94 protein-coding genes, 1 pseudogene and 1 riboswitch (2 of these 96 running past the window's edge) are annotated in these 115,343 nt (G+C 46.1%); of the genes and pseudogenes, 86 read left to right on the top strand and 9 right to left on the bottom strand.

The window, feature by feature from the left end; genetic code table 11:
• The 7 genes from tycC to HPY28_RS01015 form a co-directional block, all read left to right on the top strand.
• Nucleotides 1-9,472 carry the 3' end of a tyrocidine non-ribosomal peptide synthetase TycC gene (gene tycC / locus HPY28_RS01045; RefSeq protein WP_174229913.1) on the top strand. It extends 9,992 nt beyond the left edge of the window, so the window shows 9,472 of its 19,464 coding nt (coding positions 9,993-19,464); the start codon falls outside the window, past its left edge; its stop codon occupies nt 9,470-9,472.
• Nucleotides 9,473-9,555: 83 nt separating this feature from the next.
• Complete coding sequence (locus HPY28_RS01040; protein WP_017248473.1) at nt 9,556-11,337, top strand: ABC transporter ATP-binding protein; 1,782 nt, start codon at nt 9,556-9,558, stop codon at nt 11,335-11,337.
• A 2-nt stretch (nt 11,338-11,339) separates the two neighbouring features.
• Entirely contained in the window at nt 11,340-13,139 is a 1,800-nt protein-coding gene (locus HPY28_RS01035; RefSeq protein WP_017248474.1) for an ABC transporter ATP-binding protein, read from the top strand.
• Nucleotides 13,136-13,843, top strand: coding sequence for a 4'-phosphopantetheinyl transferase family protein (locus HPY28_RS01030; protein WP_174229912.1), 708 nt, complete (start codon nt 13,136-13,138; stop codon nt 13,841-13,843). Before HPY28_RS01035 ends, HPY28_RS01030 begins: the two co-directional genes overlap by 4 nt.
• Before the next feature lie 30 nt (nt 13,844-13,873).
• On the top strand, nt 13,874-14,602 hold the full coding sequence (locus tag HPY28_RS01025) for a thioesterase II family protein (protein ID WP_174224573.1): 729 nt from the start codon (nt 13,874-13,876) through the stop codon (nt 14,600-14,602).
• A gap of 51 nt (nt 14,603-14,653) precedes the next feature.
• On the top strand, nt 14,654-16,234 hold the full coding sequence (locus HPY28_RS01020) for a proprotein convertase P-domain-containing protein (RefSeq protein WP_174229911.1): 1,581 nt from the start codon (nt 14,654-14,656) through the stop codon (nt 16,232-16,234).
• 228 nt (nt 16,235-16,462) lie between these two features.
• Nucleotides 16,463-16,891, top strand: a complete 429-nt coding sequence (locus HPY28_RS01015) for a MarR family winged helix-turn-helix transcriptional regulator (RefSeq protein ID WP_017248478.1) — start codon at nt 16,463-16,465, stop codon at nt 16,889-16,891.
• 269 nt (nt 16,892-17,160) lie between these two features.
• Here HPY28_RS01015 and HPY28_RS01010 read toward each other — a convergent pair whose 3' ends face one another.
• The gene (locus HPY28_RS01010) at nt 17,161-17,838 is read right to left on the bottom strand and encodes a GNAT family N-acetyltransferase (RefSeq protein ID WP_017248479.1); all 678 of its coding nucleotides are present in this window, start codon (nt 17,836-17,838) and stop codon (nt 17,161-17,163) included.
• A gap of 441 nt (nt 17,839-18,279) precedes the next feature.
• On the opposite strand from HPY28_RS01010, the gene HPY28_RS01005 reads away from it, so the two are divergent.
• From HPY28_RS01005 to HPY28_RS00965, 9 genes are all read left to right on the top strand, one after another.
• Entirely contained in the window at nt 18,280-19,392 is a 1,113-nt protein-coding gene (locus tag HPY28_RS01005) for an NADH:flavin oxidoreductase (RefSeq protein ID WP_174229910.1), read from the top strand.
• Nucleotides 19,393-19,615: 223 nt separating this feature from the next.
• Nucleotides 19,616-19,984 carry a nuclear transport factor 2 family protein gene (locus tag HPY28_RS01000; protein WP_017248481.1) on the top strand — a complete coding sequence of 123 codons (369 nt, stop codon included), beginning with the start codon at nt 19,616-19,618 and terminating at the stop codon, nt 19,982-19,984.
• A 191-nt stretch (nt 19,985-20,175) separates the two neighbouring features.
• Entirely contained in the window at nt 20,176-20,997 is an 822-nt protein-coding gene (locus HPY28_RS00995; protein ID WP_238144719.1) for a helix-turn-helix domain-containing protein, read from the top strand.
• 241 nt (nt 20,998-21,238) lie between these two features.
• Nucleotides 21,239-22,978, top strand: a complete 1,740-nt coding sequence (locus HPY28_RS00990; protein WP_174229909.1) for an ABC transporter ATP-binding protein — start codon at nt 21,239-21,241, stop codon at nt 22,976-22,978.
• The gene (locus tag HPY28_RS00985; RefSeq protein ID WP_174229908.1) at nt 22,975-24,849 is read left to right on the top strand and encodes an ABC transporter ATP-binding protein; all 1,875 of its coding nucleotides are present in this window, start codon (nt 22,975-22,977) and stop codon (nt 24,847-24,849) included. Before HPY28_RS00990 ends, HPY28_RS00985 begins: the two co-directional genes overlap by 4 nt.
• Before the next feature lie 139 nt (nt 24,850-24,988).
• Nucleotides 24,989-25,780 (top strand): citryl-CoA lyase, encoded by a 792-nt coding sequence (locus tag HPY28_RS00980; RefSeq protein WP_174224566.1) that lies wholly within the window; start codon nt 24,989-24,991, stop codon nt 25,778-25,780.
• Between the two features lie 36 nt (nt 25,781-25,816).
• Nucleotides 25,817-26,965 (top strand): acyl-CoA dehydrogenase family protein, encoded by a 1,149-nt coding sequence (locus HPY28_RS00975; RefSeq protein WP_174229907.1) that lies wholly within the window; start codon nt 25,817-25,819, stop codon nt 26,963-26,965.
• A 265-nt stretch (nt 26,966-27,230) separates the two neighbouring features.
• A complete protein-coding gene (locus HPY28_RS00970) occupies nt 27,231-28,652 on the top strand; it encodes a serine hydrolase domain-containing protein (protein WP_174229906.1) in 1,422 nt (473 codons plus the stop codon).
• Between the two features lie 24 nt (nt 28,653-28,676).
• On the top strand, nt 28,677-29,513 hold the full coding sequence (locus tag HPY28_RS00965) for a M55 family metallopeptidase (RefSeq protein WP_173621817.1): 837 nt from the start codon (nt 28,677-28,679) through the stop codon (nt 29,511-29,513).
• Between the two features lie 52 nt (nt 29,514-29,565).
• Here the strand turns inward: HPY28_RS00965 and HPY28_RS00960 are convergent, their stop codons facing one another.
• On the bottom strand, nt 29,566-30,228 hold the full coding sequence (locus HPY28_RS00960) for an S-layer homology domain-containing protein (RefSeq protein WP_174229905.1): 663 nt from the start codon (nt 30,226-30,228) through the stop codon (nt 29,566-29,568).
• Nucleotides 30,229-30,428: 200 nt separating this feature from the next.
• Between HPY28_RS00960 and HPY28_RS00955 the strand changes: the two genes are divergently transcribed.
• On the top strand, nt 30,429-31,277 hold the full coding sequence (locus tag HPY28_RS00955) for a M15 family metallopeptidase (RefSeq protein ID WP_174229904.1): 849 nt from the start codon (nt 30,429-30,431) through the stop codon (nt 31,275-31,277).
• Between the two features lie 127 nt (nt 31,278-31,404).
• On the opposite strand, the gene HPY28_RS00950 is transcribed toward HPY28_RS00955, so the two are convergent.
• Nucleotides 31,405-32,079: a C40 family peptidase gene (locus tag HPY28_RS00950; protein ID WP_017248491.1), complete on the bottom strand. Its 675-nt coding sequence runs from the start codon at nt 32,077-32,079 to the stop codon at nt 31,405-31,407.
• A 147-nt stretch (nt 32,080-32,226) separates the two neighbouring features.
• Between HPY28_RS00950 and HPY28_RS00945 the strand changes: the two genes are divergently transcribed.
• The 4 genes from HPY28_RS00945 to HPY28_RS00930 all read left to right on the top strand — a co-directional run bounded on the left by HPY28_RS00945 (nt 32,227) and on the right by HPY28_RS00930 (nt 35,461).
• Complete coding sequence (locus HPY28_RS00945; protein ID WP_064199512.1) at nt 32,227-32,913, top strand: response regulator transcription factor; 687 nt, start codon at nt 32,227-32,229, stop codon at nt 32,911-32,913.
• 11 nt (nt 32,914-32,924) lie between these two features.
• Nucleotides 32,925-34,289, top strand: coding sequence for a sensor histidine kinase (locus tag HPY28_RS00940; protein WP_174229903.1), 1,365 nt, complete (start codon nt 32,925-32,927; stop codon nt 34,287-34,289).
• Between the two features lie 207 nt (nt 34,290-34,496).
• Nucleotides 34,497-34,736 (top strand): glutaredoxin family protein, encoded by a 240-nt coding sequence (locus HPY28_RS00935; RefSeq protein WP_017248494.1) that lies wholly within the window; start codon nt 34,497-34,499, stop codon nt 34,734-34,736.
• Between the two features lie 110 nt (nt 34,737-34,846).
• Complete coding sequence (locus HPY28_RS00930; protein ID WP_174229902.1) at nt 34,847-35,461, top strand: MarR family winged helix-turn-helix transcriptional regulator; 615 nt, start codon at nt 34,847-34,849, stop codon at nt 35,459-35,461.
• Nucleotides 35,462-35,549: 88 nt separating this feature from the next.
• On the opposite strand, the gene HPY28_RS00925 is transcribed toward HPY28_RS00930, so the two are convergent.
• Nucleotides 35,550-36,446: a LysR family transcriptional regulator gene (locus tag HPY28_RS00925; RefSeq protein WP_174224561.1), complete on the bottom strand. Its 897-nt coding sequence runs from the start codon at nt 36,444-36,446 to the stop codon at nt 35,550-35,552.
• Nucleotides 36,447-36,572: 126 nt separating this feature from the next.
• Here HPY28_RS00925 and HPY28_RS00920 point away from each other — a divergent pair, with 126 nt between their 5' ends.
• The 4 genes from HPY28_RS00920 to HPY28_RS00905 all read left to right on the top strand — a co-directional run bounded on the left by HPY28_RS00920 (nt 36,573) and on the right by HPY28_RS00905 (nt 40,726).
• On the top strand, nt 36,573-37,259 hold the full coding sequence (locus HPY28_RS00920; RefSeq protein WP_174224560.1) for an MOSC domain-containing protein: 687 nt from the start codon (nt 36,573-36,575) through the stop codon (nt 37,257-37,259).
• A 103-nt stretch (nt 37,260-37,362) separates the two neighbouring features.
• Entirely contained in the window at nt 37,363-37,932 is a 570-nt protein-coding gene (locus HPY28_RS00915; protein WP_174224559.1) for a cupin domain-containing protein, read from the top strand.
• Between the two features lie 233 nt (nt 37,933-38,165).
• Nucleotides 38,166-39,986, top strand: a complete 1,821-nt coding sequence (locus HPY28_RS00910) for a PAS domain S-box protein (protein ID WP_017248499.1) — start codon at nt 38,166-38,168, stop codon at nt 39,984-39,986.
• 107 nt (nt 39,987-40,093) lie between these two features.
• Nucleotides 40,094-40,726 carry a YczE/YyaS/YitT family protein gene (locus tag HPY28_RS00905; RefSeq protein ID WP_020477522.1) on the top strand — a complete coding sequence of 211 codons (633 nt, stop codon included), beginning with the start codon at nt 40,094-40,096 and terminating at the stop codon, nt 40,724-40,726.
• 24 nt (nt 40,727-40,750) lie between these two features.
• Here HPY28_RS00905 and HPY28_RS00900 read toward each other — a convergent pair whose 3' ends face one another.
• The gene (locus tag HPY28_RS00900; protein WP_174229901.1) at nt 40,751-41,968 is read right to left on the bottom strand and encodes an MFS transporter; all 1,218 of its coding nucleotides are present in this window, start codon (nt 41,966-41,968) and stop codon (nt 40,751-40,753) included.
• Between the two features lie 291 nt (nt 41,969-42,259).
• Between HPY28_RS00900 and HPY28_RS00895 the strand changes: the two genes are divergently transcribed.
• The 16 genes from HPY28_RS00895 (at nt 42,260) to HPY28_RS00820 (ending at nt 60,435) form a co-directional block, all read left to right on the top strand.
• Nucleotides 42,260-43,351 (top strand): PAS domain-containing sensor histidine kinase, encoded by a 1,092-nt coding sequence (locus HPY28_RS00895; protein WP_173621824.1) that lies wholly within the window; start codon nt 42,260-42,262, stop codon nt 43,349-43,351.
• Nucleotides 43,329-43,973: a response regulator gene (locus HPY28_RS00890; RefSeq protein ID WP_017248503.1), complete on the top strand. Its 645-nt coding sequence runs from the start codon at nt 43,329-43,331 to the stop codon at nt 43,971-43,973. The genes HPY28_RS00895 and HPY28_RS00890 overlap by 23 nt, the downstream gene beginning before the upstream one ends.
• Before the next feature lie 132 nt (nt 43,974-44,105).
• Nucleotides 44,106-45,305 (top strand): FAD/NAD(P)-binding oxidoreductase, encoded by a 1,200-nt coding sequence (locus HPY28_RS00885; protein ID WP_174230158.1) that lies wholly within the window; start codon nt 44,106-44,108, stop codon nt 45,303-45,305.
• A gap of 34 nt (nt 45,306-45,339) precedes the next feature.
• Nucleotides 45,340-45,915 (top strand): DUF1641 domain-containing protein, encoded by a 576-nt coding sequence (locus tag HPY28_RS00880; RefSeq protein ID WP_106834623.1) that lies wholly within the window; start codon nt 45,340-45,342, stop codon nt 45,913-45,915.
• 26 nt (nt 45,916-45,941) lie between these two features.
• Nucleotides 45,942-47,360, top strand: coding sequence for an MBL fold metallo-hydrolase (locus tag HPY28_RS00875; RefSeq protein WP_174229900.1), 1,419 nt, complete (start codon nt 45,942-45,944; stop codon nt 47,358-47,360).
• 31 nt (nt 47,361-47,391) lie between these two features.
• Entirely contained in the window at nt 47,392-48,183 is a 792-nt protein-coding gene (locus HPY28_RS00870; protein WP_174229899.1) for a sulfite exporter TauE/SafE family protein, read from the top strand.
• Between the two features lie 120 nt (nt 48,184-48,303).
• A riboswitch (SAM riboswitch) is annotated at nt 48,304-48,408 on the top strand.
• Nucleotides 48,409-48,517: 109 nt separating this feature from the next.
• A complete protein-coding gene (locus HPY28_RS00865) occupies nt 48,518-49,450 on the top strand; it encodes an ABC transporter permease (protein ID WP_174229898.1) in 933 nt (310 codons plus the stop codon).
• A gap of 4 nt (nt 49,451-49,454) precedes the next feature.
• On the top strand, nt 49,455-50,402 hold the full coding sequence (locus HPY28_RS00860; protein WP_174229897.1) for an ABC transporter permease: 948 nt from the start codon (nt 49,455-49,457) through the stop codon (nt 50,400-50,402).
• 13 nt (nt 50,403-50,415) lie between these two features.
• The gene (locus HPY28_RS00855) at nt 50,416-51,438 is read left to right on the top strand and encodes an ABC transporter ATP-binding protein (protein WP_174229896.1); all 1,023 of its coding nucleotides are present in this window, start codon (nt 50,416-50,418) and stop codon (nt 51,436-51,438) included.
• Nucleotides 51,431-52,387, top strand: a complete 957-nt coding sequence (locus HPY28_RS00850; protein WP_174229895.1) for an ABC transporter ATP-binding protein — start codon at nt 51,431-51,433, stop codon at nt 52,385-52,387. Before HPY28_RS00855 ends, HPY28_RS00850 begins: the two co-directional genes overlap by 8 nt.
• A 27-nt stretch (nt 52,388-52,414) precedes the next feature.
• The gene (locus HPY28_RS00845; protein ID WP_174229894.1) at nt 52,415-54,046 is read left to right on the top strand and encodes a peptide ABC transporter substrate-binding protein; all 1,632 of its coding nucleotides are present in this window, start codon (nt 52,415-52,417) and stop codon (nt 54,044-54,046) included.
• Nucleotides 54,047-54,258: 212 nt separating this feature from the next.
• Nucleotides 54,259-55,521, top strand: coding sequence for an aminopeptidase P family protein (locus tag HPY28_RS00840; RefSeq protein WP_017248511.1), 1,263 nt, complete (start codon nt 54,259-54,261; stop codon nt 55,519-55,521).
• Nucleotides 55,522-55,795: 274 nt separating this feature from the next.
• Nucleotides 55,796-57,184, top strand: coding sequence for a helix-turn-helix domain-containing protein (locus HPY28_RS00835; RefSeq protein WP_174229893.1), 1,389 nt, complete (start codon nt 55,796-55,798; stop codon nt 57,182-57,184).
• A 358-nt stretch (nt 57,185-57,542) separates the two neighbouring features.
• Nucleotides 57,543-57,773: an aspartyl-phosphate phosphatase Spo0E family protein gene (locus tag HPY28_RS30850; protein WP_017248514.1), complete on the top strand. Its 231-nt coding sequence runs from the start codon at nt 57,543-57,545 to the stop codon at nt 57,771-57,773.
• Between the two features lie 198 nt (nt 57,774-57,971).
• Nucleotides 57,972-59,462 (top strand): aminotransferase-like domain-containing protein, encoded by a 1,491-nt coding sequence (locus tag HPY28_RS00825; RefSeq protein WP_174224549.1) that lies wholly within the window; start codon nt 57,972-57,974, stop codon nt 59,460-59,462.
• A 46-nt stretch (nt 59,463-59,508) separates the two neighbouring features.
• Nucleotides 59,509-60,435, top strand: coding sequence for a D-alanine--D-alanine ligase (locus tag HPY28_RS00820; RefSeq protein ID WP_174229892.1), 927 nt, complete (start codon nt 59,509-59,511; stop codon nt 60,433-60,435).
• A 67-nt stretch (nt 60,436-60,502) separates the two neighbouring features.
• On the opposite strand, the gene HPY28_RS00815 is transcribed toward HPY28_RS00820, so the two are convergent.
• The gene (locus HPY28_RS00815) at nt 60,503-61,060 is read right to left on the bottom strand and encodes a helix-turn-helix domain-containing protein (RefSeq protein WP_017248517.1); all 558 of its coding nucleotides are present in this window, start codon (nt 61,058-61,060) and stop codon (nt 60,503-60,505) included.
• A 128-nt stretch (nt 61,061-61,188) separates the two neighbouring features.
• Here HPY28_RS00815 and HPY28_RS00810 point away from each other — a divergent pair, with 128 nt between their 5' ends.
• The 5 genes from HPY28_RS00810 to HPY28_RS00790 all read left to right on the top strand — a co-directional run bounded on the left by HPY28_RS00810 (nt 61,189) and on the right by HPY28_RS00790 (nt 67,595).
• Nucleotides 61,189-62,145, top strand: a complete 957-nt coding sequence (locus tag HPY28_RS00810; protein ID WP_174224547.1) for a PLP-dependent cysteine synthase family protein — start codon at nt 61,189-61,191, stop codon at nt 62,143-62,145.
• A gap of 164 nt (nt 62,146-62,309) precedes the next feature.
• A complete protein-coding gene (locus tag HPY28_RS00805) occupies nt 62,310-63,332 on the top strand; it encodes a MerR family transcriptional regulator (RefSeq protein WP_173621836.1) in 1,023 nt (340 codons plus the stop codon).
• Nucleotides 63,333-63,429: 97 nt separating this feature from the next.
• Nucleotides 63,430-65,049 (top strand): ABC transporter substrate-binding protein, encoded by a 1,620-nt coding sequence (locus HPY28_RS00800; protein ID WP_174229891.1) that lies wholly within the window; start codon nt 63,430-63,432, stop codon nt 65,047-65,049.
• A 27-nt stretch (nt 65,050-65,076) separates the two neighbouring features.
• Nucleotides 65,077-66,513: a serine hydrolase domain-containing protein gene (locus tag HPY28_RS00795; RefSeq protein ID WP_173621837.1), complete on the top strand. Its 1,437-nt coding sequence runs from the start codon at nt 65,077-65,079 to the stop codon at nt 66,511-66,513.
• Nucleotides 66,510-67,595, top strand: coding sequence for a serine hydrolase domain-containing protein (locus HPY28_RS00790; protein WP_174229890.1), 1,086 nt, complete (start codon nt 66,510-66,512; stop codon nt 67,593-67,595). The genes HPY28_RS00795 and HPY28_RS00790 overlap by 4 nt, the downstream gene beginning before the upstream one ends.
• Nucleotides 67,596-67,641: 46 nt before the next feature.
• On the opposite strand, the gene HPY28_RS00785 is transcribed toward HPY28_RS00790, so the two are convergent.
• Nucleotides 67,642-69,699 (bottom strand): LuxR C-terminal-related transcriptional regulator, encoded by a 2,058-nt coding sequence (locus tag HPY28_RS00785; RefSeq protein ID WP_174229889.1) that lies wholly within the window; start codon nt 69,697-69,699, stop codon nt 67,642-67,644.
• 188 nt (nt 69,700-69,887) lie between these two features.
• Between HPY28_RS00785 and HPY28_RS00780 the strand changes: the two genes are divergently transcribed.
• The 25 genes and pseudogenes from HPY28_RS00780 to HPY28_RS00660 all read left to right on the top strand — a co-directional run bounded on the left by HPY28_RS00780 (nt 69,888) and on the right by HPY28_RS00660 (nt 98,949).
• Entirely contained in the window at nt 69,888-70,313 is a 426-nt protein-coding gene (locus tag HPY28_RS00780) for a VOC family protein (RefSeq protein ID WP_174229888.1), read from the top strand.
• Between the two features lie 70 nt (nt 70,314-70,383).
• Nucleotides 70,384-73,047, top strand: a complete 2,664-nt coding sequence (locus HPY28_RS00775) for an IPT/TIG domain-containing protein (RefSeq protein WP_174229887.1) — start codon at nt 70,384-70,386, stop codon at nt 73,045-73,047.
• A 333-nt stretch (nt 73,048-73,380) separates the two neighbouring features.
• The gene (fdhF, locus tag HPY28_RS00770) at nt 73,381-76,332 is read left to right on the top strand and encodes a formate dehydrogenase subunit alpha (RefSeq protein WP_174229886.1); all 2,952 of its coding nucleotides are present in this window, start codon (nt 73,381-73,383) and stop codon (nt 76,330-76,332) included.
• Nucleotides 76,332-76,811 carry a helical membrane plugin domain-containing protein gene (locus HPY28_RS00765; protein ID WP_017248527.1) on the top strand — a complete coding sequence of 160 codons (480 nt, stop codon included), beginning with the start codon at nt 76,332-76,334 and terminating at the stop codon, nt 76,809-76,811. The genes fdhF and HPY28_RS00765 overlap by 1 nt, the downstream gene beginning before the upstream one ends.
• On the top strand, nt 76,808-77,203 hold the full coding sequence (locus tag HPY28_RS00760; protein WP_017248528.1) for a phosphate-starvation-inducible protein PsiE: 396 nt from the start codon (nt 76,808-76,810) through the stop codon (nt 77,201-77,203). The genes HPY28_RS00765 and HPY28_RS00760 overlap by 4 nt, the downstream gene beginning before the upstream one ends.
• A 14-nt stretch (nt 77,204-77,217) precedes the next feature.
• Complete coding sequence (locus HPY28_RS00755) at nt 77,218-77,568, top strand: Na-translocating system protein MpsC family protein (protein WP_174229885.1); 351 nt, start codon at nt 77,218-77,220, stop codon at nt 77,566-77,568.
• 124 nt (nt 77,569-77,692) lie between these two features.
• Nucleotides 77,693-77,845 (top strand): annotated as a pseudogene (locus tag HPY28_RS00750) (formate dehydrogenase accessory sulfurtransferase FdhD); the annotation flags it as partial.
• A complete protein-coding gene (gene moaA / locus HPY28_RS00745; RefSeq protein ID WP_174229883.1) occupies nt 77,832-78,839 on the top strand; it encodes a GTP 3',8-cyclase MoaA in 1,008 nt (335 codons plus the stop codon). The pseudogene HPY28_RS00750 and the gene moaA, both read left to right, overlap by 14 nt.
• A gap of 10 nt (nt 78,840-78,849) precedes the next feature.
• A complete protein-coding gene (locus HPY28_RS00740; RefSeq protein WP_026043099.1) occupies nt 78,850-80,112 on the top strand; it encodes a molybdopterin molybdotransferase MoeA in 1,263 nt (420 codons plus the stop codon).
• Between the two features lie 165 nt (nt 80,113-80,277).
• Nucleotides 80,278-82,530, top strand: a complete 2,253-nt coding sequence (locus tag HPY28_RS00735; protein WP_017248533.1) for an ATP-binding cassette domain-containing protein — start codon at nt 80,278-80,280, stop codon at nt 82,528-82,530.
• Between the two features lie 243 nt (nt 82,531-82,773).
• Nucleotides 82,774-83,436, top strand: coding sequence for a TetR/AcrR family transcriptional regulator (locus HPY28_RS00730; RefSeq protein WP_174229882.1), 663 nt, complete (start codon nt 82,774-82,776; stop codon nt 83,434-83,436).
• Entirely contained in the window at nt 83,423-84,307 is an 885-nt protein-coding gene (locus HPY28_RS00725) for an amidohydrolase family protein (RefSeq protein WP_017248535.1), read from the top strand. Before HPY28_RS00730 ends, HPY28_RS00725 begins: the two co-directional genes overlap by 14 nt.
• Nucleotides 84,294-85,064: an enoyl-CoA hydratase/isomerase family protein gene (locus HPY28_RS00720; RefSeq protein WP_174229881.1), complete on the top strand. Its 771-nt coding sequence runs from the start codon at nt 84,294-84,296 to the stop codon at nt 85,062-85,064. Before HPY28_RS00725 ends, HPY28_RS00720 begins: the two co-directional genes overlap by 14 nt.
• A 20-nt stretch (nt 85,065-85,084) precedes the next feature.
• Entirely contained in the window at nt 85,085-86,656 is a 1,572-nt protein-coding gene (locus HPY28_RS00715; RefSeq protein WP_174229880.1) for an AMP-binding protein, read from the top strand.
• 25 nt (nt 86,657-86,681) lie between these two features.
• The gene (locus tag HPY28_RS00710; protein WP_174229879.1) at nt 86,682-87,761 is read left to right on the top strand and encodes a M42 family metallopeptidase; all 1,080 of its coding nucleotides are present in this window, start codon (nt 86,682-86,684) and stop codon (nt 87,759-87,761) included.
• Nucleotides 87,762-87,803: 42 nt separating this feature from the next.
• Entirely contained in the window at nt 87,804-89,447 is a 1,644-nt protein-coding gene (locus tag HPY28_RS00705) for an ABC transporter substrate-binding protein (RefSeq protein WP_174229878.1), read from the top strand.
• Between the two features lie 31 nt (nt 89,448-89,478).
• Nucleotides 89,479-90,780 (top strand): serine hydrolase domain-containing protein, encoded by a 1,302-nt coding sequence (locus HPY28_RS00700; protein ID WP_174229877.1) that lies wholly within the window; start codon nt 89,479-89,481, stop codon nt 90,778-90,780.
• Between the two features lie 46 nt (nt 90,781-90,826).
• The gene (nikB, locus tag HPY28_RS00695) at nt 90,827-91,765 is read left to right on the top strand and encodes a nickel ABC transporter permease (protein ID WP_017248541.1); all 939 of its coding nucleotides are present in this window, start codon (nt 90,827-90,829) and stop codon (nt 91,763-91,765) included.
• Nucleotide 91,766: 1 nt separating this feature from the next.
• The gene (locus tag HPY28_RS00690; protein ID WP_174229876.1) at nt 91,767-92,660 is read left to right on the top strand and encodes an ABC transporter permease; all 894 of its coding nucleotides are present in this window, start codon (nt 91,767-91,769) and stop codon (nt 92,658-92,660) included.
• Nucleotides 92,661-92,697: 37 nt separating this feature from the next.
• A complete protein-coding gene (locus HPY28_RS00685; protein WP_173621852.1) occupies nt 92,698-93,693 on the top strand; it encodes an ABC transporter ATP-binding protein in 996 nt (331 codons plus the stop codon).
• Nucleotides 93,690-94,673 (top strand): ABC transporter ATP-binding protein, encoded by a 984-nt coding sequence (locus tag HPY28_RS00680; RefSeq protein WP_174229875.1) that lies wholly within the window; start codon nt 93,690-93,692, stop codon nt 94,671-94,673. Before HPY28_RS00685 ends, HPY28_RS00680 begins: the two co-directional genes overlap by 4 nt.
• Before the next feature lie 70 nt (nt 94,674-94,743).
• Nucleotides 94,744-95,586, top strand: coding sequence for a diaminopimelate epimerase (gene dapF / locus HPY28_RS00675; RefSeq protein WP_174229874.1), 843 nt, complete (start codon nt 94,744-94,746; stop codon nt 95,584-95,586).
• 104 nt (nt 95,587-95,690) lie between these two features.
• Nucleotides 95,691-96,245, top strand: coding sequence for a dihydrofolate reductase family protein (locus HPY28_RS00670; RefSeq protein ID WP_174229873.1), 555 nt, complete (start codon nt 95,691-95,693; stop codon nt 96,243-96,245).
• Nucleotides 96,246-96,556: 311 nt separating this feature from the next.
• Nucleotides 96,557-97,789 carry a peptidase T gene (pepT, locus tag HPY28_RS00665; protein WP_174229872.1) on the top strand — a complete coding sequence of 411 codons (1,233 nt, stop codon included), beginning with the start codon at nt 96,557-96,559 and terminating at the stop codon, nt 97,787-97,789.
• A 101-nt stretch (nt 97,790-97,890) separates the two neighbouring features.
• Nucleotides 97,891-98,949: an NAD(P)/FAD-dependent oxidoreductase gene (locus HPY28_RS00660; RefSeq protein ID WP_174229871.1), complete on the top strand. Its 1,059-nt coding sequence runs from the start codon at nt 97,891-97,893 to the stop codon at nt 98,947-98,949.
• A 65-nt stretch (nt 98,950-99,014) separates the two neighbouring features.
• Here HPY28_RS00660 and HPY28_RS00655 read toward each other — a convergent pair whose 3' ends face one another.
• Both HPY28_RS00655 and HPY28_RS00650 read right to left on the bottom strand, forming a co-directional pair.
• Nucleotides 99,015-99,635, bottom strand: a complete 621-nt coding sequence (locus HPY28_RS00655; protein WP_174229870.1) for a GNAT family N-acetyltransferase — start codon at nt 99,633-99,635, stop codon at nt 99,015-99,017.
• A complete protein-coding gene (locus tag HPY28_RS00650; protein ID WP_174224527.1) occupies nt 99,632-100,423 on the bottom strand; it encodes a MerR family transcriptional regulator in 792 nt (263 codons plus the stop codon). Before HPY28_RS00650 ends, HPY28_RS00655 begins: the two co-directional genes overlap by 4 nt.
• A gap of 198 nt (nt 100,424-100,621) precedes the next feature.
• Here HPY28_RS00650 and HPY28_RS00645 point away from each other — a divergent pair, with 198 nt between their 5' ends.
• The 15 genes from HPY28_RS00645 to HPY28_RS00575 all read left to right on the top strand — a co-directional run.
• Nucleotides 100,622-101,218 (top strand): class I SAM-dependent methyltransferase, encoded by a 597-nt coding sequence (locus tag HPY28_RS00645; RefSeq protein ID WP_174229869.1) that lies wholly within the window; start codon nt 100,622-100,624, stop codon nt 101,216-101,218.
• Between the two features lie 135 nt (nt 101,219-101,353).
• Nucleotides 101,354-102,106 (top strand): GNAT family N-acetyltransferase, encoded by a 753-nt coding sequence (locus HPY28_RS00640; RefSeq protein WP_174229868.1) that lies wholly within the window; start codon nt 101,354-101,356, stop codon nt 102,104-102,106.
• Nucleotides 102,107-102,528: 422 nt separating this feature from the next.
• On the top strand, nt 102,529-104,718 hold the full coding sequence (gene katG, locus HPY28_RS00635) for a catalase/peroxidase HPI (protein ID WP_173621859.1): 2,190 nt from the start codon (nt 102,529-102,531) through the stop codon (nt 104,716-104,718).
• A gap of 257 nt (nt 104,719-104,975) precedes the next feature.
• Complete coding sequence (locus HPY28_RS00630; protein WP_174229867.1) at nt 104,976-105,761, top strand: hypothetical protein; 786 nt, start codon at nt 104,976-104,978, stop codon at nt 105,759-105,761.
• Nucleotides 105,762-105,853: 92 nt separating this feature from the next.
• Nucleotides 105,854-106,639 (top strand): hypothetical protein, encoded by a 786-nt coding sequence (locus tag HPY28_RS00625; protein ID WP_174229866.1) that lies wholly within the window; start codon nt 105,854-105,856, stop codon nt 106,637-106,639.
• Between the two features lie 87 nt (nt 106,640-106,726).
• Complete coding sequence (locus HPY28_RS00620) at nt 106,727-107,380, top strand: response regulator transcription factor (protein ID WP_174224521.1); 654 nt, start codon at nt 106,727-106,729, stop codon at nt 107,378-107,380.
• A complete protein-coding gene (locus tag HPY28_RS00615; protein WP_174229865.1) occupies nt 107,381-108,817 on the top strand; it encodes a sensor histidine kinase in 1,437 nt (478 codons plus the stop codon).
• A gap of 394 nt (nt 108,818-109,211) precedes the next feature.
• A complete protein-coding gene (locus HPY28_RS00610; protein ID WP_174229864.1) occupies nt 109,212-109,670 on the top strand; it encodes a ribosomal maturation YjgA family protein in 459 nt (152 codons plus the stop codon).
• A 38-nt stretch (nt 109,671-109,708) separates the two neighbouring features.
• The gene (locus HPY28_RS00605) at nt 109,709-110,320 is read left to right on the top strand and encodes a DUF4304 domain-containing protein (RefSeq protein ID WP_174224518.1); all 612 of its coding nucleotides are present in this window, start codon (nt 109,709-109,711) and stop codon (nt 110,318-110,320) included.
• Between the two features lie 264 nt (nt 110,321-110,584).
• Nucleotides 110,585-111,055, top strand: a complete 471-nt coding sequence (locus tag HPY28_RS00600) for a hypothetical protein (RefSeq protein WP_017248562.1) — start codon at nt 110,585-110,587, stop codon at nt 111,053-111,055.
• Between the two features lie 467 nt (nt 111,056-111,522).
• Nucleotides 111,523-111,840, top strand: a complete 318-nt coding sequence (locus tag HPY28_RS00595; RefSeq protein WP_174229863.1) for a heavy metal-binding domain-containing protein — start codon at nt 111,523-111,525, stop codon at nt 111,838-111,840.
• A gap of 3 nt (nt 111,841-111,843) precedes the next feature.
• Complete coding sequence (locus HPY28_RS00590; RefSeq protein ID WP_174229862.1) at nt 111,844-112,068, top strand: hypothetical protein; 225 nt, start codon at nt 111,844-111,846, stop codon at nt 112,066-112,068.
• 260 nt (nt 112,069-112,328) lie between these two features.
• Nucleotides 112,329-112,970, top strand: a complete 642-nt coding sequence (locus tag HPY28_RS00585) for a beta/gamma crystallin family protein (protein ID WP_174229861.1) — start codon at nt 112,329-112,331, stop codon at nt 112,968-112,970.
• A 415-nt stretch (nt 112,971-113,385) separates the two neighbouring features.
• Entirely contained in the window at nt 113,386-114,060 is a 675-nt protein-coding gene (locus HPY28_RS00580; protein WP_017248566.1) for a response regulator transcription factor, read from the top strand.
• Nucleotides 114,057-115,343: the 5' portion of a HAMP domain-containing sensor histidine kinase gene (locus HPY28_RS00575; RefSeq protein ID WP_174229860.1), read on the top strand. It continues 534 nt past the right edge of the window; 1,287 of the gene's 1,821 nt are visible here — the first part of the coding sequence; it begins with the start codon at nt 114,057-114,059; the stop codon falls past the right edge of the window. The genes HPY28_RS00580 and HPY28_RS00575 overlap by 4 nt, the downstream gene beginning before the upstream one ends.

Raw genomic sequence — 115,343 nt, 5'->3', positions numbered from 1 at the left:
GGTTCAAAGCTTTGAGGGAGATTGCATTTCGTTCCAAACAGACAAAACGCTGATGGACGATTTATACAAGCTCGCTCATGAGAACCAAACCACGCTGTTTATGGTCTTGCTAGCGGCTTACAATGTGCTCCTTTCCAAATACAGCGGCCAAGAAGACATCGTAGTGGGAACGCCGATCGCTGGCAGATCTCATGCGGATGTAGAAAAAGTCTTGGGGATGTTTGTCAATACATTGGCTTTGCGTAACTACCCTGACGGAACGAAATCGTTCCAGGCATTTTTGGAAGATGTCAAACAGAATACGCTGCAAGCATACGCCCACCAGGATTATCCGTTTGAAGCACTGGTCGAAAAACTGGAAATCCAGAGGGATCTCAGCAGAAACCCGCTGTTTGACACCATGTTTATTTTGCAAAACCTGGACAAAAAAGCTTATGAGCTGGATGGGCTGAAATTTGAAGCCTACTCCGGAGATGGGCAGCAAGGCAACGCCAAATTCGATCTCACACTGGAAGCGCATGAAGATGAGACAGGAATTCATTTTGGTCTCGTGTACTCCACGAAATTGTTCCAAAGAGACACGATTGAAAGAATGGCAGGTCATTTCCTCCAGGTGCTGCGAGGAGTCATTGCAGACCAAACATCGGCGTTGCGTCAAATCAACTTGCTCGGTGAGGAAGAAAAACACCTTGTAACTGTTGCATTCAACAATACGTTTGCCGTATATCCTCGCGAAGGCACGATTCAAGAGCTGTTCGAGGAGCAAGTGGAAAGAACGCCCGAGCATACTGCAGTTGTGATGAACGAACAGATGCTGACGTATCGGGAGCTGAACCAAAAAGCGAATCAGATCGCAAGTGCTCTTCGCCGTGAGGAAATCGGGAAGGATTCCGTGGTCGGACTGATCGCAGATCGTTCTCTCGAGATGATCACAGGCATAATGGGGATCATCAAAGCGGGAGGCGCCTATCTGGGGATTGATCCAGAGCATCCATCCGAGCGCATTTCTTACATGCTTGAAGATGGCGGTGTGAAGGTTGTCCTTGTTCAAAGACATCTGTTGCATCTCGTCGAAGAAGGTCTCATTCCAATCATTTTGGAAGACGAGAGCCTGGAGAAAGAAGATGCCAGCAACCTAGCTAATTTCAATGATGCCAAAGACTTGGCCTATGTGATGTACACGTCGGGTTCAACGGGCAAACCAAAAGGGGTCATGGTCGAGCATCGCAATGTCACCCGATTGGTGAAAAATACGAATTACGTTCAAGTACGCGAAGAAGATCGCATGATTCAAACGGGCGCTATTGGCTTCGACGCCATGACGTTTGAGATTTTTGGAGCTCTGTTGCATGGTGCTAGCTTGTTCCTGGTTACCAAGGATGTTCTGTTGGATGCGGAGAAGCTAGGCAGCTTCCTGCGAGAGAATCGGATTACAACGATGTGGTTAACTTCACCACTGTTTAACCAGCTTTCGCAAGATAACCCGGCGATGTTTGATGGCTTGCGTGCGTTAATCGTCGGTGGCGAAGCACTGTCTCCGAGACACATCAACAAAGTTAACAGCGCCCATCCCGCTCTGGAAATTTGGAACGGATACGGCCCGACAGAGAACACTACTTTCTCTACATGCTATTTAATTGAGAAGGAATTCGAAGACAATATTCCGATTGGGAAGCCGATCACGAACTCCACTACGTATATCGTGGATCGCTACAATCAGCCGCAGCCAATTGGGGTGCCCGGTGAATTGTGCGTAGGTGGAGACGGGGTAGCCAGAGGTTATTTGAACAAGCCAGAATTGACTGCCGAGAAGTTTGTTCCGAATCCGTTTGTTTCTGGTGAAAACATGTACCGCACAGGGGATTTGGCGAGATGGAAGGCGGATGGAACAATTGAGTATTTGGGACGTATCGACCAACAGGTAAAGATCAGAGGCTATCGGATCGAGCTTGGGGAAATCGAGACCGTTCTCACCAATCTGGCAAAGGTAAAAGAAGCTGTCGTTACGGTGATGGATGATACGAACGGCCAAAAAGCTCTTTGCGCTTATTTTGTTCCAGAAACGGAACTCGACGCAGCAGAGTTGAGAGAAGCGATTTCCAAAGAATTGCCTAGCTACATGGTGCCAGCCTTCTATGTCCAAATGGATAAACTGCCTTTGACTGCAAACGGAAAGCTCGATCGAAGAGCATTGCCGGAACCAACTGGTGATCGGGTTCAAAGCTCCACATATGTCGCTCCACAAAATGCGACTGAGACGAAGCTGGCTGAAATTTGGCAAGAGGTACTGGGTATTCATGCGATAGGTATTCACGACAACTTCTTTGAACTGGGCGGACATTCCCTGAAAGCCATGAATGTGATCACGCAGGTGCACAAAGCATTTCAGGTTGAGCTTCCGTTAAAAGCACTGTTTGAGTCTCCTACGATCCATGAACTGGCTGGGTATATCACCGCGAGTGAGATTGAACAGTTCGAGACCATTGAACCAGTAGAGCAAGCAGATTATTATCCAGTCTCGTTCGCACAAAAAAGAATGTACATCCTGCATGAGTTTGAAGGAAGCGGGATTAGCTACAACGTGCCAAATGTGCTGATAATAGATGGCCATCTGGATTACGAACGCTTTGAACATGCGATTCGAACACTGGTAAAACGACACGAATCCTTGCGAACATCCTTCCATTCGATAAACGGGGAACCCGTACAACGAGTACATGAGGATGTCGCACTTCTCATCGGTATTTCCGAGGCGACAGAAGACCAAGTAGAGCAACGCATTCAGGAGTTGGTCCAGCCGTTTGATCTGGAAGTGGCTCCGTTGTTCCGGGTTGACTTGATCAAACTGGGAGCAGAACGACATTTGTTCTTCATGGATATGCACCACATTATCTCGGATGGTGTATCGCTTGCAGTCATCGCCAAGGAGTTTGCGAGCTTGTACGAAGAAAAGCAGCTCCCTGACATGCGCATTCAGTATAAAGATTTTGCTGCTTGGCAAACAAAACTGTCCCAGTCTGAGCGTTTCCAAAAACAGGAGGATTATTGGGCGAATGTCTTTGCAGGGGAGATCCCGTTACTCAACTTGCCAAATGACTTCCCAAGACCTACTGTTCAAAGCTTCGAAGGCGACACAGTAGCGATCGGTACAGGAAATGAATTGCTTGTGGAATTAAGACAACTCGCTGCAAATACAGGCTCCACACTGTTCATGGTGCTTTTGGCAGCCTACAATGTGCTGCTGTCCAAATACGCAGGACAGGAAGAAATTGTAGTCGGCACACCAATTGCAGGTCGATCCCACGCAGATGTGGAACGAATCGTCGGCATGTTCGTCAACACGCTTGCTTTGAAAAATGTGGCAGGAGGCAACCTGACCTTCCGCGAGTTTTTGGGTGACGTGAGACAAAATGCGCTACATGCGTTTGAACATCAGGATTATCCGTTTGAACATCTCGTAGATAAGCTGCAAGTGCGGCGCGATCTGAGCCGAAATCCACTGTTCGATACGATGTTCAGTCTGGGGCTTGCGGACTCATCTGCATTAGAAATTGCAGGACTCAACATGTCTCCTTACCCGGTAGATGGAAATATCGCGAAATTCGATATCGCTTTGGATGCGATGGAACAACAGGATGAGCTTCTCGTGCAGTTCAGCTATTGCACGAAGTTGTTTGCAAAAGAATCGATTGATCGCATGGCAACTCATTACGTCAACCTCCTAAAGACGATCATCGCGAATCCAGATAGCAAGCTGGCAGAGTTCAGTGTTTTGTCAAAAGATGAGATGGAACAAATGCTGCATGATTTCAATGCAACAAAAGCCGCTTATCCAACGAATAAAACATTCCAGGAGCTATTCGAAGAGCAGGTCGAAAAAACACCGAACCAGGTAGCTGTCATCTTCGAGGATGAACAGCTAACGTATCGGGAGTTAAATGAAAAAGCAAACCAGCTCGCACGTGTTTTGCGCCAAAAGGGAGTCAAGCCAGAGAGCACGGTCGGCATCATGGTAGACCGCTCGTTGCACATGGTAGTAGGGACGCTCGGTATTTTGAAGGCCGGCGGCGCCTACGTTCCGATTGATCCAGACTATCCATTGGAGCGTCAAGCATTCATTTTGGAAGATAGCGATGCGAAGCTGTTCCTTACCTTGCAAAAGTTGAATACGCAGCTTGCTTTCCCTCACAAGACTCTCTATCTGGATGCAGAGGGGCTGTATCAGGGAGAAGCGAGCAATCTAGAGCCTGTGGCACTGCCGGAACACGCGGCTTACATCATTTATACTTCTGGTACGACTGGCAAGCCAAAAGGGGTCGTGATCGAACACCGGAGCTATGCGAATGTCGCGTTTGCCTGGCAGGATGAGTATCACTTGGACACCTTCCCGGTTCGCTTGCTGCAAATGGCGAGCTTCGCCTTCGACGTATCGACTGGCGATTTTGCCAGAGCATTGCTCACAGGAGGGCAACTGGTCATTTGCCCGAATGAGGTTAAAATGGACCCTGCTTCCTTGTACGAAATCATCAAGCGGTATGAAATCACTATTTTCGAAGCGACACCAGCTTTGATCATGCCATTGATGCATTACATTTACGAAAACAAGCTCGACATCAGTCAGATGCAGCTCCTGATTCTCGGAGCAGACAGTTGTCCAGCAGAAGACTTCAAGACTTTGCTCACGAGATTCAGCCATTCGTTACGCATTGTTAACAGTTATGGGGTAACAGAGGCGTGCATCGATTCCAGCTATTACGAAGAAACCGATGTCTCATCCATTCGCTCGGGAACGGTACCGATCGGAAAACCGCTGCCGAATATGCAGATGTATGTGATGGATCAACAATTGAATCTTCAGCCTGTTGGAGTCGTGGGTGAGTTGTGCATCGGTGGAGCAGGGGTCGCTCGCGGATATTTGAACAGACCTGATCTAACACTAGAGAAATTCGTACCGAATCCTTTCGCGCCAGGTGAGCTGCTGTATCGTTCGGGTGATTTGGCGAAGTGGCGCGCGGATGGCAATGTGGAATTCTTGGGTCGTAACGATCATCAAGTGAAAATCAGGGGTGTCCGTATCGAGCTGGGCGAAATCGAGACACAGCTACGCAAGCTGGACGGAATCTTGGAAGCAGTTGTCATCGCAAGAGAGGATCACAGACAAGAAAAGTATTTATGCGCGTACATGGTGGCAGAGCACGAGATCGACACAGCACAAATACGCCAGGAATTGCTAAAAGATTTGCCTCAAGCGATGATTCCATCGTATTTCGTAACGCTTGAAGCGCAGCCTCTAACCGCAAATGGGAAGATCGACAGACGTTCCTTGCCGGCGCCAGATGTATCCATGCTTAGAACGACGGAGTATGTAGCACCTCGTACGGAGTTGGAATCGCAATTGGCCCGCGTATGGGAGCAAGTGCTGAATATGGAGCAAGTAGGGATTCTGGATGATTTCTTTGCAATTGGCGGTCACTCCCTGCGTGCGATGAGTGTGATTTCGAGCATGCATAACGAATATCAAGTCGATATTCCGCTTCGTGTTTTGTTCGAAAAACCGACGATTCAACAGTTGGCTGCACACATCGAAGAGACAGCAAGAGGATATGTCATTTCGATTCAACCAGCACCTGCGCAAGAGTATTATCCTGTTTCATCGGCTCAAAAGCGCATGTATATCCTCCATCAATTTGAAGGGGTCGGTATTAGCTACAATATGCCTTCGACCATGCTGATCGAAGGGAAGCTGGAACCGGAACGATTAGAGACAGCGTTCAAGCAGCTGATAGAGCGACATGAGAGTCTTCGTACGTCTTTTGCCGTTGTAAATGGAGAACCTGTTCAGAAGGTTCACGAGGAAGTTTCTTTTGAAGTTTCGTATACAACGATCACAGAAGACCAGGCACAAGAGGTCCTTTCAACCCTCGTTCAGCCATTCGATCTGGGAGTAGCGCCGTTGCTTCGCGTCCGTCTGCTGCAAATCGGAGAAGATCGTCATGTGCTCTTTACCGACATGCATCATAGCATTTCCGACGGTGTATCTTCTGGTATTCTCCTGACAGATTTAGTGCAGCTGTACCAAGGGGACGTTTTGCCAGAACTGCGAGTCCAGTACAAGGACTTCTCCGTATGGCAACAGGAGCTTTTCCAATCCGATGCTTTCAACAAGCAAGAAGAGCATTGGGCCCAAGTGTTTGCAGACGAAATTCCAGTACTAAACCTGCAAACGGATTTCACCCGACCAAGCATTCAAAATTTCGCAGGGGATCAGTTTACCATCGGAACAGGTAAACAACTCATGGAAGGCTTGAACCAGCTGGCTCGAGAAACGGGAACGACGCTGTACATGGTGCTCCTTGCGACGTACAACGTACTGCTTTCCAAGTATTCCGGGCAGGAGGATATCATCGTCGGAACGCCGATTACAGGCAGATCCCATGCTGATTTGGAACCAATCGTCGGTATGTTTGTAAACACATTGGCGATGAGAAACAAGCCGCATGCTGGGAAAACATTCACCGAGTTGTTGCTGGAAGTCAAGCAGAATGCATTAGACGCTTACGCCCATCAGGATTATCCGTTTGAGGAGCTGGTGGAAAAACTCGACATTCCGCGAGACTTAAGCAGAAACCCGCTCTTTGACACTATGTTTACTGTGCAGAACAACACGGATGATTCCATCGATCTGCTCGGATTGACACTTGCTCCTTTCACGACTGATCAGGCTGGCAACCATTCCAAATTCGATTTGACGCTGATTGCCACAGAAGAGCGTGAAGAGATTAGCATTGGCGTGGAGTACAGCACAAGCTTGTTTACGAGAGAGACGATTGAACGGTTAAGCAACCACTTCATGGCTATTGCCCAAATCGTTGTGCAAAATCCGCATATCCGCTTGAGTGAAATCGACATGCTCAGGGCGGAGGAGAAGCAGCAAATTTTCGAGCATTTCAATGATACAGCTGTCAGCTATGTACAAGACAAAACGCTGCATCAATTATTCGAAGAGCAAGTCGCGAAGACGCCAGATCAGGAAGCTATTCTCTTTAACGGTCTGTCACTGACGTACAGCGAGCTCAATGAACGAGCCAACAGACTGGCAAGAGTTCTGCGCACCAAAGGAATTGGACCTGATCGTCTTGTAGCAGTCATGGCGGAGCGTTCACCAGAGATGATCATTGGCATCCTTGGTATTTTAAAGGCAGGCGGTGCATATGTTCCGATCGATCCGGCGTATCCGCAAGAACGCATTCAGTACTTGCTGGAGGATAGCGACGCAGCACTGCTTCTCTGCCAGTCTCATCTGTCAGAACTATTGTCTCGCGTGTCGAGCGGGCTTGATTGGCTCGATCTGAACGCAGAGCATGACGTCGAGATGGATGGCGCTAATCTCGAATCACTCAATCAACCGACTGATCTCGCCTATGTGATCTATACATCGGGGACGACCGGTAAGCCGAAGGGCGTCATGATTCCACATCAGGGAATCGTCAATTGCTTGCAGTGGAGAAGAGATGAGTATGGATTCGGACCGGGTGACAAGGCGTTGCAGGTATTCTCTTTTGCCTTCGATGGGTTTGTAGCCAGCTTGTTCGCTCCGCTTCTCGGTGGTGCTAGTTGCGTCTTGCCGAGAGAGGAAGAAGCCAAAGATCCAGTAGCGCTGAAAAAGCTGATTGCCTCAACGGGAGTCACACATTATTACGGTGTACCGAGTCTGTTCCAAGCGATTCTGGATTGCTCAATCGCTGCAGATTTCGCTCCTCTGCGTTGCGTAACATTGGGAGGCGAGAAACTACCTGCGCAGCTTGTGCAAAAAACGAAAGAAAAACATCCAGCAATCGAGATCAACAATGAATACGGTCCGACCGAAAACAGCGTCGTCACTACCATCTCTCGTTCGATCGAAGCAGGGCAAGACATCACGATTGGGCGACCGCTAGCCAATGTACAGGTTTACATCGTAGATACACAACATCACTTGCAACCGATCGGCGTAGTGGGAGAGCTATGCATCGGAGGACCCGGACTTGCAAGAGGTTATTTGAATAAATCAGAGCTCACACAAGAGAAGTTCGTTCCGAATCCGTTTGTGCCAGGAGAGCTCATGTACAAAACAGGTGACTTGGTGAAATGGCGGACAGATGGCACGATCGATTATATCGGTAGGGCTGACGAACAGGTGAAGGTGAGAGGGTACCGCATCGAGATAGGGGAAATCGAGAGCACCATACTTGCTTACGATGGCATCGATCAAGCAGTGGTGGTTGTGCATGAGGATGACGTAACGGCCGGACAGTATCTTTGCGCGTATCTTGTTCCAGCAGCAGAGGTATCCATTTCTGAGCTGAGAAGGCATCTGGCGAAGGAACTGCCTGCGTACATGGTTCCAAGCTATTTTGTCCAGTTGGATCAACTGCCGCTTTCGGCCAATGGAAAAGTGGATCGCAAAGCGTTACCGAAGCCACAGTCATCAGATGCGACCACACGTGAGTTCGTGGCACCAAGAACTGCGACGGAGCATCAATTGGCATCCATTTGGCAGGAAGTTTTGGGAATCGAACCGATCGGCATTACTGACCATTTCTTTGAACTGGGTGGACATTCCTTGAAAGCAACGCTGCTGGTTGCAAAGGTGTATGAGTACATGCAGATTGAACTGCCGTTGAACCTCATTTTCCAGCATCCAACCATTGAGAAGGTAGCGGATTTCATCACGAACAAGAACTTTGAGGGCAACTCCGGAAGAGCCATTCTCTTAAATGAAGAGACGGCTAGAAAGGTATTCTGCTTTACGCCAATTGGTGCCCAGAGCGTCTATTACCAGAAGCTTGCTGATGAAATCAAGGGCGTTTCCCTGCACAGCTTTGATTTTATCGAAGAAGACAATCGACTTGAGCAGTACATCGAAGCCATCGTGGCGATTGATCCAAAAGGTCCGTATACGCTCATGGGATATTCATCAGGAGGCAATCTGGCGTTTGATGTTGCAAAAGAACTGGAAAACCAAGGATATGTCGTGACCGACCTCATCTTGTTCGATTCATACTGGAAAGACAAGGTGATGGAAAGGACTCTGGCGGAAACAGAGAGTGACATTGCCCAGTTATTTGCCGAAATTGGAGAAAACATCGAGATGTTCAACATGACACAAGAAGACTTCAATTTGTACGCTGCCAATGAATTCGTCAAGCAAAGCTTCATTCGAAAAACGGTCAGCTACGTCATGCACCACAATCAACTGATCAATACGGGTGCAACGAACGCAGAGATCCATCTCATTCAATCAGAGCTGGAATCGGGCGAGGAAGATCTAGTCGCAGTCAAATGGAATGAAGCCGCTTGGGCACAGGCTACGAAACGACTGATGACGTACGAAGGATACGGAATCCACTCCAGAATGCTGGGAGGAAATTACGTGTCGATGAATGCCTCCATCCTCCGAGACATCCTGCAAGAGCTGTTCATTCTGAAATAAGGTCGCGGCTTTGTGATGATTCCCCTTGGGAACACGTTTTCCAAGGGGAGTTCATCCATTACATCCTTGGAGAGGAGCAGCAAATGATTTTTACCAAGCAAGCTCAGCACAGAAAGAAAGCGCCCGTGTTTGGCTGGGTACTCTCATATGTAAAGCCTTATCGAAGTTGGGTCATAATCTGTATCATTGCCTCGCTTCTTGTGGCTGTGGCAAACATTTGGATGGGAATCCTGATCAAAACCATGGTCGAACATACGAACAACTTCGACAAGCTGGTCAGTATTGCTCTCATCATTTTTTGTCTGACCATCGTCGGTTTTCTCTCAAAATATTTCATCACGTATTCGGCAGCTAAATTCAGTTCAAGAGCCATGAGAGATTTGAAAAACAGCATGGCTTCTCATCTCGAAAAAGTTCCGATGTCCACCATGGATAAATATCATTCCGGCGATCTCGTTTCTCGCTTAACAACAGACGCCCAAATCTTGCAAAGCTTTTTGCAAAAGCATTTTTTCCAGCTTTTTTATTTGCCAGTTGTTTTTGTGGGAGCTCTTGGACTGTTGTTGACGATCAATTGGAAGTTAATCATCTTCAGCGTCGCAATCCTTCCCGTCGCCATCGCTATCACAGGGTGGATGAGCAGACCGCTTCAAAAATATTCGGAGCAAATGCAGGACCATCTGGGTCAAACGAATGCCATCGCTCAGGATACGCTTTCCGGGATTCACATGGTCAAAGCTTTTCAATTGGAAGGCGTTCTGTATCGTAAATACCATGCGGGTATGAAGCAGGTATTGAAAAATGCGTTCCAGGCAGAGAAAAAACGCGCGTGGATGACAGCACCAGGGATTTTATTGTTTTCTTCCCCAATCCTGTTTTTTGTCGCTTATGGTGGGTACTTGATTCAGGCGGGAGAATTGGATCTGGGCAGCTTGGTCATCTTCAGCTATTTGCTTCACTTTATTATCGAACCACTTTCACTCGCACCCGTTTTGTTTGCCCAAGTACAAGAAACATCAGGTGCGGCAAAGCGACTGCAAGAAATTTTTACACAGCCAGTCGAACAAAATGATCAGCCTGCAATTCCTGTTGATCCTGAGGCGATTCCTGTACAGTTTGAAAACGTTACGTTTGCCTACGATCAGGCAAGGATTCTTGATAACGTTAGCTTTACATTACAACCGAGCAAGATCGTTGCGTTAGTAGGCGCCAGCGGGAGTGGTAAGAGTACCATCATGAAATTGCTATGCGGGTTTTATCCAATGGAGCCGGGCAACGGAAGACTGAATGTTTTCGGGCATTCCATGACTGATTGGAATATGACGGACATGCGGAGCTATCTTTCCATGGTTTCTCAGGATACGACGCTATTCCCCGTATCTATTGCAGAAAATATCTCGTATGGACGCATTCATGCGACACAAGACGAGATCATTGCAGCGGCAAAAGCGGCCAATGCGCATGACTTCATCATGGAGCTACCGCAAGGATATCAAACAAAAGTGGGAGAACGAGGCTCTCGTTTATCCGGAGGACAGAAACAGCGTATCGCGATTGCCCGAGCGATTTTGAAGGACGCCCCGATTCTTCTGCTGGATGAACCAACGTCTGCCTTAGATACAGAATCGGAAGCTTTGGTCCAGGAAGCGTTGGAAAATGTGATGAAAAATCGGAGTGTTCTCGTCATTGCTCATCGACTGTCTACGATAAAAGACGCGGATGAAGTGCTTGTTTTGGAGCAAGGACAAATTGTAGAACGAGGTACACACTACGATTTGCTTGCACAAGGCGGCGTTTACACCAGATTGTATCAAAAACAGTTTGCCACAGAGATGCACAGCACGCTGGCTGCAGGGGGGGTATAGGCATGTTCATCCAGAATTTGATGCGGGAACTACTTCAACTGCTGTCGTTTATGAAATCGAAAAAGCGAGCGTATATTTTGGGACTCGTGGGTGACGGAATCGGTCAAGCAGCTGTATTGGTATCTTTACCTTTCGTGTTCAAGGATCTGACGGATTTTGCGAACACAAAAGACCCTGCTTTATTAACGAGAGCGATTGCCACCATGGCTGTGATGTTCCTCTTGCTGAGCATCTTGTCTCCATTTTTTAGCTACATCTATCGACGATGCGTCCGCGAGCTCATTGCCAACATTCGGCTTCATGTCTATCAACGTTTGAGCAAGCTGCCTTTCGATTATTATGAGCAGCACCATTCGGGAGATACGATGTCGAGGCTGGGCAACGATGTTGTCCTCATGGAAAACGCGTATGCTGAGCAATTGAAAACGTTAAGCATCATCCTGCTGTCACTGATCGGCTCGATCATCGGGATGTTTGCGATGGATTGGAAAATTGCCGTCGTCCTGTTGCTCGTAAGCGCATTGACTCTTTATGTGAATACGCTGTTTGCCAAGTCAGTCCGGCGCATTGGAGACCGAATGCAGAAGCAGATGGGAATGGGGACAGAAAGATTAAACGATTTTTTGTCAGGGTTGCCCATCATTAAAATGTTCCATTTACATAACGTTGTCACCGCACGTTACACGGAAGCAAACGAAGAAGTAGCTTCGTCTGCGATCAAGCAAGGGCATAAGCACGGATTATTGGAAGGGACCAATTTTTTCATCCAATTCTTAAGCTTCGGGGGAATGCTTGTTTTTGGCATCATGATGGTATCCAAACAAATGATCGGGTTGGGTGTGCTGGTCGCTTTGGTTCAGCAACAGATGCTTGTGACACTGGCATTTCTCCAGCTTGGCCAAGTCATCACAGCGTTACAGAGCTCGCTAGCAGGCGCTTCTCGGGTCGTCGATTTTCTGAATGAACCTCTCGAACCAGAAGAGTATCAGAAGAGCTCCGACAAATACCGGCCATGCGAAAGTATGCTGAAGTTGGAGCAGGTCGTTTTCGGATACAACGAAGCTACAAACGTGCTGGATGGTGTTTCGTTGCGAGTCGAGCAAGGCCAAATGGCTGGGCTAGTCGGAACGAGTGGAAGTGGAAAAAGCACCGTCATGAAACTTCTGTTGGGGTATTACCCACCTGCGAGCGGCTCTCTTTATTTACTGGGCAAGCCCATGGGAGCCTATTCTCTTGCAGAAATTAGAAGCTTGATCTCGTACGTGCCTCAGGATGCCTTTTTGTTCGAAGGAACCATCGAAGACAATATCCGTTACGGCTGCCTGGATGCTTCGGAAGAGGATGTCATCAAAGCAAGCAAAGCAGCGTATGCGCATGATTTTATTATGGAACTGACAGATGGTTACCAGACAAAAACAGGAGAACGCGGTGCCAAGCTATCTGGCGGACAGCGTCAGCGAATTGCCATTGCCAGGGCCATCCTGAAAAATGCGCCGATTCTTCTACTGGATGAAGCAACCTCCGCTTTGGATGCAGAATCGGAATATTGGGTGCAGCAAGCATTAACCGCACTTATGAAAGATAAAACGGTACTTGTCATCGCTCATCGCCTGTCGACTGTAGAGGATGCCGATGTGATTTACGTGATGGATCAAGGAAAAGTCATCGAGCAAGGTCGCCATGTAGAGTTAATGGAGCACAACGGCACGTATGCCAAATTGTATGAAGTGCAGCAGCGAAAGGATCGAGCAGAACAAGTTAGTGGCCTTGAACTGACAGAAAGAAGAGTGAGTGCTACGTGATTGCCATTTACACTTTGAAATGTCCAGCTGTCATGGAGAAAGAGTTATTCAACCGATTTTTGCAAGCACTGCCCGAAGAGAAGGGGGAACGGATCAACCGTTTCAGAAATCCGGCTGATTCCTATCGGGCGTTGCTCGCCGACGTGCTCGTACGCTCTCTCATTTGTGAAGCATACTCGATTTCCAATGACGAAATCGAGTATGACTACAATGCATACGGAAAACCTTTTTTGAAATCATTTCCCAACTTCTGCTTTAACGTCTCACATTCCGGAGAATGGGTGGTCTGCGCCACGCATGATTCGCAAGTGGGGATTGATGTGGAGCAAATATGTCCGATTGACTTGGATATTGCCACTCATTATTTTGCACCAACCGAAGTAGAAGATCTCTTGGCAAAACATCCGGATGAACAGCTTCCGTATTTCTTCGACCTTTGGACCTTGAAGGAGAGCTATATCAAAGCAAGAGGCATGGGACTGTCTATTCCACTACAATCATTCGCCATTAGAAAAAAACTAGACCAATCGATTACGATATCGCAAAATGATTCGCGCGATGCTTGGGCATTTCATCAGTATGAGATCGATCCAGGCTATAAATTGTCAGTATGCGCGACTACCAATCAGTTTGCTGCTCAAGTCGTCATGAAGGATTTACAAGATTTGTATCAGTCCATTTTTCATAGAAAGATATCGAGGTAATTACGTAATGAAGAAAGGGCGGGGAAAGAGATGAAATTGTTCTGCTTTCCGTACGCAGGTGGACTTCCCAGCATTTATTACAGTTGGAGACGGGGATTGTCGCCAGCGTTATTGGAAATTGATCCATTCGAGGTACGGCCTTCATTTCAGAGTGATAGCATGGTTCTTTTCACCTCGTTTTATGAGGTCTTGGAGGATGTATACAAACGGATCACACCAGAGCTGGGGGAAGAACCTTTTGCCTTTTTTGGTCACAGCATGGGGGGATTAATCGCGTTTGAACTGACACGAAAGCTGTTGCAGAATGGAAAGCCACTGCCCCAGCACTTGTTCTTGTCTGCATCCCGCGTGCCACATGCGTATCACAAACTGGCGAAAACATACCACCTGCCGCATAACGAGTTCATCGGATCACTACGAACACTTGGTGGCACACCCGATGAAGTTTTGGATAATCACGAGCTCTTGGAGCTATTTTTGCCAACGATTCGCGCTGATTTCCAAGCCGTGCAAACTTACGAAATGAATAACGAGCTTCCTCAGCAAATCCCTGTCAACATGACGGTTTTGTTTGGGAAAGAAGATTCTATTGAAATCCAAGATATTGTGGCGTGGAGAGACTATTGCGGGCGAGAATGCAAATTCTTTCCAATGCCTGGTGGGCATTTCTTTATTCATCACCAAATGAATCCGATCCTAGCAATCATTCAAGACACATTGAATGTAGACCGGGCAGTTGCAATCCGTGCACAATTCTAACGATTGTGCACGGCAACAATAAATCCTAAGGTGAAGGTTGGTGTTCTTTTTATGAATCAGAAAGCACTATCTCGTTTGCTGACGGCCGTTACATTATCAACGGCGCTGGTCTACCCGCAAGCGGCAAGCGCAGCGGCTCCACCTCCGGCTCTGCATGATGACAACCCAAGTGGTCATTTTGGTGACTGGTACACTGGTGCGGTTCCTCCCAATGCATCCAAAGACAAGCCCGTGATCTTGTTTGTTCAAGGTCTGCACTCCACCTACAAAACCTGGTATACAACAGACGGATATTATGATGCAGCCTATAACGCCGGGTATCGTACCGCATTTGTGCAGTTGAAGGACGCGGATGGTACTGGTGGCAACATGTGGACAAACGGAGCCAAGCTCGCCGAAGTTATTAAAAAGGTCGCAGATTATTATGGTGTCTCCAAAATCAATATCATTGCACATTCCAAAGGTGGCATAGATACACAGGCAGCGCTCGTCCACTATGGCGCGCATCCGTATGTCAATGTTGTTCACCAGCTTTCCACGCCAAACAAAGGTTCAGAATTGGCTGACTTAGCTTACAGCAATTGGGCAGGATGGCTTGCTGATATTCTTGGCAAAAAAGACGATGCGGTGTATTCCCTGCAAACGTCATACATGGCAAACTTCCGTTCCCAGACTGACAACCGTACCGAAATTCGTTCAACCAAGACATACATGGCTGCCGGAACAGGGGATGATGGCATGTTTAGTCCTACCTGGTTTGGTCATGCGGTTCTTCCCGGTGAAGATGATGGCGCTGTTTCCGTTGATTCTGCCTTCGGTTTGACTTATGGGATCAAGAGCTTTACAAAAGATATTTCCCACGGTCAAATCGCGAAAGCCTCGCAAACATGGGATCTGGTCGAACCGAAATTGCAAAAGGCTTCTATACGTGCAAATAAAGTAAGCGAAGACAAGTCAAAATCAAGCACTTTGGAAGAGAGCTCCGTCATTCTCCGTGGTGGCGAAGTGGAAGACAACGTCTCGGAAACATTTTTCCTGGAGAGCGGAATCGATCAGTTCAAAGTGGATACGATGACTTCGTCGGAAGACACTGTTGTGACCCTGATCAGTCCGTCTGGCAAAAAGTATGAAGCGGACAACACTGAAAAAAGCGAATCGGAGGATGAATCCGAGATATTCCAAGGTGCTGTTCATCACTTCATTGAAGTTGAGGAGCCTGAAGCAGGCGAATGGACACTTGAAGTGGAGGGCTCTGACGATGCCTTTTTCATGGTGGGTTCCGTGAATGGCGGAGAAGAAGCGAAAGTAAAGGCGAGCAAAAAGGTATTCAAGAAAGGCGACAAGGCGAAGATTTCCGTCGACTTGGGTAAAAACGAAATAGATCAATCGCTACTGGAAAAAGCAAACCTGACACGCTCACTGAACGGCGAAAAAGCAAGCGTCCTTGATGAAGTGAAGTTTGCCATAAAAGAAGATGAGCTTGCTGGCAATTTTAATGTGCCGACTAAACCAGGTGTTTATAATCTCTCCTTTGACGTAACTGGCATCAATGAGGACGGCGAACCATTTACACGCTCTATTAATTACAACTTTGCGGTAACAGATCGTGATGGCGAAATCGAAGACCAATAAGAAGCATCTTTTGCTATTGGCGATACTTGAACGAGTTAACCAAGTCTAGATTTCGCTTTCATTTTTTCACAGCCCTCATGGAAAGTGAGGGCTTTTTTGTTTTGGCTTCCAGTCCGATAGAATCGAACAAAAGAAGTATTAGTGACGAGAGTTTGGAGCGTGATACCTTTCTGTATTATAATGAAACGGATTAACATGATATATAGTCGAGAACAGGTGGAATTTACTATGAAAACCGACCCTAATCATGAACTTATAAACGATTGGTTGGCTCTTACTCACATTACTGAAAGTATTTCCAATATGCTTGAAAAAGATTTACGAGAAAATTACAATCTTTCTTTAAAAGAGTTTTACGTCCTTTACTTTTTATCGAAAGAAAGTAATAAAACACTGAGGTTACAACAATTACAGGAACGGGTTGGATTAAGTCAAAGTGCGATATCAAGGCTGGTTGGAAGACTGGAGGCAAAAAATTGCAGAGCTTTACAGAGGAATGTATGTGAAGACGACCGTAGAGGCGTTTATACTCAGTTGACCGAATTAGGTGAAGAAAAACTCCAGAGATACCTCGTGACGATGAATGAAATTCTCCAATCTGCTTTTTCAGATGGAAAATTTGATGAAGCATTACAATTGTTAGTGCAAAAGAAGTAATTGCAAAAAGCCACCATTTCCTACCCAACGGAAATAGCGGCTTTTTTTCGTATATGTCTGATGAAGATAATGTTTTAGATTGATCTATTTAAAGAAAAAGCGGTGGTTTATGACCATGAAAGTAAAGTCTTAGACAGCCCCTGCTGTTTCAGCGTGTTATTCAACTAAGGTACTCGTTGCTTTAACATGTGATACGTTTCACCACGCTGTCTGAAACGGTAAGTTTTAAGGCATGCTTTCTGGAATGGCCTTTCATTTTGATGTAAACCTTAATAGATTGAAATATCCGTTCCATAAAAGTGAAGACGAAGGCGTTTTGCAATGGACAGCGAAGAATAATTATCCCATGATGTACTATATAAAGGAATCCTTTGAGACCGCCTTATCGCTTGGGCCCATGAGGACGTTACGTGCATTGCATATCCTTTTCCTCTATAATCTTTCAATGTCTCGACTCCGGCCTCTGCAGCCTTATCGTTACTTCTTGCGCTAAAACAGACAGATACGGCCATGTTGTTTTCCGTCACCATAAAACAAGGTCCTCGAAACTTCAGTTCCGATAAAAGGGTAGGAAACCCTGGTTCCAAGCAGTATTTATTCTCTTCAGTGACCAAGGTGGCGTCTGTGTAATCCTTTACGGTTTCATGAAATGTAAAAGCCGGCCCCATCCATAAGTCTCTAATTTCTCTGTCTTTCTCCAACGCGTGAATAACATTAGACAGTCGCTTGGTTGAATCACCCTGATTCAGGAATTGTATGATGTCATGGATTATGTGATTTGGTACGTCGCTGTGAAATCTTACAATACTGCCAGCAACGGTCTGTCCCCAAAAAAATCGAGGAGCAGGCTGGTTCGTTGGCTCATTAATCGTTGTGATACGTCCAGCATGATCATGAATATAGAGTACTCTTGCTTGAATGCTCATTAGTTCTAAATGGTTGTACAAATGCTTACCTCCTCTATTGATCACTCACCCTTTCGCTGTACAATTTAATTATCATCAAAGATCACTCGCTCTCGGCATAATCTGTATTCAAGATATCATCTTTCAGAAGCAGTTTGAATTGTCTTTTTTACGTTTCAACAAATAAACTTGCCGTCATTTGAGATACGGTTCTCCGTTTGATCTTAAACTAATCTCCCATTAGTTATAGGGATCGCCGTTACACTTATCGGTTGACAGGTGAAAAAGGATGATGGTAAATTAGATGCGTGCGCATGCATTTAAAAACATTAGAAAGCTCTACTCACAAAAATCAGTAATGGAGTGGGGGTTTCAAAGGTGTAGAGTTAACAAATCCTAATATAATGTGATGTTACATCTATTGCACAAGAGTGATAAGGAAAAATTAGTATGAAAAAATAGTGAAAAGAAAGAGGGAATCACATGAATTCGTCAAAATCTGTAACAGCGTTATTCACCCCGTTTGAATACAAAGGACTGAAACTTGAAAATCGGTTTGTTATGGCACCCATGACCCGCAGTTTTTCACCGAAAGGGATTCCAGGGCCCAATGTAGCTGACTATTACCGTCGACGCGCAGAGAACGAGGTGGGCTTAATCATCACCGAAGGAACGCTAATCGAGCATCCAGCTGCGGGTGCAGACCAGAATGTCCCCCATTTCTATGGAGAGGAAGCACTGGACGGATGGGCACGCGTTGTTCGAGAAGTACATGAGGCGGGCGGAAAAATTGCTCCGCAGATTTGGCATACCGGCATGGCTCGCCAAAAAGAGAAATTCCCAGAATTAGATGCCGAACCAATCGGTCCTTCTGGTCTAAGTCTTACTGGTGAAAAGGTATCAGAACCACTCAGCATCGAAGAAATCAACGATCTCATTCGGGCTTACGCACAAGCTGCTTCTCAAGCTAAGAAAATTGGTTTTGACGCAGTGGAAATTCACGGGGCACATGGCTACCTGATTGACCAGTTCTTCTGGGAAGTCACCAACAAGCGTACAGATGAATATGGCGGTGATCTCGTAGACCGCACCAAATTTGCTGTAGAGGTGATTAAGGCTGTGCGGGACGCAGTCGGTCCAGACTTCCCGATTATTTTTCGATTTTCCCAATGGAAACCGAGCGATTATCAATCCAAACTGGCAAAGTCGCCTGAGGAATTGAAGCTTTTCCTTACACCTCTGTCCGAAGCCGGTGTGGATATCTTCCATGCTTCCACCCGACGCTTCTGGGAGCCGGAGTTTGAAGGCTCTGAACTAAACCTGGCAGGCTGGACTCGTAAACTGACGGGAAAACCAACGATCACCGTTGGATCTGTTGGATTGGACTCTGAGTTCCTGAGTCTATTCACCGAAGGCAAGGGTAGTCAGCCCGCTAACATCGATAATCTGATTGAGCGTATTGAGCAAGAAGAGTTTGATCTTGTGGCAGTTGGACGTGCGCTACTGAGTGATCCGGCTTGGGTATCAAAAATTCGTAACGGGAATACCGAAGAACTTCAACCATTTACGCGAGAAGCATTAACAACATTGAGCTGAGCGCTATTTTACAACAGGCAGCTTCTGTAAATAGAAGCTGCCTGTTGTGTTCGTGCTCCAAGACCAATTACCATTCACCACTCCATTTTTGAGCTAAATAAACAAATTCATTGAGCTTATTAGCAAAGGAATGATCGTAATCCCCTGATATTCTTGATGTATGAAGGGAATGTCGATAAAACATTCCCTTCATACTGGAAAATCAATTGAGGAGGATTGCCAGATGAGCAGAGCACCCATCAAAGATTACGAGGAAATTCTGGAAGTGATGAATAAGTATGTGGAAGGAATCGCCACTGGAAAAAGCGAAGTCATGAAACCAAGCTTCCATAAAGATGCGATTATGTATGGATACGAACCTATTGGTTTGGTGGAAGGATCTATTCAATATTTATATGATTATGTGGATCAAGCGGGTCCTGCACAAAATCTTCAAGCAAGAGTGGATATCCTTGATATTGAAGGCACGGCCGCTTGCGTTCGTGTCGTTTTAGAAAGTTCAGATGGCGCGGTATACTCTGACTTTCTGCAATTGCTGAAAATAAACGGCGAATGGAAAGTGATTGCGAAACTGTTCCACCGTCATACGTAAACCCAGTTCTTAAAAGCCGATCACGTCAGAAAAAGACAAACCCGTCTAATCTTGCTTCCGTGCAAGGCAGCGGGTTTGTCATTCTGATCGGAAGGGGAAGGAGGCGACTATTTTTGTCTGTAGGAACCACTAGGATAATCAAGGCGCCGCAAGGGTTAACGAAAACAGATTTTAAAATTGGAAGTCTAAAAATGAAAGGGATATCTGTGATCGACTTCTGCTTTGACGCAGAAGCCACAACAGGGACGATGTTTCTAAAGGATCATCTTTTGTTAATCGTTCTTCAGGGAGTGTACACGATTCGGTACGGTGATCAAGTATACAAGGTCCGCAGTAATGAAATGATGTTTCTGCAGAAATCAATTGCAATCGAATTTGAAAAATCGGGCGAGCTGGATTCAGGGGACGGATTGAATGGTTTGATGTTTTTCCTAAAAGAAGAGATACTGGATGATTTCATCAAATTAGGCGATATAAAGCCCACTTACCCTGAGTCACCAGTACCAGTATCGGTGAATCCGGTTAATACGTGTATTTTGGAATACGTCGAATCATTAGAGCCCTATTTTGATAATCCAGATGAAATCGTAGAGGGTCTTGTTAAGGTGAAAGTAATGGAACTGTTGTTTCATGTGATTGATGCAAATGAACAGATCTCATCCCAGCTCTTGCAACCTAAGAGAAAAGAATGGAATAACATTGACAAGGTAGTAGAGGAAAACCTGATGAATCCCGTTTCTCTTCACGATTTGGCTTATTTATCTGGACGAAGCTTGTCGACGTTCAAACGGGATTTTCAAGTTATGTACAATACATCCCCTATAAAATGGATTCGTAACCGCAGACTAGACAAAGCCAAAGAACTTCTTACAAATACGTCATTATCCGTTACAGATGTCTGTTTCTCCACTGGATTCGAAAACGCTGCACATTTTTCAAAAGTGTTCAAGGACAGATTTGGTTTTCCCCCTTCCGAACTCAAAAAAGGAAGTGGGCTAAAAAGAACGATGTAGTACCATTCATAAGAACAAACTACGAAACGATTCTGATAAAGGGTCGTTTTTTTCGTCGAGTGGGATACAAAAAAAGAACCAGTGGAAAAGCGCATGGGCAAATCCAGATGTAAGAGCTCCTTCGGTAGTCCCTATGGTAAGTGCAGGCAGCAATCAAGCGTACATCGCAAATACATGCATACAACCGTAAGGCGATTGGAATTGTAGTATGGAAGAGGCAGGAAAGGGAGCGTGTATCTGTATGATGAGGCTGTTTCGATACTTGACGTCCTACAAATGGCCGATCACAGCGATATTGGTGCTTGTATTCGTCCAATCGTTATCCGATCTGTACTTACCAACATTAATGGCGGATATCGTTGATGTCGGGATTGTGCATGGCGACACCTTCTTTATTTGGAAGGTTGGCGGTTTTATGCTGCTCGTCGCTGCTGGTGGGGGCTTATGTGCCATCGGAGCCAGTTACTTCTCATCCAAGGTTGCCATGAGTTTTGGTCGTGGGCTGCGTGCCAAGGTGTTTAACCAAGTAGAACACTATTCCATGCAGGAGATCGACCAAATTGGTACAGCCTCGCTCATTACGAGGACAACGAACGATATCAATCAAGTCCAGCAGGTTTTGATCATGATTTTGCGTATCATGGTGGCTGCTCCCATGATGTGTATCGGTGGAATTATTATGGCTTCATCCAAGGATGCCAAGCTGACGCTTGTTCTTGCAGTAGTTGTTCCCATTCTAGCTTTAGCTATTTTCCTGATCGCACGCAAGGGGATGCCTCTTTTTAAAGCCATGCAAAAGAAGCTGGATAAGCTGAATTTGGTCGTGAGGGAAGGCTTGACGGGAATTCGTGTGATCCGCTCGTTTAACCGTATAGATTTGGAGAAAAAGCGTTTTAACGAGGCGAATACTGATTTGACACAGACAGCGATTAACGTGAATCGAATCATGGCAGCCTTGATGCCGATTATGATGCTGACTTTTAACTTGTCTGCCGTTGCCATTCTTTGGTTTGGTGGCATTCGTGTCAGTAATATGGATCTGCAAGTTGGTGATCTCATGGCGTTCATCCAATATGCGACGCAGATTATGTTCTCATTGGTTATGCTGTCGATGATCTTCGTCATGGTTCCGCGTGCTTCTGCATCCGCTATCCGAATTAACGAAGTGTTGGATTTACATTCGACCATTTATGATCGCTCTGAGCCTGTGACGCAAACGAAAACAACAACGCCAGGCACGGTGGAGTTTCAGGATGTGACATTTTCTTATCCTGGTGCGGAACATCCCGCATTGACCTCGATCACCTTTACAGCTCGTCCGGGGCAGACCACCGCGATTATCGGAGGGACAGGCTCCGGTAAATCGACGATACTCAATCTGGTTGAGCGATTCTACGATGTGACTTCCGGAGCCATACGGGTAGACGGCCTTGATACACGTGACCTGCCTCTAGAGCAATTGCGAGCAAAAATTGGTTATGTCCCACAAAAAGTGCTGCTCTTTTCAGGCTCGATCGCTGACAATATTCGCTTCGGTAAAGAGGACGCGACAGACGCCGAAATCGAGCATGCCGCGATAATTGCGCAGGCAGGCGATTTTATTGCGAGTATGAAGGGCGGATACGAGGCACACATTTCCCAAGGCGGTACGAACGTGTCCGGTGGACAAAAACAACGGTTATCGATTGCGCGGGCAATTGTCCGACAACCGGCCATCTATATGTTTGATGACAGCTTTTCTGCGTTGGATTTCAAAACAGATGCGTTATTGCGAGCAGCTTTAAAAGAAGAGATCGAGAAGAACCAATCCACGTTAATCATCGTGGCTCAGCGGGTTAGTACTGTGATGGACGCAGACCAGATTATCGTGCTGGATGAAGGCTCGATTGCGGGTATGGGTACACATCAAGAGCTCATGCAAAACTGTGAAGTCTATCAAGAAATCGTACGATCCCAACTGACAGAGGAGGAGATCGCATGAGTGAACCGCGAGGAGGTAAGCAAGCTCCAAAGGGTGGCGGCCACATGGGTGGACCGATGGGAATGGTGATACCAGGAGCAAAAGCAAAGGACTTTAAAGGTACACTCAAGCGTTTGATCGGTTACTTTCGGCCACACCGTATACAGCTGATCATCGTGTTTCTGGCTGCCGTTTTGAGTACGATCTTCGCCATTGTTAGTCCCAAACTGATGGGGAAGGCGACAACGAGTCTTTTCGCAGGCATGATCGGTCTCATGCAGGGACAGCCTAAGGAAATCGTATTTGACTTTGGGTATATTGCAAATATCCTGCTCCTATTAATCGTCTTGTATGTCATTAGTGCGCTGTTCAGCTATTTGCAGCAATACGTGATGGCAGGAGTATCGCAGAAGATCGTCTATGACATGCGTGAGCAGGTAAATGAGAAATTGTCCCGCCTGCCGCTGAAATACTTTGATTCGAACATGCATGGGGATATTTTGAGCCGTGTCACGAACGACATTGATAATATCAGCAACACGCTCCAGCAAAGCCTGACACAGCTCATCACTTCCATCGTGACGATCATCGGTGTCATCATTATGATGCTGACGATTAGCCCATTATTGACTCTCATTCTAATTTTGACGTTGCCGCTCAGTGCCATTGCTACGAAACAGATCGCCTCGAAATCACAAAAGCATTTCATCGGACAGCAGAGCTCCCTTGGTGAATTGAATGGGCATGTGGAAGAAATGTTTACGGGGCATCAGGTTGTAAAGGCGTTTGGATATGAGAAGAAGTCACAGCAGACATTTGATCAAATCAATGCCAAGCTGTACGAAGCCGGATGGAGGGCGCAATTTATATCAGGGATTATCATGCCGGTAATGAGCTTCATCGGAAATATTGGCTACGTGCTCGTCTGCATTGTCGGCGGGATTCTCGCTACGAACGGTTCCATTGAAATCGGGGATATCCAAGCCTTTATCCAATATACTCGTCAGTTCACGATGCCCATTGCGCAAACCGCGAACATCGCCAACCTGATCCAGTCGACGATCGCCTCAGCGGAGCGGGTCTTTGAGGTTTTGGATGAAGAAGAGGAAGTGCCTGAAAGCACGCAACCAGTCACGATCGCAGCGCCTAAAGGTAAAGTGGAATTTCAGCATGTCAAGTTTGGTTATAAAGAAGGGCATTTACTGATGCAAGACATCAATCTCGTAGTAGAACCTGGACAAAAGATTGCGATCGTGGGCCCAACAGGTGCGGGTAAGACGACCATGATTAATTTGCTGATGCGCTTTTATGAGCTCAATGGCGGAGCGATTCTGATTGATGACGTTGATATTACACGCATGAAACGAAGCGATCTTCGCTCTCTGTTCGGCATGGTCCTGCAAGATACGTGGCTGTTTAACGGAACGATCCATGATAATTTGGCCTATGCAAAACCTGAGGCCTCTGATACAGATATCTTTCGCGCAGCGAAGGCGGCTCGTGCCGATCACTTTATTCGCACGCTACCAGAGGGATACAAGACGGTGTTAAATGAAGAGGCCTCCAATATCTCCCAAGGGCAAAAACAGCTGTTGACCATCGCTCGTGCTATTTTGGCAGACCCTACGATTCTGATTTTGGATGAAGCAACAAGCAGCGTTGATACACGGACCGAAGTGCATATCCAGGAAGCGATGAATGAACTGATGAAGGGACGTACCAGCTTCGTGATCGCCCATCGACTGTCTACGATCAGAAATGCAGACTTGATCCTCGTCATGAACAAGGGAACGATCATTGAACAAGGAACACATGACGAGTTGATGGAGCAAGAGGGCTTTTATGCTGATTTATACAACAGTCAGTTTGCAGAGTCCACATCAGCAGGCTAAAATCGATGCTTTACACGAAACCGCCAAGTAAGGGCGGTTTTATTGTTGGGAGAGGAAGTGTACAGGGTGGCATGGTAATTGCTTGTTAATATGTCAAACAGGTAAACCAGCTCTATGTATACGAAAGCGAGGAAAGAAAATGGAATTTCAGACAAACATCGGTGTATCAAAATCAGACAAGATTTATGTTCATGGCTATGATTTGACAGAAGATTTAATGGGACAGATCACGTTGGCGGATATGGCATTCCTAGGAGCAGCACACCGGAAGCCTACCCAGAATGAATCAAAGATGTTGAATGCATGCATGGTTGCCATATGTGAACATGGATTTACGCCCAGTTCGATTTCCGCACGTTTGACCTATCTGGGAGCACCGGAAGCTGTGCAAGCTGCAGTCGCAGCCGGATTGTTGGGGGCGGGTTCAGTCTATCTAGGAGCCATGGAATACGTTGCTCAAATGCTTCAAGAAGCGTTGCAAAAGTACGGTGCCGATTGCGACAGAAAAGAGGTCGCCAAACGAATCCTGAAGGAACGTGAAGAAAAAGGACTGCAAATGCCAGGGTTCGGACATCCGATTCATAGACCTGTTGATCCACGCACTGAAAAATTGTTTGCATTGGCAGAGGAGCTAGGGTTTGCCGGAAACCATACGGCTATCATGCAAGAAATTCACGAACAATTCAGCACGAAAAAAGGCAAACGGATCACACTAAATGCGGCAGGCGCGATTGGAGCTGTGCTGTCGGATATGGGGTTGCACTACAGTGTCGTGAAATCATTTGCAGTCGCGGCGAGGGCCGTCGGACTAATTGCCCACATTGTGGAAGAAATCGAATCCGGCAGGAAAGATTGCATGGCACAGAAGCTATACGACTTTGTAGAGGAGAACACCCTCTACACCAATCACATACCGGACGAAGTGAAGTAGTAAACCGACGTCACGGTAAGAAGGGGAGCGGATGACATGAGCGTTACATTCAGCAGTGAAATAGAAGAGCTGCGCAAAGCTGTGAGGAGTTTTATCAGCGAGAAGGTCGAACCAGTCGCTGATCTTATTGAACGCGAAGATCATATACCAGATCAAATCATCGATATGTGTAAAGAAGTGGGATTGTTTGGCCTGAGCATCCCCGAACAATACGGCGGACTCGGTATTGATATGCTTGGAAAATGCGTCATTTTTGAAGAAGTAGGGAAAACAAGCAATGGGTTTACGACCGTCATTGGTTGCCATAATGGCATCGGTTCTGTAGGGATTGTCGAGATGGGCACGGAGGAGCAAAAACGAAAATATTTGCCGCGTATGGCTACCGGTGAAATGATTGGCGCTTTTGCTTTAACAGAACCAAGTGCAGGTTCAAATGCGACTAATTTAAAGACAAGGGCTGTACGAAAAGCAGACAAGTTCATCCTGAATGGCTCCAAACATTACATCACGAATGCGCCCATCGCTGGCATTTTCACGGTCATGGCTGTCACCGATCCTTCCAAGGGAGCAAAAGGGATCACCTCCTTTTTAGTCGAGAAAGATTTCCCAGGCTTCCAGATCGGAAAAATAGAAGAAAAGATGGGCTTACGGGGCTCCCATTCGGCTGAGATATTCTTTGAAGATTGTGAAGTGCCTGTAGAAAACGTTCTTGGCCATGAGGGAATGGGCTATACCAATGCTCTTAAAATTTTGGCGAATGGACGGGCGGGATTGGCAGCCAGAAATCTCGGTTCTTGCCAAAAACTACTGGATATGTCTATGAAATATGCGATGGAGCGCATCCAATTTGACAAGCCGATTTTTGAACAACAAATTATCCAGCACTACTTGGCAGAAATAGCACTGGACTGCGAAACACTGCGAGCGTTTACGTATCATGTCGCATCGCTCGTTGATCAAGGCAAACATGTAATCAAAGAAGCCGCGATGGTGAAACTGTTTGCCTCCGAAGTCTATAACCGTGTGGCAGATAAAGCGGTACAAATACATGGGGGGATCGGATACATCAAAGAATACCCGATCGAGCGTTATTACCGGGACGCCAGAATTACTAAGATTTATGAAGGCACCTCGGAAATCCAAAAGAACATCATCGCAGGTCGTTTATGTAAGGAATACTCGTAATCAAGTGAAAAGAGGGAATGCTGGATTTGACCAGCGACATTTCAGAGCCCGGCGTCATACAAGACGAAGGGCCATTTTTTATTTGACTGCGATTTGTTATCAATATTTTTTATTTTCAGAATTATATATTGTTGTTTTTTCATCTGCCGCTTATAATTCTACTAGTGCGCAAACTTCATATCCATATTTTTTTGAAGTGTATACTTCGATATGAAACCTGAAATTGCTTTCCTGTTTGTAAGAAATGAACCTAAGGAGGCATGACATGAAGATGAATGAGTGGGAAGCGTCGTTTGAAGCATACGTCCAAAGGCTGATGGATGATTTTCAAGTTCCCGGTGCAATTATTGCCGTAGCCAAAGACGGAGAACTCACTTATGAAAAAGCGTTTGGTTATCGGGACCGCGAAAAGCAAGCTCTTATCGATCTGGATACGGTATTTGGCATCGGATCAATTACGAAGTCGTTTACATGCATGGCGATCATGCAGCTTCAGGAAGAAGGAAAGCTTTCTGTGCATGATCCGGTTATCACCTATTTGCCTGAGTTTCGCACACCGGATGAAGCCCAAACGAAAAGGATCACCATTCATCATTTCATGACACATACCCTCGGATTTCCACCACTTCCATCTCTCATTCCCGCAATGCTACCCAGCTTACAAGCCGATCCGACAGCAGAAAAATTACTTCACCAGTTTGAAGTGCAATGTAAACACCCAATCGATACCTTCGAAGACCTCATGGCATATATAGAGAAGTTGCCCTTTGAATTGTTGGGACCTGCTGGGACAGAATTCAGCTATTCGAACGAAGCTTTTGGCTTGCTTGGGGCGATTATTGAGTGTGTCAGCGGCAAACCATACGAAGCCTTTGTCCAAGAGCATATTTTACAGCCACTTGGCATGGAACGCACGGTATTTCATGTGGAGGAATTAGGCGAGGACGACAATACTACCATGCTGTACACACGGCCCATGAATGATGGAGTTCGTGAAGTAGTACGTGCCCCTGGTTGGTGGGATGCACCTTCCATGCGTGCTGCAGGCTTCCTCAAATCGTCCGCACGTGACATGCTTCGGTATGCGGATGTTTATCGGACAGGCGGGCTTTCAAATGGAGCGAGAATCATCTCGGGAGATAGCGCCTCCCAAATGACTACGCCTCATGTCCGTATTGACTTGAGCCGCAGCTATGGTTACGGACTCGGCGTGTTTCCATTTTCCGAAGATTACACCTTACTTACCCATACCGGCGGCTTAAAAGGGATGACCGCGCAAATGTTCATCGTTCCAGAGGCGGGAGTAACCGGCATTCTTTTGACCAACATGGATGATGCCCCCATTTCCAATCTGACATTAGGTTTGTTGAACAGCATGTTCGGTCGCCCGCTCGAGACGCAGTTCGCCACGTTTTCCGATTGTGAAGTGCCGCTTGCTTACTTGCAGCAATGTCCCGGTACATATAAATCCGGAGAAGGAGACGTAGTAGAGATCAGATTCGATGAAGCACAGAGACAGCTCGTACTCGTTCTAGGCAGTGATGTGTTCCCGCTGCGTTCTGTTGGCGAAGATACGTTTCTGTTCACGCGTCACAACGTCGATTCACTCATCCGCTTTGTTCGCCAACCAGACGGTGAGATCAAGCGCTTGGCGTTGGGATCGCGTCAAATACCGAAAGAAACCTAATCAAAGATAGGGAGGTAGTTTCTCATGAAGGTGTTTATTTCGTTGGACATGGAAGGGATCTCTGGACTAAGCGAATGGGAGGATGTTATCCCCGGACGCAGACATTACGAAGCGGGGAGAAGACTTCTGACCCAAGATGTTAATGCGGCAATTGAGGGTGCACTGGAAGCAGGAGCTACCCAAATTATCGTCAATGAATCTCATGGACCGATGAACAATATCATTCTGGAAGAATTGCACCCACAGGCAGATGTCATCCGTGGTTTTTTCAAGCCTCTCTGTATGATGCAGGGGATCGACAGTAGCTGCGATGCCGCATTTTTCATCGGTTATCATGGAAAAGCGGGTACAGGAGATGCGGTACTCAATCATACGTTGTCTGGGCTCGCTATCCATCGGCTTATCTTAAATGGCAAAGAAGTGGGCGAAGCAGGTTTAAATGCAGCAATCGCGGGAGCCTTTGGTGTTCCAGTCGTACTCGTTACCGGAGATTCCCAAACATCCCAAGAGGTCGAAGAAGACATCCCTGGAGTCTTTACAGTCGCTGTGAAGACAGGAATAACGGGGCTCTCGTCGCAAGCGATGCATCCCGTTCGTGCGAGAGAGTTGATCCGTCAGCAAGCAAAAGAAGCATTGCTCCATCGCAGTACAGTGAAACCGCTCGAGCAAAGAGTAGAGAATACGATAGAAGTAGAGTTTACGAAATCACAATTTGCCACAGCAGTCAGCTGGATGCCAGGAATTGAACTCATCGAAGGACGGACGGTACGCTTCCATTCGCCTGATCTTGTTAGCATGATGCCCGTTTTGCAAGCGATGCTATTGGTAACGGGGCAAGTGAATCGGATGATTACTGGTTAAGTAAACCAAAAATGCAGCTCCTCATCACGAGGATCGCTGCATTTTTTTCGTTTTAGTTCAGAGGCTTATGGCTTTTCAAATACGCAAGGGCATTATATATCATTTCGGCTGCCTCTTCACGCGTGATGTGCTTTTGCGGATGAAGCTTGTTTTCCTTATCCAATTCGATAATATCTCTTGCCAAAGCTCGTTGAATGGAGCCTTGGTAATCTACGGTGAGTTCATGATTATCTTGGATTTCTACCGGTACTAGTTTGATCATGGGCAGATTACCCTTGGTCTCCATGACTCTCATTAGCTGGTGAATGAACTGCTCTTTCGTCCATTCTGCATTCGGATCGAGATCAGCTGGTAACTCCAATCCGTTCGCAGCCGCTATGATCAGACTCTCTGCATACCAAGCATCGTTATCTGCTTTGGAAAAAAAGTCAGTGGCTTGTGGCGCCTTTACAAAACGGATCGCTGCCAGACTCAAATCAAAGGCATTTACAATCAGTTGAACACCTTGAGCAGCCGTTATCGTTTCGTTAGGGGCAAATTTGCTATCATCTACGCCTTTTATCACACCTTGTTGCTGTAAGGCAAGAATTTTATCTTTCGCTCCCGAGTGGGCAAGATCCGTAAAAGGAGTCATTGCAGCTAAGCTTGGTTGGGCGAAAGACACAGTTAACAAAGCAATGATAGAAAGAGACATCATATTTTGTTTGATATTCATGGTAGCCACCTCGTCAATTTTTGAAGTTTCACTCCATTTGACGAGGAACAATTGACAACGTTTCAGTTTTCTTTCGCACTCCTTTTCCAACAAAATGATTTAAGGAAAATTTTATTTTTTACCCACGATTTCATTTATCATTGCCTATTATCATCAGATTGAAAAAGAACAACGTGTGTTTGAACATGGAGGAAAAGGAAATGAAAAAGAGAGTTCTCTTACTAGGTATTCTTTTATTGCTACTGGGTTATCCATTCTTGCGACCGATCGTAGAGGACGTATGGCAAACACAGCCGGATGCTACAGCTTTCCCGAAATACAAAGAGATTCGCGTTGAACAAGACCAGATTTATCAGGGCGATCTGTTACTGGTCAACAAGAACAATCCGATCCATTCAGAGGCGGTGCCATCCGATGTGATCCCTCTGTCTTCGCACAAATATTTAGTGGAGGGCTATCGCTTGCAAGACAATTCCATTGAATTGTCTGAGAACGCAGCGGAGGCGTTCAACGAGATGGTCCATGCAGCAAGCAGTGACAATGTAAAGCATTTTATGATCAAAAGCGGCTATCGAAGCTTGGGAAAACCGGGAAAACTGGCTGAAGAGAAGGGACATGCCCACGATGCATTGCCAGATTGTTTTCACGAACATCATCTGGGTACAGCCTTGGACGTTACATCCACACAAATGAAAATCGACCAATCCCCAGAAGGGAAGTGGCTACAAGAAAACGCATGGAAATACGGGTTCATTCTGCGCTATCCGAAGGAAAAGGTCACAATTACTGGCGTTCCTTACAATCCTATGCATTACCGATTTGTAGGTTTGCCGCACAGCGCCATTATGCAAGAGCGTCAATTATCTTTGGAGGAGTACGTGAATAGCTTGCGGGAGGCCAAGGAAGTGTCAGGGACGATAAATGGTGGTGACTACAAAATTTATTATTATCCAGTGGCGACTAGTATCATGATTCAAGTGCCTACCAATGGGAAGTATGTGCTTTCTGGCGACAATCAGGGTGGTGTCATTGTAACAGAGTTCTTGTAGTTTGCTCATTCTTTTACTCCCACTTCCTTCGTCACGGCGAGGGAATCAAGCGTTAGTTTTAAGAAGATGATGAAAAAAGACTGCTGAAGTGCTCAGCAGCCTTTTTTTGTTGCGCCCCAGAAGATGATTAAATCACACGTCTTCCAAGCTCAAAGCGTTTTTCCCAGGAAGTCCCTTTGAATTTGGTTGTCGTAACTCCCGGCTTACCATACGTATGCAGCAGCTTATTGTCTCCAGCGTAGATAGCAACATGGGTAATGCGAGAAGAAGAGCTACCGTAGCTGCGGAAGAAAACGAGGTCTCCTTTTTGCAGCTGATTCTTCGAGACTTTTTGACCGACTTTGGACTGTTGACGTGAGTCTCGCGGCAGACTTACTCCGACCTCTTTAAACACTCGCTGTGTAAAGGAAGAGCAATCAAATGTACGTGTTGTTTTTTTGCTCGAACCAAATTTATAAGGTACGCCTTTATACTTCAATCCTTCTGAAATGACCTGATCGGCAATGTCGGAAGAGGAAGCAGTGTTACTATCTGACTGTTTATTCTGATTACTAACAGTAGTACTTTCCTCATTGGCTGTCAGGTCGATATTCGTACCATCTTGCACCATTTGATCAAATTGCACATTTTCAGCCTGTTGATTGTTCTGATCGTCAACTGACTGTTGATCCAGATTTTGTGTAGTTGTGGAGGTGAGACTTGTCTCAGAAGCCGCGTAGGCTTGTCCGTTCATGAGAAGAGAAGTCCCCATTAGAATAGCTACGACCGTAGTAGTTGTACCTTTCCAGTTTCGCTTTGTCATGATGTTCCCCCTTCTGAATGGTTGATCTTGTTGTGTGTTTCTCATCCACGCTCTTATCGTACAGAACAAAACTAAGATTCCCGGTAGAATTTCATGAGAGTTTCCTGAGAAAACTGTTGGTAAGATATTCAAACGGAGATGATATACATGCCTACACCAGATGGAAAAGGCTATTTGCTACTCGTGGAAGATGAGCATAACTTAGCAAGATACTTACAGTTGGAGTTGGAGAATGAAGGGTTTTCGACGGATATTGAATACGATGGGCTTTCTGGATTAGAAAAGGCACTAACGATTGAGTACGACCTCATCCTCCTGGATGTCATGCTGCCCGAGTTATCGGGGATAGAATTATGCCGACGAATTCGGGAAACCAAAGATGTCCCTATTATCATGATCACGGCTCGTGGAGAGGTTCCGGATATCGTGACGGGATTAGACAGTGGAGCAAACGACTACCTGGCGAAGCCGTTTGCAATCGAGGAGTTGTTCGCCCGGATTCGGGTCTTATTGCGTCAGCGGGAATCAAAAGCGAACCAGGAGATAGTGGTTGGCCGATTGCGTATCCAGCCCAACGCGCGGCGAGTGTTCCTCGATGAAGAGGAAATCATGTTGACACCGCGCGAATTCGATTTGCTTTATTATCTGGTTCAAAACAAGGAGCAAGCGGTCTCGCGAGAGCAAATTCTCACAGCCGTTTGGGGTTTTGACTTTATGGGGAATACCAACATCGTGGATGTGTATATCCGGTATTTACGGAACAAGATTGAAAGTGATCCATCCGTCAAACTGATTCATACCGTGCGAGGAATTGGATACACACTACGAGATTAAAGGAGAACGCAGTGCTTACACATCGCAGATACTCACTCAAATGGAGACTCACGCTGTTTTTTAGCTCCGGGATGCTGGTCTTGCTTCTCTTTTTGTCTATATTTATTTTTTTCAGCACCTCTAATCTCGTCCATCAACATGAGCAAAAATTGCTCAATCAAAAGGCAACGGCCATTGCAGCCGATTTGAAAACAGAAATCACCGAAGAAGCATCGCTGACCATTACCTATTTGACGCGTTTGTTAACGAATTACGCTGACGTCAATCAATTCATAAACATCAGCGACCAAAACGGCAAGGAAATCGCTTCGATACAGGGAGCCAATTGGACAAAAGAGCCGGAAGACTATTATGAAAGGACCTTGGTCGCAAAAGAACCTGTGCAGCTGCCGTTTACATCGGAGCTTTTGTTTGTGCAAATTTCTACTACGACAGAAGCGCTGGAATGGTATTTTTCCATCTTGCTCACGATTCTTTTCCTCTCTTCCTTTTTTACCTTGCTACTTTCGGGGATTGGAGGCTATTGGTTGAGTAACTGGGGACTTAAGCCTCTCGATCATCTGATCCAGCAAATCCATTCCATTTTCCCTCAACGTCTCTCCCAACGAATTCACCATCATCACGTAGAGACTGAAATCTACGAGCTAATTCATGCCTTTAATCTGTTGTTAGATCGTATGGAAGAAGCAATGGTCTATCAGCAGCGATTCGTCACAGATGCATCTCACGAGTTGCGTACACCGCTCTCCATTATTGAAGGGTATGTAAGTCTTCTGCAAAGATGGGGGCAGCACAAGCCAGAAGTAAGGGACGAAGCACTCGCTGCTGTTCAACAAGAGTGTAAACGACTTTTCAAACTCATTGATGACCTGTTGGCGCTAGCCAAATTGCAGCATACCTCACAAGTAGGCTCAACGAAAATCGTGCAGCCATTGACCCCTCTGTTACTTGAAGTAAAGCAAGCGTGGGTACCCATTTTCCCTCCACAAATTAAGCTGCTTTTTGAATGGGAAGAAGCTCTTGTCCTTTTGATGGATCGGGAGCGGATTCGACAGCTATTGGACATCCTTTTGGACAATGCACGGAAATACACAGATGAAGGTCAAGTGAAGGTACGAGCATATGGGGACGAAGGGGCCGTGCACATTGTGGTAGAGGATACAGGGATCGGTATTCAAGCAAAAGAGATTCCCCACCTTTTTAAGCGATTTTATCGTGTGGACAAATCCCGTACACGAAAAAGGGGAGGTAGCGGGATCGGCCTGGCCATCGCCCAAGCGATTATCGCGGATCACGAGGGAAGCATCACTATTGCTCCTTCCGCGGAAAGAGGCTTGATTGTTCATGTTTTGTTGAAAAAAGCGGGAATGGACTAACGACAGGAATGAATACCGATGGGGCTCTGTTCGTTTGCATTTTCCTAGAAACAGGTCAGATCGGGCGTGCGTGTATTCCAGAGCCTTCGTTTCTTATCGTGATTCCCTATGATAATCATAGGGAATTTGTAATTGTTCCGAAAGAAGGTCGCTCCTATAATCAATTACGTAGCAATGCTACATAAAATCAATAGGAGCTGATTCCAAATGTTGAAAGCCATTTTTTATCATGCAGGTTGCCCAGTATGTGTAGATGCAGAGCAAGTCGTCCTTGATTACCTGGATCAATCAAAGATCGATCTCGAAATTGTTCACCTTGGTACAGAGCGGAATCGCCTTGAAGAAGCAGAGAAGGCTGGTATTCAATCAGTACCTGCTCTCGTGATTGGCGGAAACGTCTACCACATTAACTTTGGGGCAAGCTTGGAAGATGTGAAAAACGGCTAAATGAGAAAAGGAGGTGCTTTTGAGGCGCCTCCTTTTTCCTCTGCTTTTACACGACCATGTTTCCATTTACAATGGATAGAAGAATGGAACATGGAAGGTAAGGTAAGCTCATGATGTTTGATCCCCAACAACGTAAGGAAAATCGCTCAGCCCGTATCATGATGGCGCTATTTCGTATGTCCCAGGCGATAAAAAAGGTGACCCAGGCAGAGAGTGATGAACAGGGATTGTCACCCGTACAAATTCAGGCGTTACTGTTCACTTTGTATACGAGAAGCGACGTGGCTTCCATTGGTAACTTTGCTAAAGCAATCGGAACGACGCATGTGACAGCTGTTAAGATCATCAATGGGCTCGTAACAAAAGGACACATGACGAAAGTACCTAAAAAAGAAGATCGTCGAGTGACCTTGCTTCAACTGACTGCAAAAGGGGAAGAAGCTGCATCAAGCCTTGAAAAATGGGGGTATACACTGGAGGAAGCCCTTCATTCTATTCCAGATGAGATACTGGAAGATTTCGAGAACGGGCTCGGCTCCGTGATAACAGCAATGCAAAGACGTGGCCATCTCGTTGTAGCAGAGCCCTGTCTAGGGTGCATTCATTTTCGGCCGAATACAGGCGATTCCACTACACCCCATTATTGCGCGTTCATGGAAAAGCATCTCTCGCACGAAGCATCCTTGAAAGAATGCCCCGAGCATATTTCCGCTGGGAACAACTAAATAATGATAGGCAATACCTATTGAAATGATAACAACTATGCTATTGAACAATGATTTGGCCCGTCATAAACTGATCTTGACCTCCGCATCAGCGAACATCATCACGCTTTACTGTGGCAATCAAGTGCTCCATAAAAACGCGGCTTGCTGCACACAAATACTTGTTTTTCCGGTAAACGATACCGATTTGTGCCGTGATAGTGGGCTGTTGGATCGGAATTGTGCGAATCCGTTTATCATCGAGATAGTCGAGGTAGCCTTTCGAAAGTACTGTGACACCGACACCTTGCCCGACCATATTCGTAATCGATTCCATTGTGGTCATCTCTAAAACAGGCTGTGGCGAGAAGCCCAGCTCCTGGCACTTTTCATCAATCAACTGACGCAAAAAGTACGTGTTGGGCAATAAAATGGAGGAGGTTTCTTTTAATAGCGCAAGCGAAACAAATGGTTCCTTCGCGATTGGATGATCCACTGGTACTGCTAGGGCCAGATTTTCTGTAAAGAGTGGAATGGTTTCCAGATCGTCATGTTCCATCGGCAAAAAAACAATGCCGAGATCGAGTTCGTTTTTCAAAAGTCCTTCATAAATATCACCTGTTCTTAACCCGAAAATAGACAATTCAACCTTCGGATAACGCTGGTGAAACTCGATAACAGTAGGCGGGAGTAAGTAATTGACAACTGTCAGCAGTACGCCAATTTTTAAAGCGCCTCTGCTTAAGCCTTGCAGTTCACTAATGGCTGCACGTGCCTGTGACAACTCATGAAACACGTTATAGCTATGGTGAAGCAATGTTTTGCCTGCTTCCGTCATAACCGTTCGTTTGCCTACACGATCAAATAAGGGCATGCCGATTTCATGCTCAAGCAAACGGATTTGCTGACTGAGTGAAGGCTGCGCAATGCCCAATTTCTCGGCTGCGCGAGTAAAGTTCAACTCCTGGCACAGTGCCATAAAGTATTCTAATTGCTTGAGCTCCAACGACCATCCCTCCAGCGATTTATGACCTAATAATAGGATTTTCCTATCATTATAGAACAAATCATTATCAATTTATATGGATGTAGTGCACAATGCATATTCCATGAAAGAATGAGGTGATCTCTTGTGAATATCGAAATCCTTTCCATAAATGTAGGGAAACCCAAACAGGTACAGTATCAAAACAAAGAGGTTTCTACCGGCATTTACAAAGCCCCGACCACAAAAGCTCTTTATTTATCCTTTTTGAACTTGGAGGGAGATGGGCAGGCAGATCTTGTCCACCATGGAGGGAAGGAAAAGGCTGTATGCGTCTATCCGTATGAGCACTACCCATTTTGGGAGGCTGAATTACAAAGAGAGTTGGCAATCGGTGCATTCGGAGAAAATCTGACGATCCGTGGGTTAGTAGAAACGGATGTTTGTATCGGTGATACCTTTCAGCTAGGGGAAGCGGTCGTACAAGTTAGTCAACCGAGGCAACCCTGTTACAAATTGTCTGTACGATACGGCGTACCTGACATGCTGCTAAAGGTACAAGAGACAGGCTATACCGGCTTCTATTTTCGCGTGTTGAAAGAAGGGCTGGTATCTCATTCAGATGTTTTGACAAGGCTCTCTCGCCATCCAAAGGCAATAACGGTGTCGTACGCAAACCGAATCATGCATCAAGAGAAAGACAATATCGCTGGCATGAAAAAGCTGTTGGAAGTAGAGGAACTGTCCACAAATTGGCGAGCGACCTTTACCAAACGATTATCTGGCGTGGAAATTGATACCCGTGAAAGGCTGACCGGCAACCAATCGCAATAGACGAAGTAAGAACCATCTGAAATTGCTCTTCAGGATAGTTACCTATCATCAGGTAGCCACATAGGCTAAAGGGTAAATCCTATACACTGAAGAGGGGATGGAGATGTACAACAACTCTTACTATTACTATCAATGGCACTATCCCATGCTTGCCAGCTGGAATAACAACCATTTTCACTATGGATGGAGTCCTCATTATTACAATGGGAACCATGCAAATTGGAATAGAAGCCGAAATCCTTATCAGCGTACCATCGAATTAAGAGATTATGGACCAAAGCCGTTTGTCGTGAATATTGAGCAAGCCACAAAGCAAAACAACGCATTCCGTACGGCATTATGGACAGGGAAGCACTTGCAGGTGACGCTGATGAGTATAAATGTTGGAGACGACATTGGTTTAGAAAATCATCCGAATACGGATCAATTCATCCGAGTGGAAGAAGGTCAGGGACTTGTTCGGATGGGGGATCGCAAAGATCATTTAGATTTTGAACAAAGAGTCAACGATAACGATGCCATTATGATCCCTGCGGGTACATGGCACAATGTTATCAATACGGGTAATACGCCGCTTAAAGTATATTCCATCTACGCACCACCTCATCATCCATTTGGCACCGTTCATGAGACGAAAGCCAGTGCCATGGCTTCTGAGCAAAGCCCTGAATAAGAATCGAGTCGATAGGAAATGGTACCAGACATCACAGAAACCACCTCTAGGATTGGTCAGGTGGTTTTTCTGTTTGATACCTAAGAAAGGTTAACCGGGTATCATGATCGATGCCGTTCCTTTTTAAGGGGCGGTATTTTTTTTAGTGGCATAGATATTTTCTCAAGGATATTTTCAACAAGCATAGAATATTATCATTATTCACAATCTTCGTTTAAGGAAGGTATAAACATATGGATAAAGAAACTCAGCGAATCGACCTTAGACAAGAACAGTTCAATATGAAAGAGCTGCTTCAGTCACTTGTTGAAACGACTACGGACGCGATTTCAATTAGGGATATGCAGGGTAGTATACTTTTTGTGAATAGTGCTTTTGAAAAAATCTATGGTTGGACATATCAAGACCTCTTGAATGACCCGTACTGTCTTGTACCTGAAGATCTCATTAACGAAACAAAGGAAATTTTCCACGAGGTTAAATATGAAGGAAAAAATATTACGGGCTATGAGACCGTGCGTCAACGAAAAAATGGCCAGATCGTGCAGGTTGGTCTAACAGCTTCCCCTATAAGAGATCGAGAAGGAACGATCGTAGGCACTTCCGTCATCGCAAGGGATATTACGGACCGCAAAATGGCGGAAGAGGCTCTCGTGACAAGCGAGGCAAAGTACCGTATCCTCGTAGAAAATACAAGCGATGTGATTTGTCAACATGATGTACACATGAATAATCTTTTTGTATCTCCTTCTATCGAGCACCATTTGGGATACACACCGGATGAATTTCTGCAAACGAATAGTTTTGATCTCATTCACCCCGATGATGTGAAAATCGTGCAAGACCTGCGTTACTTACTCTCCTCGAATCCCCAAAATGTACAAATGGAGATCAGAATACGCCATAAAAATGGATCGTGGGTGTACTGGGAGTCGCGTTGTGTTCCGATCATGTCTGAGAACAAAGAGGACGATAGCTTTTTATTCGTTTCACGCAATATCACGGAGCGAAAACAGTCTGAAGAAGCTTTGCGCAAGAGCGAGGAACAGTATCGATTCATTGCCGAGCACACAGCAGACTTCATCTCCGTGATTGATAAGAATGGTCACGTATTGTATAGTTCACCTTCACATCTGAAGAAATTAGGGACGAGCCAAATTATCATTGGAAACATACATCCAGAAGATGCATCACTCGTTTGTGAGCGATTTTCCACTATGCTTCAATTCCATATACCTATTACATGTGAGTATCGATACAAACTGGAAAACGAGAAATGGATCTACCTCGAATCAAAAGGAATGCCTTTTTTCAGTTCGGATAGTGAAAGACAATATTTCATCAACGTTACACGTGATATTACGGAGAGGAAGCAAAATGAAGAACTTCTCAGGAGAACAGAAAAGCTGTCCGTAATTGGTGAATTGGCTGCAAGTATCGCGCACGAAATAAGAAATCCGCTTACGTCATTAAAAGGCTTTATTCAGTACTTGCGTCCAACACTATCAGATGGCGTCATTTATACAGACATTATGTTGGCCGAGCTAGATCGCATCAACTTTATCGTGAGTGAGCTGCTTGTATTGGCTAAACCGCAAACTCTGAATGTGAAACGGATTCTTTTACATCCTCTCATTGAAAGTGTGGTAAAGTTTCTCGAATCAGAAGCGAATCTAACCAACATTACGATCAACACCATATTCAGCCATATTCCGATAGCGATTAATGGAGAAGAAAATCTAGTAAAACAAGTCTTTATCAATATTTTGAAGAATTCTCTGGATGCGATCACGGCGAATGGCGAAATCAGCATAGAAACCACATGCCTACATGAAACCCACGTGCTGATTCGCTTTACTGACAATGGATGTGGCATTTCCCAAGAATTGCTACCTAGACTCGGTGAACCTTTTTATACTACGAAAGAGAAAGGAACAGGCTTAGGTTTACTTGTCAGCAATAAAATAATGAAAGATCATAAAGGCACCATCACCATCTCAAGTGAGATCAACAAGGGTACCATCGTGGAAATCATGTTGCCCATTTCGAAATAGGAAGGTGATCCTAGTGAATAATTTAATCGTTGCCAATAAGGTAACATTCACCAAATCCCCACCTACGTGTGCTGAAAAATCCAGAATTTTTAGAGGGGGAGAAAATGATGTGGAGGAAGTTACTACTTCATCCGCTTGCCGTTCGATACAGTGTGTTTATGATCGGACTGGCGGTCATGGCGTTTGGTATTGGCATGATGATTGAGGCTCATTTAGGTGTTGCACCGTGGGATACACTGCATATCGGATTACAGAAGACATTTGGACTGACCATCGGCATATGGTCGCAAATCGTGGGAGCCATGATCATTCTCGCTTCCTACATCATTGGCAAGATCCGGCCTAACGTGGGTATGTTTTTAAACATGTTTTTCTTCGGGCTGTTTATTGACTTATTTATGTGGCTGAACTGGATTCCTACAGGAGAGACCGTTATAGAACGAGCCATTTTGTTTGCTGTTGGTCTGCTCATCTATACGATCGGCACGGGCATGTATATTTCACCGCGATTGGGAGCCGGTCCACGTGACAGTTTTATGTTAGCTCTACATGAGCGAATGGGATGGGGTGTCGGTAAAGTCAGGATCGGTATAGAGTGCACGGTCATGGTGTTGGGCTTGTTGCTTGGTGGGCCCGTTTCGGTGGGAACCTTTGTGACGGCCCTTGCGATCGGACCACTGATCAAGCAGTTTATTCCGATGTGGGAGCGAATCCTGGCAAAACCGTACGGAACGGCTTAGACCAGAGAAAAAGAAAAAGGGTGCTCAAATGGAGTACCCTTTTTCACTTTGTTGCAGCTTGCGTTCAGCTATATAAGAAGCGATTCCTAAAATCAGACCCAGTGATACGAGCATAGCACCGACCCACGGGAGGGCGGTTATATCCAGATGAGTAATAACCCATCCGCCAATGAAAGCACCAGCTGCATTTCCTAGATTTCCGGCAGAATGACTGGAGGTAGAAGCAAGCGCCGGTGCATTCTGAGCGAGGTTCATCACACGTACTTGCAGCCCTGGAAATACAGCGAAAGAAGCAGCTCCCCATAGAAAAATGGTCAATACGGCAGCAATTGGACTATATACGGTAAACGTAAACAGCGTGAGAATGATGCATATCGTAAAGTAAAGACCGAGTATGGAAGGCATCAGCTTCCAATCCGCAAGCTTTCCGCCCACGATATTTCCGATGGTCACTCCAAAGCCGAAGAGGACAAGAATCCACGTTACATGATACTCAGCAAAACCGGTGATTTGCGTCAGCAGTGGCGTAATATACGTAAACACGGTGAATAGACCTGCGTTGCCTAGTGCTCCAATAAGGAGGTACAGAAGGAGCTTGGGCTTGAGAAGAGCGGTAATTTGCCCAGTGATACTCCCGGTGTTTTCTTGTCGCATTTTTGGGACGAAAACGAGTATTCCGATCAGTGCTATGACTCCCATGATCGCAATAGAGCCAAATGAAGCTCGCCACCCCATATGTTGACCGATAAAAGTCCCCAGAGGCACACCAATAATATTGGCGATCGTCAGACCTGCCATCATAATGGAAACGGCTGCGGCACGTTTGTCAGGACTTACAAGACTGGAGGCTACAACAGCCCCAACTCCAAAGAATGTCCCGTGTGTCAAAGCGGTGATCAGGCGTGCTCCCATCAATATGGCGTAGTTGGGAGCAAAAACAGAGATTCCGTTCCCGAGAATAAACAGAACCATGAGTAGACAGAGTAACTTCTTTTGGGGAATTCGGTGAGTGAGGACTGTCAGTATCGGTGCACCGATGGCTACCCCTAGCGCATACATGGTAATGAGTTGACCCGCAGATGAGATACTAACATCCAAATCCGCTGCAACATTCGGCAGCAGACCCATAATGACAAATTCCGTCATCCCAATGGCAAATGAGCCTACGGTAAGAGAGAGCAAAGAGATAGAAGACTTTTCCTTGTTGACCTGTTTCTTGGTAGTAGTGTGAGATAACGCCATGAAGTCAATACAACCTTTCTGCATTATGAAATCCCGTTTGTGGTGCGGGTAAAGATTACCTGTTCCATATAGTTAAGTCAAGGTATTCTTTTTACGCATATATTTAAAAAGCGGCAATTCCTGCAAGAAGGAATTACCGCTTTATTCGTTATCAGGAGAACCTTTGATTATCCATCCGGCATTCGCATTATGTCAGAAACCCAATAAGATAGGGGAAGGTACCTATTTGAAACACTCCCTCTGTCTCTTACGATTGGATAAAAACAAAACTTGTAGCTTGGAGGACCAATAATGGATCAAAGTCCGACTTATTCTGAACGCTCTGGCGATGAAGGGAAGGCGATGGATAACGGTTATCTGAAGCAAATCTTCGACCACTTGCAGGACGGGATAATTCTCATGGATCAGGAACGAAAAATTATGGTGATGAATCCATCCGCAGAGAAAATGACCGGTTGGAAACGAGGAGAAAAGGTGCCATTCTGCTCCTACTGCCAAAACAGAGAGCTGGAACCGGGAGAAGAACGATGTTATTTGCTCGCCAAACGGGAGGTTCCCTATTTTCTTTCTGCGATGCCCACGTATGAAGGGCGGTACGTCGACATGGAAATGAGCACGGCGGTCATCTATGAAAATGGTGAACATAACATGCAGGATGTCCTTTTAGTCTTGAAAGATATGACGGTCAAGAAAAAAGAAGAGGAGGTCAGAATCTCCAAGCAGGTGCTGCAAAAAACGCTAGAAGCCCAGGAAAACGAACATAAGCGTTTGGCCCAGGAGCTGCACGACGGCGTAGGACAATCCTTGTATTCCGTTTCGGTAGGCATTCAGGCGATTCAAGCGCGCCTCAACAAGGAAGGGCATTTCCGGGAATTCATGCAAGAGATCGTGAATGAGCTGGAAAAAGCGATACAAGACGTCAAGCTCTATTCTCTACAGCTGCGTCCGCATAGTCTCGATCAATTGGGGCTGATTCCTACAGTACGGCATCTTGTTTCTAGCTTGAACAAAACACATCAGGATGTTTCCATTACCTTTTCCTACAGCAAGGTTAGCGATCATTTTCAGCCAATCTTGGAAATCAATTTGTACCGTGTGATCCAAGAAGCCTTACATAATGCACTGAAATACGCGAAGGCGACACTCATTGAAGTCATCTTGTACAAGGAAGACGACCAACTGACTTTACTAATTCAGGACAACGGAATCGGATTTGTTCGCGATCAGGTGCAGGTTGGTCTGGGTCTGAAACATATGGAAGAACGAGTGGATCACATGGAGGGGACTCTTCAGATTCACTCCGTGCTCCACGAAGGTACATCGATCAAGGTAACGGTAGTGGGTAAGGAGGGAGAGCAGAGTGATACGAGTGCTTTTGGTTGATGATCACACGATGATTCGGAAGGGATTGCGTGTGCTTCTCGAAAGTTACTCTCAAATTAAAATTGTCGGAGAGAGTCATACAGGGAACGATGCCATCCTTAAAGCCAATCAGCTGGAACCCGATGTGGTGCTGATGGATTTGTCATTGCCGAATGGGCTGGATGGGTTTTCAGCAAGTAATGAGATTCGCAAGTCGAATCCTTTCGTGAAAATCGTCATATTGACCATGCATGACGAGGAGATTTTTGTCCAGAAGGCTATTACCGTCGGAGCCCATGGGTACATTTTAAAAAACAGCCATGGTGAGCTGCTGTTTCAAGCCATTGTGGAGGTCTACAAAGGAAAGCGCTTTTACAAGACTTCCGTATCGCAAGAGATCATCCATCTATGGCTGAAATCGGATGCTAAGACGATGCCTTCTGTTTTAACGCTACGTGAAAAGGAGCTTGTCAGACTCATTGTGCTTGGCTATACCAATAAGGAAATGGCAGACAAGCTGTTAATCAGTGTCAAAACCGTGGAGAACCACAAAACGAATATCATGCAGAAACTAGGACTGGATTCCAAGCATCAATTGATCCAATACGCCATAAAAAATAGATATCTCGATCTGGCATTTTGATCGCATAGATCAAAAAGTAGGGGACTTCCCCTATATGGAAAAAATGACAGAGGAATAAACTGAATAGAGAGACTACACCTCATGAACCATCATCGTACGATTGAAAACGATATCGTCGTCGAAGGAGGAACTATGGCAAAACAAGTTCATTATGCGGTTGTCATCGTGGGAGCAGGCTCAGCTGGTATCTCTGTTGCTGCTCGTATTGTCCGGGCTTCCAAAAAGCTCAAGGGACAAGTCGCCATCATCGACCCCGCGTCCAAGCATTATTATCAGCCATTGTGGACATTAGTCGGAGGGGGTGCTGCGAAAAAGGAGGAATCCGAGCGTGAACTTTCCTCTCTGATTCCCGCAGGCGTCGACTGGATTTGCGATGCGGTCACCATGTTTCAACCGGAACAACACACACTTCATACGAAACAAGGAACCATCCTCTCCTATGACTATCTCGTTGTAGCTGCTGGTCTGCAAATAGAGTGGGAGGGGGTAAAGGGCCTGAAAGATTCCGTAGGCAAGAATGGTGTTTGCAGCAACTACGCTTACCAAACAGTAGAAAGTACATGGGAAGCTATCCGGAGTTTTAAAGGCGGCACTGCCATTTTTACGCACCCGAACTCACCCGTAAAGTGCGGCGGAGCCCCTCAGAAAATCATGTATCTGGCCGATGATTACTTTCGCAAGTTACATGTTCGCAACCAGTCAGAGATCATTTTTGCATCGGCGAAGGGAAGCATTTTTGACGTTCCCACGTATGCAAATACCCTCAATGACGTCATTCGTCGCAAGAACATCGAAACCAGATACAAGCATAACCTAATGGAAGTGCGGGCGGATACCAAAGAAGCCGTATTCGAGAATCTGGACACCAAAGAGCAGCACGTATGGAAGTATGACATGCTTCATGTGACCCCTCCCATGAAAGCACCTGATTTCATTGCAAACAGCGCATTGGCAGACGCAGGAGGCTGGGTCGATGTCGATCCATTTACGCTTGCGCACAAAAGATTCCCTACTATTTTCGGCATAGGCGATTGCGCGAATCTTCCCACGTCTAAAACCGGAGCTGCTATTCGCAAACAGGCGCCAGTCGTCGAGAAAAACCTGCTCGCACTGATCAATGGTAATCCATTGACTGCCAAGTACGACGGTTATACATCCTGCCCACTCGTAACGGGGTACAACAAACTGGTGCTGGCTGAGTTTGATTACAACCTCATGCCGTGTGAAACCTTTCCTTTTGACCAATCTGAAGAGAGATTCAGTATGTACCTGATGAAAAGAGAGCTGCTTCCCATCCTGTATTGGAATGGCATGCTAAAAGGCTTGATGTAAGACAGTCTTTGAAAGAGAGGGGGAGAGCTACATTTTGAATGACAGGAAGGAACAGAGAAGCTCTGACATGTTTTTAGAGGATTTATCTGATCCAGAAGTTCAGGAAGCGATCACTATATTGATCCGAAAGCTCCCGAAGATAAAAGATACGATCCTGGCAGCCGAAGAGGGACTTGAAGTAGCCACATCGATCTTGCGCGATCAGGAATCACTACGGTATTTGTTCGAGCGAGTAGATGGTCAACTGTCCCGTTTCTTTGTTGAAAAAGAATCGATAGACGCCCTGTTTACTTTGCTTGATAAGATGCCAAAGCTCGTTAAGTATGTCAGCGTTCTCGAACAAGCTGCTGATTTTTTGGAAAGTCTCGGAAAGGATAAGCAATCGCAGCAATATTTGCTCAACGGTATGAAAACGTACATGGCTCCTGTGTCCGCGAAAGTGGAGCATGGAATGGCTGTCTTCCAAGAAGCAAAAGGAAGAGCCGAACATAATAGCGAACCCGTTTCCGTGTTCACGCTTTACAAGCTCATGAAGGATCCCACCGTCCAAAAGACACTTCGCTTTACCCAATCGCTGCTCGAAGTACTCGCGGAAAAATCAAACAAATAATAGAGGTGTAAAAGGAGGAATGCACGATGTTGTTACGTTACTTTTATGATGAAAAACTGGCGCATGCATCTTATCTGATCGGCTGCCAAAAAACTGGAGAGGCGATTGTGATCGATCCCGCCCGCAATCTGGCTCCTTATTTTCAAGTCGCAAAAGCAGAGGGGGTTTCCATTGTAGCCGCCACGGAAACCCACATTCACGCTGATTTTGTTTCTGGTGCTAGGGAACTGGGCGCAGCTTATCAGGCGAAGCTGTTTTTATCCAATGAGGGTGATGAAGATTGGAAGTATCAATACTTGGATGGTTTGAACCATCAGCTTGTACAAGATGGAGATCGCTTTTTTATCGGGAACTTGCTATTTGAAGTCATGCATACCCCTGGTCATACACCTGAAAGTATCTCCTTCCTTTTGACAGACCTCGGAGGGAATGCAGATCGCCCAATCGGAATCTTCACGGGAGATTTCGTCTTTGTCGGCGATATCGGAAGACCGGACTTGCTCGAAAAAGCGGCGGGAATGGAGGGTACGTCCGAGTCAGGTGCAAGAGCCATGTTCCAGTCCCTCCAAAAATTCAAGCAACTGCCGGATTATATGCAGGTATGGCCAGCTCATGGCGCAGGAAGTGCTTGCGGCAAAGCACTGGGGGCCGTGCCGTCTTCTACCGTTGGTTATGAAAAGCTGTTCAACTGGGCGCTATCACACGCCAGTGAAGAGGAATTCGTCAAGGTACTCCTGGATGGACAACCAGAGCCACCAACGTATTTTGCAGTGATGAAACGCGTGAATAAGGAAGGCCCTGCCTTGCTTAAGGAACTCCCTGTTGTTCAAGAGTTCAACTCGTTTGAACAGGTAAAGGAATCGCTGGAAAACGGACAGATTATTGATACGCGTCCTTTCCAGAAATTTGCGAAGGGGCATCTGGCGGGAACACTTCACATTCCTTTTAACAAGTCATTTGCCAACTGGGCGGGCTGGATTGTCGATTACGATCGCCCGGTTCACTTCATGGCCACCCCAGATGATCTGGACGGGATTTTGCAGGCCTTGCATGCCGTAGGGATTGATTATGTCACAGGCTTTATCGACAGTGGCAAGTTAATGGAAAGGGAAGTGTCTTCGCTCGAGACAATCGAAGAGGTAACACCGTTGGAGATTGCAGAACGGGTGGAAAAGGGAGAAGTACACGTAGTAGATGTACGGAATCTGGCTGAGTGGAAGGAAGGACACATTCCGGATGCACAGCACATCATGCTCGGTACGCTCGCCAAGCGGCTGGATGAGATTCCTCTCGATAAGCCGCTTCTCGTACAGTGCCGTTCCGGTGCCCGATCCGCTATTGCCGCAAGCATTCTAAAAGCAAACGGATTCAAGGATGTCATGAATTTGAGCGGCGGAATCTTGAAATGGCAAATAGACGGCTTGGCAATCGTAGAACGAGGATAAAACGAAGCGAGGTATTGCAAAGGGTGAGCGTATGACTATCGACCTTGTGATCACACTGTTTGTTATCGGTTTCGCGGGATCATTTATCTCTGGTGTCGTCGGAATCGGGGGCTCCATCATCAAGTATCCGATGCTTCTGTACATTCCGCCCGCCCTTGGATTCGTTGCTTACACAGCTCACGAAGTATCCGGAATAAGTGCAGTCCAAGTATTTTTTGCCACCCTAGCTGCTGTTTGGACTCTGCGCAAAGATAAGCTTATTCATTACCAGCTCGTTGCGTATATGGGAAGTGCCATTATTGTTGGGAGCTTGCTTGGAGGGTATGGAGGAAAATTTCTTTCGGCAGATGCTATCAATATCGTTTACGCCATCTTGGCCACCATTGCTGTAATCTTGATGTTTCTGCCAAAAAAGCGGATGGACGGACGTGAACAGACCGAGGTTATCTTTCATAAACCAACAGCCGTATTATCCGCTTTGATTGTCGGAGGCGCCTCCGGAATTGTCGGGGCAGCTGGCGCTTTTATTTTGGTTCCCATCATGCTGACCATCCTCAAGATTCCGACAAGAGTTACGATTGCTTCATCTCTTGCCATCACTTTTTTTTCTTCCATCGGTTCGACGATAGGGAAATGGATGGCAGGGGACATATTGCTGTGGCCATCCGTGATCATGGTAATCGCCAGCATCATGGCAGCGCCACTCGGTACGAAGGTCAGCAAACGTTTGGGCACCCGGATTCTCCAGACCATTCTTGCCTTGTTGATCCTAGCTACCACAATTAAGATTTGGGCTGACATCCTTATATCCACACGTGTGTGAAGATTTACTTTTTCCATAAATTATAAAGAAAAATCAATTGTCATTGAACAGCATTGACATATCCGAGTAAAATGATAAGATAAAAAAGAATTTTACGATGAAATTAAATTTCATAGAACATTCTTATCGAGAGTGGTGGAGGGGCTGGCCCGATGAAACCCGGCAACCTTGGTCTGATTGACCTTACGGTGCTAATTCCTGCGGAGTTATTCTGCGAGATGAGAAGGTGGGAACCGTGTAATCGCCCCTCTTCTTTTCGGAGAGGGGTTTTCTATATTTATAATTCTTAGTATTCATATCTTTTTACTATGTGTTATGTGAAGGAGGAAACAACGTGCTTCATTATGCGGTCAAGCGTGGCTTTCTCATGATCGTTACGCTGTGGATCATTGTCACGGTAACGTTTGTGACCATGCACCTGATTCCGGGTGACCCGTTCGCGTCTGACGCCAAAATGCTTCCAGAAGAAGTGGTAAAGAACATGCGGGCGGAGTACAACCTGGATCAGCCAATCACGGTACAGTACCTGCTCTATCTGAAAGGATTGCTGCAATTTGACTTGGGGCCCTCTATCCAGTCCAAGACGAGGGATGTGAACACGCTGATTGCAGAAGGATTTCCCGCATCGGCTATTCTGGGACTCCAGTCGTTTATTGTCGCGCTAGCAGGTGGAATCACACTGGGAATCGTAGCGGCACTCTATCACAATCGAACGCTGGATTTCTTGTCTATGTTTGCAGCCATCATCGGGATCTCCGTCCCCAGTTTTATTCTGGCGCCACTGTTGATCAAGTACTTGGCGGTCAAATGGGAGCTGTTTCCCGTTGCTGCGTGGGGGAGCTGGGAACACTCGATTCTTCCAACGCTTGCGCTCGCTATCGGTCCGCTCGCCATTATCGCTCGTTTCGTACGAGCCAGCATGCTTGAGGTTTGGCAACAGGAATACATAAGCACAGCGGAGGCGAAAGGGCTTGGCACCTTTTCTATTGTCGTTAGACACGGGATGCGCAATGCCATATTGCCGGTTCTTACCTTTATCGGTCCGCTGTTTGCCAACCTGATGACCGGAACCTTTGTGGTGGAAAAGATTTTTGCCATTCCCGGGCTCGGCAAATACTTCGTGGAAAGTATTTTTAACCGCGATTACCCTGTTATTTTGGGCACCACAGTATTTTACAGCTTTGTCCTCATTTTTACGTTGTACATCATCGACCTGCTGTATCGGGTGATTGACCCGCGCATCAGATTGACGAGTGGAGGGAAGTAGCGTTATGGCCAATCAGGCAACACAACTGGATTCGCTGTTTCGACCAGTAGACCGAACCCGGCTATCCGAGGAAATTCGGGAACGTCCCAGTCTTGGGTATTGGCAGGAGGTATTGCAGCGAGTATTCCGCAACAAGCTGGCAATGCTCGGGTTCTTCCTTCTCTTGGCAGTGGTGACCCTCTCCATCATCGGGCCGATGATCGTTCCCCACAGCCCGCATGAACAGTCATTGACGAAGGGAAATCTGCCACTGTCGGGCGAGCACTGGTTTGGATCGGATGACTTGGGTCGGGACATGTGGGCACGTACCTGGGTAGGCGGTCAAATCTCTTTATTTATTGGTGTGGCGGCAGCTGCCATCGACCTAGTGATCGGCGTTTGCATCGGCGGGATATCCGGTTATATGGCAGGGAGGAACAAGCTGGGCGACCGTGTGGACAACATCCTGATGCGATTGGCTGAAATTCTGTACAGCATTCCGTATCTCCTGGTGGTAATCCTGCTGATGGTGGTTCTGGAGCCTGGACTCGCAACGATCATTATTGCCCTTTCACTAACCGGCTGGGTCGGCATGGCCCGTCTGGTCAGAGGGCAGATCATGCAGATCAAGCGTCAGGAGTTTGTGCTGGCTGCAGAAAAGCTGGGTACCTCTCATGCCAAAATCATCATGAAACATCTGTTGCCGAATACGATCGGCGTCATCATCGTGAACTTGACCTTTACGATACCACATGCGATTTTCGCAGAATCGTTTCTCAGCTTTCTTGGGCTGGGAGTTCAGGCACCAACCGCCAGCTGGGGAACCATGGCCAACGACGCGCTGGCAGTTATGCTGAGCGGACAGTGGTGGCGGCTGTTTTTTCCGGGATTCATGATTTCCCTTACCATGTTCGCGTGCAACGCGCTCGGGGACGGTTTGCAGGACGCACTGGACCCGCGGATCAGGAAATGAGGAGGAGTACATCGTGAAGCCATTGTTGGAAGTAGATCAGTTGCGCGTCTCCTTTCGCACGTACGGTGGAGAGGTGCAGGCGGTAAGAGGGGTTTCCTTTTCTGTGAAGGAGGGGGAGACGTTGGCAATTGTCGGAGAAAGCGGCTGCGGAAAAAGTGTGACCGCCCGGGCATTGATGGGAATGATTCCTCCGCGATCCGGTCAGGTAAAAGACGGCAGCATTCGGTTTCGCGGGCGTGAACTGACTGGGCTGACGAAGCTGGAATGGCAGCAGGTTCGCGGGTCGCAGATCGGTATGATCTTCCAGGACCCGATGACCTCGCTGAATCCAACGATGAAAATCGGCCAGCAGATTGCGGAAGGCCTGATCAAACATCGAAAGCAGACGAAGACAGAAGCAAAGGAAGAGACGCTGAAACTGCTTGTAAGGGTAGGCATTCCGGAGGCGGCGAGGCGATTTGAGCAGTATCCTCACGAGCTAAGCGGAGGCATGCGGCAGCGTGTCGGAATCGCCATGGCGCTGGCCTGCCAACCGCAGTTAGTTATCGCCGACGAACCGACGACTGCGCTCGACGTGACCATTCAGGCACAGATCCTTCGTCTGATGAAAGAGTTGCAGGAACAATTGAACACGTCGATCATTTTGATCACCCATGATTTGGGCGTCGTCGCAGAGGTGGCCGACCATGTAGCGGTCATGTACGCAGGCGTAGTGGTGGAAAGCGGCCCGGTGGGAGAGATCTTTGACAACCCACGCCATCCCTACACACAAGGGCTGTTGCAGTCTGTGCCACGTCTCGATGCAGGTAAAAAAGAGCGGCTGATCCCCATCGAAGGGACACCACCGGATCTGTTTCGTCCGCCTGTCGGTTGCCCGTTCGCTGCCCGTTGCCGATTTGCCATGGAAATTTGCCTGGAGCATATGCCACAAGCGAATTCGTTTTTCAATCAGCATGAGGCAAGCTGCTGGCTGAACGACCCGCGTGCCATGAGAACAGAAGCGTGGATGATGGCAGGGAGGGAGACACATGATTGACAACATTGTAGGGGTGGAGAATCTCGCTAAATCGTTTGAGATTGGCGGGGGACAACAGGTAAGAGCTGTTGATCGAGTCTCTTTTGAAATCAGACGAGGGGAGACGCTTGGAATCGTTGGGGAAAGCGGATGCGGCAAGTCTACGCTGGGCAGGACTATCGTGGGCCTGTACCCAGCTAGTGCGGGGCGCATCCTGTTTCAAGGTAAAGACATCGCCAGGATGGATAGACGTGAACGACGGGAAGCAAACCGCCACATGCAGCTGATCTTCCAAGATCCGCAAGCCTCACTCAATCCGCGTTTACGAGTGGGCGACATTATCGCAGAAGGAATCGACTCCTATGGATTGGCAAAAGGAAAAGAGCGAGAAGAACGCGTCTATCGGCTGCTGGAGCTAGTAGGATTGCACCCAAGCCACGCAAAACGCTTTCCGCATGAATTCAGCGGCGGACAGCGGCAGCGTATCGGCATCGCCCGCGCGCTTGCGGTGGAGCCTAGTTTTATCGTGGCAGATGAGTCCATTTCTGCACTGGATGTGTCCATCCAAGCGCAAATCGTCAATCTTTTAGCTGATCTTCAGGCAGAGCGGTCTATCACCTATCTGTTTATCGCCCATGACCTGTCGATGGTGAAGCACATCAGCGACCGGATCGGCGTGATGTACTTGGGACAGATGATGGAGCTTGCACCGAGCGAGCAGTTGTTTGCCACACCGCTACATCCGTACACGCAGGCCTTGATCTCGGCTATGCCGGTTTCCCATCCAGCCCAGCGCGAAGAGCGGGAGCAGATAGTACTGACGGGAGAACCGCCCAGCCCCATTCATCCGCCAAGTGGTTGCCCGTTTCGCACCAGATGTCCGGTTGCACAAGGTGTTTGTGCCGAAACAGCGCCGGTCTGGAAGGAGGTGAGGCACGGACACTGGATCGCTTGCCATCTTGTACAGTAGATAGAGGAGAACAAGGAGGAAATCATAATGAAAAAGGGATTACTCGCTATTGCCGCATTGCTGGTGCTCGCTGTGCCTGCGCTTTCTGCGTGCAGCAGCAATAAACAGGTTGCGTCTTCCGAACAACAGACGGGAGCAGCCGTCAAACAAGTCATTACCACTAACCTGCGGGGCGAACCGTACACATTAGACCCGGCATTCGCTTCCGATACCACTTCGTACTGGGTGATAGACCATCTGTATGAAGGATTGTACCGTTACAGCGAAAATGGAGACATCAGCGAAGGCGCAGCAGAAAAGGTGGACGTCTCCCCGGACGGAAAAACCTACACATTTACCCTGCGCCCCGAAATGAAATGGTCGAACGGCGATCCGTTAACGGCACATGACTACGAATACTCCTGGAAGCGCGTGCTGAATCCACAGACCGCCGCCTATGAACCATCCGCACTCTACTACATACAAGGCGCGGAGGCATACAACACGGGCAAAGGCAGCGTGGATGACGTTCAGATCAAGGCAAAGGATGACCGAACACTCATCGTTGGACTGAAAGACCCGATCACCTATTTCCCGAAAATCATGATGAGTCGCGCCTATCTGCCGGTGAATAAGAAAGTCGTGGATCCAGACAAAAACTGGGCGGTCGAAGCGAAAGGCATCGTGACCAATGGCCCATACACCGTAGAGAGCTGGGACCACAACAGTCAGCTGACAATCGCCAAAAGCCAGAGCTATTGGGAGAAAGAAAAGGTAACGATGGACACCGTCCACTTCAAGATGGTAAACGAAGCAACCACCTACTACCAGATGTTCAAAACAGGAGCGCTTGATCTGATTGACTCCCTGCCGATCGACGTGATTGAGCAGGAAAAAGAAAAAGAAGAGTACAAATCATTCCCGGACTACAGCATTTATACGTACACGTTTAACGTAGAGGAAAAGCCGTTTACTAATGCGAAAATTCGTCAGGCCTTTTCCTACGCGATCGACCGGGATATTCTGACGAAAAACGTGACCAAGGGAGGCCAGCTCCCGGCGTACGGTTATACGCCATTCGGGGTGAAAACTCCTTCGGGTAAGGACTTCCGAGAAGAAGTGGCCCCTTACTATCAGTTTGATCCAGCCAAGGCGAAGCAACTTCTAGCTGAAGGCTTGAAGGAAGAAGGCTGGACAGAGCTTCCTCCAATTACATTGAAATACAGCACCGCGGAAAACCACAAGAAGATCGCCGAAGCGCTGCAAGAAATGTTCAAACAAAACATGGGCGTCCAAGTGAAGCTGGAAAATCAGGAGTGGAAGACGTACATCGATACGTTCAAGCAGAAAAACTTCCAGATGGCCCGCATGGGTTGGGGCGGCGATTACCTAGATCCGCTCGCGATGCTGGAGCTGTACACAGGGAAAAGCTCCCGCAACTTCACCAACTGGGCGAATCCAAAGTTTGACGAGCTGATCGAAAAAGCGAAGGTCGAACAAAACGAGGAAGTACGCATGAAGCTTTTGCACGACGCTGAAACCATTTTGATGCAGGACATGCCCGTCATCCCGGTTTATTTCAATAACGAAAACTACCTCAACAGCAAAAAGATCGAAGGCATCCGCTTTAGTGTAACCGGGACACCGGACCTGCGCTGGGCGAAAAGAGTCGCGGAGTAACGTAATCTATTAAAACAAGGAGCAGCTTGCCTAATGCAACTGCTCCTTGTTTTATGGACTCAACAATAGCTTTATTACGAAAGTCGTTTCCCAAATGATGAAAGTATCCTAAAATATAGAAGAACGGAGGAGATATGACGACCTATCAAAAGTGAAATCGGCAGATAATTATCAGACTATACTGAACTCTAAGGCGAAGGGGTATAAAACAAATGACAATAACCATGGATTCAAAAGAGTTCATCAATCGCCGTCAAAGACTCGCAGAAAAAATGCCTGATCACAGCGCGGTTGTACTATTTTCAGGGGTTGTCAAGACACGCAGCCATGACGATAAATATCCGTTTACCCCAAACCGCAACTTCTATTATCTAACCGGCATTGCGCGAAGCAACCTCATTCTCATGATCACAAAACGCGCTGGCATCGTGACCGAAACGTTATTTCTTCAGCGCCCAAATGAACGGGAAGCGAAATGGACAGGGGCCGTCTTATCGGATCAAGAGGCGAAGGAGCAGTCTGGTATCGAACACTTCGACTATCTCGATGAGTGGCTAGAGTCATTTGGAACCTTTATGAGGCGCTGCGAAGGCAAGTACTCCCTCTATCTTGACTTGTATCGCTATCTGTGGAGCGATGAGGTGACCCCCGCAGAGACTTTTGCCGAAGACGCGCAGAAGAAATACCGGAACCTGCAGATTCACGATGCGGGACTATGGCTGAAAGAACTGCGCAAGGTGAAGAGTCCGGCTGAGATCGAAGAAATTAGACGGGCGATTGCGATCACAGATGAAGCAATCCGACGCATGTGGTTGCATGCACGTCCTGGAATCATGGAATATGAGCTAGAGGCGCACTATGATTTCGCGTTGAAATCGCATGGTGTTCGCGAGCTACCTTATTTACCCATTATTGCTAGTGGGATCAATGCTACTATCTTGCACTATGAAGCGAATAATCAGCGTTCGGAAGATGGTGACTTGGTTCTCCTCGACCTCGGTGCAACATCGAACTACTATGCGGCTGATATTTCGCGAACGTTTCCCGTGAATGGTCGCTTTACAGAGCGTCAGAAAGCGATCTATCAACTCGTGCTCGAAGCAGAAATCAAGACCATCGAAGCAGTGAAGCCTGGTGTCACACTTCCACAACTAAATGATGTCACGAAACATGTCTTGACAGATGGCCTGCTACGTCTCGGTCTCATCCAAGAGAGCAGTGAGCTGTCCAAATACTATTATCATCCCGTGTCTCATCACCTTGGCCTGGATACGCACGATATCCCGGATTACAATGTTGCTTTGCAACCTGGTATGGTGATCACGATTGAACCAGGTCTGTACATAGAGGAAGAAGCGATTGGCATTCGGATTGAAGATAATGTGTTAGTAACAGAAGACGGCTGCGAGGTGCTCTCATCGCAGATCCCGAAGGAAATCGAAGAAGTGGAATTGTTGATCGGGAAAAAGGAATAGGGAACGCTTGCGAGCAAATGAGTTCATCCATTACGGTCACTAGCTTCAATTCCGAACTCTCGTAGTTTCCAATTTAAGGTACTTCCCACAATCCCAAGAATCTGTGCAGCCGCACACGCTCACATGCAAATAACCATAGCAATCTCTGTTATGGTTATTTGCATGTGAACATCCTCTTACAAAAACGATTAAAATGATAAAGAAATGTTTCGTGCACCTTCCATAATAAATCATTTGATTGTAAAATAAAGGAAAAATAAGAGGGTGATCCATTATGGGGGGACTGCTAGGGACAATGCACCAGTCGCTGCGGTCAGAAATCGAACAACATCGGCGAGCGCGCGGTTATACTTTGAGCAAACTAGGGGATCTAACTGGAATTAATCCGGGAACATTGAGCGAGATTCTAAATGGAAACCCGCCTCGGGCTATCACCATTGGTCAATTAGACGCACTCGCTGCCGTGTTTGACTACGAGCCTGGCTGGTTGTATGAATTATACCCCGATGAATGTTTATATGAAGGGAAAATCTCGCGCCCCCGATTGATACCTTACTTAATTCGAAGCGCCGAGAATGGACGAAAGGATTGCATTGAAGCAGTTGCCTCCCAATTGCTGGAGAATCCCAAAAATATCTCCATCCTTTTTACTGTGGCAGAGCAATTATACGAGGATGGGAAACTGGGAAAGGCGGTGCCATTCTATGAGTACGTAATTGAGAACGAGAAAGATAGCTACTCTACCCAGTTTGTGATAAGTCACTACCGGTTATTTCAGGCAATACTCGGGACAAATGCTGATGAAAATGAGAAGGCTGTTATTCGCTTTTCCCCATATCGAAAGCGATTACCAGAAACGGATCAATTAGACGCTTTACTTAATTTAGCTAAGGTTTGTTTCACTTTGCAAAAATGGAGTGAAGCGGAAACTTACGCAGATGAGCTAAGAGTGCTTTCCAAAATTATCTATCAAGATGAGCTGCAAAAACGCAGAAAAAATCGAGAGGCAGAGTTGATAAAAACAGAACGTCCACTCGTCTACTACTATGGAATGGGTTATTTATATAAAGGCTTGGTCCTACAGATGCAAGGCGGTTATTCCCAATCCAAAGAATATGTACAAACATACGCCGATTTACATTGGTTTGAACTTCTTGACGATGAAGGGAGAAGAATTGTTGAGCGGTTTGCATTCTTTGCGAAGGCGAATTGTTACACACTGGAAGTATTAATGGGGAATGAAGAAATCATTAAGGAATATACCGACTATCTAGCGGAACAGCCTGCTGAAATACTTCCGGGCCTCGTTACGATTATGGAAGCTGCTAATAAATATCATTTTTGCGTGGATGAAGTTTTATTACGTCTCTCTAAAGATATTGCTAGATTTCATGAACGAACATTGTTGGTTAATATGGTTCAGCACCTCCAATATCGATATCAAAAAGCAAAATATGATTTTACAAAGGGACGCATTGAAAGTGGACTCAATGAAACCCTACACTGTTTAGTTCAATCGGATTTGATGAATCGCCATTATGATGCTCTGCAATGTGTGCAGTTATTTGAAAAATATCGCCATCTTGCCTCGCCATCACAAATTCTCCAATATCAAGCTATTGTAATTGGAGAGAAGAAGGCCGAAGCTACATTTATAAACTAGTTGTAGGATGATGTATCAATAATCACGAAAAAGATGATAAGTAGAGAGGATGAAAAAGAATGAAATATGTATTCCTAGCAGTTCTTCTAACGTTTGGGTTGAGCAGTGGCATCGTTTACGAACCCCAAAAGTCTGGCACACCACACGTTATTAATTATCAGCATGGTGCAGATTTTTAGAAAGAGTTGATAAGACAAACAAAAAACATCCTTTCGATAGGATGTTTTTTTCTATTCAATTTTTTCTTAGTCGGTGAATTCTTGCATATTCATTTATAGTTATTATTGTCATATTTTGTAAATCATAGGAGGTGCTTAACATAAAGGCTACCGCAAGTTCATTAGAAAGGGACGTTCTTGTGCACCCAGGAACATCCCCGAAAAGCAAGAGTAAGATCTGGGGCGCGGGAATAGAAGCAAGTCGCCACCACTTAGATCTAGAAACAAGCATCGAACAACTACGACAGCAAATGATTGAATTGGCAGGAAAACATGGACTTTCAAGTGACGTAGTTTTGGGTGTAAGCCAGCAATTGGACAAATATATTGTAATGGCGCAAAACAACCATAAAGCGGATAGCATCTGGTGAAGGATTCACTATCGGCCTACTAAAAATGACTACAAAAGAGGAACCCTTAAGATAAATGGGTTCTTTTTTACTTTCATTTTTACCGCTGGGTGGATGCTGATTGCTACCGAGGAACCACCGAAGGATGAAAAATCCAGTGCAGTGGTTCTTTTTTTCTCTCGTCTCCCATGCCATCATTATAGATGGGGGCGATGAAGGATGTTCCAGGATTTCAAGCTTGTTGGTGACCGTCCAGTTGCGATACAAGTGAAAGAATACGTCAAACGTTTAATAATCAAAGGCGCGCTCCAGGCGGATCAGAGGCTGCCCTCCACACGAGAAATGAGCAGTTTGCTTAAGGTGAGCCGCAATACAGTCATCGCAGCTTACGAAGGCCTAGAGGACGACGGCTTTACGTATGCGATTCCCGGCCAAGGCAGCTATGTTACCACTATGGTGGGCCATTTGGCTGCGGATAACAGAGGCGCTGACAGTTCCGCCTCTTGGCAGATCGACTGGAAGGCACGAATGAACGAATATGCTGTATCCGCTGCAGAGCTGGACATGATGAAGCAGGGCATTCGCGCCAAAAAAGGAATCATTTCTTTTACAAGCATCGCGCCGGATGAGCAGTTGTTTGATCTGGGGGATGTAAAGAGAGCCTTTATGGATCGAATGGCAATCGAAGGACAGGTGCTGCTCAACTACGGCTATGCCAAGGGTTACAAGCCATTAATTGATTACTTGATGCGTTATATGGAGAATAAGGGCGTCGATGTAAGCGGCAAGGATATGCTGATTACAAGCGGGTTTACAGAAGGTTTTGACATAGTGTTGTCGGCACTGCGCCCTTCTGTTCGCCGTGGGGCAGCCATTTGTGAAAATCCGACCCATCATACTGCGATCAAGAATTTGAAGCTGCAAGGATTTGAGATTACCGGCATTCCGATGGAGAGTGATGGTATAGATGTGGAGCAGCTCGAGGCAGTTTTGCACAAGCAGACAAACAGCTTCGATCTGGCCTATTTGACTCCTTCCTATCACAATCCGACAGGCATAGTCATGTCGCCAGCGAAGCGCAGTACCGTTATGAAATTACTGATGCGCTATCAGATTCCGGTGATCGAGGATGGATTCAATGAAGAGCTGCGCTACTCGGGAGCGCATGTTGCGCCATTAATCGCCACAGCAGGAAAAGGGAACGGAGTCATCTATATTGGTAGTTTCTCCAAGGTACTGTTCCCAGGATTACGAGTGGGCTGGGTGCTTGGAGACAGCGCACTGATCGACAACCTCGAAAGCATTAAGCGTGCACGCACCATTCATACATCTACCATCGATCAATCGATCTTATATCAATATTTGCTGAACGGAAACTTTGATAAATATGTAAAAAAAGCCCGCATGGAATATAAGCGCAAATATGAGCTGACGAAGGCATGCTGTGAAGCACATCTCCCTCTGGCGCAGTTGTCTGGCGATGGGGGCTTGCATTTGTTTCTTACCTTTCCGTCAGGCGTAAATACACGCGAGCTGCTAGAAGCTTGCACAGAACATGGTGTCATTTTTACACCGGGCGACAAATTTTTTATTCAAGAAGGAACAGGGACGAATACGTTGCGGCTTGGTTTTTCACGAGTAACGGAAGAAAATATCGAGCGAGGTATTCAAATAATCGGCAAACAGGCGCATCGCTTTCTTAAGGCATAACGATTACAAACCGCACAACCATTTTGAAGAAAAATGAGGTGTCATCATGAAGATAGGCGTTATTATGGGTGGTATTTCTTCTGAGCGTGAGGTTTCTCTGAAGACTGGCCAAGAGATGATCAAGCATTTGGATCGCAGTCGCTATGAGGCAGTTCCCATTGTCGTTACGCAGAGAGCGGATTTAATCACACAGGTTCAGCAGGCAGGCATCGATTTCGCGCTATTGGCGCTACATGGCCAATATGGCGAGGATGGCACGATACAGGGAGCGCTGGAGACACTGGGTATTCCATATACAGGAAGCGGTGTCCTGGCAAGCAGCCTATGTATGAATAAGCAACTGTCCAAAATGCTGCTGAAGGAGGCAGGCATTCAAACGCCTGCAGGGCTTTACTGGAAGGACGTTTATGATCTTCAGGCGGTAGAGCAATTGGGTTACCCGGTGATTGTGAAGCCGAATACGGGAGGATCCAGCATCGGTGTCCAGCTCGTGCATAATGAGAAGGAGCTGCTGTCGGCTGTTCAGGAAGCCAGCCATTTGGATCAGGGGATCTTGATTGAGCCCTATTTGAAAGGGACGGAGATTACCAGCGCGATTCTGGATGGCGAGGTACTACCGATTATCGGCATTCGCTCCGCGCATTCAGAGTGGTTCGACTACCGAGCGAAATATGAGGACGGCGGTGCGGAGGAGAAGGTGATTGAGCTTCCTCCCGTTACCCAGCAGTGTGTGCGCGAGGCGGCGCTTGCTAGCTACCGACTGCTACAGTGTAAGGTCTATGCAAGGGTCGATATGATTTTGTGTCAGGATATGCCTTACGTGCTAGAAGTGAACACCTTACCGGGGATGACCGCCAACAGCCTGTTTCCAAAGAGTGCAGCTGCAGCAGGTATGACCTTTTCGCAGCTGCTGGACCGTATTATTGCGAGCTCGCTCCATGAACGGAAACAGGAATGGGGAGAACAATGCTAGCGGATAGCATCTATACAAGTGTCTAACGGAAGAGAAACCCTACATGTAGTGGGGTTTCTCTTTGTTTTCATTGACTTGAGTAGTGAATGACTACGGAACACTTTACGATACGATCTCCAGTGTTGCGATAAAGGTGTGGCCTGTCTGCTTTAAAAATCAAAGTATCCTCAGGTTCAACGATATAAACTTGTTCATTGACAACAACCTCTAACGTGCCTTCATTTACGAGAATGAATTCCTCAACCCCAGTTGTATGCGGTTCTGCTATATGCTCGCATCCTGGTTCAAGAGTTACTGAAAAGATCTCAAACTGTTGTTCAGGATTATAGGGGACAAGCGGATACACACGATATTGTCCGTTATTTTCAATAATGGGATTTACTTCTTTCTTTTTTACGATCGTAACATTGGGCTTGTATTGACTAACGAGTGAAGAAAAGGATAAGCGCAACCCACTAGCTATTTTCCAAAGGGTTGTGATTGTTGGAGCAGACTTGCCTCTTTCAATTTGTCCTAACATCGTTTTACTAACTCCTGTTAATTCAGAAGTTTTATCCAAGCTCAAGTTTCTTTCTTTCCGAATACGCTTTATGTTCTCTCCGATATTTGTGTGAAATTCTTCCATCAAAATGGCCCTCCATAGAGTTTGGACGTTATATTGCACGTATGTACGTTATACTTTACAATCGAGCTCTATATAGTTTGAAGCAGACACTATATAGTCCAAAATATACGAAAAGAGGCGCTATGTCTATGGAGAACACGATTTTATCAGGCGTTCATCAAGCGATTGGTAACACTCCCATGGTCCATCTTTCTAGGCTAACAGAAAAGCTCGCTGGAAATATTTTCGCCAAATTGGAATATGTAAATCCAGGCTTTAGCAAGAAGGATAGAATCGCTTTGCAGATTATTGAAGAGGCTGAGGAGGCTGGAATACTAGAACCGAATGACACCGTTGTGGAATTAACGAGTGGCAATACAGGGACTGGGCTTGCGATTGTTTGCGGAGTCAAAGGGTATAAATTCGTTGCTGTTATGTCAAAAGGAAATTCAATGGAAAGAGCGAGAATGATGCAAGCGCTCGGAGCAGAAGTTGTTTTAGTAGACCAAGCGCCTGGTTCCCCTGTAGGGCAAGTTTCTGGTGAAGACCTTGCTAAAGTGGAAGAAGTAGCACAGCAAATCACAAAAGAAAGGAATGCGTTTCGTGCTGACCAATTTCATCACATTGGCAATCTCCATGCTCATGAATTTCACACGGGGGAAGAAATTTGGAAACAAACAAATGGAAAAGTAGACGTTTTCCTTGATTTTGCTGGTTCTGGTGGCACTTTTACAGGTTGTGCAAAAACGTTAAAAAAGTATAATCCCAACATTCGTTGTTATTTAGTTGAACCTTACACCGCACCGTTCTACTCTGGTAAAGCTGCTACTAACCTCAATCACAAGATCCAAGGTGGGGGATATTCCATGGATTTACCTCTTCTGGATAAGAACTTCGTTACAGACTACATCCATGTTACAGATGAAGAAGCGACACAAGTTGCTAGAGAACTGGCAAGAAAAGAAGGAATATTCGCAGGATTTTCTTCGGGAGCAAATGTTGCGGCTGCCTTACAGCTTTTGAAAGGGAAAGAAAAAGGGGCCAATATTGTGCTAACGATTAATGATTCAGGTCTCAAATATTTAAGCACAGATCTCTATGAATAACTTCAACCGTCCAATCATGCGAGTTTATGAAGCCAAGTGTCACAACCACCTGGCTTTTTCCTATTCAAATTACACGACGGTGAACGCATGATCATCAGTTGGCATATTGCCTCTTGAATCTCAAGTTACTAGAGGTTTTATAATTGGCTAGGGGGTGTTGTCACGTGCACGGAAAGGCGAGGAACAGATTAGACACCACACAAAATCAACAAACTGATCGAACAATGAAGGACGTGAAGTTCTTCATCGGACAAGTGGCGAAAATGACAGGTTCTTCTGTACCCACTGTTCGTTATTATGACGAGATCGGCCTGCTTTCACCTTCTGAGATAACTTCTGGAGGTCATCGCATGTATACGGCAGAGGAAATCTGGCGGTTAAAACTGATCCTAACCCTTCGCTATTTAAACTTTGGTATTGATGAGATTAAGAGAATGTTAGCTGGGGATATACCTGTTGATATGGCGATAGAATGGCAAATCGAAGCTTTGGACATCCAAATGCGTACGCTTGCCAGCATGAAATCCATTTTGGAACAAACAAAGCAGAGTAAGGGTAACAGTGATTCTTTGAGCTATATGCACGATTTAATTGAATCAATTTCTACAGATGCATTGGAACGAGAAAAGTTTATTTTGGAAAAAATGATTTCGTCCGTTTTTCCTGAACAATTCCCGGTGGAATGGCGAGAGATATTTTTATTAGGGGTTAACGTCTCCTCGTTGCTGGAAGGCAAGCTTTCGGCAGCACAAACGGCTGCATTAGATGAGTTGGAGGAAATGTTTAATAATCCAGAGATTGTCCGGGAGATGAAGCAAGATGTCATGTCCTTCCTAGAAATAGTTCACCTGCCTAAGATCAGTGTGGAGATGTGGAGCGCCAGAATGCTTAAAAACCTTAAACAGTTGTTAAAAGCAGCTGAGCAACATGCAACTCCAGACAGTCCTGTCGTACAGGCGAATGTTCAAGAGTATGTCTTGATGTTTGCCGATGTTGACGAACTCCCTGTCTCGCAGTCATTTTTCCGTCGGTTTGCTGAAAAGATGCTTTCAAGCCAATCAGAAAATCTCGAACGTTTCAGAAGAATTTGCTCAATCCTGTATCCTAGTCTGCAATCGTATATGAAAACAAATGAATTATTCTACCAAGCATTACAGTGGAAACTTCAACAAATGGATAAAGAGTAAAAGTACTCTTTGTTACAGCTTGCGAAGGAGGTGAAATCATCTGTCATCATCGGAAGCTCTTTCAAAAAGAAAAGGGAAGGAGGTGGCATGCTGACATATGAAGAAAAACAAGCGAAAAACGTACAGTGTCTTTTGGCGGGGATTTGTCATTCTATGTATGATCTTGGTGGTTGGTTGCAGCACGCAAACAACTGTGCCAGCCGCGCAGCAGGAGGGTGCTGAACCCAAAACAGGCGGAACGATTACAGTAGCGTACCCCTTTGAACCGGATACGTTAGATGCTCACATGTCTGTTGCATCTGCTGGGGTCTATACCTGGTTGCTCGGTGGATCACTGCTATATAAGGATCCTGCCACAAACGAATACAAGCCCTCTCTTGCTAGTGACTATAAAATTTCTGAGGATGGCAAAACGTGGACCTTCACGATTCGTTCCGGGATTACCTTTCACGATGGGACACCTCTTACTGCAAAAAGTTTTAAGGAAACCTTCGATCGTGCTCTCAATCCGCAGACAAAAGCAAAAACAGCTGCTGAATTAATGGCTCCAATAAAAAGTGTGAAAGCGCCAGACGATCAGACTCTCGTTTTGGAACTACACGAACCCTATGCTGCCTTTCGCGATGCGCTAGGGAATTATTTAACGCAGCCGTTATCGTTGAAAGCGATTGAAAAGGCTGGAGAGAGCTATGGCCGGAATCCAGTGGGAGTAGGGCCTTGGAAACTTGAGAGCTGGAAAACAGGCGAAGGTGTCACCTATGTTAGAAATGAAGCCTTTCAGTGGGGAGAGCCTTACTATGAAAATCAAGGTCCTCCTAGAGCAGACAAACTTATCATAAAAGCAATTGCTGACAGCCAGCTCAGAATGTCAGCGCTAGAGAGTGGTGCTATCGATGTAGCAACGGAAGTACCTGTGAAAGATGCGAATCGTTATCGGAATAATCCGAAATATCAGGTGATGGAATACTTACGTCCTGGAGTGGGTTTAATGTTGGAAATGAATCTGACAAGACCGGAGTTCCAGGATATTCAGGTACGTAAAGCAATTAATATGCTCGTCAATAAAGAAGCCATTGTCCAAGCTGTTACGCAGGGAGAAGGCGAAGTAGCCCATACGGCGTTATCTCCATCTACGCTAGGGTATGACAAATCCTTAGAGAAGTACGGGTACCAGTATCATGTGAACGAAGCAAAGAAGCTGTTGGACGAGGCTGGTTGGAAAGTAAACGGAAGTGGTGTGAGAGAAAAGGACGGAAAAACATTTAGTCTGAATTTGCTGAGTACCGCAGATCTAGACAAAGAAGCCCAATTGCTTCAAGCCATGCTGGGAGAGGTTGGAATCGACACGAAGATTCAGAATCTAGAAATAGCAGGGTACATGCAGGAAGTCGTCAAAGGAAATTTTGATGTAACGCTGATATCGGGCGTCTATGATGACCCTGATATTTTATACTTTTATTTTCATTCCAACGGTCCCTACAACTTATCGGGAGTAAAAGATGACAAGCTGGATGCCCTCCTTTTGAAAGGGCGTACTACCATGCAGACTGATGCCAGAAAGCAAGTGTATATGGATGCACAGAAGCATCTGATTGAGCAAGCGTATGTTGTCCCTATCTATTACGATAAGGCCTTTACTGTCATCAATTCTCGAGTAAAAGGAGTCAAGTGGACATCTGTCATGCCGACATATAATGACAGCTGGATCGAGAACTAACTACATGTCAACAAAGGAGAGAAGCGCATGCCAAATAACGGATGGATTGAGTCTTTTGAAAAATACGCTCAAAAATGGATAACAAAAGGTCAGGTTCCTGGTGTTTCTATGGGAATAGCAAAAGATGGTCAAATCTTCTATAGTAACGGATTTGGCTTTCGTGATGTGGAACGGCAGTTAGGAGTTACAGTCGATACGGTATTTGGAATTGGATCCATCACAAAATCCTTTACTTGTGTGGCGGTCATGCAATTACAAGAAGCTGGTAAGTTATCCGTACATGACCCTGTTGTCAAATACTTGCCGGAGTTTCGACTGAAAAATAATGATGTGGGACAAATCACGATTCATCATTTTATGACGAATACGAGTGGGATTCCTCCCTTGCCAACGTTTTTTGCAAGTGTGATGCGAAGTTTGGAAGAGAATGAGGCAGAAGACTATCCATTTCTGCAAAACGAGACAGATGTTACGGTACCAATCGATACGTACGAAGACCTGATGAGTGTTATCGCTACATTAGATTTAGAGCTTTTAGGGCCACCCGGTACAGAGTTCAGTTATTCCAATGATTGTTTCGCCTTGCTGGGAGCGATCATTGAACGCGTCAGCGGGAAGTCGTATGAGACTTATGTCAAGGAGCATATCATAGATCCAATCGGGATGGAGCACACGAGCTTTTTTCTGGAAGAGCTGAATGGCTATGAGAATATTACAAATCTGTATATCATGCGAGACAGAGGCGATCACAAGGAAGTGGTCCCATCTCCGAATTGGTGGGATACTCCCGCTTCTCGGGCGGCAGGATTTATAAAATCAACGGTGCGGGATATGTTGCGATATACGGACATGTTCTGCAAAGGTGGGCTTACAGCAGGAGAAAATCGTATCCTGACACCTGAGAGTGTACAACTCATGATAACCCCTTACTTTCCGACTGACTTGGTACCTGGTCAATTTTACGGGTACGGCTTGCTCATAACTTCTGACTACTACGGGAAAAAGTTAGTTGAACATAGTGGTGGTATTAAAGGGGTTACGGCTCAAATGTGCTTCTTTCCCGAAACAGGACTGGCCGGAGTGGCACTGTCCAATCTAGAATTGTCGCCGGTTTTGGCGGTAATGGTAGGTGCGCTAAATAGTCTGGAAAACCGCCCTCCTGAAACCTCTCATCTGGTTAGCAAGATTGATTTTTTAACCGAGGAAGCCATGAAACAATTCGTGGGGGATTATCAATCGAGTGAGTTGGGGACATTGCCGATCAGATTAGAAAATGGTCAACTGATGCTCTCCTTTTTGGGAGAAAATTACGTAATGAGACCATTTGCTGAAGATCTCTTTGTAGTACAGGCGTTTGGAACAGATTTCTCGGCACGGTTTATCAGATTGAGAAATCATGAGATTGTTCGAGTGTCTTTTGCTGGAAGACAATTTTATAAAACGAGTGGGGGAAACGAGAAATGACCCAACAAGCCAATGTAAGCGATGCGAGATGCCGCCAGCTTGATGAGCTTTTTTCTACGCTTGCCGAACAAAACAATTGGAGCGGTAACATCTTGATTTTGGAAGAAGGGAAACCTTATTATCAAAATTCCATAGGATTGGCCAATCTAGAAACGGCTGAAAGATTGTCACCAGATTCGGTATTTGAACTCGCATCGGTTTCCAAGGCGTTTACAGCAATGGCAATCATGATCTTGCAAGAGCAAGGGAAGCTCGACTATTCAGATAAAGTTGACGACCTCCTTCCAGATTTTCCTTATGCCGATATGACTGTAGAGAATCTACTCGTACACACATCCGGTTTGCCTGATTACATGGAGTTGTTTTCGCAATATTGGGATAAAACACAAGTGGCTACGAACCAAGACATACTCGATCAGCTAATCAAGCATCGACCCAACGTCTTGTTTCAACCCAATGAAAAGTATGCGTACAGTAATACCGGCTATGCTTTATTAGCATCTATCGTAGAACACGTAGCTGATACACAATTTGCCGATTTCTTGCAGCAACAGATATTTCAACCACTAGGTATGCAGCATACGAAAGTGTACAACCGAAGATATTCGCCTGAGTTGATCCAGCATTACGCGTATGGATACGTGTATTCTGCTCAATCTGAAGCATTTGTGTTACCGGATGATTCCAGTGAGCACGATTTTGTCATTTATCTGGATGGCATTCAGGGAGACGGCGCGGTCAGTTCAACACTGGATGACTTGCGTAAGTGGGACAGAGCTCTCTACACAGAAAAGCTGGTAAAAAAAGAAACGCTAGAGAGAGCGTTTTCCCCCGTTCAGCTTACTGACAATAGTTTATCAAATTATGGTTATGGCTGGCGGCTGCGTGAAAATCAGGTGACAGGAAAAGTTGTGCATCACAGTGGGGGCTGGCCGGGGTATCGAAGCTACTTGATACGATATATTCAAACAGATAAAACGATTATTTATCTCACAAACGTGGATCAGGAACGTGATTTGACAGAAAAGGCTGTAGAGGCAATCGAGAATATTTTATTTGAACGACCGTATGACATTCCATAGCCATATAAAAAGAGGAGCCGCCATCGACGGTTCCTCTTTTTTCGTCCTACACAAGCATTTTTTTCACCAACTGTGTCCGGTTGCTGACATCCATTTTGTCAAAGATCGATTTCAAATGTTTTTTCACTGTGACTTCGCTCAAATACAAGCGGGCAGCGATTTCCGCATTCGTCAATCCCTCCAGCACAAGGCTGGCTACTTCCTGTTCTCGTGCCGTCAGCGTACTCATTTCTATCGTTGTGACTATGCCAGGTGATGTCGGTGGAGAAGCATCTGGAGTCGCTTCTTCTTCCAGGCGAAAATCCGCATCCAATCCGGATCGTTTAAGCAGTTTTTGCAAATAAGCGGGAAGATGCTCGCCTTGCGTATCACGGAAAAATACGAGGGTGGGTGTTACTCCGTCATAGTTGGTGTGGGTGGCGAAATCGGCTATATCAAACCCCAAACTTTCGTGGGCAGCTTTGAAAAAAGGAAATGGTGCAGGTGAACACAACAAAAACTCTCCGGAGAACATCAAACCGTGCAACATATGGCCAATAGCTGTATGTTGGGAAACATCCTCGTAATCATCTTGATGAATGGAGTGGATGAACCAGCCAGCCCGTGTGTGTTCCGGCACGCGAAACCGTTCTAGCTCTTGTTTGGATAGAGCAGTGAAATAGGAACGAGAACCGGAATGTTCCATCAGGTAAGGAAGGGTTTTTTCGTTGATGGGAACAACTGCAGCAAGTGCCGAGATCGCTCCGTTATCATTGCGCAAAACGCGAAGCACGTCGTATCCCAGCGAGAATAGACGGTCATGATCAAGCCAATTCAATGGGTACAAGGTTTGCTCCGCTGTCAGGTGAAAATCAAAATGTCGGTTCGTGTGCGGATCAAATAGCTTGATCGTTTTAGGGGAGGGACAGTGCCGCTGATTGCGGATATACTCCAGTAGTTCTTCCCGATGACCAGTGTGGATTGATTCGAACGGTTTGGGTAATGGGTCGAACCAATTTAAAAAGGCTCGGATGAGTGCGTCACCTAAAAAGAAGGTAAGCTCTAAAGCTTCTGGTGTACGGACCGAATGAGCTGACTTGGTGAACTTCTCATAATAGTAGTGAACGGCCCGCTTTTGCAAATCTGCAAAATGAAGCGGAGTCCGTGCCCGCATATCCTGGGCAATAGATTCTCTCATCAAGGAATGAATCGTCCAGCCGCTGTCCACTTTCCGTACAAACGAAAATCGGATCAATTGGAAAAACTCGGACGCGGTGATTTCCCTTTTTAATAAAAAAGACAGATTATCCTGATTAAAGTGTCGCAATACGGCTGCTGCTTCCACGAGAGGACGCAAATGCTCGCCGGGAACTTCGCGCAGCCATTGGCTTACGACAAACGGCAGCGTGTCCATTTCCTCATGAAAAGCCCCGTTTCCTTCCTGATCTTTCGGCTGCAAGGTAAAGGACAGCAATGACAGGGTAAGGGGATGCCCTTTGGAGCGCCGCCACATTTCTTGGATGATAGTCGGTTCAAAAATGTGACAGTAATGCGCATACCGCTCGACAGCATCGTAAGGAAGATGGGATAAAGGGACCCTACTGATGAAGTGCCGCCAACCGGGCGAAAGAAGCCAAGCTTCAGACAGCGGATGCCTCCCTGCGATCATGATCAGGATATTCGCGCTTAATCGTTTGAAAAAATATTCGCGCAACCAATGGTCCAAGCCGTCCAAGTTCTCGTAAATGTCGAGAAAGAGGACGAGTCTTTGATCGGCCGCTTTTTCATTCAGCTTCGAAACGCATTCCTCCAACAATTGGGATGGATGCTGCTCTTCTCCCTTATGATAGACATGCAATGCCTGCAAAATATGCAGGCAAAAATCAGAGGGCGTGTGCCAAAATTGCTCGCTGTCCAAAGAGAGAGTAGCTGCTTGCCGCAGATGAGCTTGCCGCCTGAGCTCGTCGAGCAAATAGCTTTTTCCTACGCCTGCGGTCCCGAAGAGATTCATGATTTTTTTGGAGCGCCGCTCATCCGCAAGCAACTTCAAAAAATGAAGGACTTCCTCGGTTCGTCCTACCAACAGACGACTTTCCAGCTCTTCAAGGCTATCCTGATAATTCATAGCATCACCTGCTCCATCACAAGGTTTTTCCTTTTTCTTCCTACGATTTTACTACGCTTCTTTTATACTGGGTACTCATATTTATCGCACGGGTATCCTTTTGGATGTATCCTTTCGAGTAATATCGAGCCCCGTATAGTCGGTGTTAGGATGAAACAGGCGAGTCAATACGAAAGGATGGAGGGAACATGTCAAAGCTAAGCCGCATGGGTCACATTTCCTTATATGCGCATGATGTTCGCAGATTGGCCTCTTTTTATGAAACCGCACTTGATCTTGCAGTGGTGAACCATAGCGACGAAACGGCATGCTTGGCGATTGATCCGCAATCGGGCAGGCACGATTTGCTCATCTTAAACAATCCGCATCATGTGCATCTGGCATTTTGGGTAGATACGTTGGATCACTTCAAGGAAGTGTGGAGGAGGCTGACGGATCACGGAATTTTGGCACATGGTCCGTATGTGGAGAGCGAATATGCACGTTTTTCTTTTCTTGATCCGGAAGGCAATCATGTGGAGATTATATGGGCGCATCGAGGAGAAACACCACATCCACAAAGAAGAAAAATCAGCTTCCGGGAGTTAGAGGAATTCGGCGTAAGCCAAGAATGATTCGTCCGTGCAATGGAGACTGGCTCGCACAAACTATTTCATTCATTGTGATAAGGGAGAGGAAAAAAGAATGTCAACTTCTACAAACACTTTCCATGCAGGGGGAAATACGCTCGGGATTACGACCATGGCTGTGAATCCGACAACCTTCCAAGCAGCCCCCCAAATGGTTCAGGATCGAATGACGTATCACAAAGCGGTGCTGGAGTCATTCGGAATTACATCCCTGTCTAGTCTGGGGTCGCTCAAGATCCGTGGGACGGTAGTACCTCAGTCGGGATTGACGAAACCAAGCCCAACTCTCGTCAGTGGGAATACCATGATTCAGTCTGCGTACCGAATCGACTCAGCTAAATCTTCATCAACGTTGCAAATGTTGAGTGGAAAAGCAGAACTGTTGCAAACCATCCCGTTTCCTAAAAAAATGACGGCTACATTAGCGGTACCATCTCCTGCTTCGGCCTTGAATATATCGGTGGACACTGCCTATTGGGCCGCATCGGAAATTTATATCGAGGATGGAACCAATGTTATTTTGAAATATCCGCAGCGCTACTTGATCATCATCGCCGAAAAGTTGACGGTCGGACAAAATGTTACGTTTACATGGGAGCGCCCTTACCGCTATGTTCCAGCCAAACGACAAAAACCAATAACACCCTCTGATGCACCGATGTCTTCGACGCTCTCCGGCATTCCGGGGACACCTGGAACACATGGATTGCCCGGAGACCGTGGATTCGACGGCGCTGCTGCTCCTGAACTCGAATTATGGGTACTTAATCTGGCGGGACGTCCTCATTTTGACTTGAAAGGGCAAGATGGCACACAAGGTGGGCCTGGGCAAGACGGTGGAGATGGTGGCCGAGGAGGAAAAGGCAAGCCAGCTGAATTGGATTGGGCAGGTTTCTGCAAAGCCGGAGCGGGAGCTGGTGGAAACGGAGGGCGCGGCGGTGCAGCAGGATACGGAGGTCCGGGAGGCAATGGAGGCGCTGGTGGTCGGTTGACCCTGTACGCGCCACAAACGATCATCCAAAATTATTCGCAAGGCTTTGCGATTACGATTGAGGGAGGCAGCCCGGGGGCAGGAGGAATTCCTGGTAATCCTGGAGCAGGCGGACCGGGTGGTGCGGTGGGTGACACCAAGAATGGAAAATTCGGTACGGCATGCGGTCCAGGGCCAAGAACAGCAGGTCAACCGGGAGAACAGGGTTCATTTGCCGATGCTGGTCGTGTCGGATATGCGGGAGGCCGATTGTCTGAACCTGTCAGCTTTCGAGCCATCGACGCAGATGAATTCAGACGCAAGCTCTTGGAGCCATCGATTAGCCATGTATCTCCGCGCTATGCATTCGCAGGTGATACAGTGACGCTGGAAGGAAGTCGTTATACCAAAACCGATGTCGTGCTGATCGATGGCACGGAAACGAAAACCCAGGTAGTAAGTGATACCATGCTCCATTTTGTCTTGCCTTTCGTGACAGGGGGCTCCCGCACGCTTCAAGTACGACAATCAGATATGACTCTTTCCAACAAGGCATCCGTCTTCGTGAATCCACGAGTCATTTCCGCCCAACAGGAAAATCAAGTGAAAACACGGGTGAGGCCCGGACAAAAAGTGATCGTGAACGGAAGCGGCTTTTCCGAAGGGACACTTGTCTTGGTAAACAACCAAGAAATGCCCGATGTACGGATGTTAAGCTCGACGCAAATGGAATTTACCTTGATTCGACCGGCCGATGTTGCGAGCAATCCAGCGGGTGAACAGGTGACCCTGAAAGTGCGGCTTTCCGATGGCACACCTTCCAATGAAATTCAACTGACCCTAGAAACTTTCCATATGCTCGTGATGGGCGATTCCGTGAGCTGGGGGCAAGGCTTGCAGGAGCATGAGAAGTTTTATTCCATCGTGGGTGCAGCCGTTCAGGCCAGAGAAGGAAATATCAAGCAATATACACAAGTACTCGCTCATTCCGGCGCCATTATTGGAGAGGGTAAGGATGATGTAGTGGCCCCCGTAGACGGCGAGGTACCTAAATCATTCCCAACGATCCTACAGCAATGTGCGTTCTTCAAAGGCGAGGCTGACTTGGTGGATCTGATTCTTTTGGATGGAGGTATGAACGATGTCGATGTTCGGACAGTTCTGAATCCTTTCCATCCAGCCGATTTGGGGAAATTACATTATGACTATTTCTTTGTGAGCATGAAGAAATTGCTGGTCGAGGTGACGAATAAATTTACACAAGCCAAGGTCATCGTTACCGGTTATTATCCACCTGTGTCTGAAAAGAGCGATATGGCTGTGGTAGAAGCACTATTGATCGGCGTAGGGGCCATTGTCGGAGGTGTCGGCGGCGGTGCAGCCGGAGGAATTCTGGGTGCAGCTGAGTTGGAAAAGGTATACAAACGCTGTGCCCAGCTTGAAGCAGAATCAAAGGTCTACTTGCGGAAAGCCATCGATGAGAGAAATGCGGAGCTCGATAAACCGCGTATCTTTTTCGCCGATCCGAATTTTGGTCCGGAGCATGCGGCGCTGACGGATGATCCCTATGTATTCGGCATCAATTTGGACCTGACTCCTCAAGACCTGATCGCAGCCGAGCGCCTCGTCTCCTGCACAGAAGCAGGGTGCACAGGCTTGGATTTCGAGATTTGCAAGCGTGCCTCGATCGGTCATCCCAATCAAAAGGGAGCCCAAGCGTACGCAAACGCAATCTTGCCTCTTCTGTAAGCAGTAGAATCATAGGATGATTGACACAGATACGCTGTCGGAGGAACTGATGTTCCCTGACAGCTTTTTCATGTGCCCAATCCTTCCATAAAAAAAGTTGGATTTCCATGTAGATCCGGTGATATAATGTTGCCGTAGCTGATCATAGTTGGTGAGTAATGACGAATTGCTCAATCATCCTGATCTCACCCATAGATATGTTGGGACGGATAACGAGTATCATTGGATGCTTCGAAATTAGCCCACCATCAAACGATTTGCGCATGGCCATGTGTTCATGCTCAGGTTGTTTGATGGTGGGCTTTTATTATTTTCTTGGAGGTTTTAGAGAAGATGCAAAAAATTAGCTTTGAACTAAATGGAGTGAAGCATGAAGCGGAGGAAGGAACCCGTATCCTAGATTATTTACTGCAACAGGAAATAGAGCATCCTCACATCTGCTACTCACCCATATTAGGGCCCATTCAAACTTGTGATACATGCATGTGTGAAATTGACGGGAAAATGATGCGGGCATGCTCGACTCCTATCGAGGAAGGGATGCATATCCTTACATCCTCCGAACGGGCAAAAGGTGCACAGGCAGAAGCAATGGACCGGATCTTGGAAAACCACATGCTGTATTGTACCGTCTGCGACAACAACAACGGAAATTGTCGGGTTCACAATACGGCAGAGCTGCTCGAAATTGAGCACCAAACACGCCCGTTCCGAGAAAAAAAGGAAGAAGTGGATATGTCGCATCCCTTTTATCGCTATGATCCCGATCAATGCATTCTCTGTGGCCGTTGCACGGAGGTTTGTCAGGATTTACAGGTAAATGAAACGCTCACCATCGATTGGGAACGAGAGATTCCTAGAGTGATCTGGGATGATAATAAATCGATTAATGAATCATCTTGTGTGTCATGCGGTCAGTGTGTGACAGTCTGTCCGTGCAATGCACTGATGGAGAAATCCATGCTCGGTGAAGCTGGCTTTCTGTCAGGGATAAAAAAAGACCTGTTAAATCCGATGGTCGATCTCATTAAAGAAGTCGAGCCTGGCTACAGCAGCATTTTTGCTATCTCTGAAGTAGAGGCGGCGATGCGGGAAACAAGGACCAAGAAAACGAAAACCGTATGTACGTTCTGTGGGGTAGGCTGTTCATTTGAGGTATGGACCAAAGGCCGCCACATTCTAAAAGTAGAACCAACGGAAGATTCTCCAGTCAACAGTGTCTCTACTTGTGTAAAAGGGAAGTTCGGTTGGGATTTTGTTAACAGTGATCAACGTTTGACTACACCTTTGATTCGAAAGGGAGACGCATTTGTGCCAGCTACGTGGGATGAGGCGCTTGCACTGATCGCCGAGCGAATGGGTTCCATCAAGCAAAACTACGGAGGCAACGCGCTTGGATTTGTTAGCTCATCCAAAACGACCAATGAAGATGCCTACCTCATGCAAAAACTGGCGCGGCAGGTATTTGAATCAAATAATATTGACAACTGCTCTAGGTACTGCCAGTCACCTGCCACCGATGGGTTGCTTGCAACGGTAGGATACGGTGGTGACTCGGGTACCATTCAAGATATCGCAAGTGCTGGATTAGTCATCATCGTCGGTGCGAATCCAACAGAGGGTCATCCCGTCTTGGCAACCCGCGTGAAACGGGCAAAGAAACTACACGGTCAAAAACTGATTGTCTCAGATCTGCGCAAGCATGAAATGGCCGAACGTTCCGATCTTTACCTGCATCCAAAGCAAGGGACCGATTTTGTCTGGCTGACGGCAGTCGCGAAGTACATCATCGATCAAGGCTGGCATGACGAAGCCTTTCTCCAAAACCGGGTAAACGATTTTGATTCTTATCGGAAAATGCTTGAAAAATACACGCTGGAGTATGCTGTGGAAGTAGCCGGGCTGACAAAAGAACAGTTAATTGAAACAGCCACAATGATTCGCGAAGCGGATGGTACTTGCATTTTGTGGGGAATGGGTGTGACGCAGAATATCGCGGGTTCGCATACGTCAGCCGCTATCTCTAATCTCTTGCTGGTAACAGGAAACTACGGTCGACCAGGAGCAGGAGCCTATCCATTGCGTGGACACAACAACGTACAAGGCGCTTGCGACATGGGGACACTCCCCACCTGGCTGCCGGGGTATCAGCCAATTACGGATGATCAGGCGAGGGCCAAATTTGAAAAGGCGTATGGCGTAACGATCTCGAACAAATCAGGCTTAACCAATATTGAAATGCTGGAAGCGGTGGAGAAAGGCGAACTGAAAGCCATGTACCTGATGGGGGAAGACATGGCTTGGGTCGATTCCAACGCCAACCACGTGCATGATACGCTCAGCAAGCTTGATTTCTTTGTCGTACAAGACATATTTCTGACCAAGACGGCTCAATTTGCCGATGTCGTTTTACCTGCGTCTCCATCCCTGGAAAAAGAGGGGACCTTTGTGAATACGGAAAGACGTATCCAACGGTTGTATCAAGTAATGGAACCACTGGGAGAATCAAAACCGGACTGGTTGATCATCCAACTAATCGCACAACGAATGGGCGCAAACTGGAGTTACCAACACCCAGGAGAGATCATGGACGAAATTGCGAGCCTGGCACCGATTTATGCTGGAGTCTCTTATGATCGTTTGGAAGGATGGAGCAGCTTGCTTTGGCCAGTGCAACAAGATGGTACCCACGAGCCGCTTCTGTACAAAGATCAATTCAACTTCCCAGACGGAAAAGCAAGACTTTCGCTCGTTGAATATGTTCCGCCTATGGAGTATCCATCGGAATTTGATTTTACCTTAAATAATGGACGACTACTGGAGCATTTCCATGAAGGAAATATGACGAATAAATCAAAAGGCATCCAATATAAGCTACCGGAAGTATTTGTGGAGGTTTCCCCTGAGCTTGCTCGCGAGCGGGGGCTAAAAGACGGTTCGTTGGTTCGGCTCGTCTCTCCATACGGAGCCATTAAGCTTCGTGTTCTCGTGACAGATCGAGTCAGCGGTAAAGAATTGTATGTACCCATGCACTCTGTTAGCCATGAAAATGCCATTAACCTTTTAACCGGCAGCGTCGGGGACGTTCGCACGCAAACCCCTGCCTACAAGCAAGCAAAAGTACGTATGGAGTTTCTCAAAGAAAAAGGAATGACTCCACTGCCCATGTACAATCCCCGCTATGCAAAGCGAAACCCTCAGTTGGGTGTCCAGGTAGAGCGCAAATGGGCGAGAGACGATTATGAACCGATTGCAGATGTAAACATGGTGGGAGGTAAAAAATAATGGCAAGACCGATTTCAAAAGTGGTAGAACCTGTTCTTACTGAAAGAGAAAAACAAGATCAATCGGTAGAAAGTGTCATACAAGCGCTCGCCAAAAATCCGGAAGGGATTCAGGCAACGATCAAGCTGCTCCAGGAACTCCATGAAAGTGGAATTCTTGGAGCACTCAACGCCGTCGTAGAGGCGAAGGAGGATATTGCCAAAATTGTCGTAGGGCAAATGGTACGTCCTCCTGTCACTACTATGATCAACAATGCGATGGCTGCCGCAGGTGGGTTAACAGAGCTAGATCCTGATATGACAAAAAAGCTGATGGGCGGTGTTACAAAGGGTCTACAAAGGGCCGATGATGCTCTTCGCTCTGGAAAAAAGGTTGGTGTCTTCGATTTGATGAAAGCTCTGCGTGATCCAGACATCAATCGGGCGATGGGTTTTGGTATAAACCTGCTGAAAGGATTAGGAGAGGGTTTAAAGGAATGATGAAAGAGACATCAATCGTGCACTTCTATCAACGGATGCTAAATACTTCACTCATCATTCTGGGGCTTGTCTTGAGCTTTTATCTAGTACGCGAACTGTATTTCATTGTGACAGCTGCACTTCTTGGTAATACTAACGTTCATGATATTTTGGAGGAAGTCTTAGCCTTTTTCCTGTACTTTGTTTTTGTTGCTATGATCGTCAAATATTTCAAGGAAGAGTATCACTTTCCGTTACGATACCTCATCTATATCGGCATTACCGGCACGATACGTTTTATCATCGTCAATCGTGATGACGCTATGAATAATCTGATTCTATCGCTAGTAATACTTATCCTGGTCATTTGTTACCTATTGTTGGCTCCTCGTAAGAACAAACAAGGGGAATGAAAGGAGAGCATCGAATGACGAAAAACCTCGAACATCAATTCAGCATGCTAGTTCGTGAGATACGAAAAGAATACGTCGGTAACGGTCCGAAAGAAATCGTTACACGTTTTTGTGGTCCATGGGTGATCTGTGAGATGAAAGGGAACCTGACAAATGTTGAAAAATTTATGATTCTGTCTGATGAAGGCAAACGAATGGTACACGATGCACGCACGAAGCTCGTGAAGAACATCTATAACGACCCTGAGGTAGTAGCAAAACTCGAAGATATCATCCACGCAAAGGTCTTGCGGATTTTTTCAGATATTAGCATTGAAGAGGACATTGCCATGACCGTCTATGTTTTAGATAGATCAATTTCTTGATCAGGATGGGAGGAAAGGAGAGAAACGCTCATGATTCAACCGGTGTGCGTTTTATCACATCTCCTGCATGATGAATATGGTACTTTGAAGGAAGTGGTAGATTCCATCGTGACAGAATCACCGATCGAAGTCATCTCCTACTGAATTGGCTCTTCGTCTGGAGCAGGGTCTTGGCATTTCCACGGTTGGTTTTATTCGAAATCAAAAGTTTAATGTGTACACGTGGCCCGAACGAATTGCAGAGGTTGAAAGGGGGAAGTCCAGTGATTCCAAGTGAATTGGTGGACGCTTTTGGTCGTGTCCATGACTATTTACGCATATCGGTAACGGATCGTTGCAACTTGCGGTGTGTTTACTGCATGCCTGCTGATGGGATGGAATTTGAACCTGATGAAAATATCTTGTCTTTGAACGAAATAACCGAGGTTGTGAGGGTTTTGGCCGAAATGGGGGTCAAAAAAGTAAGGCTGACAGGTGGAGAACCATTGGTCCGCAAAGGCATTGAACATTTGGTATCCGCGATAGCGGGAATTCCAGGAATCGAAGATATCGCAATGACTACCAATGGGATTTTCTTGGCGAGAAAGGCTCAACAATTAAAAGAAGCCGGCTTGAACCGTGTGAATATCAGTCTGGATACATTGAAAGCGGATCGTTTTTCGTTGATTACCCGCGGTGGAGATGTCCATCGCGTTTTGGATAGCATAGCTGCATGCCAACAAGTAGGGATAGATCCAATTAAGTTGAACGTCGTCCTTATGAAGGAGATCAACGATGATGAAATAGAAGATTTTCTTCAGCTTACGATCGATAGTCATTTACAAGTTCGATTTATAGAGTACATGCCCATCGGCCACAACGACATGAGATGGAAGCAATCCTATCTGCCATTGTCCACCGTATTGGAACGCTGTCATCATTTGGGCTGGAAAGTGGCTGAGAGTCATGAAGTGCGAGGCAACGGACCTGCACAAACGTTTCGGATAGAAGGAGCCAAGGGGAGTTTTGGGCTTATTCATCCCGTGAGCGATCATTTCTGCGAAACTTGTAATCGGCTTCGTTTGACAGCGGATGGAAATATAAAGCCATGCCTATATTGGTCGGATGAGTTTAATGTTCGTACGTGCATTGGAGATGATGAAGCGGTACGCGACCTCTTTTTTCGAGCATTGCATATCAAACCACTGAATCACGAAATGGCCAAAGCTTTAGTTGATGAGAGTCAGTCGCATGTACCAACAGGTAGGCGCATGTCTCAAATTGGAGGGTAGTGTAGACGACATGGATAGAGTAGATTGCGTGAATCGGTTTCATCGAAATGCGGTTCAAGTTGTGGAAGCACAGCGCAGAATTGAGCAACATCTGAACCGTCTGGATGTGGAAGAAGTCTCATTGGAAAATGCCTACAGTCGTACGTTGGCGGAGGATATCATTGCGCCAGACAATATGCCTCATTTCCGGCGTTCTGGGATGGATGGTTTTGCGATTATGTCCAGTTCAACTCGAGGGGCATCATCTGAATCTCCTGTCCTTTTGGAAGTGATCGACAATATTCCGTGTGGAGCTCTACCTACAAAAGAATTATCGCAAAGAACGGCCTCCCGAATCATGACGGGAGCCATGGTACCTGAAAATGCAGACGCAGTCATCATGCTGGAAATGACAGACGACCTTGAGGAGCAGGGCAAAACGTACATTTCCATTAAAAAAGAAGTCCATCCTGGGCAGAACCTGACTCCGATTGGCCACGAAATCACAATGGGCCATTGTGTTCTGCAAAAAGGTACAGAAATCCTCGCTGGTGAGACCGCATTGTTGGCTACATTCGGTTTCTCCCGCGTCAAAGTATATAAGCGCCCAACCATCGCAATTTTTGCTACAGGTTCAGAGCTTTTACCTGTAGATGCGCCACTTTGCGCAGGTAAAATTCGAAACAGTAACTCTTACATGCTGGCGGCACTTATTCGGGGGGCAGGAGGGATTCCATTACTGATGGGTTCCATCCCAGACGAAGCGGATCAGGCACAAACTCGTATTCTTGAAGTATTTTCCGTTGCGGATTTCGTGATCACATCAGGTGGAGTATCGGTAGGCGACTACGACATTCTCGTAGATATTTTTGAAAAATGGAAAGGGAAGGTCCTGTTTAACAAAGTAGCGATGCGACCCGGAAGTCCTACATCCGCAGGGGTTTGGAATGATCAATTTTTGTTTGCTTTGTCAGGCAATCCGGGAGCATGCTTTGTTGGTTTTGAGCTCTTCGTTCGTCCTGTGATTTTGGGTATGCAGGGTATTCAAAATAGATACACGAGAGACTTTACTGCTTTTCTAGGCGAAGACTTTACAAAGATAAATGCGTATCCTCGGTATGTTCGCGGAAAGTCTTATGTAATCGATGGCAAGGTGTTCGTAAAACCTGTTGGGATGGATCAATCAAGCGTTACGGTATCCATTAAAGATTCCGATTGCTTGATCAAGATTCCACCTGGAGGAAAGGGAATGCTACAAGGTGAACTTGTCTGTGCCTTGATGCTTAGAGGATAATACTCACCTTGCGGGTGCTTTGGTGAAAGTAACGGCTGTCCATTGGAAATAATAGGTAGGCGAAGTGCTTGGTTGTAAGCGAGAACTGCCAGAAGCGAAGATCTCCTTCTGAATGGTACAATGTAAATATAAGTAGAAATGAATACTATCGGAAGGATGTTTGGCATGAGCGAATCTAATCAGGAGTATATCGTAATCTCCGGTGCGAGGGAAAACAATCTCAAGAACGTATCCTTACGCATTCCGAAGCGGAAGATTACGATCTTCACCGGTGTATCTGGCTCCGGTAAGTCATCGATCGTCTTCGATACGATCGCCGCAGAATCCACGCGATTGCTGAATGAGAACTTCAGCATGTTCGTGCGCAATTTCTTGCCCCGCTATCCGCAGCCGGATACGGACGCGATCGAGAACCTGAGTATGGCGGTTATCGTGGACCAGAAGCGACTGGGGGGCGGCTCCCATTCCACGATGGGCACAATTACCGATATTTCTCCCATTCTTCGCCTGCTCTTCTCCCGAATAGGTCAGCCCAATGTTGGACAAGCGCATATGTTCTCCTTTAATGACCCCCAAGGCATGTGTCCCGAATGCAACGGGATCGGTCGCAGTCTGAGCGTTGACATGAGCAAGGCGCTGGACATGTCAAAGTCGTTGAATGAAGGGGCAATCATGCTGCCGGACTATAAGGTAGACGGCATGGAATGGAATATGCTCGTGCAGACGGGCTTTAATCCTGACAAGAAGCTGAGCGATTATTCGGATGAGGAGCTAGAGCAGCTGTTGTACGCCAAGGCGAGGAAAGTGGAGATGCAATTCGCCGGGAAAGCCGTGAATATTACAGTAGAAGGTGTCATGGAGAAGTTCACCAACAAATACATCAAGCAGGATCTAAAGACGAAATCTGAGCGTACACAAAAAGCAGTTGCGCCGTTCATCTCCGAAGGTTCTTGCTCCAGCTGTCATGGTGCGAGACTCAATCAGGCCGCACTGAACTGCAAAATCAATGGCCTCAACATTGCAGAGATGTCTTCCATGGAGGTCGGTCGGCTCATCCGCGTCATTCAGGAGATTGACGATTCGGTCGCCGCACCGATGGTCAAGTCGTTGACGGAACGGTTGCAGCATCTAGTGGATATCGGACTAGACTACTTGACGCTGGATCGTGAGACGGATACCTTGTCCGGCGGCGAGTCGCAGCGTGTCAAGATGGTGAAGCATCTGAGCGGCAGTCTGGTGGATGTTACTTACATTTTTGATGAGCCCAGCGTTGGTTTACATCCCCGTGATGTACACCGATTAAATGAATTACTTCAGAAGCTGCGCGACAAGGGCAATACCGTCATTGTCGTCGAGCATGATCCTGATGTGATCAAGGTGGCAGATCATATCGTCGACGTCGGGCCTCACGCAGGTAGCCACGGCGGTACCATCGTGTATGAAGGTAGCTTTGGAGGTCTGCTGGAGACAGGGACACTGACAGGTACCCATATGAAGCGGCCGATCCAACTGAAGCAAGATTCCAGGAAGCCGTCCGGTAAGTTATCCATTGTGGATGCCACACTGCACAACCTGCGGAACGTGAGTGTTGATATTCCAACCGGAGTGCTGACCGTAGTTACGGGTGTCGCCGGCTCAGGTAAGAGTACGCTGATAAACGAAGTATTCCTTAGCAACCATTCGGATGCGATCGTCATCGACCAATCGGCGGTAGGCGTGTCAACACGCTCCAATCCCGCGACCTACACAGGGATCATGGATGATGTGCGCAAGGCGTTTGCTTCCGCGAACAAGGTCAACCAAGGCTTGTTCAGCTTCAACTCCAAAGGGGCTTGCGAGAACTGCCAAGGTCTAGGGGTTGTGTATACAGACCTTGCATTCCTCGAAAGCGTCAAGCTGCCGTGCGAAGTCTGCGGAGGAAGACGGTTCAAGGAAGAGGTGCTCGCATACAAGCTGAACGGCAAGTCAATTGCAGAAGTACTGGAGATGACGGTGGAGCAGGCATTGGAATTTTTTGAGCTAAAAGAAGTTGTGCGCAAGCTCCAGGCGATGAGTGATGTGGGGCTAAACTATATTACACTCGGCCAGCCACTTAGCACGCTCTCCGGCGGGGAATGCCAGCGCATCAAACTAGCAAGCGAGCTGCACAAGAAGGGCAGCATCTACGTGATGGACGAGCCGACAACTGGCCTACATATGTCAGATATCGGTCACCTTCTGGAGATCATGAACCGCCTCGTGGATACAGGCAATACGGTAATCGTCATCGAGCACAATCTCGATGTGATCAGCCAAGCGGATTGGATTATCGATATGGGACCTGACGGAGGCAGCAACGGCGGTCAGGTGGTCTTCGAGGGCACACCTCCGCAGATCATCCACGCGGAACAGTCGATCACGGGAAGATATTTGAAGTAATGCATCTAATCTACTTTCGTAATGTATGGGAGCCCAATGTAAAAGCTGCTATGGCATAACGAATTCAGATCTCCTCATGGGAAACCGGAGGAGATTTTTGTTATACCGAGTGGAGTATCAGAAAATAAAAAATAATCTTGACATTAAACCAGGTGGTTAGTAAAGTGGTGATTACAAGCAACCTATCGATCGATCGATCGACTCGAGTTTTCTGCAATCATCAGTAGAAAGGAGCGCGCTTTTTTGACGAAAGAAAAAATATTTCAAGCAGCATTACGACTATTCGCAAGAAAAGGATTTGAAGCAACCAGCATTCGTGATATCGCTCTAGAAGCAGAAGTAACCTCTTCCACCCTCTATCATTACATGAAAACAAAAGAGGATCTGCTCGTTGCCATCATGCAAGAAGGGTTACAGACCCTACTTGGAAATGCAAAGGAAGTACTCGCTGAGCTTGAAGCGCCCGAACAACAATTGGCAGCGTTTGTACAGCTTCATGTTACTAGCCATGCCATTGACAAGCTAACAGCATTAGTAGTAGATACCGAGTTCCGTGCGCTGACAGGAAATACGCGCGTAGAAATTGCCAGGTTGCGCAGTGAATATGAGCTGCTCTGGCATCGTATTTTAACGGACGGATTAGAGGGGGGCGTATTTACGATAGAAAATACCAAGCTTACCGTCCTGGCTTTGCTTCAAATGTGCACGGGTGTCGCCCATTGGTACTCACCCGATGGCCCAAATTCATTGGATGAAATCAGCTTGAATTTTTCCGATATGGCGCTTGCACTCGTACAGGCAAAGCGAAACGGTCAGCAACTGACTGTCTCCGATTTGGATCTGCCTGAACCCGCTCGTTTTTTTATGAAACCATGGCTGGGGGCTGCTGCGCATGAACATTCTTGATGCCCGTGTCCGCTTGCCACAGCAGTTCCGTGAGGCACGCATCGGTGAAATGCGAAATGAGTACGTCGCTCAATATGATGCGGTGTTACAAGTAAGATCGACTATCGCGAAAACGCTCGACGATTTGATTCAAGAAATGAAAGAATCAGGAGTACACCATGCCATTATGCATGCAGAATACGAATTCGGCGAGAATGGAGATGCGCTGAATGATGCATTGGCAAAAGTCATATCCGCTCACCCTGAGCTCTTCTCAGGATTCGGTACGATTTCAATGGAGCATTTCAGACCGATGCGCGCTGTCCAACAAGTGAGCCGCATCAGAGAGCTGGGCTTTCTGGGAGTAAACATCCAGCCTGCATTTTTTGAGATGCCGATCGATGATCGCAAATTATATCCCGTATACGCAAAGGCTGCTGAGTTAGGCTTGGCAGTTGCCATTCATACGGGAATTAATTATTCGATGATTCATCCCATCCGGAATGAACACCCGCTGTTGCTGGATCAAGTCGCCTGTGATTTTCCAGAATTAACATTGATTGCGTGTCATGGGGGGTGGCCCTGGGTGCCTGAAATGGTTGCCGTAGCGCGCAAGCACCCCAATGTTCTGATGGATTTGGGCGGGCTTTCTCCAAGGTATTTGGGGGTGCAAGGAGCAGGGTGGGAGATGATGTACAGGTTAGCAAACAACCTCTTGCAAGATCAAATCCTCTTTGCAACAGACTGGCCTGTATTTCCTCTGAAACGCGCGATTGCAGAATGGAAGGAATTAAGCATAAAGCCCGAGGTGCTAGAGAAGGTGCTCGGTTCGAATGCAAGAGCATTGTTTTCCAAAATAAAGGCGGAGGTAAAAAAGAATGACAACACGTAAGGCGGTGGTAGAGTGTGAGATCCATCAAGAGATAGGCTGGATTCACCTGAATCGCCCCGAGCGGTTAAATGCGGTGATTCCACAATTGGTAGAGGAGCTGTATGGATCGCTCGATAAGTTGGAACGCGAAGGAGTAAGGGCGGCAATACTGGCTGGCCGCGGGAATGCTTTTTGTGCAGGACATGATTTGCGTCATGAAGAAAAGCCTGCAAATGAGGCTGAGATACGCCTTAACCTACAGAAAATTCAGGATATAACACGAAAGATCCAGCGTGTCCCTTTTCCAGTGATCGCTGCGGTCCATGGTTATGCATTAGGAGCAGGGTGTGAGTTTGCACTCGGATGCGATTTGATCATCGCCGCTCAAGATGCCGAATTCGGCTTTCCGGAAGTGAGTGTCGGACTTAGTGTTACTGGAGGAATCTCGCATATCCTTCCCATCGCGATCGGACTGGTCCGGGCGAAAGAATTGCTGTTTTCGGGCGAAAGGTTTGGTGCATCGCAAGCACTGCATCTAGGACTCATCAACAAGGTAGTGGATCATAAAGTGTTAGCTGAAGAAGCTGACAAGTGGGCGAAACGGTTAGCTGAGCTCCCGCAAGTAGCGCTTGCAAAAGCCAAATTTGCGCTAAATCGCGGAGCACAATGCGATCTGGAGGCAGCTTTTGAATTGGAGATCGAGCATGCGCTGGCAACCGTGCAATCGATCGAATCCAAGCAGACGGCTGAAGGGTTCCGAAAAAAAGGATCGGTATAAAGAAGGAGGGCTGAAACCTTTTGGACTTGCAAGAAATCAAGTCTTTGACGGCGCGGGCGGCCAAACGATGGGGAGAAAAAATCGGGCTTGTCTTTGATGAATGGAATGAACAACTATCATTTAAGGAGATAGAAGACCGTTCCAACCAGATCGCCAACATGCTCCAAGTGCTGGGCGTAGGCTATGGGGATCGGGTAGCCGTCATGCTGAGGAACCAGCCGGAATTCCCGCTTACTTGGCTGGCGTTGGCAAAACTGGGCGCGACTATCGTGCCGATAAATGTAAATTACAAAGAGTACGATGCACAATATATCCTCCACCACTCCGAAGCAATCGTTATCGTAACTTCACAGGAGTTTTTATCCCTGCTACAGAAGATCAGACCTTCCTTACAAACCCTCCAAACAATCCTCTCAGTAGACCAATCAGACGATCCCAACGCTGTCGATTTCAGAACGATGTGTGAAACAGCGCCCACGACACCAACAGCACTTACCGTTTTTCCTGAAACTTTAGTCAACATCCAATATACATCCGGCACGACAGGCTTCCCCAAGGGGTGTATGCTTTCCCATGAATATTGGCTCACCATAGCAAAAAAGATGATCGAGCAGCATCCAAATTTGACCCATTCAGATGTACTGTTAACGGCGCAGCCCTTTTACTATATGGACCCGCAATGGAATTTGCTGGGTGCGATCGCTGTGGGGGCAAAGCTTGTGGTTCTCGATCGATTTCATCCCTCTACATTTTGGCAGAAAGTACGGCAATATGGCGTTACCTTTTTCTACTGCCTGGGGATCATGCCCACGCTAATGGTCAAAGCACCACGCTCGCCCTTAGACAGGGAAAATAACGTTCGCACCATCTTTTGCTCGGCCATTCCCCCGCATCTGCACCGCGAATTGGAAGAGCGATGGGGCGCGCCGTGGTATGAAGTTTTTGGCATGACAGAGACAGGTGGAGATATTTCGGTAAAACCACACGATCATGACCGATTGCTCGGAACAGGCTGCATCGGAAAACCGGATAAAGACCGGACCGTCCGCATTGTTGATATTCACAACCGCCCCGTTTCGAGAGGCGAGGTTGGCGAACTCGTCCTACGGGGCTTGGGGATGATGGATGGCTACTATAAAGACCCTGATGCGACTTGCGCTGCCTTTCAGGGCGGCTGGTTCCACACCGGAGATTTGGTGCGAATGGACGAAGACGGATACATCTATTATGTCGGCAGAAAAAAGGAGATGATTCGCCGGAGCGGGGAAAATATTTCGGCTGCTGAGGTTGAGGAAGTCATGAAAATGCATCCGGCCGTGCAATATGCTGCCTGTCTTCCAGTGAAAGACGAAATACGCGGGGAAGAAATCAAGGCATACGTGGTAGTGAAAGCGGACCAAACGGTGCCTCCTCATGAGTTGATCTCTTATTGCGCCGAGCATCTTGCTTACTACAAGGTTCCACGATATTGGGAATACCGAAGTGAATTGCCTCGTACCCCATCTGAGCGTATAGCCAAGCATGTACTGGCGAACGAAAAAGCAGATCTTCGCATCGGTTCCTATGATCGCATGGATGATAGCTGGAGATAACATGCAAATGGAGAGGAAGATAGGGATGAATAGTTGGGTAAAGGTACTGAAAGAGCTGACAGAGGCTTCCGGAGTTCCCGGACAAGAACAGGAAGTGCGAGAATTAATGCACACGTACTTGGAACCGCTTACAGAAGAAGTGTTCACAGATAATCTGGGAAGCATAATCGGGCGGAAAACAGGCCTGGCCAATGGACCCAAAATCATGATGATGGGCCATATGGATGAAGTGGGGTTCATGGTAACGCGTGTCATGAAGGATGGATTCATCGCCTTCCAGCCGCTTGGTGGCTGGTGGTCGCAGGTGATGCTGGCACAGCGCGTGAACATTAAAACACGCAAAGGGGATATCGTCGGCGTAATCGGGTCAAAACCGCCGCATCTGCTGTCTTCGGAAGAACGAAAGAAAGTGGTTGAGATCGAGCGTATGTTCATCGACATCGGAGCATCCAGTGCAGAACAGGCAAAGGAACTGGGGATTCGTCCAGGTGATCCGATTGTGCCGATCTGCCCTTTCACGGTGATGGCGAATGACAAGATGTATATGGCAAAAGCGCTCGATAATCGCGGCGGTTGCCTTACAGCCATTGAAGTAATGAAACAGTTACAAGAAACGGATCACCCCAACATCGTCTTTAGCGGCGCTACTGCACAAGAAGAAGTGGGATGCCGCGGTGCATTCACGAGCACGTATATGGTGCAACCAGATATATTCATTGCATTGGAGACGGGGATAACGTTTGACACGCCAGGAAGCGCCGACTCTCCTAATTTGCCTGATATCAAGTGCGGTGGCGGGCCTACAATTGGTCTATTCGACGGCTCGCTCGTACCCAATCGAAAATTGCGGGAACTGTTATTTGATACGGCTGATGAGGAAGGCATCCCGTATCAATATGGTGCTATTGCAGGTGCGGGTACGGACGCAGGAGCTGCACATATGGTTGGCAAAGGGGCTCCATCAGTTGTTATTGCAATCCCTGCGCGCTACATTCACAGTCACGCTTCGATTCTTCATCATGATGATGTAGAAAATACGGTGAAATTGCTGACGGCTCTCGTCAAAAAGCTGGATCAAAAAACGGTTGATTGGCTCAGATTGTAGGAGGCAAGGATATGTCCCAAACAAGGGAGAGTGGTGCCATTCATGGGGATAAGAAAGCGGGAAACCACCACGTTTGTGAGCATTGTCCTTTCCTGTTTCGTATTGTTGGCAAGCGTGGTCGGCTGCGGGACGCTTGCCACGAAACCAGATACGGATGAAGGAAAAAAAGATGCCAATATATCCGAGAAAAAGGGCGGTACGATCACCGTTGCGATCGGCAGTGAACCAGATACACTGGATGTCCACAAATCAACAGCGTTAAGCACGGAGGGGGTCGCGCTCAATCTAGGAGGGGCCCTTCTTTACAGAGATCCCCAAACAAATGAGGTCAAGCCCCATCTGGCCGAATCGTACTCCATTTCGGATGATGGGAAGACATGGACATTTCGTATTCGCCAAGGCGTTACCTTTCATGATGGGACACTGCTTACTGCACAGGCGTACAAGCGAACGTTTGAGCGGGCCATGTCTCCGGAAATCGCTCCGAAAGGCGTAGGTATGATTCTTGGCATCATCAAATCGATCAAAACACCAGATGATCAGACCCTTATTTTGGAGTTGAATGAACCGTCTGCCACGCTCCTCACCTATTTCACTTCCGCGAGCTGGATGCAGCCGCTCTCTGGGGACGCGGTGCAAACGTTTGGGGATCAATACGGAAGGAATCCGGTTGGTGTCGGTCCATGGAAGATGGAGAGCTGGAAATCAGGAGACTCTATCACGCTGATTCAAAATGATGCGTATCGCTGGGCAACGCCCTTCTTTAAAAATCAAGGACCACCGAGGCCGGACAAATTAGTTCTGAAATTGATTCGAAATCCGCAAACGGCTGTCGCTGCTTTGGAGAGTGGAACCATCGACATCGCTGATCTGCCTGCGAAAGACGCGAAGAAATTCAAGAACAACAATCGTTTTACGGTACTTGAGCAGACAAAGCGCGGCTTGGGGCTGTTTGTCGAGCTGAATTTGAATAACGAGATTTTACAAGATAAAAACGTACGCAAAGCGTTGCAAATGGCAGTAAAGAAAGATGCTATCGTGCAGTCGCATCTGCAAGGCGAAGGAATTGTTGCAGATGGTCCGCTACCAGCAAATTTGTTCGGATACGATCAATCCATTGCCCAATATGCATACAAATACAACCCCGAGGAAGCAGTGAAGCTCCTGGAAGAAGCCGGATGGAAACTGAATGCACAAGGGATAAGGGAGAAAGCAGGAAAACCGCTTCATCTCGAATTGTTGAGTATGGAAGTATGGTCTCAACCTGCCCAGTTGATGCAAGGAATGTTCAAAGCGATTGGGGTAGACGTGAAAATCATTACTCTGGAAGGCAGCGCAGTCGACCAGTTAACTGCTGCCGGCACATTTGACTTGGCGCTGGATGGATACGTCGCTGATGACCCTGATATCTTGTTTCCGTTCATGCATTCAACACAGATCGGTGGGATGAATCGTTCAGCCATCCATGACAAAACGATCGATTCCTTGCTGGAAAAGGGACAGGTGACGATGAAGAGCGACGATAGAGCGAAAATTTATGAAGATCTTCAGAAGCGCGCTGTGGAGGAGGCGTTTTGGATTCCCATTTACACGGAAAAACGGTTTGTCGTAGTAAACAACCGTGTTCAGGGACTGATGCTTGATCCATCCGGACTGAAATTGTATCAGGACGTGTGGGTTAAGTAAACGAGGAAACAAAAAACAAGGAGAACAGGTCATGAACAATCAGGAATGGATCGTGAGTTATGAGGAGTTTGTCCGGGAAACAATGATGGGAAGCAAGGTGCCTGGAGCTGCAATTGGAGTGGCCAAAAACGGACAGCTCGTTTATGCCAAAGGCTTCGGCTATCGTGATACCGAGCAAGGTCAGGTAGCGACAGTTGATACTTTGTTCGGAATCGCTTCGATTACAAAATCGTTCACCGCTATTGCGATCATGCAGCTACAGGAAGCCGGAAAACTGACGGTTGCCGATCCTGTTTCCCGTTTTTTGCCAGAGTTTCATGTAAAAACGGGAAGTGGAACGGAAGCAATCACCATTCACAACTTTCTAACCCATTCCTCCGGTTTGCCGCCATTATCTTGCGTCGATGAAGCACTCAAGCGTGGAATGAACACCTATGAGGAATTAATGACCTATATGGCACAACTGGAATTTACTTTATTGGGCGCACCAGGTACGGAGTTCAGTTATTCCAATGATTGCTATACGCTCCTGGGTGCTATTGTTGAGCGGGCAAGCGGCAAGCCATATTCGACGTATGTGAAGGAGCATATTCTCCAACCAGCTGGAATGCAGCATAGTTGCTTTTCTTTGGAAGAGTTGCACGGGTACGAGGATAGGACACCGCTATTTGAGACACCGCCGTTTCAATCATCCGGGGGATTAAAATCAACGCTCACCGACATGATGAGATACACCGAGTTGTTTCGCACGAAAGGTTTGATTGGCAAGGAACGAATTCTTCGCACGGAAAGTGTGCAGCAGATGACCACCCCTTATTTCCGATGCGAACAAAACCAATATTACGGATATGGTGTAGCGATTACACCCAATTTCTACGGTGCTGTGATGCTGGGTCATAGCGGCAGAGAAAAAGGGATCCAAGCCTACATGAGCATCATCTCCGAGAACGGGTTGGCTGCCGTGGCGCTCACCAATCTCAGCGGTTCACCGGCTGCCGCATTGGCACATGGCACGTTTCACTGCATCGAGAATCGTCCTGCGAAATCAACGCATGTCACGTATAAGGAATATGACCTCCCGACAGATCGTCTGCTTGAATATGCGGGCGAGTACGGATCTATGGAAGGAATTCATCTTCAGGTAAGCGTGGATGCAGGCACGCTGATCGTAACGGTCGATCATTCGGACTCATTCTCTTTAAAAGCTATCGACGAGGACGTTTTTCTCGCGAACGTTGAAGGTTCGGATCAAACCGTACGCTTTATACGAGACGGAAGTCAAACGGTAATTCGCATGATGGGCTCCTATCGCCAAATTCCCAAGCGAGTTTAGCCGTAAGCAATGAATACGCATTCTGGAAGAGAGGAGTGAACGAATCATGAAACAGTATTTGTTGAATCGGATGCTATCAGGAGTGATTGTCCTCCTCGGCATTTCCATCTTTTCGTTTGCGCTCGTTCATTTTATTCCTGGAGATCCAGTACGGATCATGTTAGGGGAAAAGGCTACAAAAGCACAAGTGGAACAGTTACGTGAGCAAATGGGGCTAAATCAACCCCTTCCTCATCAGTACCTGACCTACATGGAAAAAGTCATCCAAGGGGATTTCGGGACTTCCTTACAAACAGAAAGACCTGTCATCGTGGAAATAATGGAACGGTTTCCGGCAACGGCCAAGCTAGCCTTCGCTGGGATTGGCATCGCAGTCGTGATTGGCTTAACGATGGGAATGATCGCTGCGAAATACAAAAATACGCTCTTGGACTTTATGCTGATGGCAGCAGCTTCGATCGGATTATCGCTGCCGAGCTTCTGGCTGGGGTTAATCGTAATCATGTTATTTTCTGTTCAATTAGGCTGGTTTCCCATCGCGGGCGGTACGGGATGGAAGGATCTTGTTTTGCCTGCTTGTACCTTGGGCGTTTTGTCTTCCGCGATGATCAGTCGACTGACGCGTTCAGGTATGGTCGAAGTGCTTTCCCATGATTACATTCGAACGGCACGAGCCAAGGGATTGAGGGAGTCGATAATCCTATTTCGACACGCCTTGTGCAATGTCATGATTCCTGTTGTTACGGTGGTAGGCTTGCAAATCGCGACTCTGCTGGGTGGGGCGGTTATCATCGAACAAGTGTTCAACTGGCCTGGTATCGGCACATTGGCTATCCGTGCGATTTCAGCCCGTGATCTTCCGATGATTCAGGGCATTGTGCTGCTTATGGGCTTCGTCTATGTCGTGGTAAATATGATGGTCGACCTCCTCTATGGTTTGATTGATCCGCGTGTCGACCTCATTACGGAAAAGGAGGGGCGGTAACTTGAATGAGATGAGCAAAACTGTCGCACATGGGGCGACGCATGCCAACTCCCCGATTTTCCCCAAGCTTGCCTTTTGGGAAAAAATCAAGAAACAGCGAGCAGCAAAACTAAGCTTGGTGGTGCTTTTACTCATTTCTGTGATCGGAATCGTCGGGCCTTGGATCGCTCCTTATGACCCTACTGAAAGTAATTACGAAGCCTTTTTGCAAGGCCCGTCTGCCAAGCATGTTCTCGGAACGGATGCGATCGGCCGCGATTTGTTTTCCCGTATTTTATACGGAACGCGCGTAACGCTTGTGGTTGCTGTCATGGCGGTCGGCATCACCGTATCGGCAGGAACGATGATTGGTGTCATCAGTGCGTATATGGGAGGATTTATTGATCACCTGCTCATGCGGATTATGGATATTTTGCTCGCCTTGCCGGGGATCATTTTGGCCTTGGCCATCGTCGCGGCGCTTGGACCGAGTCAAACGAATGCGATGATCGCAATCGGCATTTCTTCGATTCCCAGCTTTGCGCGTCTGATCAGGGCAGCGACTCTCGTCATCATGTCGTCTGGATATGTGGAAGCCAGCAGGTCGATCGGGACGCCGAGCTGGTGGATCATTCTTTTCCAGGTTCTCCCCAATATTACGAATGTATTGTTCGTTTACATGACACTGTTCGTCGGGGGAGCGATTCTCGATACGGCTGCATTGGGCTTTATCGGCTTGGGCGCGCAGCCGCCGACTCCCGAATGGGGGACTATGTTGAATGAAGGAAAAGATTATTTGTCCGATGCCTGGTGGCTTGCGACATACCCGGGATTGGCCATCACCATTGTCGTGTTGGCAGTAAACCGACTGGGAGATGCCTTGCGTGATATTTTTGATCCTCGTACGCAAAAGTAAATGGGCAATAAGAGGATTGGAGAGGGGAACTCCATTTATGGACAATGTATTGGAAGTGACAGGGCTGACAACCCGGTTCTCGAAAGAGTCGGGTACGGTTACGGTTGTTGATCAGCTTGATTTATATGTGAAAAAAGGGGAGACGCTGGGAATTGTCGGAGAGTCGGGGTGTGGCAAGAGCGTCACTTCGCTCTCGCTCATGCGACTGTTGGACGATAATGCCACTTTGACTGGAAGCATTCGATTCAACGGGAAAGAAGTGCTTGCGCTGAGTGAAGCCGAGATGCGCAGTCTCAGAGGCAAGGAAATGGCGATGATTTTTCAGGAACCGATGCATTCGTTAAATCCGGTGTTGACGATCGGCCGACAAATCAGTGAGGTACTGCATGAGCATGAGGATGAAAGCAAAGCGGCGGTAAAGCAACGGGTACTGGATTTGCTTACCGTGGTGGGCATCTCCCGAGCAGAAGAGATTTACAGGGATTACCCGCACCGTTTGTCAGGAGGAATGAGGCAGCGGGTGATGATTGCCATGGCGATCGCATGTAATCCGTCATTACTGATCGCTGATGAACCGACGACCGCATTGGATGTGACAATTCAAGCGCAAATCTTGAATCTGATCAAAAAAATCAGAAGGGACATCGGCATGTCAGTGATCATGATTACGCATGATTTAGGGGTGGTAGCTGAAGTGTGCGACCGCGTCATAGTGATGTATGCGGGACAAGCGATTGAAACAGCCGACGTACGGTCGTTGCTGCGCAATCCGAAGCACCCATACACCGTAGGTTTGCTCCAATCGACACCAAGGCAACGCACAAAGAGGCTTCACAGCATAAAAGGCAGTGTGCCGACACCGGAAAACAAACCAAATGGGTGCCGGTTTGCCCCGCGATGCGATAGAGCGATGGCGATATGTTGGGAGCGAAATCCTGTGCTCCGTCCAGTGGATCAGCATTCTTCTTGTCGATGCTGGTTATTTACCCAAGACAAGGATCATGAACAGGAAAGCTCGGTGGTAGGTGGATGACGACTCCAATCCTGGAAGTGAAAGGGCTGCGCAAGCTGTTTCGCATGAAAAAAGGGTGGTTTCAACAACCGCATGATGTTCATGCTTTAAACGGGATTGATGTGAGCGTCTATGAAGGAGAAACGCTGGGGATTGTCGGGGAGTCAGGCTGTGGAAAGTCTACATTGGGAAAATGTATTCTGCGTTTGCTGGAGCCGGTCCAAGGCGAAATTCGTTTCCAAGGTAAAGAAATAGGAAAAATGAACAAAAACGAAATGCGTGCAGTAAGGCGAAATATGCAAATGGTTTTTCAAAATCCATTTGAAACATTGAACCCGAAACTAACGATCGGGCACATCTTGACGGAGCCGCTGATTTCGCACGGTATTCCTCGAGAGCAGAGACAAGCGCTACTGGAAGAAACGATTGAGATTGTCGGCATGAGCAAGCAGCATCTATCTCGCTATCCTCACGAATTTTCCGGAGGGCAAAGACAACGAATTGGCATCGCCCGCGCCCTGATTCTTCGGCCAAAGCTGATTATCGCAGATGAGCCTGTCTCCGCACTTGATGTGTCGATTCAATCGCAAATTCTTAATTTGCTGCAGGATTTGCAAGAACAATTTTCTTTGACCTATGTCTTCATTTCACATGATTTGAGCGTAGTTGAGCACATTGCCGATAAAGTGGCGGTCATGTATTTAGGTGAAATCATCGAGTATGCTGAGAAAGAGAAGCTGTTTGGACGACCGCTGCATCCCTATACACAAGCATTGCTTTCAGCCAAACCCATTACCGATCCTGATGATACGCGAGAGCAAATTGTGTTGTCCGGAGATCTCCCGTCTCCGTCTAATCCGCCGAAGGGATGTAAATTCCATCCGCGCTGCCGGTCCAGCATGGAAATATGCAAAGTCGAGTTGCCAAAGCTGAGTGAAATAGAAGGGCAATCGGTCGCTTGTCATCTCTATCAATCATTTCCTGCAATCGATCCTACTTAAAGCAAGGTGACTGCTCCATAATCCTGGAACCTTTAGTTTGCACGGTACATCGGATAAAAGGAGGAGAGAAATGTTTGATCTTGGGATCCCGTTTAAAAAAATGAATGGCTGTGGCAACGACTTTATTGTAGTAGACAATCGCGATGGCCTGTTGAACGAGGTTGCGCTTTCAGCCTTTGTCCAAAATGTATGCAGGCGAGGCACTTCAATCGGTGCGGATGGGTTCATGCTGCTGGAGAACTCCAACATCGCCGATTTTAAGATGAGGTATTTTAACGCTGATGGCAGTGAAGGAGAAATGTGCGGTAACGGTGCAAGGTGCATGTCGCGCTTTGCGTACCACATCGGGGCAGCCAAGACGAAGATGAGTTTCGAAACGATGGCCGGCATCTATCAGGCAGAGCTCAATCAGAACGGCGTAAATGTCAAGTTCCCCGACGTTCAATTGCAAGCGCTGAAGCTGAATCAACCATATGAGTGGGACGGACCGAGCGGCGCCTACCACTACGGTGTTGTCGGAGTTCCCCATACGGTCTGGTTTGTCGAAAATGTTATCGCGATAGCGGACGACCAGCTCAGAGAATGGGGACGAATGGTCAGAAATGATCAGCAGCAGTTTCCCAATGGTACTAATGTAAATTTTGTGGAACTGATTGATAGGCAAACGCTTAGCATCAGAACCTATGAGCGCGGAGTAGAGGCAGAGACCTACGCGTGCGGTTCCGGATCGACTGCTGCAGCAATCATTGCCGGTATTTTAGGACATGTAGACACCTCTGTAAACGTGCTTACTCGAGGGGGACCTCTTAAAATTTCTTACCATCTCACAGATTATGCTGCCGAATCCGTTTACTTGGAAGGCAACTCAAAGCTGGTAGCAGAAGGACATTTGTTGCCCGATGCATGGACATGAGAACGCCCCATAGTGATAAACCCTTCTGTTACAAATAAGACACAAGGTGACATATTTAAAGGTCTAAAATGGAAGTAGATGATCAACGAAAGGAGTAACTATTCATGAAACGAAGAATCATTTTAGATCTAGCCGTTACCTTAGATGGTTTTATTGAAGGGAAAAATGGGGAAGTTGATTGGTGCATAATGGACGCTGAAATGGGGTTTGTTCATTTCTTACATCAAATTGACACGATTCTATATGGAAGAAAAAGTTATGATTTATGGGGACAATTTTCGCTAGAAATGGAACATACAGATACGGAAAAAGAGATTTGGGGATTGGTTCATAGTAAAGAAAAATATGTGTTTTCCAAAACACAAAAAGGGACTGATCATAAAGCAATATTCATCAACGATCATATTCTTGAAGTAGTCAATCAATTAAAGAATAAGACTGGTAAAGACATCTGGCTATATGGTGGAGCTAGTCTTATTACAACTTTTATCCATTTAGAGCTTGTAGATGAATTTCGATTATCTGTTCACCCTGTTATTTTGGGAGAAGGAAAACCGCTGTTTATGGATATAAAGCAGAGGGTGAATTTGAGTTTGGTGAATACAAAAACTTTCTCCTCTGGTGTTGTGCAACTCATCTATCGTTTGAATGGGAAGTAATATTCAGGATCGTATGTCACTTCTTCAACGAACGAGGTTAGCTATTTCAATCATCACAGCGGTGAGCCAAAGACTGTATTTTCAGGTCATGGGTCGCCGCTGTTTTATTATTCAAAGTCAGTCCAAAATCAACTTTTATGAAAATGGAGATTACTTCGTTGGTATCATCACTTTACAGTTATATAACCAGGTGGCAGCACGTCAATATGGGGTACGGATTGAAGAATCGATGGGGATCGTGGTAGAATTTGTCACGAGATGGCCTCTTTCTTGAATAGGTTTGACGAATTGTATTGGAGCTGAGATAAACCATGAAAACGGAGATCATAAATAGATTCATCTCTTACGCACAAGTTGATACACAATCCGATGAGAACAGCGAAACTTGCCCCTCAACACCAGGGCAGCTAGTGTTGGCCCAAATGCTCGTGGACGAGCTGCAAGCCATAGGTATGCAGGAAGTAACGATGGATTCGAACGGCTATGTAATGGCAACCCTACCATCCAATACAGACAAAGAGATTCCAACAATCGGTTTTCTTGCTCATATGGATACAGCCACCGATTTTACCGGCGCTGGCGTGAAGCCGCAAGTCATCGAAAATTATAACGGACAAGACATAGTCTTGAATGAAGCACTTACTATTGTCCTTTCGCCGCGCGATTTTTCAGAGCTGACTGGCTACAAAGGGCACACGTTAATAACGACAGACGGTACCACATTACTTGGCGCTGACGATAAAGCCGGTATTGCCGAAATCATGACCGCTATGGCTTATCTGATTCAACATCCAGAACTAAAACACGGGAAAGTGAGAGTAGCTTTCACTCCGGACGAGGAAATCGGCAGAGGCCCAGACAAGTTTGATGTGTCCGCCTTCGACGCAGTATATGCCTATACGATGGATGGCGGTCCTCTTGGCGGGATCGAGTACGAGAGCTTTAACGCTGCATCAGCTATCATTACTTGCAAAGGAAAGAACGTTCACCCTGGCTCTGCCAAAGGTAAAATGGTTAACGCTGCTAAAATAGCCATGGAGCTGCATGGAAGGCTGCCGATTCATGAAACTCCTGAGGAGACGGAAGGCTACGAAGGCTTCTATCATCTGTCTTCCATACAAGGTGACGTCGAGCAAACTCAGCTGCGTTATTTGATCCGGGACCACGATCGTAATCGGTTTCAGGAGAGAAAGTCCCACCTAGCTCGTATCGTAGAAGAACTACAGAAAAAATACGGAGAGAAGCGAATTGAGCTCGAAATCAAAGACGAATACTTCAATATGCGGGAAAAGATTGAGCCTGTAATGGAAGTAGTGGACATCGCTACACAAGCACTAGAAAACCTCGGAATCCTGCCGATTATTCAGCCGATACGCGGTGGTACAGATGGCTCTCAGCTATCCTACATGGGGTTGCCAACACCGAATATTTTCACTGGCGGGGAAAACTACCACGGGCGGTTCGAGTATGTTTCCGTTGACAACATGATGCACGCTGTAAACACCATCATCGAAATCGTTAAGCTGTATGAGCAAAGATCCTGATCACGGGGTATCCTTAATAAAACTCATCTTCCTATCAAAAAGACTTGAGATTACCCTAGGGGTAGAATTTGCTTAGGGGATGTTGTCAGGAGGGAGCGCTCATGAAGAAGAATCAAAAAATTGTAGTGGTTGGTGCAGGTATTGTTGGTACATCCATGGCCTACTACTTATCAAAACAGAATCAGAATGTCACTTTAATAGAGACGAATTCAACTGCTGCATGTGAAGCCACTAATAAGTCTTTCGGTTGGATTCATCCATCGTACCAGGTATCAGAAAATTATCGACATTTGTATGATGCATCGATAGCCGAATATCATGAATTAGAAAAAGAGATACCTGATCTAGAAATAAAATGGGATGGAGCACTGACTTGGGAAGTCCCTATAGATTATGAGGAGTCTCGTAAACAACCATTAAATCGGCAGCAAATCATAGAATTAGAACCGAATCTAAAGGAATACCCCGAGGAAGCTTATTATGCGTACGAAGAAGGCGCACTAGATCCAATTTTGACTGCAAAACTTTTGGTGAAAAAAGCAGAAGAAAATGGAGCGAGCGTACTGTTTGATACAAAGGCGATGCAAATAATCACAGAGGGATCTAAGGTTGTTGGGGTAAACACCTCCAATGGTTTTCTAGAAGCAGATGTTATTGTAGTAGCCACTGGCGCAGCTATACCCGAACTCTGTAAGCCATTAGGCTTTGATGTTCCTGTCGCTCCTTCACCTTCTATACTGATCCGAATGAAATCGAAAGAAAAGTTGATCCGCACCTTAGTTTCAAATTCTAAATTTGAAGCGAGACAACTAACCGATGATCTGTTACTAGCAGCGGAAGATTATATCGATGAGTCTGAACAAAATGGACCCGAGGCAGTTGGAAAGCGGGCGTTTGAAATTCTACGGCACAATCTAAAAGGCGGAGAGAAGTTGGAACTGGAAAGCATCCAGGTAGGCTTGAGACCCATGCCTGAAGACGGTTACCCTATTGTTGGATTTCATGACGAAATAAAGGGTCTTTATCTGACCGTTATGCATTCAGCTGTTACACTAGCGCCTATTATCAGCCGCTTAGCTGCGAATGAGATAATAAACAACGTACAAATGAAAGAATTAGAGAGCTGCCGACTAATCAGATTTTTATGTGAAGTAGATTAGGGGGAAAAGGCGATACTTTCGAAAGGGCGGATGTCTAGTAGAGACGATTCGCCCTTTGTCATGATTCATTTCAATCTCTTCACCATGTAACTCCATTTTTTCTCTTTAAATAAAAGATGTGATAGGAAGCTGCTTTCTCGCAATTGCGTATGGAACGATAATCGCTGGTAAAGCTGCTCAGCTCGGGGGTTTTTACCTGCGACGTACAAGCTTAACTTGTCTAGGCTTGGCTGCGCTTGTGCGAAATTGTGCGCCCAATGCAATAGCAGGTTTCCAACTCCTTTGCCTTGATGATTCGGATGGACAACAATATCTGTAATATAGCATTCTCCAGCCTGTGGTTTATGGTCTAGGAAAGATAACCCGATGAACATTTTCAGGAGATTCCATCTGCCAAAACGGTAGAAGTTCTTCCATGCGGGAAATATTCGCCTACTATCAAATTCAGTTTTCCACTTGATGGATATCGTCCCGATAACTTCTCCCTCTTGTAGCGCGACCATTCGTTGACTCGCACGATCTGTAGGAACATGATCAAATAATTTTTCGAAAAAGAGGGCGAGCTCGCCATCATTGAGCTTCGTAAGAGTTTGGAATTTCCCACGAAACCCGTGAACAAGAAGTTGACCAATCTGTTGATTGTACGTGGAATGCATCGGTTCTATTGTAATTGGTGATCCAGTCATGATCGGTTTCCCCTTTCGGAATGGGTAGTCGGTTCGATCAAAGCTTGTAGTTCATAGTGCAGTTGGTTTTGACTAAATAGGGATAAGTAAGATCTTTCAATGAGGATCAAGGGTCCCTGTATAACATGAGACTGTGCTCCGGCATAGGAGTAAAACTGTTCAATCACTTGTTCAAGCTCATCCTCTTCATGGATTAGCCTTTGGGTAGACAGATAGTTGCCGCTGGGCAATGAAAAGTCGCCAGGCGCTTCTGTTTCCGTGTATAACGTAATGGTACTGGAATTATCCTCGATGAAATGAAGGTCCGATTCGAACAAGTTCGGGACAGACTTGGCCTGTTCAGTCAACAGTTTGGCGTTTAGCGTTATTTGTGAATCCATGTCTATCCAACGTGCCAAATAGGTGGTTTCACGCCACTTTATTTGGTAGTCATTGGAGTGCGAAATAAAATTCTTTTGTTCATGCAATACCCTGTTTATGAAATGCTGTAGTTCTTGAAGGCGAAGTATCTCTGCATGTATTTCTTTCAAAGAATGATTGAGTAGCTGCCCGTATTGATCAGTAGAATAGGAAGTCATGCATTCTTTAATCGACTGGACAGGCACCCCCAATTTGCGCAGCAACAGAATATGGGATAGCTGGTAAACTTGATCCATGCTGTACATCCTGTACTGATTGTTATCTAGGTAAGCAGGTAGAAGAACCCCTTTCTCTTCAAAATAACGAATCTGATGAACAGACACATTCATAAGCCTAGCTAATTCGCTAATGGTAATATCACTCTTCATAAACGTTACTCCCTATGGATGTTGTGGAATATCTCAACCATACACCTTAGGTCAGACCTAAGGTCAAGATGTACGTTCAAAGAAAGGCTCTTTTGTAGATGCTCTCGATACCAAGCGATATTGACACATCCATGCATTTGGAGATATTGTAGATATAATAAATCTACAATAGATTTTCATGACAGGAGGCCGGTGAGTATGGCGAATATTTGGAATGAGCGCTTTCATTCGGAAGAATATTATTATGGGGAAGAACCTAACGTTTTTATTCAACAACAGGCTTATCGGATAGAACAAGGACAAAAAGTGATCGCGTTTGCAGAGGGTGAAGGCCGGAATGCAGTTTTTTTAGCAAAAAGAAATCTTGAAGTGACAGCCATTGACTATGCGGAGAGCGGATTGCAAAAAACGAAAATACTGGCTCAGAAGCATTCCGTTGACGTACTTACCCAAAAAATTGACCTTTTGGAAGAGGATGTGCCGAGCGAAGAATATGATGTCGCGATTATGGTATATGGCCATTTTCATAAAGATGCGCAGATCTCCGTTCTTAATAAAATGAAAAAGGCGATAAAGCCCAAAGGAATTCTCATGCTTGAGGTCTTCTCCAAGGAACAAGTAAAGTATGGAACGGGCGGGCCTCCAGAACTTGAAATGCTATATGATCCCAAAGATATCCTTGCTTGGTGCGAAGGTCATGAAGTGATCCATTTCTTCTATGGTGAACAAGAGCGTGTGGCAGGTAAGGCCCACAATGGATTAGCCCATGTTATTCAGCTTGTATTACGAAAATGATGCGGAAACTACTGGGGCTTCCGAATCTCGATCAATTTCATGATCCACCCTATTTTCAAAAGAATCAGAGATGTAAATAACCTTTACTATAATACGCAATAAATCCGATCGACCTTATGAAAGGAATTGTACATAATGACAGATCAAGTAAGTAGTGTACCTGTATTTTCACAAACGATCACTGACTTTTGGCGGGAGCAATTTTTGAACGGTGACGTCCTCTATAGCGATGAATCCTTTACTGTTGCCATAAATCCTACACTTGACGAAGAAAGTCGGGTCATGATGCTGGAAACCTCCGACGGGCGTGTTATGGCGGTCTTGACACCTGCGCTGGCTGATAAGATAGGTCTCTTTCAACAACAATCCTTGTCTGAGTCGACCTTTCGCCAGAAATTGAATGAAGCGGACATCACACTGCATGGCGCAGATTATCTTTTTTATTTTTCAAAAGCGGATAAAAACGTATTGCTGCACGAAAATCTGGAAGGTAACTTGCGCCGGCTAACCGAGCAAGATGAGGCTGTTTTCTTCGAGTTCACATCTTCCGCATCGGAACAAGACTTGGACGACGCTTATGTAGAATTGGATCACTGGGCGGTGTTCGGCTCTTTTGAGCAAAATTGCCTGGCTAGCGCTGCCAGTATGTATCCATGGGAAGAGGATCTGCAAATTGCGGATATCGGCGTACTGACGCTGACGTCCTTTAGAGGAAAAGGGCACGCCCGTAAAGTGGTGCGTTCCATCTGTAAATACGCCTATGGTCAGGGATACGAACCACAGTACCGATGCCAACTCGATAACCATGCGTCTACTGCCTTGGCGAAGGCAGCGGGTTTCACACTGTTTGGAAAATGGGAAGTGATTTCTCCGGATTCTACTGACTGAGAATCCCATCTCATGTCATAGTGCTCGAACCATTCTTTTTGATCACATGGTAGGAAGACATGATCAACATAAACAAGGATGCGAAGTTGAAACGATTACGCATAAAAAGCCCACACATTCCGTGAAGAGGAGAATAGTGGGCTTTTTGTGATGGAAGAGAGGCTATCGAGCTGGTGACAAGATCATAATCTAGCCGGTCCCTGCATACGTTAGAATCAGCCATTCGGAAATGAAAGAGTTCATATATTTTATCGTGTTCTTACGATTCCCTCTCTGCCTGCAATACAATGCCAATTACTACTGTCCATAAATCCTTAAGATGAAAAAAGCAAAAAGATGTTGATTTCTATTGTTAACTGCTATATAAATTAATTAGAAGTATTATTATTTAATACTTAATTTAAATGACGGGAGAGGGACAAATGGACTCTATGGCAACTGCTAACACTGGAAAGTGCCCGTTTTCGCACGGTAGCACTACGAATCACAACCCAAGTGCTACGTCGAATAAACACTGGTGGCCCAACCAGTTGAACTTGAACATCTTGCATCAGCATGACAGAAAATCTAACCCTATGGGCGAAGACTTCAATTATGCAGAAGAATTCAAAAAGTTGGACTATCAGGCTCTCAAGCAGGATCTTTATGATCTAATGACAAACAGCCAAGAGTGGTGGCCTGCCGACTACGGACATTACGGGCCATTATTTATCCGTATGGCTTGGCACTCCGCTGGTACATATCGTACAGGAGACGGACGTGGAGGTGCTGGAACTGGCACACAGCGTTTTGCTCCACTTAACAGCTGGCCAGACAATGCCAACCTTGATAAAGCTCGTCGACTGCTATGGCCGATCAAGCAAAAATACGGTAACAAGATCTCTTGGGCCGACTTGTACATTCTAGCAGGTAATGCTGCTATTGAATCCATGGGTGGGAAGACAAGCGGTTTTGGAGGCGGACGCGCGGACGTTTGGCATCCAGAAGAAGATATTTACTGGGGTGCTGAAAAGGAATGGTTAGGCGATAAGCGTTACTCCGGCGATCGTGATCTCGAGAATCCGCTTGCTGCTGTTCAAATGGGTCTTATTTATGTGAACCCGGAAGGTCCGAATGGGAATCCAGATCCGCTTGCAAGCGCTCGCGACATTCGCGAAACCTTCAAACGCATGGGAATGAACGATGAAGAAACCGTTGCACTCGTGGCAGGTGGCCATACGTTCGGTAAGGCTCACGGCGCAGGAGATGCTGCTCTTGTTGGACCAGAACCGGAAGCTGCTCCTGTGGAAGCAATGGGCTTAGGATGGCAGAGCACACACGGTTCCGGTAAAGGTCGCGACACCATCAGTAGCGGTATTGAAGGTGCCTGGACTGCGAATCCAACTCAATGGGATAATGGTTTCTTTGAACTACTGTTCGGCTATGAATGGGAGCTGACCAAGAGCCCTGCAGGTGCACACCAGTGGGTTGCAGTAAATCCTGCTGCTGAGCATCTTGCACCAGATGCAGAAGACGCATCCGTTCGCGTTCCAACCATGATGACCACTGCGGATATGGCCTTGCGTATGGATCCAGCATACGAAAAGATTTCTCGTCGTTACTATGAGAATCCAGAGGAGTTTGCAGATGCATTTGCAAGTGCATGGTTCAAACTCACACACCGTGACATGGGGCCTCGTACAAGATATTTAGGTCCAGAAGTTCCAGCAGAAGATTTTATTTGGCAAGATCCTGTACCTGCTGCTGAGTATGAGTTAACCGATGCAGATGTAGCAGAGCTGAAGACACAGATCTTAGACTCGGGCCTTACCGTCAGCGAGCTGGTAACAACGGCTTGGGCTTCCGCTTGTACCTTCCGCGGCTCGGATATGCGTGGCGGCGCAAATGGTGCTCGCATCCGTCTTGCTCCACAGAAGGAATGGGAAGTAAATGAGCCGAAAAAACTTGAAAAAGTGCTAACGATCCTGGGAGTCATTCAAGAGGACTTCGGCAAGAAAGTCAGCTTGGCCGATTTGATTGTACTCGGCGGTAGTGCCGCAGTCGAAAAAGCTGCACAAGATGCTGGCTTTGATGTAACCGTTCCTTTTGCTCCTGGACGTGGCGATGCAACACAAGAGCAAACCGATACAGAAAGCTTTGCTGTGCTTGAGCCAATCGCTGATGGTTTCCGGAATTATCAGAAGAAGCAATATCGTGTCAGTCCTGCGGAGCTCCTGATAGACAAGGCACAGCTACTAAACCTTACTGCTCCAGAAATGACTGCACTCGTTGGCGGTATGCGTGTTATTGGTACAAACCACGATGGCACCCAACACGGTGTATTCACGGATCGTGTAGGCACACTCACAAACGACTTCTTTGTTAACTTGCTAGACATGGGCGTACAGTGGAAGCCTGTAGACGGAGGCGTATTTGAAGGACGTGATGGCCAAACAGGTGAAGTCGTGCGTACAGCGACTGCAGTTGACCTCGTATTCGGTTCAAACTCTGTTCTGCGTGCCATTGCAGAAGTTTATGCGCAAGACGATAACAAAGAAAAGTTTGTGCGTGACTTCATAGCGGCATGGGTGAAGGTAATGAATGCAGATCGTTTCGATCTTAAAGAAGCATAATTTGAAAATATAAAGCAAAGAACAGTATTTGTTGTTGGATACTGTTCTTTGCTTTATATTTTCTATAGTAATAGTAGAAATTGATTCGGTTACGATGTTCTACTTACCATCTGAAGCAAGCCTCCAGGTGGTTTTTATAGAATTTACAACTTGGAGACAACTGAAAGATACTTTTAACATATGAACGCTATATTCTATGAACTGTAACAAGGGTTTCGTACCCAAACCAAAAACAAAAAATTTCAGGAGGCATTATCATGAACAAAAAGAATATTCTCGTTTTGTCAATGGCACTAACAATTGTAGGCGGTGCCACAGCAGCGGTATTTGCAAGCGATAACGCAATTAATTCTACGAAAAACAAAGTCGTTACGTTGGCAAGCAAAGAAGGAAATGGCACAACTCAAACCACTACAAATGATGTAGTCAAAGTAGCAAATGGAAAGATTAGCGATGAAGAAGCGGTAAAAATGGCAACGAAAGCTCTAAAAGACTATAGGGGGCTTGACGCGAAATCTTTTGGTGAGGCGCATGTAAATCGAACGAACAACCAAGAAGACTTTAAGTTCTTTATGGATATCGTTTCAAAAGAAGATGCAGCTGTATTAAAAGAAAACGCCAAAAAAGATACGGCAGATGTTATCGTTGTACAGTTTGTTCGTGCTGAAGACTTAAACCAGCCAATGCCCGCTTCTAATCGCATTGTCATAAATGAAAAAACAGGTGAAATTGTTTCTCTAACTGCTTTCACTGATGAAAATCGAAGCTCAGAGACAACAATCGATGATGCGAAAGTTAAATCTGCGGTTATCAGCTTTTTTGATCAACAACAGAAAAAGGTTAAGGAAAATACGATGAAGGTTAGTAAGAGTGCTAGTTCCGGAACCGTACGTGTTCTTTGCAACCTGGAAGATGGAAGAGATGTAGAGATGACAATTAGTCTGAAGAATTATTCAGTATCTAGTTATGAGATTAATTATGACAGACTACTCCCTCTACCTTCCGAAGAAAAAGATTACCGTGAGAATTTCAGAGAAATGTAAGTAAATGAAGATATTTTAGGACGGATAAGATGGAGTAAGTGCCCGAAATGATACTTACTCTATCTAACCCAAAAATCCCAGGAGGCATTACCATGAACAAAAAAAACATTCTCGTTTTTTCGATGGCACTATCCATTGTAGGCAGTTCTACTGCAGCTGTATTTGCAAGCGAAAACGCGGTTCCTTCTACTAAAAACAACGTCGTAACAATGGCAAGCAAAGCAGGAAATGGCACAAATCAAACCACTGTAGCCAAAGTAGCAAATGGGAAGATTAGTGATGCAGAAGCGGTAAAAATGGCAACCAAAGCTCTAAAAGACTATAGGGGCCTTGACGCGAAGTCTTTTGGTGAGGCGCATGTAAAGCGAACGAACGCGCAAGAAGACTTTAAGTTCTTAATGGGTATAGTTTCAAAAGAAGATGCAGCTGTATTAAAAGAAAACGCCAAAAAAGATACGGCAAATGTTATCGTGGTACAGTTTGTTCGTGCTGAAGACTTAAACCAGCCAATGGGTGCTTCTAATAACATTGTCATAAATGAAAAAACAGGCGAAATTGTTTCGTTAGCTGCTTTCACTGATGAAGATCGAAGCAAAGAGACAACAATCAATGATGCGAAAGTTAAATCTGCGGTTATCAACTTTTTTGGGAAACAACAGAAAAAAGTGAAGGAAAATACGCTGAAGGTAAGTAAGAGTGCTAGTTCTGGAACCATACGTGTTCTTTGCAACCTGGAAGATGGAAGGGATGTAAAAATGACAATTAGTCTGAAAAATTATTCAGTATCCAGTTATGAGATTAATTATGATAGACTAATCACTCTACCTTCCGTAGCAAAAGACTACCGTGAGAATTTCAGAGTCCTGAAAGTGAATTAAAAATTGTAGGATGGATTAGATGGAGTACGTGCCCGAAATGGTACATACTCCATCTAACCGTTACAAAAGGAACGAGGTAAAAACGCAATGATAAAAATTTTAGTGGTTGAAGATGATATCGCAGTAGCAAATTTAATAAAATTGAATTTAAATACGGCAAATTATGAGAGTACAGTCGTTTTTGATGGAGAGGAAGCCCTAAATGTGATTGAAAGTGATCGCTTTGATCTCATACTTTTGGATGTGATGCTTCCAAAAGTGGATGGATTTACTTTATTCGAAAAAATTAAACCTTTAGGGATACCTGTCATTTTTTTAACTGCGAAAAGTTCGGTCACAGATAAGGTGTATGGATTAAAAGCGGGAGTAGATGACTATATGACGAAACCCTTTGAAGGAATTGAATTGCTGGCCAGGATTGAAAATGTATTAAGACATTACAATAAAAAAAGCAACATCATAAATTTTAAAGACACAGAAGTATACTTGCAAGAAATGAAGGTGAAAAAGAACGGTGAAATGATTGAGCTTACCTTGAAAGAGTTCGAATTATTGGTGTTTTTAGTGCAAAATAAAAACATCGTATTAACGAGGGAAAAAATCATAGAAAAAATTTGGGGATATGACTACGTTGGCGAGACGCGGACGATTGACAACCATATACAAAAGCTAAGAAGAAAGCTGGGATGGAAAGATGAAATTAAAACCGTATTTAAATTGGGATATAGGCTGGAGGAATAAATGAAATTTTGGCAGAGGATATTTTTATGTACATTAATCATATTTGAAATCTTTTTTGTACCAGCATCCATTTACCTGATTAATAGCAGCTTTGAACTCAATCTCAATATGGAGATCCGTTCCGGGATAAGCGAACAGGATCGATTTGCTAACTCTTTAGAATCAAATCTATATCTGCTTAAAGTTCAAAAATCTTCAAACCCGGATGCTGAAGGAGTTGGCAAACCAAACATCGATTCAATGATTCGTACATACTTGGACAACCTCGGAGAACAGGATGTATATCTGGATGTAATAGATGAAAATAATAAGGTTATTTTCAGTCATTTTAAAAACAACAAGATAACTCTTACTCATCGTGAAGAATTAAACATACCATCAGATAAAGTAAATTACATCATACGGGATCTAGGCGAAAAGACGTACTTATTTATAGCTAAGAATATTTATTTGGAAAATAATCACTATAAGCTTTCTTACGTGAAAGATATTTCGAGTGTTTATGAAAATAGAAAAGACTTATTAAGCCTTTTAATCAAGTTAAATGCTCTTATCTCAGCAATTTTGGTCATCGTTACCATAACAATGAGCAAGTTTATAGTAAAACCGATTAATAAACTTATCAAGTCAACAAGAATTATTGCAGGCGGGAATTTCAGCGAAAGAGTAAAGGTGAAATCGAATGATGAAATCGGGTTGTTAGCGGAAAATTTCAATTTGATGGCCGTTGATATAGAAGATAAAGTAAACCAGCTTAAAAAAACCTCAGAAGACAAGCAAAGGTTTATCGATAACCTGGTACATGAACTAAGAACTCCCTTAACGTCGATCATAGGCTATGCGGATTATTTACGAACGAATAAATATGATGAAGAGACTTATATCAACTCATTAAGCTTTATCTATGAAGAAGGAAAGCGGCTAGAGAAACTGACATTTAAGCTTATGGAGCTCATTGTTTTGCGAAAAGAAGATTTTGAGTTAAAAAAGGGAAAACTTGACGAACTTTTTGTGGAAATCAAACATTCCTTTATTCCAAAGCTGAACATAAAGAATATAGATCTGGAAATATCGACGGAGCATCTTAGTGTTTTAATGGATAAAGATTTGATGAAAATTTTACTTGCAAACCTGATAGACAATGCGATTAAAGCATCGAAGAACAACGATAAAATACTTCTGCGTTCTTACAGAGATGCTGAGTCGAAAATTATTCTGGAAGTGAAAGATACAGGGATCGGTATTCCTGATGACGACATAACAAAAGTCTTTGAGCCATTCTTTATGTCCGACAAATCGAGATCGAGAGCCAATGGAGGAGGCCTCGGGCTCGGGCTTTCATTATGTAAGGAGATCGCTAACATTCATGACGCTGAAATAAGAATAGAAAGTAAGCTCGGTGAAGGTACAATTATCCAATTGGTTTTTAACTATTAGATGAAGAAAGCTTTACCGTACTTGAGCCAATCGCTGATCACGGATTGTGTAGGTACACTCACGAACAACTTCTTTATTAACTTTCTAGACAGGGAGTACAATCTGAAAATGTTAAAATCTAGTTTCAGGATGAAGCGATTCATGATTAATGAAACGTTGGATGATCCTAAAAAAACCTGATTCCCTGAATCCAGCGCTGAAGTAGCTTTAGCGTTGCCAAACATCATTTAAGGTCGCAAAGTGAAAAACTTGCAAAGTAGTAAGTAGACGAAAATACGTGGTGGCGATAACGTAGCTTAATCTTGTTGTTTTCTGAAAATAATGTTTTAGACTTAAAAATAAAATGTTAGACTGTGAAAAAAATAGATACATAAAAGAGGAAGATTGATGGTGTATGCACAAAGCCGAATGGAAGTACTACCGGACGATACCTATGAGCATAAGTAACGAGCGCTCAGCGTGTCGATGGAGAGAGAGGGTCGCCTATAGCGTGGCCGTTTTTGTTGTCATGGCTTTGGGCTTAGGGTCCAGAGCGTTCGCTGATATGTTGCCTGTCTTTGTAGCTGAGCATTTTGGCGATGCATTATGGGCGTGCATGATCTACTTCGGCTTTCGCACATTTTATGCTCATAAAAAGATTTCTTTCGCGCTGTGGTGGAGCCTCGCGTTTTGCTTTGCGATCGAGGGCAGCCAATTGTATCAGGCCGATTGGATCAATTACCTCCGTGCGACAACTATGGGGGCGTTGGTATTAGGAAAAGGCTTTTTGACGGCGGACCTTGTGCGGTACACTGCGGGAGTTGCCGTCTCTTCTCTGCTCGACCTCGCTTGGCCTTGGCGTAAGCACTCGTGATTTTTGGCGGAAATCTATCGTAGACTTTAGGAGGGATCATGTTGCAGCAGCTCTTTAACGATATGATTAAACAGGACGTAAAGCCGTTCCTTTCCAAGCATGGCTTCGCAAAGAAGAGTTTGAATTTCCATAAGAGTACAGAAAACCTCATCTACATGTTCAACTTCCAAAAATCTGCTGGCAATGCAGCGGACAATGTCATGTTTTATGTGAACTGCGGCATTTATGCAGCGGAGTTGGCACAAATACAGTCGAGAGAGATTCTAACAGCACCTAAAGAAGCGGAGTGTCATTTCAGAGCAAGAATTGGAGAAATGGTTGAGTCTGCTCCGGATCGATTTTCAATCACTCCTGATACGAATATGGATGATGTAAGAAAAACGCTGCTAAGTGGATTAGAAGAGGTTATCCATTTCTATGATACGATGACCAGTGCCAGATCCATTGTTGATTATTACACTTCAGGTCCATTTTTACATCTGAGCGAAGAAAGCTTTCATTTGCTCTTACAATCTAATGATGTAGTAGCGGCTAAACATTATTGGAAGACGTTGCAGGAAAAGTACGGAACAGAAAAGCGATGGACCATATTCGAGAATAAATACACGGCCATCTTCCATAAATACGGCGTAGAATTTGATAAGCGATAAGTCAGCATTGTGATCGCAAGTGAGAAACGATTTGGTGGCGGTGGCAAAATCTTGATGATGCCTTACCCCGTTATGACATGAACCTAACGTAAACGTTCGTTCAATAAGAACAGCGGCCAGTATAAGACTTTATTTTCAGGTCTTAGCTGGCCGCTGTTTCATTTTGTGGAGTTAGTCTGAAACCAGTTTCTGGTAAAATAGGCGAACGAATAGGCGGAAAAACCATAACGTAAAGTGTATCAAAGCCAATGGAGGAGGGAAATTATGTACGGGTGGTATCCACAAGAGGGTTATTATCCAATTTCGGCGGGAGAAGGCAGACGCTACAACGATTACGAATTACTGAGACACATCGCCAGATTAGAGCGACGTTTGGCAGAAGTACAAGAAGCCTTGTCAGCATGTATGAAAAAGAATGACGGATTAAAAAAGGATTTAGAAGTTGTTAGACTGCAAAGCCCTGTGCAAACTCAAAATGATCAAACCTATCAACAGCCAGCAGTCGATAAAGTAAATGTCAAATGTATAGCAGCGACAGGGACATCGGTAACCTTTGAGATATCGGAAAGAAGATTAACATTTGATAGCGATTATTATGGTAAATATGTAGGCGAATATACCCCTGGAAAAGTATACGCAGCCATGGCGGATTATGGTGCGGGGCAAATCTATCTAACTATTAAGGATGATAATGAAATTTGGCATACATTTAGATATTCACGTTTCGAATCGTAATTGACAAGTTGTTGTCGAGTGATGTAACCAAGAATACTGACTGTGTGTTGCCAGAAAATGCTTATGTCACTCGACATGATACATACTTCGAAAAGTGCTATGTAATAAAATATTTAGCCAAACCAAATAAGAAAGTACAGAAATGTTATGGGAACTCAAGTGCTTATTTATGTTCGATTTCTTGACGAATTACATGCCAAAATGCGTTACGTGTGGTTTCCATCAACTTTCATCAGCGTTATCTTGGGCGTTGAAACAACATATGGCTGTCTTCCTTATCGTCAAGCCCATCAGTCGAGCCAAAGATCACTGGGTGTCCGGAGTGGAGCTTCAGCACGGTTCTACGGCTTTCTGTCGTCTTTTTACGGAGGTATTTGCTAAGAAGTGCTCATGCGGTAGTCAATTTAGCGCTGACATCGTGCTACATGTGATCTTGAAAAATAAAACATAGAAAGTAGGAGAAGCAAATGATAGTTGTAACTACTGAAAACATTCCAGGATATCGTGTCGTTGAAGTAAAAGGAACCACATTCGGTTTAATCGTTCGAGCACGCGGAATTGGCGGAGACATCATGGCAGGTCTTCGTTCAGTCGTTGGCGGCGAAATCAAGGAATACACGGTGCTCCTGGAGGACGCGCGCAAACAAGCGCTTGACCGCATGATTAAAAACGCAACTGCCATGGGAGCTAACGCTGTGGTAATGTGTCGTTACGACACTGGAAATATGGGAAATATGGGGGAAGTTGTCGCGTACGGTACAGCAGTTGTCGTTGAAAAGGTGTAATGAATGATTTATGTCGTTTATTACATTGTTTTTCAGATCTTGCTTTTAATCACTTTGCTAATCATTTCCAAAATAAAGGACAAGCGACTGCACCAAGACCACGGAGAAGTCGTCCCGCCCGGATTTGAGCCCACGAATGAAGTGACGATCGATCCGGTAACGCAGGAAAAGCGTCGTGTATACTTCAATCCGAAGACCGGGGATCGCTATTACAAAATTGAAAAATAAGCGATGAGGATGACTGTCCAGCTCATGGGGCAGGAAAATATGGAGATAGTAGAATTAAGTAGAAATGAGCCAAATCTTGTTAGCTGACAAGATTTGGCTTTTATTGTGCGCCCAGCAAGGGCGATAGCTCTAGAGTGTAAGTCCCGAACGGGGTTTGTTGAACCATTGACAAAATATTTACAAATTATTAAATTGCCATATATTGGAAAAAGTAATAGTATATAGCTGTATGAAACATTACCGAATAGGAGGGATTTAAAATGAAAGGTGTAATCAAGTTAATAAGTGCTTTAACAACGTTCGTGTTGGCATTCATTGCATTAGGGTCAGGTCCAGTATCAGCGAATGGGACAGGTTCACCAGTAGCATATTTGTGCGAAGATGCAGACTATCAAGGTTACTGCTTAGGTCTATACGCGGGCACTAGAATTAATACACTTGATGAAAAATTCTTCAATGACAAAGCTTCCTCGATCAAGATTTTAGATAATCGATACAACGTAACTGTTTTCGAACACTTAAATTGGACTGGACGTAGCACTACTTATTTGTTCAGTGATCGTGACATGAGTGACGAAAAGATTGGGAACGATGAAGCTTCTTCTCTTTATGTTTCTGGACATCAAGAAGAGCTAAATGGAGTTTACTTGTACGATAACCACGGAATGAGCGGCGATTGGATCAAGGTTACCTCAAGCGCGAACACTATCCCACTTAATGACAAGATTTCGTCCATTCGTATCGTCGGACCATATGATATAACGATATTTGAACATGCAAACTTTACTGGAAGAAGTTTGAGTTTTAGTGGTAATGCTTATCTAGAGGGCACCACGATTCCCGATTTGGTTCCCCACGGATTTAACGACATTACATCAAGCATATTAATCACAAAGCGCTAATAAAAAAGTTCTTCATGTCTTTGCACTCTATTTTTCTTCATTGTCAACTAATAAAACAACAGGTACATCCATCGTTAGCCTACGAGATAATAATAGAACCATCCAATATTAAAAGTGACCATTCATTTGGTCACTTTTTGTGTTACACCCTTTAGGTTTTGTTGTTCGAGTATTCTATCTAGGTTATCAAAATCCGATTATCATCAATCCGGCAGGAAAGGTTTTCATCTGTTATCACGATACCGGGGAGATCAAGTTAGTAGCGGATTCATTCGAGATGCTGTCGAGGAAAATTTTTATGGAAAATGCGTCCTCAACGACCTTTGACAGTACTGCCATATTGTGACGACCCCAAACTCATGATAACATTCTAAAAAATATCTTTTGGAGAGATAGAGGACGAGAGGTCATTAGCATGACAAAAACGATACTGATAGTGGAAGACCAGCAGGTTTTGCGAGAGATTATGAAGGAATACTTGATGGACGAAGGATACGAAGTGCTGGAAGCCGGGGACGGGAGTCAGGCGCTGACGTTATTTCAAGAGCATGAAGTACATTTGATCATTCTGGACATTATGCTGCCGGAATTGGACGGGTGGTCAGTATGCAGACGCATTCGCAAAGTTTCCAACGTCCCCATTCTGATGTTAACAGCTCGTGCGGATGAGGATGACACGTTGCTTGGATTCGAGCTCGGAGCGGACGATTATGTGGTGAAACCGTGCAGTCCTCCCATCCTGCTGGCACGCGCCAAACGGTTGCTGGAAAATCGGCAAATTCAAGAACCGGGGGATATGTTGTCCGGCGGCGGGATTACGATTCACTTGCCGTCCCGAACCGTTTCGATTGAGGGAAACAACTATAGCCTGACGCACACGGAATTCGAAATTCTGGCCTACTTGATGAAAAACAAAGGCATCATCCTAACCAGAGAACAGCTCCTTACAAAAATCTGGGGTTACGACTTTGACGGCGAGGATCGTACGCTCAGCAGCCATATTCGCAATTTGCGTTCCAAGCTGGGAGAGCATGCGAAGCATATCGTCACTGTTGTTCGGTCCGGTTATAAATTCGAGGATCGGCCATGAGAACAAGCATTGTACTCAAGCTATTTCTCCTCACAACGGGATTATGCCTGTTTGTGATCGCGAGTATTTTTATCGGACAAACCGTATTTTTCGAGCAGTTTTATGTGCATCAAAAGGTAGAGAAGGTGAAGGAAGCCCTTCAATTCTATCGGCAAAACGAGTTGACTCATGCCGGGGATTCCCAGGATGAAGTCAGGAAGGAACAGGAGTTTTATCAAAAGACGAATGCCTGGTTTGTTCGATTGGATGATAGAGGTCATTTGAAATACACCGACGATTTCGAGATGGAGGTCCGGCTAGAGCACTCGGACGCCACCCCTACTCTTTCTGGCCAGTCGATTGTCGTTCCGCTGTACACGGTCATGGATGTGGAGGATGTAAGCGCTGATAACCCCTTCATCGATACCTTTGTGAAAGCGGGTCAACAGATTGCCATGGAAGGGATCATGATCGATAATCAATGGTTTCCGCAGCGGATCGGGAGGAGTGTCTCCAATCTCAGAGAGGAAAATCGACTAGAGAATCAGCCCCTCGTCAAAAAAGAGTATGAGGTCGTCCCGAGATTCAAGAGTCCTACCGAATACCATGAGCGTTATCCCAGCGTACTGGTGCACGGAACCATCACACAGGTCCGGACACCGCAAGGCGCGGATGTATCCCGCTATACGAACCGCTTATTTCTTGAACGGGTGAAAGCTTTTCAAGCAGATCTGCTATACGGGGATTATGTGGAGCAAACAAGCACCATAACGGACTACAATGAGAACGATATGGACTACAAAATATTCGTAGAGCGCGTGACCGATCCAACAGGGAATCCCGCCTATCTATTCGCCATGACATCATTGCAGCCTGTAAACGAAGCTACAGAGGTCATGAGAAGTTATTACGGCTACATCCTTGCAGGTACCTTGCTGCTCGTTCTGCTCGCCTCCTTCTATTATTCCCGCAGAATAGCAGCTCCTTTGCTCCGCATGGACGACATGACGCAAAAAATGGCCAAACTGGACTTCTCTGAAAAAATTCCGATCAAGACAGAGGATGAGATCGGCAGCCTGTCACGGAATATTAATCGGCTTTCGGATATGCTGCATGCCCATATTGTCCGGCTGGAGCAGGATATCGAGAAAGAAAAGCGGCTGGAGCAAACGCGTAAAGAATTTATAGCTGATGTGTCGCATGAGCTGAAAACTCCGCTCAGCGTCATGGAAAGCTGCCTTTACATTTTGAAGGATAAGGCGGACAGCCCAAAGCGGGACTACTATTTTACTGCGATGGAAGAT

The organism is Brevibacillus sp. HB1.2 (genome assembly GCF_013332495.1).
Lineage (GTDB): Bacteria > Bacillota > Bacilli > Brevibacillales > Brevibacillaceae > Brevibacillus > Brevibacillus porteri.
The sequence above is the reverse complement of the archived record's forward strand: the minus strand, read 5'-3'. Positions and strand labels throughout refer to the sequence as shown.

Excerpts from the sequence above, each read along its gene's own strand:
- HPY28_RS00945 (WP_064199512.1), top strand. The coding sequence starts at position 32,227 with ATGCCTACACCAGATGGAAAAGGCTATTTGCTACTCGTGGAAGATGAG.
- HPY28_RS00655 (WP_174229870.1), bottom strand. The coding sequence starts at position 99,635 with ATGACTGGATCACCAATTACAATAGAACCGATGCATTCCACGTACAAT.
- HPY28_RS00810 (WP_174224547.1), top strand. The coding sequence starts at position 61,189 with ATGGAGAACACGATTTTATCAGGCGTTCATCAAGCGATTGGTAACACT.
- HPY28_RS00980 (WP_174224566.1), top strand. The coding sequence starts at position 24,989 with ATGGAATTTCAGACAAACATCGGTGTATCAAAATCAGACAAGATTTAT.
- HPY28_RS01035 (WP_017248474.1), top strand. The coding sequence starts at position 11,340 with ATGTTCATCCAGAATTTGATGCGGGAACTACTTCAACTGCTGTCGTTT.
- HPY28_RS00605 (WP_174224518.1), top strand. The coding sequence starts at position 109,709 with ATGTTGCAGCAGCTCTTTAACGATATGATTAAACAGGACGTAAAGCCG.
- HPY28_RS00600 (WP_017248562.1), top strand. The coding sequence starts at position 110,585 with ATGTACGGGTGGTATCCACAAGAGGGTTATTATCCAATTTCGGCGGGA.
- HPY28_RS01005 (WP_174229910.1), top strand. The coding sequence starts at position 18,280 with ATGAATTCGTCAAAATCTGTAACAGCGTTATTCACCCCGTTTGAATAC.
- HPY28_RS00760 (WP_017248528.1), top strand. The coding sequence starts at position 76,808 with ATGATGAAAGAGACATCAATCGTGCACTTCTATCAACGGATGCTAAAT.
- HPY28_RS00850 (WP_174229895.1), top strand. The coding sequence starts at position 51,431 with ATGATTGACAACATTGTAGGGGTGGAGAATCTCGCTAAATCGTTTGAG.
- HPY28_RS00710 (WP_174229879.1), top strand. The coding sequence starts at position 86,682 with ATGAATAGTTGGGTAAAGGTACTGAAAGAGCTGACAGAGGCTTCCGGA.
- pepT (WP_174229872.1), top strand. The coding sequence starts at position 96,557 with ATGAAAACGGAGATCATAAATAGATTCATCTCTTACGCACAAGTTGAT.
- HPY28_RS00860 (WP_174229897.1), top strand. The coding sequence starts at position 49,455 with ATGGCCAATCAGGCAACACAACTGGATTCGCTGTTTCGACCAGTAGAC.
- HPY28_RS00835 (WP_174229893.1), top strand. The coding sequence starts at position 55,796 with ATGGGGGGACTGCTAGGGACAATGCACCAGTCGCTGCGGTCAGAAATC.
- HPY28_RS00585 (WP_174229861.1), top strand. The coding sequence starts at position 112,329 with ATGAAAGGTGTAATCAAGTTAATAAGTGCTTTAACAACGTTCGTGTTG.
- HPY28_RS00950 (WP_017248491.1), bottom strand. The coding sequence starts at position 32,079 with ATGACAAAGCGAAACTGGAAAGGTACAACTACTACGGTCGTAGCTATT.
- HPY28_RS00990 (WP_174229909.1), top strand. The coding sequence starts at position 21,239 with ATGATGAGGCTGTTTCGATACTTGACGTCCTACAAATGGCCGATCACA.
- HPY28_RS00820 (WP_174229892.1), top strand. The coding sequence starts at position 59,509 with ATGAAGATAGGCGTTATTATGGGTGGTATTTCTTCTGAGCGTGAGGTT.
- HPY28_RS00580 (WP_017248566.1), top strand. The coding sequence starts at position 113,386 with ATGACAAAAACGATACTGATAGTGGAAGACCAGCAGGTTTTGCGAGAG.
- HPY28_RS01015 (WP_017248478.1), top strand. The coding sequence starts at position 16,463 with ATGAAAACCGACCCTAATCATGAACTTATAAACGATTGGTTGGCTCTT.
- HPY28_RS00960 (WP_174229905.1), bottom strand. The coding sequence starts at position 30,228 with ATGAATATCAAACAAAATATGATGTCTCTTTCTATCATTGCTTTGTTA.
- HPY28_RS00590 (WP_174229862.1), top strand. The coding sequence starts at position 111,844 with ATGATTTATGTCGTTTATTACATTGTTTTTCAGATCTTGCTTTTAATC.
- HPY28_RS01040 (WP_017248473.1), top strand. The coding sequence starts at position 9,556 with ATGATTTTTACCAAGCAAGCTCAGCACAGAAAGAAAGCGCCCGTGTTT.
- HPY28_RS00755 (WP_174229885.1), top strand. The coding sequence starts at position 77,218 with ATGACGAAAAACCTCGAACATCAATTCAGCATGCTAGTTCGTGAGATA.
- HPY28_RS00965 (WP_173621817.1), top strand. The coding sequence starts at position 28,677 with ATGAAGGTGTTTATTTCGTTGGACATGGAAGGGATCTCTGGACTAAGC.
- HPY28_RS00955 (WP_174229904.1), top strand. The coding sequence starts at position 30,429 with ATGAAAAAGAGAGTTCTCTTACTAGGTATTCTTTTATTGCTACTGGGT.
- HPY28_RS00910 (WP_017248499.1), top strand. The coding sequence starts at position 38,166 with ATGGATAAAGAAACTCAGCGAATCGACCTTAGACAAGAACAGTTCAAT.
- HPY28_RS00720 (WP_174229881.1), top strand. The coding sequence starts at position 84,294 with ATGACAACACGTAAGGCGGTGGTAGAGTGTGAGATCCATCAAGAGATA.
- HPY28_RS00875 (WP_174229900.1), top strand. The coding sequence starts at position 45,942 with ATGTTGTTACGTTACTTTTATGATGAAAAACTGGCGCATGCATCTTAT.
- HPY28_RS00725 (WP_017248535.1), top strand. The coding sequence starts at position 83,423 with ATGAACATTCTTGATGCCCGTGTCCGCTTGCCACAGCAGTTCCGTGAG.
- HPY28_RS00670 (WP_174229873.1), top strand. The coding sequence starts at position 95,691 with ATGAAACGAAGAATCATTTTAGATCTAGCCGTTACCTTAGATGGTTTT.
- HPY28_RS00775 (WP_174229887.1), top strand. The coding sequence starts at position 70,384 with ATGTCAACTTCTACAAACACTTTCCATGCAGGGGGAAATACGCTCGGG.
- HPY28_RS00780 (WP_174229888.1), top strand. The coding sequence starts at position 69,888 with ATGTCAAAGCTAAGCCGCATGGGTCACATTTCCTTATATGCGCATGAT.
- HPY28_RS00650 (WP_174224527.1), bottom strand. The coding sequence starts at position 100,423 with ATGAAGAGTGATATTACCATTAGCGAATTAGCTAGGCTTATGAATGTG.
- HPY28_RS01020 (WP_174229911.1), top strand. The coding sequence starts at position 14,654 with ATGAATCAGAAAGCACTATCTCGTTTGCTGACGGCCGTTACATTATCA.
- HPY28_RS00975 (WP_174229907.1), top strand. The coding sequence starts at position 25,817 with ATGAGCGTTACATTCAGCAGTGAAATAGAAGAGCTGCGCAAAGCTGTG.
- HPY28_RS00795 (WP_173621837.1), top strand. The coding sequence starts at position 65,077 with ATGCCAAATAACGGATGGATTGAGTCTTTTGAAAAATACGCTCAAAAA.
- HPY28_RS00700 (WP_174229877.1), top strand. The coding sequence starts at position 89,479 with ATGAACAATCAGGAATGGATCGTGAGTTATGAGGAGTTTGTCCGGGAA.
- HPY28_RS00660 (WP_174229871.1), top strand. The coding sequence starts at position 97,891 with ATGAAGAAGAATCAAAAAATTGTAGTGGTTGGTGCAGGTATTGTTGGT.
- HPY28_RS00610 (WP_174229864.1), top strand. The coding sequence starts at position 109,212 with ATGCACAAAGCCGAATGGAAGTACTACCGGACGATACCTATGAGCATA.
- HPY28_RS00825 (WP_174224549.1), top strand. The coding sequence starts at position 57,972 with ATGTTCCAGGATTTCAAGCTTGTTGGTGACCGTCCAGTTGCGATACAA.
- HPY28_RS00905 (WP_020477522.1), top strand. The coding sequence starts at position 40,094 with ATGTGGAGGAAGTTACTACTTCATCCGCTTGCCGTTCGATACAGTGTG.
- HPY28_RS00735 (WP_017248533.1), top strand. The coding sequence starts at position 80,278 with ATGAGCGAATCTAATCAGGAGTATATCGTAATCTCCGGTGCGAGGGAA.
- fdhF (WP_174229886.1), top strand. The coding sequence starts at position 73,381 with ATGCAAAAAATTAGCTTTGAACTAAATGGAGTGAAGCATGAAGCGGAG.
- HPY28_RS00800 (WP_174229891.1), top strand. The coding sequence starts at position 63,430 with ATGAAGAAAAACAAGCGAAAAACGTACAGTGTCTTTTGGCGGGGATTT.
- HPY28_RS00970 (WP_174229906.1), top strand. The coding sequence starts at position 27,231 with ATGAAGATGAATGAGTGGGAAGCGTCGTTTGAAGCATACGTCCAAAGG.
- HPY28_RS01025 (WP_174224573.1), top strand. The coding sequence starts at position 13,874 with ATGAAATTGTTCTGCTTTCCGTACGCAGGTGGACTTCCCAGCATTTAT.
- HPY28_RS00630 (WP_174229867.1), top strand. The coding sequence starts at position 104,976 with ATGAACAAAAAGAATATTCTCGTTTTGTCAATGGCACTAACAATTGTA.
- HPY28_RS00685 (WP_173621852.1), top strand. The coding sequence starts at position 92,698 with ATGGACAATGTATTGGAAGTGACAGGGCTGACAACCCGGTTCTCGAAA.
- HPY28_RS00640 (WP_174229868.1), top strand. The coding sequence starts at position 101,354 with ATGACAGATCAAGTAAGTAGTGTACCTGTATTTTCACAAACGATCACT.
- HPY28_RS00620 (WP_174224521.1), top strand. The coding sequence starts at position 106,727 with ATGATAAAAATTTTAGTGGTTGAAGATGATATCGCAGTAGCAAATTTA.
- HPY28_RS00740 (WP_026043099.1), top strand. The coding sequence starts at position 78,850 with ATGGATAGAGTAGATTGCGTGAATCGGTTTCATCGAAATGCGGTTCAA.
- HPY28_RS00625 (WP_174229866.1), top strand. The coding sequence starts at position 105,854 with ATGAACAAAAAAAACATTCTCGTTTTTTCGATGGCACTATCCATTGTA.
- HPY28_RS00915 (WP_174224559.1), top strand. The coding sequence starts at position 37,363 with ATGTACAACAACTCTTACTATTACTATCAATGGCACTATCCCATGCTT.
- HPY28_RS00870 (WP_174229899.1), top strand. The coding sequence starts at position 47,392 with ATGACTATCGACCTTGTGATCACACTGTTTGTTATCGGTTTCGCGGGA.
- HPY28_RS00595 (WP_174229863.1), top strand. The coding sequence starts at position 111,523 with ATGATAGTTGTAACTACTGAAAACATTCCAGGATATCGTGTCGTTGAA.
- HPY28_RS00785 (WP_174229889.1), bottom strand. The coding sequence starts at position 69,699 with ATGAATTATCAGGATAGCCTTGAAGAGCTGGAAAGTCGTCTGTTGGTA.
- HPY28_RS00680 (WP_174229875.1), top strand. The coding sequence starts at position 93,690 with ATGACGACTCCAATCCTGGAAGTGAAAGGGCTGCGCAAGCTGTTTCGC.
- HPY28_RS00995 (WP_238144719.1), top strand. The coding sequence starts at position 20,176 with ATGAAAGGGATATCTGTGATCGACTTCTGCTTTGACGCAGAAGCCACA.
- HPY28_RS00705 (WP_174229878.1), top strand. The coding sequence starts at position 87,804 with ATGGGGATAAGAAAGCGGGAAACCACCACGTTTGTGAGCATTGTCCTT.
- HPY28_RS00815 (WP_017248517.1), bottom strand. The coding sequence starts at position 61,060 with ATGGAAGAATTTCACACAAATATCGGAGAGAACATAAAGCGTATTCGG.
- nikB (WP_017248541.1), top strand. The coding sequence starts at position 90,827 with ATGAAACAGTATTTGTTGAATCGGATGCTATCAGGAGTGATTGTCCTC.
- HPY28_RS00840 (WP_017248511.1), top strand. The coding sequence starts at position 54,259 with ATGACAATAACCATGGATTCAAAAGAGTTCATCAATCGCCGTCAAAGA.
- HPY28_RS00615 (WP_174229865.1), top strand. The coding sequence starts at position 107,381 with ATGAAATTTTGGCAGAGGATATTTTTATGTACATTAATCATATTTGAA.
- HPY28_RS00645 (WP_174229869.1), top strand. The coding sequence starts at position 100,622 with ATGGCGAATATTTGGAATGAGCGCTTTCATTCGGAAGAATATTATTAT.
- dapF (WP_174229874.1), top strand. The coding sequence starts at position 94,744 with ATGTTTGATCTTGGGATCCCGTTTAAAAAAATGAATGGCTGTGGCAAC.
- HPY28_RS00885 (WP_174230158.1), top strand. The coding sequence starts at position 44,106 with ATGGCAAAACAAGTTCATTATGCGGTTGTCATCGTGGGAGCAGGCTCA.
- HPY28_RS00900 (WP_174229901.1), bottom strand. The coding sequence starts at position 41,968 with ATGGCGTTATCTCACACTACTACCAAGAAACAGGTCAACAAGGAAAAG.
- HPY28_RS00930 (WP_174229902.1), top strand. The coding sequence starts at position 34,847 with ATGATGTTTGATCCCCAACAACGTAAGGAAAATCGCTCAGCCCGTATC.
- HPY28_RS00790 (WP_174229890.1), top strand. The coding sequence starts at position 66,510 with ATGACCCAACAAGCCAATGTAAGCGATGCGAGATGCCGCCAGCTTGAT.
- HPY28_RS00845 (WP_174229894.1), top strand. The coding sequence starts at position 52,415 with ATGAAAAAGGGATTACTCGCTATTGCCGCATTGCTGGTGCTCGCTGTG.
- HPY28_RS00985 (WP_174229908.1), top strand. The coding sequence starts at position 22,975 with ATGAGTGAACCGCGAGGAGGTAAGCAAGCTCCAAAGGGTGGCGGCCAC.
- HPY28_RS00895 (WP_173621824.1), top strand. The coding sequence starts at position 42,260 with ATGGATCAAAGTCCGACTTATTCTGAACGCTCTGGCGATGAAGGGAAG.
- HPY28_RS00935 (WP_017248494.1), top strand. The coding sequence starts at position 34,497 with ATGTTGAAAGCCATTTTTTATCATGCAGGTTGCCCAGTATGTGTAGAT.
- katG (WP_173621859.1), top strand. The coding sequence starts at position 102,529 with ATGGACTCTATGGCAACTGCTAACACTGGAAAGTGCCCGTTTTCGCAC.
- HPY28_RS01000 (WP_017248481.1), top strand. The coding sequence starts at position 19,616 with ATGAGCAGAGCACCCATCAAAGATTACGAGGAAATTCTGGAAGTGATG.
- HPY28_RS00765 (WP_017248527.1), top strand. The coding sequence starts at position 76,332 with ATGGCAAGACCGATTTCAAAAGTGGTAGAACCTGTTCTTACTGAAAGA.